This window comes from Stutzerimonas zhaodongensis, assembly GCF_003696365.1.
Taxonomy (GTDB): domain Bacteria; phylum Pseudomonadota; class Gammaproteobacteria; order Pseudomonadales; family Pseudomonadaceae; genus Stutzerimonas; species Stutzerimonas zhaodongensis.
Map to the genome: position 1 here is coordinate 681671 of NZ_RFFM01000002.1, position 114563 is coordinate 796233.

At 60.0% G+C, this 114563-nt stretch carries 103 protein-coding genes and 1 tRNA gene (2 of these 104 running past the window's edge); 50 read left to right on the forward strand and 54 right to left on the reverse strand.

The features are described 5' to 3' along the window. A protein-coding gene (locus tag EA797_RS11570) for an SDR family NAD(P)-dependent oxidoreductase (protein WP_122165335.1) crosses the window boundary here: on the forward strand, positions 1–36 show its 3' end. The gene continues 729 nt to the left of window position 1, outside the view; 36 of the gene's 765 nt are visible here — the last part of the coding sequence; its start codon lies beyond the left edge, outside the window; the stop codon is at positions 34–36. A 278-nt stretch (positions 37–314) separates the two neighbouring features. Here the strand turns inward: EA797_RS11570 and EA797_RS11575 are convergent, their stop codons facing one another. The 6 genes from EA797_RS11575 to EA797_RS11600 form a co-directional block, all read right to left on the reverse strand. Further along, the gene (locus tag EA797_RS11575) at positions 315–1334 is read right to left on the reverse strand and encodes a WD40 repeat domain-containing protein (protein ID WP_122165336.1); all 1020 of its coding nucleotides are present in this window, start codon (positions 1332–1334) and stop codon (positions 315–317) included. After that, positions 1331–2680, reverse strand: coding sequence for a CobW family GTP-binding protein (locus EA797_RS11580; protein WP_122165337.1), 1350 nt, complete (start codon positions 2678–2680; stop codon positions 1331–1333). Before EA797_RS11580 ends, EA797_RS11575 begins: the two co-directional genes overlap by 4 nt. A gap of 153 nt (positions 2681–2833) precedes the next feature. After that, positions 2834–3859 carry a FecCD family ABC transporter permease gene (locus tag EA797_RS11585; RefSeq protein ID WP_305127029.1) on the reverse strand — a complete coding sequence of 342 codons (1026 nt, stop codon included), beginning with the start codon at positions 3857–3859 and terminating at the stop codon, positions 2834–2836. Next, on the reverse strand, positions 3856–4839 hold the full coding sequence (locus tag EA797_RS11590; protein WP_122165338.1) for an ABC transporter substrate-binding protein: 984 nt from the start codon (positions 4837–4839) through the stop codon (positions 3856–3858). Before EA797_RS11590 ends, EA797_RS11585 begins: the two co-directional genes overlap by 4 nt. Then, positions 4821–5606, reverse strand: a complete 786-nt coding sequence (locus tag EA797_RS11595; protein ID WP_122165339.1) for an ABC transporter ATP-binding protein — start codon at positions 5604–5606, stop codon at positions 4821–4823. The genes EA797_RS11590 and EA797_RS11595 overlap by 19 nt, the downstream gene beginning before the upstream one ends. 44 nt (positions 5607–5650) lie before the next feature. After that, positions 5651–7789 (reverse strand): TonB-dependent receptor, encoded by a 2139-nt coding sequence (locus EA797_RS11600; protein WP_122165340.1) that lies wholly within the window; start codon positions 7787–7789, stop codon positions 5651–5653. A gap of 497 nt (positions 7790–8286) precedes the next feature. On the opposite strand from EA797_RS11600, the gene EA797_RS11605 reads away from it, so the two are divergent. Continuing rightward, on the forward strand, positions 8287–8544 hold the full coding sequence (locus EA797_RS11605) for a type B 50S ribosomal protein L31 (protein WP_122165341.1): 258 nt from the start codon (positions 8287–8289) through the stop codon (positions 8542–8544). Between the two features lie 214 nt (positions 8545–8758). Here EA797_RS11605 and EA797_RS11610 read toward each other — a convergent pair whose 3' ends face one another. Both EA797_RS11610 and EA797_RS11615 read right to left on the reverse strand, forming a co-directional pair. Next, positions 8759–9460, reverse strand: coding sequence for an SDR family NAD(P)-dependent oxidoreductase (locus tag EA797_RS11610; protein WP_122165342.1), 702 nt, complete (start codon positions 9458–9460; stop codon positions 8759–8761). 40 nt (positions 9461–9500) lie between these two features. Further along, positions 9501–10823 (reverse strand): ABC1 kinase family protein, encoded by a 1323-nt coding sequence (locus EA797_RS11615; RefSeq protein ID WP_122166280.1) that lies wholly within the window; start codon positions 10821–10823, stop codon positions 9501–9503. A 442-nt stretch (positions 10824–11265) separates the two neighbouring features. Between EA797_RS11615 and EA797_RS11620 the strand changes: the two genes are divergently transcribed. The 5 genes from EA797_RS11620 (at position 11266) to EA797_RS11640 (ending at position 18565) form a co-directional block, all read left to right on the forward strand. Continuing rightward, positions 11266–12792 carry an ATPase domain-containing protein gene (locus tag EA797_RS11620; RefSeq protein WP_122165343.1) on the forward strand — a complete coding sequence of 509 codons (1527 nt, stop codon included), beginning with the start codon at positions 11266–11268 and terminating at the stop codon, positions 12790–12792. Beyond that, on the forward strand, positions 12776–14455 hold the full coding sequence (locus EA797_RS11625) for a response regulator (RefSeq protein ID WP_122165344.1): 1680 nt from the start codon (positions 12776–12778) through the stop codon (positions 14453–14455). Before EA797_RS11620 ends, EA797_RS11625 begins: the two co-directional genes overlap by 17 nt. A gap of 190 nt (positions 14456–14645) precedes the next feature. Further along, the gene (locus EA797_RS11630; RefSeq protein ID WP_122165345.1) at positions 14646–16133 is read left to right on the forward strand and encodes a sialate O-acetylesterase; all 1488 of its coding nucleotides are present in this window, start codon (positions 14646–14648) and stop codon (positions 16131–16133) included. Continuing rightward, positions 16130–16354 carry a hypothetical protein gene (locus EA797_RS11635; RefSeq protein WP_122165346.1) on the forward strand — a complete coding sequence of 75 codons (225 nt, stop codon included), beginning with the start codon at positions 16130–16132 and terminating at the stop codon, positions 16352–16354. The genes EA797_RS11630 and EA797_RS11635 overlap by 4 nt, the downstream gene beginning before the upstream one ends. 6 nt (positions 16355–16360) lie before the next feature. Beyond that, positions 16361–18565, forward strand: a complete 2205-nt coding sequence (locus EA797_RS11640; protein WP_122165347.1) for an OsmC domain/YcaO domain-containing protein — start codon at positions 16361–16363, stop codon at positions 18563–18565. 106 nt (positions 18566–18671) lie between these two features. On the opposite strand, the gene EA797_RS11645 is transcribed toward EA797_RS11640, so the two are convergent. The 4 genes from EA797_RS11645 to EA797_RS11660 all read right to left on the reverse strand — a co-directional run bounded on the left by EA797_RS11645 (position 18672) and on the right by EA797_RS11660 (position 22356). Then, complete coding sequence (locus EA797_RS11645; protein WP_122165348.1) at positions 18672–19592, reverse strand: AraC family transcriptional regulator; 921 nt, start codon at positions 19590–19592, stop codon at positions 18672–18674. 174 nt (positions 19593–19766) lie between these two features. Further along, positions 19767–20219, reverse strand: coding sequence for a PA2169 family four-helix-bundle protein (locus EA797_RS11650; RefSeq protein WP_122165349.1), 453 nt, complete (start codon positions 20217–20219; stop codon positions 19767–19769). 113 nt (positions 20220–20332) lie between these two features. Continuing rightward, a complete protein-coding gene (locus tag EA797_RS11655; protein ID WP_122165350.1) occupies positions 20333–21688 on the reverse strand; it encodes a heavy metal sensor histidine kinase in 1356 nt (451 codons plus the stop codon). Beyond that, complete coding sequence (locus EA797_RS11660) at positions 21685–22356, reverse strand: heavy metal response regulator transcription factor (protein WP_122165351.1); 672 nt, start codon at positions 22354–22356, stop codon at positions 21685–21687. The genes EA797_RS11655 and EA797_RS11660 overlap by 4 nt, the downstream gene beginning before the upstream one ends. Before the next feature lie 147 nt (positions 22357–22503). On the opposite strand from EA797_RS11660, the gene EA797_RS11665 reads away from it, so the two are divergent. After that, positions 22504–22998: a GlcG/HbpS family heme-binding protein gene (locus tag EA797_RS11665; protein ID WP_122165352.1), complete on the forward strand. Its 495-nt coding sequence runs from the start codon at positions 22504–22506 to the stop codon at positions 22996–22998. 12 nt (positions 22999–23010) lie between these two features. Further along, positions 23011–23421 (forward strand): hydroxyisourate hydrolase, encoded by a 411-nt coding sequence (uraH, locus tag EA797_RS11670; RefSeq protein WP_122165353.1) that lies wholly within the window; start codon positions 23011–23013, stop codon positions 23419–23421. Positions 23422–23493: 72 nt separating this feature from the next. On the opposite strand, the gene EA797_RS11675 is transcribed toward uraH, so the two are convergent. After that, positions 23494–24738 (reverse strand): sensor domain-containing phosphodiesterase, encoded by a 1245-nt coding sequence (locus EA797_RS11675; RefSeq protein ID WP_122165354.1) that lies wholly within the window; start codon positions 24736–24738, stop codon positions 23494–23496. A 445-nt stretch (positions 24739–25183) separates the two neighbouring features. On the opposite strand from EA797_RS11675, the gene EA797_RS11680 reads away from it, so the two are divergent. The 3 genes from EA797_RS11680 to EA797_RS11690 are packed head-to-tail and all read left to right on the forward strand — an operon-like array spanning position 25184 to position 29333. Beyond that, a complete protein-coding gene (locus EA797_RS11680; protein ID WP_122165355.1) occupies positions 25184–26761 on the forward strand; it encodes an MFS transporter in 1578 nt (525 codons plus the stop codon). Beyond that, positions 26758–27948, forward strand: coding sequence for an HlyD family secretion protein (locus EA797_RS11685; RefSeq protein ID WP_122165356.1), 1191 nt, complete (start codon positions 26758–26760; stop codon positions 27946–27948). Before EA797_RS11680 ends, EA797_RS11685 begins: the two co-directional genes overlap by 4 nt. Next, positions 27945–29333: an efflux transporter outer membrane subunit gene (locus tag EA797_RS11690; protein ID WP_122165357.1), complete on the forward strand. Its 1389-nt coding sequence runs from the start codon at positions 27945–27947 to the stop codon at positions 29331–29333. The genes EA797_RS11685 and EA797_RS11690 overlap by 4 nt, the downstream gene beginning before the upstream one ends. A 20-nt stretch (positions 29334–29353) precedes the next feature. Here the strand turns inward: EA797_RS11690 and EA797_RS11695 are convergent, their stop codons facing one another. The 5 genes from EA797_RS11695 to EA797_RS11715 form a co-directional block, all read right to left on the reverse strand. Further along, positions 29354–30637, reverse strand: coding sequence for a sensor domain-containing phosphodiesterase (locus EA797_RS11695; protein WP_122165358.1), 1284 nt, complete (start codon positions 30635–30637; stop codon positions 29354–29356). Positions 30638–30829: 192 nt separating this feature from the next. After that, positions 30830–32227 carry a PepSY-associated TM helix domain-containing protein gene (locus EA797_RS11700; protein WP_122165359.1) on the reverse strand — a complete coding sequence of 466 codons (1398 nt, stop codon included), beginning with the start codon at positions 32225–32227 and terminating at the stop codon, positions 30830–30832. Positions 32228–32338: 111 nt separating this feature from the next. Then, positions 32339–32767, reverse strand: coding sequence for a DUF2946 domain-containing protein (locus EA797_RS11705; RefSeq protein ID WP_244214104.1), 429 nt, complete (start codon positions 32765–32767; stop codon positions 32339–32341). Positions 32768–32772: 5 nt separating this feature from the next. After that, complete coding sequence (gene xth / locus EA797_RS11710) at positions 32773–33618, reverse strand: exodeoxyribonuclease III (protein WP_122165360.1); 846 nt, start codon at positions 33616–33618, stop codon at positions 32773–32775. Between the two features lie 189 nt (positions 33619–33807). After that, positions 33808–34716: a LysR family transcriptional regulator gene (locus EA797_RS11715; RefSeq protein ID WP_122165361.1), complete on the reverse strand. Its 909-nt coding sequence runs from the start codon at positions 34714–34716 to the stop codon at positions 33808–33810. A 117-nt stretch (positions 34717–34833) separates the two neighbouring features. Between EA797_RS11715 and gcl the strand changes: the two genes are divergently transcribed. The 6 genes from gcl to EA797_RS11745 all read left to right on the forward strand — a co-directional run bounded on the left by gcl (position 34834) and on the right by EA797_RS11745 (position 42508). Continuing rightward, positions 34834–36615 (forward strand): glyoxylate carboligase, encoded by a 1782-nt coding sequence (gene gcl, locus EA797_RS11720; protein ID WP_122165362.1) that lies wholly within the window; start codon positions 34834–34836, stop codon positions 36613–36615. Positions 36616–36780: 165 nt separating this feature from the next. Then, the gene (gene hyi / locus EA797_RS11725) at positions 36781–37563 is read left to right on the forward strand and encodes a hydroxypyruvate isomerase (RefSeq protein ID WP_122165363.1); all 783 of its coding nucleotides are present in this window, start codon (positions 36781–36783) and stop codon (positions 37561–37563) included. A gap of 32 nt (positions 37564–37595) precedes the next feature. Continuing rightward, the gene (locus tag EA797_RS11730) at positions 37596–38486 is read left to right on the forward strand and encodes a 2-hydroxy-3-oxopropionate reductase (protein ID WP_122165364.1); all 891 of its coding nucleotides are present in this window, start codon (positions 37596–37598) and stop codon (positions 38484–38486) included. A 338-nt stretch (positions 38487–38824) separates the two neighbouring features. Further along, the gene (locus EA797_RS11735; RefSeq protein WP_122165365.1) at positions 38825–40096 is read left to right on the forward strand and encodes a glycerate kinase type-2 family protein; all 1272 of its coding nucleotides are present in this window, start codon (positions 38825–38827) and stop codon (positions 40094–40096) included. Between the two features lie 38 nt (positions 40097–40134). Then, a complete protein-coding gene (gene pyk, locus EA797_RS11740; protein WP_122165366.1) occupies positions 40135–41550 on the forward strand; it encodes a pyruvate kinase in 1416 nt (471 codons plus the stop codon). 70 nt (positions 41551–41620) lie between these two features. After that, positions 41621–42508: an urea transporter gene (locus EA797_RS11745; RefSeq protein ID WP_122165367.1), complete on the forward strand. Its 888-nt coding sequence runs from the start codon at positions 41621–41623 to the stop codon at positions 42506–42508. Here EA797_RS11745 and EA797_RS11750 read toward each other — a convergent pair whose 3' ends face one another. Then, positions 42509–42733, reverse strand: a complete 225-nt coding sequence (locus EA797_RS11750; RefSeq protein ID WP_122165368.1) for a DUF2188 domain-containing protein — start codon at positions 42731–42733, stop codon at positions 42509–42511. It lies immediately after the preceding gene. 279 nt (positions 42734–43012) lie between these two features. On the opposite strand from EA797_RS11750, the gene hmpA reads away from it, so the two are divergent. From hmpA to pncB, 4 genes are all read left to right on the forward strand, one after another. Further along, a complete protein-coding gene (hmpA, locus tag EA797_RS11755) occupies positions 43013–44191 on the forward strand; it encodes an NO-inducible flavohemoprotein (protein ID WP_122165369.1) in 1179 nt (392 codons plus the stop codon). Positions 44192–44243: 52 nt separating this feature from the next. Beyond that, the gene (locus tag EA797_RS11760) at positions 44244–44477 is read left to right on the forward strand and encodes a hypothetical protein (protein ID WP_122165370.1); all 234 of its coding nucleotides are present in this window, start codon (positions 44244–44246) and stop codon (positions 44475–44477) included. A gap of 213 nt (positions 44478–44690) precedes the next feature. Further along, complete coding sequence (locus EA797_RS11765) at positions 44691–44873, forward strand: con-10 family general stress protein (RefSeq protein WP_122165371.1); 183 nt, start codon at positions 44691–44693, stop codon at positions 44871–44873. A gap of 410 nt (positions 44874–45283) precedes the next feature. Further along, on the forward strand, positions 45284–46483 hold the full coding sequence (pncB, locus tag EA797_RS11775) for a nicotinate phosphoribosyltransferase (protein ID WP_122165373.1): 1200 nt from the start codon (positions 45284–45286) through the stop codon (positions 46481–46483). Between the two features lie 5 nt (positions 46484–46488). Here the strand turns inward: pncB and EA797_RS11780 are convergent, their stop codons facing one another. Next, positions 46489–47673: a GGDEF domain-containing protein gene (locus tag EA797_RS11780; RefSeq protein ID WP_122165374.1), complete on the reverse strand. Its 1185-nt coding sequence runs from the start codon at positions 47671–47673 to the stop codon at positions 46489–46491. A 414-nt stretch (positions 47674–48087) separates the two neighbouring features. Here EA797_RS11780 and EA797_RS11785 point away from each other — a divergent pair, with 414 nt between their 5' ends. Next, positions 48088–49998 carry an autotransporter domain-containing protein gene (locus EA797_RS11785; RefSeq protein ID WP_122165375.1) on the forward strand — a complete coding sequence of 637 codons (1911 nt, stop codon included), beginning with the start codon at positions 48088–48090 and terminating at the stop codon, positions 49996–49998. Between the two features lie 68 nt (positions 49999–50066). Here EA797_RS11785 and EA797_RS11790 read toward each other — a convergent pair whose 3' ends face one another. Next, on the reverse strand, positions 50067–50969 hold the full coding sequence (locus tag EA797_RS11790; protein ID WP_122165376.1) for an ATPase: 903 nt from the start codon (positions 50967–50969) through the stop codon (positions 50067–50069). 332 nt (positions 50970–51301) lie between these two features. Between EA797_RS11790 and EA797_RS11795 the strand changes: the two genes are divergently transcribed. Further along, positions 51302–51583 (forward strand): hypothetical protein, encoded by a 282-nt coding sequence (locus EA797_RS11795; RefSeq protein ID WP_122166283.1) that lies wholly within the window; start codon positions 51302–51304, stop codon positions 51581–51583. An 8-nt stretch (positions 51584–51591) separates the two neighbouring features. Here the strand turns inward: EA797_RS11795 and EA797_RS11800 are convergent, their stop codons facing one another. Further along, positions 51592–52479: a LysR family transcriptional regulator ArgP gene (locus EA797_RS11800; RefSeq protein ID WP_122165377.1), complete on the reverse strand. Its 888-nt coding sequence runs from the start codon at positions 52477–52479 to the stop codon at positions 51592–51594. Positions 52480–52576: 97 nt separating this feature from the next. On the opposite strand from EA797_RS11800, the gene EA797_RS11805 reads away from it, so the two are divergent. Continuing rightward, a complete protein-coding gene (locus EA797_RS11805; protein ID WP_122165378.1) occupies positions 52577–53179 on the forward strand; it encodes a LysE/ArgO family amino acid transporter in 603 nt (200 codons plus the stop codon). A 360-nt stretch (positions 53180–53539) separates the two neighbouring features. Next, positions 53540–54121 carry a superoxide dismutase gene (locus EA797_RS11810; RefSeq protein ID WP_122165379.1) on the forward strand — a complete coding sequence of 194 codons (582 nt, stop codon included), beginning with the start codon at positions 53540–53542 and terminating at the stop codon, positions 54119–54121. 291 nt (positions 54122–54412) lie between these two features. Here EA797_RS11810 and dcd read toward each other — a convergent pair whose 3' ends face one another. Beyond that, on the reverse strand, positions 54413–54979 hold the full coding sequence (gene dcd, locus EA797_RS11815) for a dCTP deaminase (RefSeq protein WP_122165380.1): 567 nt from the start codon (positions 54977–54979) through the stop codon (positions 54413–54415). Between the two features lie 320 nt (positions 54980–55299). Here dcd and EA797_RS11820 point away from each other — a divergent pair, with 320 nt between their 5' ends. Next, positions 55300–55509 (forward strand): cold-shock protein, encoded by a 210-nt coding sequence (locus tag EA797_RS11820; protein WP_003282211.1) that lies wholly within the window; start codon positions 55300–55302, stop codon positions 55507–55509. A gap of 329 nt (positions 55510–55838) precedes the next feature. Here EA797_RS11820 and apbC read toward each other — a convergent pair whose 3' ends face one another. Continuing rightward, positions 55839–56933: an iron-sulfur cluster carrier protein ApbC gene (gene apbC, locus EA797_RS11825; protein ID WP_122165381.1), complete on the reverse strand. Its 1095-nt coding sequence runs from the start codon at positions 56931–56933 to the stop codon at positions 55839–55841. Between the two features lie 194 nt (positions 56934–57127). Between apbC and metG the strand changes: the two genes are divergently transcribed. From metG to EA797_RS11845, 4 genes are all read left to right on the forward strand, one after another. Next, a complete protein-coding gene (gene metG / locus EA797_RS11830) occupies positions 57128–59170 on the forward strand; it encodes a methionine--tRNA ligase (RefSeq protein ID WP_122166285.1) in 2043 nt (680 codons plus the stop codon). Positions 59171–59263: 93 nt separating this feature from the next. After that, positions 59264–59473 (forward strand): cysteine-rich CWC family protein, encoded by a 210-nt coding sequence (locus EA797_RS11835; protein WP_122165382.1) that lies wholly within the window; start codon positions 59264–59266, stop codon positions 59471–59473. After that, positions 59473–60165, forward strand: a complete 693-nt coding sequence (locus EA797_RS11840; protein ID WP_122165383.1) for a pseudouridine synthase — start codon at positions 59473–59475, stop codon at positions 60163–60165. Before EA797_RS11835 ends, EA797_RS11840 begins: the two co-directional genes overlap by 1 nt. A 70-nt stretch (positions 60166–60235) precedes the next feature. Beyond that, positions 60236–60309: transfer RNA gene (locus tag EA797_RS11845), tRNA-Gly, on the forward strand. 221 nt (positions 60310–60530) lie between these two features. Here the strand turns inward: EA797_RS11845 and EA797_RS11850 are convergent. From EA797_RS11850 to EA797_RS11860, 3 genes are all read right to left on the reverse strand, one after another. Next, positions 60531–64661 (reverse strand): hypothetical protein, encoded by a 4131-nt coding sequence (locus EA797_RS11850; protein ID WP_122165384.1) that lies wholly within the window; start codon positions 64659–64661, stop codon positions 60531–60533. 509 nt (positions 64662–65170) lie between these two features. Continuing rightward, the gene (locus EA797_RS11855) at positions 65171–66451 is read right to left on the reverse strand and encodes a Y-family DNA polymerase (protein ID WP_122165385.1); all 1281 of its coding nucleotides are present in this window, start codon (positions 66449–66451) and stop codon (positions 65171–65173) included. Continuing rightward, positions 66438–66869 carry a LexA family protein gene (locus EA797_RS11860; protein ID WP_122165386.1) on the reverse strand — a complete coding sequence of 144 codons (432 nt, stop codon included), beginning with the start codon at positions 66867–66869 and terminating at the stop codon, positions 66438–66440. The genes EA797_RS11855 and EA797_RS11860 overlap by 14 nt, the downstream gene beginning before the upstream one ends. Before the next feature lie 238 nt (positions 66870–67107). Between EA797_RS11860 and EA797_RS11865 the strand changes: the two genes are divergently transcribed. Continuing rightward, on the forward strand, positions 67108–68052 hold the full coding sequence (locus tag EA797_RS11865) for a DNA/RNA non-specific endonuclease (RefSeq protein WP_122165387.1): 945 nt from the start codon (positions 67108–67110) through the stop codon (positions 68050–68052). Positions 68053–68147: 95 nt separating this feature from the next. Here the strand turns inward: EA797_RS11865 and EA797_RS11870 are convergent, their stop codons facing one another. The 7 genes from EA797_RS11870 to EA797_RS11895 form a co-directional block, all read right to left on the reverse strand. Beyond that, on the reverse strand, positions 68148–69554 hold the full coding sequence (locus EA797_RS11870; RefSeq protein WP_122165388.1) for an alpha/beta hydrolase: 1407 nt from the start codon (positions 69552–69554) through the stop codon (positions 68148–68150). A gap of 317 nt (positions 69555–69871) precedes the next feature. Beyond that, on the reverse strand, positions 69872–70039 hold the full coding sequence (locus tag EA797_RS21830) for a hypothetical protein (RefSeq protein ID WP_167468806.1): 168 nt from the start codon (positions 70037–70039) through the stop codon (positions 69872–69874). 168 nt (positions 70040–70207) lie between these two features. Continuing rightward, positions 70208–71692, reverse strand: a complete 1485-nt coding sequence (gene putP, locus EA797_RS11875; protein ID WP_122165389.1) for a sodium/proline symporter PutP — start codon at positions 71690–71692, stop codon at positions 70208–70210. Between the two features lie 230 nt (positions 71693–71922). Beyond that, complete coding sequence (locus tag EA797_RS11880; protein ID WP_122165390.1) at positions 71923–72354, reverse strand: group I truncated hemoglobin; 432 nt, start codon at positions 72352–72354, stop codon at positions 71923–71925. After that, positions 72354–73211, reverse strand: a complete 858-nt coding sequence (locus tag EA797_RS11885) for a DUF3034 family protein (RefSeq protein WP_122165391.1) — start codon at positions 73209–73211, stop codon at positions 72354–72356. Before EA797_RS11885 ends, EA797_RS11880 begins: the two co-directional genes overlap by 1 nt. Beyond that, a complete protein-coding gene (locus EA797_RS11890) occupies positions 73208–75565 on the reverse strand; it encodes a putative bifunctional diguanylate cyclase/phosphodiesterase (protein WP_122165393.1) in 2358 nt (785 codons plus the stop codon). Before EA797_RS11890 ends, EA797_RS11885 begins: the two co-directional genes overlap by 4 nt. After that, the gene (locus EA797_RS11895; RefSeq protein ID WP_425275568.1) at positions 75546–76220 is read right to left on the reverse strand and encodes a methylamine utilization protein; all 675 of its coding nucleotides are present in this window, start codon (positions 76218–76220) and stop codon (positions 75546–75548) included. The genes EA797_RS11890 and EA797_RS11895 overlap by 20 nt, the downstream gene beginning before the upstream one ends. Positions 76221–76460: 240 nt before the next feature. Here EA797_RS11895 and EA797_RS11900 point away from each other — a divergent pair, with 240 nt between their 5' ends. After that, on the forward strand, positions 76461–76685 hold the full coding sequence (locus EA797_RS11900) for a DUF3203 family protein (protein WP_122165395.1): 225 nt from the start codon (positions 76461–76463) through the stop codon (positions 76683–76685). Between the two features lie 105 nt (positions 76686–76790). Here the strand turns inward: EA797_RS11900 and putP (EA797_RS11905) are convergent, their stop codons facing one another. The 3 genes from putP (EA797_RS11905) to EA797_RS11915 all read right to left on the reverse strand — a co-directional run bounded on the left by putP (EA797_RS11905) (position 76791) and on the right by EA797_RS11915 (position 82652). Further along, complete coding sequence (gene putP / locus EA797_RS11905; RefSeq protein ID WP_122165397.1) at positions 76791–78275, reverse strand: sodium/proline symporter PutP; 1485 nt, start codon at positions 78273–78275, stop codon at positions 76791–76793. A 206-nt stretch (positions 78276–78481) separates the two neighbouring features. Further along, the gene (gene putA, locus EA797_RS11910; protein ID WP_122165399.1) at positions 78482–81643 is read right to left on the reverse strand and encodes a bifunctional proline dehydrogenase/L-glutamate gamma-semialdehyde dehydrogenase PutA; all 3162 of its coding nucleotides are present in this window, start codon (positions 81641–81643) and stop codon (positions 78482–78484) included. Positions 81644–81896: 253 nt separating this feature from the next. Further along, positions 81897–82652 (reverse strand): AraC family transcriptional regulator, encoded by a 756-nt coding sequence (locus EA797_RS11915; RefSeq protein ID WP_122165401.1) that lies wholly within the window; start codon positions 82650–82652, stop codon positions 81897–81899. A 142-nt stretch (positions 82653–82794) separates the two neighbouring features. Here EA797_RS11915 and lon point away from each other — a divergent pair, with 142 nt between their 5' ends. The 4 genes from lon to cmoB all read left to right on the forward strand — a co-directional run bounded on the left by lon (position 82795) and on the right by cmoB (position 87528). After that, a complete protein-coding gene (gene lon, locus EA797_RS11920; protein ID WP_122165403.1) occupies positions 82795–85173 on the forward strand; it encodes an endopeptidase La in 2379 nt (792 codons plus the stop codon). A gap of 163 nt (positions 85174–85336) precedes the next feature. Continuing rightward, a complete protein-coding gene (locus EA797_RS11925) occupies positions 85337–85726 on the forward strand; it encodes a protease inhibitor I42 family protein (protein ID WP_122165405.1) in 390 nt (129 codons plus the stop codon). Positions 85727–85825: 99 nt separating this feature from the next. Beyond that, a complete protein-coding gene (gene cmoA, locus EA797_RS11930) occupies positions 85826–86569 on the forward strand; it encodes a carboxy-S-adenosyl-L-methionine synthase CmoA (protein ID WP_122165407.1) in 744 nt (247 codons plus the stop codon). After that, positions 86566–87528 carry a tRNA 5-methoxyuridine(34)/uridine 5-oxyacetic acid(34) synthase CmoB gene (gene cmoB, locus EA797_RS11935; RefSeq protein WP_122165409.1) on the forward strand — a complete coding sequence of 321 codons (963 nt, stop codon included), beginning with the start codon at positions 86566–86568 and terminating at the stop codon, positions 87526–87528. The genes cmoA and cmoB overlap by 4 nt, the downstream gene beginning before the upstream one ends. On the opposite strand, the gene EA797_RS11940 is transcribed toward cmoB, so the two are convergent. After that, the gene (locus EA797_RS11940; RefSeq protein ID WP_208644438.1) at positions 87525–87794 is read right to left on the reverse strand and encodes a hypothetical protein; all 270 of its coding nucleotides are present in this window, start codon (positions 87792–87794) and stop codon (positions 87525–87527) included. The two genes, cmoB and EA797_RS11940, sit on opposite strands and share 4 nt — an antisense overlap. Before the next feature lie 153 nt (positions 87795–87947). On the opposite strand from EA797_RS11940, the gene EA797_RS11945 reads away from it, so the two are divergent. After that, entirely contained in the window at positions 87948–88838 is an 891-nt protein-coding gene (locus tag EA797_RS11945; RefSeq protein WP_122166289.1) for a LysR family transcriptional regulator, read from the forward strand. Between the two features lie 45 nt (positions 88839–88883). Beyond that, positions 88884–89093 (forward strand): DUF2905 domain-containing protein, encoded by a 210-nt coding sequence (locus tag EA797_RS11950; protein ID WP_122165413.1) that lies wholly within the window; start codon positions 88884–88886, stop codon positions 89091–89093. Positions 89094–89133: 40 nt separating this feature from the next. Here the strand turns inward: EA797_RS11950 and pdxJ are convergent, their stop codons facing one another. The 12 genes from pdxJ to rpoE all read right to left on the reverse strand — a co-directional run bounded on the left by pdxJ (position 89134) and on the right by rpoE (position 99617). Next, on the reverse strand, positions 89134–89880 hold the full coding sequence (gene pdxJ, locus EA797_RS11955) for a pyridoxine 5'-phosphate synthase (RefSeq protein WP_122165414.1): 747 nt from the start codon (positions 89878–89880) through the stop codon (positions 89134–89136). After that, the gene (gene recO / locus EA797_RS11960; RefSeq protein WP_122165416.1) at positions 89873–90565 is read right to left on the reverse strand and encodes a DNA repair protein RecO; all 693 of its coding nucleotides are present in this window, start codon (positions 90563–90565) and stop codon (positions 89873–89875) included. The genes pdxJ and recO overlap by 8 nt, the downstream gene beginning before the upstream one ends. A 97-nt stretch (positions 90566–90662) precedes the next feature. Then, the gene (gene era, locus EA797_RS11965; RefSeq protein ID WP_122165418.1) at positions 90663–91574 is read right to left on the reverse strand and encodes a GTPase Era; all 912 of its coding nucleotides are present in this window, start codon (positions 91572–91574) and stop codon (positions 90663–90665) included. Then, positions 91567–92256: a ribonuclease III gene (rnc, locus tag EA797_RS11970; RefSeq protein ID WP_122165420.1), complete on the reverse strand. Its 690-nt coding sequence runs from the start codon at positions 92254–92256 to the stop codon at positions 91567–91569. The genes era and rnc overlap by 8 nt, the downstream gene beginning before the upstream one ends. Beyond that, positions 92253–92630 carry a DUF4845 domain-containing protein gene (locus EA797_RS11975; RefSeq protein WP_122165422.1) on the reverse strand — a complete coding sequence of 126 codons (378 nt, stop codon included), beginning with the start codon at positions 92628–92630 and terminating at the stop codon, positions 92253–92255. The genes rnc and EA797_RS11975 overlap by 4 nt, the downstream gene beginning before the upstream one ends. A gap of 89 nt (positions 92631–92719) precedes the next feature. After that, positions 92720–93577 (reverse strand): signal peptidase I, encoded by an 858-nt coding sequence (gene lepB / locus EA797_RS11980; RefSeq protein WP_122165424.1) that lies wholly within the window; start codon positions 93575–93577, stop codon positions 92720–92722. 1 nt (position 93578) lies between these two features. After that, positions 93579–95378: a translation elongation factor 4 gene (gene lepA, locus EA797_RS11985; protein ID WP_122165426.1), complete on the reverse strand. Its 1800-nt coding sequence runs from the start codon at positions 95376–95378 to the stop codon at positions 93579–93581. A gap of 187 nt (positions 95379–95565) precedes the next feature. Continuing rightward, positions 95566–96939: a DegQ family serine endoprotease gene (locus tag EA797_RS11990; protein ID WP_122166291.1), complete on the reverse strand. Its 1374-nt coding sequence runs from the start codon at positions 96937–96939 to the stop codon at positions 95566–95568. A 63-nt stretch (positions 96940–97002) separates the two neighbouring features. Beyond that, positions 97003–97452 carry a SoxR reducing system RseC family protein gene (locus EA797_RS11995; RefSeq protein ID WP_122165428.1) on the reverse strand — a complete coding sequence of 150 codons (450 nt, stop codon included), beginning with the start codon at positions 97450–97452 and terminating at the stop codon, positions 97003–97005. Further along, positions 97449–98396, reverse strand: coding sequence for a MucB/RseB C-terminal domain-containing protein (locus EA797_RS12000; protein ID WP_122165430.1), 948 nt, complete (start codon positions 98394–98396; stop codon positions 97449–97451). Before EA797_RS12000 ends, EA797_RS11995 begins: the two co-directional genes overlap by 4 nt. Positions 98397–98404: 8 nt before the next feature. Next, on the reverse strand, positions 98405–99004 hold the full coding sequence (locus tag EA797_RS12005; protein ID WP_122165432.1) for a sigma-E factor negative regulatory protein: 600 nt from the start codon (positions 99002–99004) through the stop codon (positions 98405–98407). Positions 99005–99035: 31 nt separating this feature from the next. Next, positions 99036–99617: an RNA polymerase sigma factor RpoE/AlgU gene (rpoE, locus tag EA797_RS12010; RefSeq protein WP_019342233.1), complete on the reverse strand. Its 582-nt coding sequence runs from the start codon at positions 99615–99617 to the stop codon at positions 99036–99038. 352 nt (positions 99618–99969) lie between these two features. Between rpoE and nadB the strand changes: the two genes are divergently transcribed. Next, positions 99970–101583: an L-aspartate oxidase gene (gene nadB, locus EA797_RS12015; RefSeq protein ID WP_122165434.1), complete on the forward strand. Its 1614-nt coding sequence runs from the start codon at positions 99970–99972 to the stop codon at positions 101581–101583. Here nadB and EA797_RS22005 read toward each other — a convergent pair. Both EA797_RS22005 and EA797_RS12025 read right to left on the reverse strand, forming a co-directional pair. Next, the gene (locus EA797_RS22005) at positions 101552–102007 is read right to left on the reverse strand and encodes a protein YgfX (RefSeq protein WP_122165436.1); all 456 of its coding nucleotides are present in this window, start codon (positions 102005–102007) and stop codon (positions 101552–101554) included. The genes nadB and EA797_RS22005 overlap by 32 nt on opposite strands. Beyond that, the gene (locus EA797_RS12025) at positions 101991–102245 is read right to left on the reverse strand and encodes an FAD assembly factor SdhE (RefSeq protein WP_122165438.1); all 255 of its coding nucleotides are present in this window, start codon (positions 102243–102245) and stop codon (positions 101991–101993) included. Before EA797_RS12025 ends, EA797_RS22005 begins: the two co-directional genes overlap by 17 nt. A 152-nt stretch (positions 102246–102397) precedes the next feature. Between EA797_RS12025 and ygfZ the strand changes: the two genes are divergently transcribed. The 3 genes from ygfZ (at position 102398) to EA797_RS12040 (ending at position 104940) form a co-directional block, all read left to right on the forward strand. Continuing rightward, positions 102398–103345 carry a CAF17-like 4Fe-4S cluster assembly/insertion protein YgfZ gene (gene ygfZ, locus EA797_RS12030; protein WP_122165440.1) on the forward strand — a complete coding sequence of 316 codons (948 nt, stop codon included), beginning with the start codon at positions 102398–102400 and terminating at the stop codon, positions 103343–103345. Positions 103346–103384: 39 nt separating this feature from the next. Then, the gene (locus EA797_RS12035; RefSeq protein ID WP_122165441.1) at positions 103385–104221 is read left to right on the forward strand and encodes an HDOD domain-containing protein; all 837 of its coding nucleotides are present in this window, start codon (positions 103385–103387) and stop codon (positions 104219–104221) included. Positions 104222–104427: 206 nt separating this feature from the next. Beyond that, entirely contained in the window at positions 104428–104940 is a 513-nt protein-coding gene (locus EA797_RS12040) for a DUF4142 domain-containing protein (RefSeq protein ID WP_122165443.1), read from the forward strand. 46 nt (positions 104941–104986) lie between these two features. Here the strand turns inward: EA797_RS12040 and ung are convergent, their stop codons facing one another. After that, on the reverse strand, positions 104987–105682 hold the full coding sequence (gene ung, locus EA797_RS12045) for a uracil-DNA glycosylase (RefSeq protein ID WP_122165445.1): 696 nt from the start codon (positions 105680–105682) through the stop codon (positions 104987–104989). 229 nt (positions 105683–105911) lie between these two features. On the opposite strand from ung, the gene EA797_RS12050 reads away from it, so the two are divergent. Continuing rightward, positions 105912–107156, forward strand: a complete 1245-nt coding sequence (locus tag EA797_RS12050) for an ABC transporter substrate-binding protein (protein ID WP_122165447.1) — start codon at positions 105912–105914, stop codon at positions 107154–107156. Between the two features lie 242 nt (positions 107157–107398). Continuing rightward, positions 107399–108217 (forward strand): enoyl-CoA hydratase, encoded by an 819-nt coding sequence (locus EA797_RS12055; protein ID WP_122165449.1) that lies wholly within the window; start codon positions 107399–107401, stop codon positions 108215–108217. An 89-nt stretch (positions 108218–108306) separates the two neighbouring features. On the opposite strand, the gene EA797_RS12060 is transcribed toward EA797_RS12055, so the two are convergent. Then, a complete protein-coding gene (locus EA797_RS12060) occupies positions 108307–108756 on the reverse strand; it encodes a hypothetical protein (protein WP_122165451.1) in 450 nt (149 codons plus the stop codon). A 228-nt stretch (positions 108757–108984) separates the two neighbouring features. On the opposite strand from EA797_RS12060, the gene rsxA reads away from it, so the two are divergent. The 5 genes in view from rsxA to rsxG are tightly spaced (at most 53 nt apart) and all read left to right on the forward strand, a layout consistent with a single transcriptional unit that may run on beyond the window. Beyond that, on the forward strand, positions 108985–109569 hold the full coding sequence (rsxA, locus tag EA797_RS12065) for an electron transport complex subunit RsxA (RefSeq protein WP_122165452.1): 585 nt from the start codon (positions 108985–108987) through the stop codon (positions 109567–109569). Next, a complete protein-coding gene (gene rsxB / locus EA797_RS12070) occupies positions 109566–110141 on the forward strand; it encodes an electron transport complex subunit RsxB (RefSeq protein WP_122165454.1) in 576 nt (191 codons plus the stop codon). The genes rsxA and rsxB overlap by 4 nt, the downstream gene beginning before the upstream one ends. Beyond that, positions 110138–113440 (forward strand): electron transport complex subunit RsxC, encoded by a 3303-nt coding sequence (gene rsxC / locus EA797_RS12075; protein ID WP_122165456.1) that lies wholly within the window; start codon positions 110138–110140, stop codon positions 113438–113440. The genes rsxB and rsxC overlap by 4 nt, the downstream gene beginning before the upstream one ends. 53 nt (positions 113441–113493) lie before the next feature. Continuing rightward, positions 113494–114522 carry an electron transport complex subunit RsxD gene (gene rsxD, locus EA797_RS12080; protein ID WP_122165458.1) on the forward strand — a complete coding sequence of 343 codons (1029 nt, stop codon included), beginning with the start codon at positions 113494–113496 and terminating at the stop codon, positions 114520–114522. A gap of 1 nt (position 114523) precedes the next feature. Continuing rightward, on the forward strand, positions 114524–114563 hold the beginning of the coding sequence (gene rsxG, locus EA797_RS12085) for an electron transport complex subunit RsxG (protein ID WP_122165460.1). Its footprint extends 731 nt past the window's final position; 40 of the gene's 771 nt are visible here — the first part of the coding sequence; its start codon is at positions 114524–114526; the stop codon falls past the right edge of the window.

Sequence of the window (114563 nt, forward strand, 5' to 3'; positions counted from 1 at the left end):
ATGGCTGACGGCGGCATGACCGTTACCGCAGGGTGATGGCACCGTATGTATTCTGGCCAGCAACCAGCCGCTTTTCTTACCGGCGCAATGCTGGCCGGTGTCGGGTTGCAGAACGCGACGATAGAGTCCCTGAGCTGATGATCATCGAAGGCTGGTGGTTCGAGCGGCTATTACCGCTCTGGCCGTTAAAGCTCATCGTCATTTTGTCCCTCGATAACAGCCGCCGGCTACGCTTGCCGACGTCGACGGATCTAAACCGGGACGTACCGCATGATGCGTAATCCCGGTCTCGTCGCGAGATTGACCGCCCGGGCCTAAAGCGGAATTGGGCAAATCCGGATACGACCCGAGCTGTAGCCAATGGCAAGCACCTTGTCGTCGTGACTCCAAGCCATCGTGGTTACCCCGGAATCATCGAGTAACCCTGCCAGGGGAGCGCCTTGATCGAGATCGAACAGATACACGAGCCCGTCTTCACCAGCGCTTGCGACCCGGCTGCCCGCGTGACTGAAACGCACCGAGCTGATGGCTTTGGAGTGCACGGGCAGTACCGCCGGCTCTTTATTTTGCGGCCCCTTTCCGGAACAGTCCCAAATGATCAGGTCCTGACCGCCGCCGGTTGCGAAGAATCGGCCACTGGCGCTCCAGCTCAGGTGTTTTACCTTGGTGGGATAGCCACTCATCTGGAAATCTTCACCGCTCTGCAAGTACCAGAGGTGGATAGAGTTGTCCTGGCAGCCTGCCGCTATGAAGCGGTTATCGGGGCTGACCGAAAGGCTCAGCAACGAATCCTTCCATGGAAAGAACCGAGAGGGCGCAGTCCGCTCCAGAGACCATCTGTTGACCACTCCGTAGCAGCTGCTCATGAGGGTACCGTCAGGCAGCCACTGCAGTCCGGTCACGGTACTTCCCGTTGGATCGAAAGCATGGCGAAGCGCACCGTGGCTATCCCACAGCTGGATCTGTCGGCCGGCGGCCGATGCGAGAAGGCCGTCATCGGACCAGCAGAGAAACTCGACCCAGCTACGTCCGCTATCGAGCGTATGCAAGGCATGGCCCGTCAGCGGATCCCATAAGCGGATACCCCCCTGCTGCCCGCCGCTGGCGAGCAGCGCGCCATCTGGCGCCCAAGCCAGCGCGCTGGTGCCAAGCCCATGAACGCACTGGCGCCAGAGGAGGCGTCCATCGGGTGTGGCGAAAACAGCTACCGAACCGTCGGCGTAGGCCGCGGCGAGCAGTGTGTCATCCGGCGACCAGCACAGGCTGTTCAGATGTTCTTCGCCTTCGGTTTGCCAAATACTTTGCAGGCGGAGTATCTGTACGGAATCATTCATACCAGGCAACCCTTCAGCCCCGCCGTCAGCTCGTCCCGGTCAAGGTTACGGCCGATGAATACGATTTCAGTCTGGCGTTTCTCATTGGATTGCCAGGGGCGATCCGGCCCGCCGTCCAGCAGCATATGCACCGCCTGGAAGACGAAACGTCTTTTGTCCTTGGCGATGTTCAGGATGCCTTTGGTACGCAGGATGTCCTGGCCCTTAGAGGCGAGCAGCGGGCCAAGCCAGCGGTTCACTTTCTCTTCCGACAGTGCGCCCTCAAGTGTTATGCCGACCGATGTGATCTCGTCATCATGGCTGTGGGCCGCGGCAAACTCTCGATGCTTGCACGGCACCAGTTGAGCGCCTGCTTTCTCCAGCCTCAGCCCAAACTCCTCCGGGCCATGCTCAGTAAACAGCGCGTAAAGTCCATCCGTTGGGATCAACAGGGTCACGGTTCTCTCGCCCGTCTCTGGAACCTTGAGATTCACGACTCGGCGATCCGGCACCCATTTCGCTCCAGCTGATACGCGCTTGCCTTCGCGGCCGAAAGCAAGCTCGGCAATGCTGATTGCCTTGTCCAGGTCGGCATCGCTGTCGCCGTTCAGTGGGATCAGCATCGCGCCGATGAAGGGGTCGGGACCCTCGCCGTAGCGCAGTTCGACCGCACCGGCTGGCAAGTGCCAAGCACCAGCCCATTCGAACGGGTATTCCTTTTGCAAAAAATCTGGCCGCTGTTCCAGTACCCGGTCCAGATCGAAGCCGCCCAGATCCATCACTGTGGGAATGTCGATATCGGCATTGATTGTACGGTGTATCCGCGCCAAGGCATTCATCTTGCGAATGCGCGCTTCGAGTTCATCAAGCTGATCTGGCTCGACCAGGTCGGCCTTGTTCAGCAGGATGACGTCAGCGAAGGCAATCTGTTCGCGGACTTCATTGCTCTGCTCGATGTGCAGCAGGACATGGTGGGCATCCACGACCGTGACGATGCCGTCCAGCCTAAGCATTTCGCGTATTTCGTCGTCGACGAAAAAGGTTTGTGCGACCGGCCCGGGGTCTGCCATGCCGGTTGTCTCGACAAGAATATGGTCGAACTTGTCGCGGCGGCGCATCAGGTTGCCGAGGATGCGGATGAGGTCGCCGCGCACTGTGCAGCAGATGCACCCATTGTTCATTTCAAAGACTTCTTCGTCGGCATTGATAACCAACGCGTCGTCGATGCCGATCTCACCGAATTCGTTCTCGATAACCGCAATGCGCATGCCGTGCTGCTTGCTCAGGATGTGATTGAGCAAGGTCGTTTTACCGGCGCCTAGAAAGCCCGTGAGGATTGTCACGGGCACCTTGTCGACTGATGTCATGATGCGTCTCCGAAAGAAAGCTTCGGTTACGATATAACATTAGCATCCAGATCGTTAATGCTTCGTCAGCTGCCACCCTGCCCTGACCCACACTGCCAGCCCTGCCTGGCTAAGCGGTTGATGATCCAGCAAGGAGCAAACGTCGAGCTTCTTTCAACCACGTCGCTTCAAAAGCAGGATGAAAACAAGCCCACCGAGCGCTGCGGTGACGACGCCTATTGGGAGATCTTCAGGGGCGATGATGGTGCGCGCAACGACGTCGACCCAAACCAGGAACAGCGCACCGAGCAACGCGCTGATGGGCACCAGCCGCCGATGCTCGGCGCCAACTAGCGCTCTTGCCATGTGCGGAACCATCAATCCTACAAAGCCGATCGCTCCCGACAGCGACACCAGCACGCCAGTGAGTAGCGAAGTGCTTATGAATACCTGCAGACGCAGTCGCTCGCAGTTGAAGCCTAGGCTGATCGCCGTCTGCTCCCCACTTACCAAGGCATTCAGCCCCCTCGCCATTACGAATAGCGCGCACACGCTTCCCAGAACGCAGATAGCCGGTAGCCATAGCACTTCCCAGCGAGCGGAGCCGAGACCACCGAGCATCCAGAACACAACGGATGACGCCGCATGATGGTCTGCGGTGTAAAGCAGCAGATTGACAAGCGCCATCATCACGAATGAAACCGCGACACCCGCCAGCAGAAGTCGGTCACTCTCCAGGCGTCCGCCGCGCTGCGCTATTGCCAACACCAGCAGCATGCTGCAAGCCGCACCGATGAAGGCGGCAACAGGCAAGCTGAATACGCCTAGAAACTCACCGAGATAAAGAACTACCAGAACGGCACCGAGCGCCGCCCCTGAACTTATGCCCAGCAAATGAGGGTCGGCCAGGGGATTACGAGTGACCGCCTGCAGAGCTGTTCCGACCAGGGCCAGCCCTGCTCCCACCAGCGCGCCCAGCAATACGCGGGGTGCGCGGATGAGCCAGACGATGTGTTCTTGGCTTCTGCTCCCTGCAACACCGAAGTCCACGCCAAGATGAGCGCCAATGACCCCCCACACGTTTTCGATCGGCACTGCTGCAGGGCCGAATCCAAGGGCGGTGACGCAGGATAACGCCAGGGCGGCCAGCAGGCCGACAAGCCAGAACCGATAGGAGATTGAACGCGTGATGGGGGTCAAGGCACGCGCCCACCGAAGATCCCTGGATGTAATCCGGCAGCAATCTTCTCGATCGCAGACGCATTCATGACCGATGGAGTGACTTCCAGATAACTCAAGACGATGAAGCGGCGCTCGCGGATCGCCTGAACATCCTGGAGCGCTGGTTGCTGAAGCAGGAAGTCGCGCTTCTGCTGCCATGACCGAGGCCCATAGTCGACGATCAATATGACCTCAGGATCGCGCTCAACCACGCTTTCCCAATTCACCTGCGTCCAACTGGCAGACACGTCGCTCATCACGTTGTGCCCGCCCGCGGCTTCAATCAATGCTTGCGGCATGCCCAGCTGGCCGGATGTGGTTGGACGATCTTCGCCACTGTCGTAAAGGAAGACCCGAGGAGTCGTTGATCCCTGCTTCACTGCCGATCGGACGGTTTCGATGCGCTGTTTCAAATTGTCGATCAAGGTCTCAGCGCGGTCTTGAACTGAAAAGATGCGTCCTAGATTCTGCAGATCGTTATACAGGTCATTCAGGCTTGCGCTCTTTTGCTCCATCACCCATGAACAGGATTCGCTGAGCTCATAAACCGGTATTCCAAGCGGCTCAAGGGTCGAGGGGGTAACGGCGCCACCGGCGCGCATTCCATAATTCCAGCCGGCGAAAAACAAGTCAGCATCTACCTCCAGAAGGGTCTCGATAGAGGGATACCGGCTCGCAAGTTCAGGTAAATCGCCCAGCTCGGCAGCGAAATCAGGGTCCAGCGTCTTCCAACCACTGATACCGGTATAACCCGCCATTCGGTCGCGAAGGCCGAGCGTGATCAGCATGCTGGTGAGGTTGATATCGTGGCTGACTGCACGCTGGGGAGCCCGCTCGAAGGTCACTTCGCGATCGCAGCTGCGAACAGTAAGCGGATATTTTGCGGCAAAGAGGGGCAAAGCGAGCATGGCAGCAAGGGCGCCGATAAGGCAGCGAGCAATCATGCTTGGGTGATCCATGTAATACGTGGGTAAGCGTGCAGAGGATGCTGATCAACGAGGGCCTGTACGCCGAATACACTTTCCAACAGCTCCGTGGTTAGAAGCTCGGCTGGGGTTCCACTTGCAACAAGACGCCCTGCAGAAACCACATACAGACGATCACAGAATGCAGCAGCCAGGTTCAAATCGTGAAAACTCGCCAATGTACTGAGACCCAAGCTGCGTAGATGCCGCAGCAATTCCAACTGGTAACAGGGGTCGAGGTGGTTGGTCGGCTCATCGAGAATCAGCAGCCCAGGTTGTTGCACCAAGGCACGCGCCAATAGCACTCGCTGCTTTTCGCCTCCGGACAGGTTGGCGAAAAAATGGTCTCCCATCGAGCTGAGACCGACTTGCCGCAGTGCATGGACAACCAATTCGGTGTCCTCGGCGTTCATGCCATCGAACAGCCCTTTGTGGGGTGTACGGCCCATCGCTACCACATCATTTACCCGCAGGCCGAACTCCTGAGGAAACTCCTGCAGCACCACGGCGATGCGTTGGGCGCTCCACCGCGGCGTCTGCCGCCAGAGGTTCTGGCCGTCGAGGTGCAGGCTGCCGCTTGCCGGCTCACTCGACCGATAAGCACAGCGCAGCAGGCTCGTCTTACCACTACCGTTGGGCCCAATCAGGCCCACGAATTCACCTTCGCCAACATGCAGATTGATGTCCTGCAGTAACAAGCGAGCGTCATTGCGCCCGTCGTTAACGGCCCAGGACAGCGCTTCGATGCTCAACGTCGACATGTTTGACTCCATTTTTGAACGAGGCCAGCTTAGCCAAGGCACTGTCAGAAGCGATAGTCAGCCGTGACGAACAAGGAGCGCGGCTCGCCTAGATACCATTGTTTACCGTTGTTACTGGTAGTGGTCGCGTACTGACGGTCCAGCAGGTTGTTGACTTGCAAACCGAGCGTCAGATCCTTCTGCAGATGCCAGTCGACGTTGGCATCCACCACGGTGTAGCTCGGCACACTGACCCTGTTGGCATTGTCCGCATAGCGGCTGCCCACATAGCGAGCACCAGCGCCCACGCTGAAAGGCTCGGCGAAGTCCTTGCTCAGCCACAAGTTGGCGGAGCGATGCGGCACATTGACTGGGCGATTGCCCTGAAAATCGTTGAGGCCGCTGGCGAATTCATCGTATTCGGCGCGCACCAGCGCGGCGTTGGCCGAAAGCTGCACGGCGTAGGGCAGGCGCAGTTCGAGGCTGGCCTCGATACCGTCAGAAGACTGCTGGCCAACCTGCTGCTGGACGGTCGGGTTGGCGGGATCCGTGCTCAGCAGTTTCTTCTTCACGATGTGATAGGCCGCCAGCGTCCACTCGCCACGGTTGTCGAAAAACTGCTGCTTGATCCCTATTTCCGTCTGCCTGGCGGTGCTCAGGTCCCACTGCTGCTGTCCAGGGCTGAGGGTCAGCAGATTACCGACCCCTTCGGTGCTGGTGGCGTATTGGCCATACAGCGCCAGGTCTTCGGTCACTGAAAACACCAGGCCGGCGCGCCAATTGTTGCCGGTCAGGCTGCGGTCGCTGCGGGTATCTTCCACAAGATCATCACGGTCCAGGTGCACATGGTCACGGCGGACGCCGGTGACAAGCGCCAGTCGCTCGGTAAGCTGCGTGCGGTTTTCGGCGAAAAGCGAAAACTGACGCGCCCGGTTGCCTTCGCGAGAACGATACGGATCGTCGCTGATATAACTCCCGCCACCGGATTGGCCGAGTGGCACGCTGTCGCTCAGGGTATTGCCGAAGTCATGCTTGCGCGCGAAACGGACGGAGTTGTAGTCCGCGCCGACCAAAGTGCGGCTGTCGAGGCCGAACAGTGAGTGCTGCAAGGTGAAAGTCTGGCGATCGCCGATCTGCTCCTGGGTGTGCTTGATGCTTATGAAATCACTGCGCTCCACTACATCACCGGGCTGCCACGAATAGGTCTCGGCATTGCGCCAGCGCCGTTGGGTCTTGAGGAAGTACAACTGGTTGCTGGCGCTCAGGCTGTCGCTGATGGCCCAGTCGGTGACCAGCCGGGTCGACTGATCGTTGTATTGCACCGTTGCGTTGTCGACGTTGTAGTTACGCTCGCGAAGACTTTCACGGTAGCGGCTGTCCACCAGCGGTGTGCCGAAATACCGTTGAGGCTCCTGATCACCGTGGTCGTGACTGAGGGTAAAACGTAGGTCATCCGACGCTTCCCAGCGCAACGCGCCGCTGATGGCCAGGCTCTTGGAGTCACCTCGGTCGACCCAGCCATTGCTGGCCTGCCGATTGAGATTGAAGCGGTAACTCAGGCTATCGCTCAGCGATCCGCCGCTGTCCAAGGCTGCCTGCCTGCGATCATCGGACCCGTAACCCATACGCACACGATTTCGGATCTCGCCCTCGAAGGGTTTCTTGGGCACCGTGTTGATCACCGCGCCAGTCGCCCCCTCGCCGTAGAGCACCGAGGCCGGGCCACGCAGGATATCGATGCGCTCCACCGACCAGGTATCGACTGGGAAGGTAACGGTGCCAGCGCCTACGTACAGACGCGTGCCGTCATACAGTTGCATGGTCGAGCTGTGCTCAGTGAATCCCCGAGCGGACAATGCGGTGCCGCCGTTGCCCGGCGTGCCGATGAAGGTGATACCGGGTGAACGCGTCACGGCATCCTGAACAGTCGCGTTGTTGCGCTCATGAATCTGCGCATCACCTAGGCTGCTGATGCTGGCTGGTGTCTCCAGAGGCGTCAGATTCAAGCGCGAACCGGTTGTAGCAGGGGCATGCAATTCGATAGGTGCCGAATCGGAGGCGGTGTCGATGATCTCTGTAGCAGGTAGCGAAAGTACTTTCTCGGGCTCGGCGGCTGGCGCGGGCGACGCAAATACCAGGCAGCCTGCCAGGCCGACGCGCTGCAACTTGTAGAGGCGCAAGCGTGTGAAAGAGTAAGGCGGCATATCGTTCCACTCGGGTGATGAACTGCTGACGGTTCAATGTTCTCAATCGGTTGGCGTCATCCCTGGATAAAGACAGGTACCTTTGGCTGCCCGTCAGGAACACAGCCAACTGTTCACTTAATGTTATGTTATAACATTATTACTCAGTTGATCTACGGGTTGTTGCTGTGGCGAGAGGTAGCGCGGAAATTGTGATGATCAGCGGCGACTGGCCCCAGCGGTCGCCACGGGCCAAGGTCAGACAGATGTAATTGGCTGCTTCTAGACATAGCGTAGCGCTATGTCTAGAAGCAGCCCATTCTAGCGCCGAGTGCCGATGGGTTTTAACCGCAGTGATACGGCAGCCCACGCCTTTGCAACGAGACTCGAATATCAACGACCGTGAGCTTGATCAGCTGCACGCAACGTAATTCGGGTTGATCTCAACGCAGCAGTACCAAGACGGGCGAACTTGTTGATATGGTATAACAGTACGCAAACTCAGACAGAGGTACACAATGAAGCCAGATATCCACCCTAATTATCGCCCTGTCCTTTTCCATGACACGGCGGCAGACGTTTACTTTCTGATCGGCTCGACGGCTGAAACCACGCGTACCCATCAGCACACCGACGGGAACACCTACCCGTACATCGCGCTAGATGTGTCCAGCGCATCGCACCCGATGTACACCGGCAAACAGCGCAAGACCACCTCCGAAGGCCGCATTGCAGGCTTCAACAAGCGTTTTGCTGGTTTCACGACAAAGAAATAAGGCTCCTGGTCGTTGGATGCAATCCGCTCAACCCGAGCGGATATCTACAGCGCGGCTGGCAATGAGCAGATGCTGTGCTGGTGAACCGGCAACGCATCAGGCTCGCCGCGACGGCGGCGCCTACTGATTGCAGCTCAGGCTCGGTCCAGCCGGAGCGAATACACCTACGCACTCGCGCCAGACGACATGAACCAGAACCTGCCACTTGTACCCACTACCACGGCAGCCCTTCCCCGCTATACGCGTAAAACCCACCGCTTGCATCCGGCCCCAGACCATCGATGACGCGCAGCAGGTCAGCCGCGGCGTCGTTGGCAGCTCGGCCGATCTCGGCACCGCGAAAGGGCTGCGACAGCTTCGAGTTCACGGTGCCGGGATGCAGTGCCAGCAATACGGCATTGGGCTGGCTGCGTTTGATTTCGATGGAAGCGGTCTTGATCAGCATGTTCAGGGCGGCCTTGGAGGCGCGGTAGCTGTACCAGCCACCGAGACGGTTGTCGCCGATGCTGCCGACCTTGGCAGAAAGCATCGCCAGCACCCCGCGCTGCCGATCGAGCAGCCCTGAGAAATGCCGCAACAGCAGTGCAGGGCCGAAGGTGTTGATCTGGAAAGTGGCGAGCAACTGGGCCTGACTGATATCGGCGAGGCGTTTTTCCGGCATGAACTCGTCATTGTGCAGCACGCCGGCGGCATTGATGATCAGGTGAAACGGCCCATGCCCGGCCACCGCAGCCGCGGCTTGTTCGATGCTGACGGGATCGGTCAGATCCAGCGGTGGTTCGGTCGAGCGCCCCAATGCCGTCACCGAGGCGCAGCGTGTGTCCGCGCGCAACGCTTCGACCAGCGCGGCGCCAATGCCGCCAGACGCGCCGATCACCAGCGCGCGATATTCTTCGGGAAACGAATCCATCTGCATCGTGATTGCCTCTGGCCGCGATCGGGCCCGGTTATCAAATTCAGTCGAGCCCTCGGGCGGGCTGCTCGGGTTGTACGCCGGCGCGCTTTCGCTCGATGTGGTTCGCCAGCAGGTCGGCGACCGGCAGGCACGCACCGAGCCGGTAGAGATTCCAGTAGTGGCCTTCCAGGGTTCGGTTGACCAGCAAGGTCCCAGAGGCTGGCTGAAGACTGCCGAGCGCGGACATCGCCAGGGGAAACAGCTCCACCAGCTGCTGATGCAGCGAGGCCCCGCGGAAGTCCCACTGCGCACCCGGCTGGAGCAATGGGTGCAGAAGCTGATGGATGCACCGGTACAGACCATGCGGCGGCGCGCTGTCTGGCTGCCGTCCGCCCAAGGCCTGGAACGCCGGCTCGAGCGCTACGGCGGATGGCCCGCGCAAGGCGGCAAACATCTGCATGTAGGCATCCAGCAATCGAGGTGGTAGCGGCACGACGCTGCCGAAGTCATACACCACCAGCCCACCCGTCTCGCTCCAGGCCAGATTGCCCGGGTGCGGGTCGGCATGCAGCAAGCCCATCCCGAATGCCTGCTCGGCAAGCCATGCGCAAAGCGTCTCGGCCAGCCGCTGACGCACCTCGAGCGGCGCTTGCTCGACCTCGCCCATGGGTCGACCTGGCACCTCCTCCAGCACCAGTACGCCCGCACGGCAGAGCTCCGGAGCAGCAAAGGGAATCTGTACGTCTGGCCAGTCGGCGAAATGCTGTGCGAAGCGCTCGATATTGCGTCGTTCGGCGTCGTAATCGAGTTCCTGATCGATGGCGCGTTGCAGCTCGAGATACACCGATTCGAGGCGCGCCGAGGGTGTACCGAACAGCCGCCCCAACGGCATCAGCCGGCGCAGCTGCCGCAGATCGGCATCGCAGATGGCGCGAATACCGGGGTACTGAATCTTCATGATAAGCGCCCGCCCCTGCCGATCACGGGCGCGATGTACCTGGCCCAACGACGCGGCCGCTGCGGGTTGTCGCTCGATTGACTCGAACAGCTCATACAGCTGGCCGTCGTAAAGCCTTTGCAGATGGGCCTCCAACGAGGCGAATGGCAGGGATGGCACCTGGTTCTGCAACCGCGCCAAGACTTTACTGATCGGCGGCGGCAATACGTCCTGCCACTGCGAAGCCTGCTGGCCCAGCTTGAGCACGGGGCCCTTCATCTGCCCCAGCGTGTCGCCCAACAGCGCGCCAACTGGCTCCCAGTCGACGCGTGACTTACCCGGTGTGATGCGCTGAACAAGCAGGTTGCCAGCGATGCGCGCGCCCGTGCCGCCCAGATGCAGAAAGCGGCCCAGCGCCGACGCTGATGGACGGGAGAATCGAGACATCCAGGATACCCGCAGCAGGCAAAGGTCGATCATGGAGCACGCTGGGCAACGATCCAAGCGCGACGAGTTGCAAACTGTTGCGCCCATGCCCCGCCGCACCGGTCAATGCTGACGGCGGCAGGTCAATGGCCATCGCGTAAGCGTCAGGAAAGGCTCGAAACGCGCTTCCTGCGGGCTTTCAGCAAACCAGAGCTGCGGAACGAGACGGCAAAAGGCGAGTCGGATCAATAGACTGCGCCTCTCCGATTTCGCCTGCCGGAAGCACGTATTGACTGCTTATTCAGTATCATCTGGCGATCATTGGAGAGGTTTCAGCCCGAGCCGCCTACTGGGTGGTGCCTTACGGGCGAGTTCCGCCGCGCCGGCCCGATTTGGACCGCGTCGAGCAGGAACAATAGACGCAGCAGCTTCCATTGGAGAAGCCTGCGTAAAGGAGTACGGAATGACCGATCCAATTGATCTTTCCTTCAACCCGGATGACGAACCCCCTCGTATTTCCACCGGCAGCGTAGGCCTGGATGACATCCTGGGCGGCGGCCTCGACCCCAACCGCATGTACCTTTATGAAGGCAGCCCTGGCGCCGGCAAGACCACGATCGCCATGCAGTTTCTGCTCGAAGGCGTGCGCCAGGGCGAGCGCGTGCTCTATGTGACCCTGTCGGAAACCAAGCAGGAACTGGAACTGGTCGCCAAGCGGCACGGGTGGTCGCTCGAAGGAATCGACGTTTTCGAGCTGGTCACACCCGAAGCCAGCCTCGACCCAGAGCTTGAGTTGACCGTTCTGCACCCGGCCGAGATGGAGCTGAGCGAAACGACTCAGCAAGTGTTCGACCGCGTAACCCAAACCAACCCGAGCCGGGTGATCTTCGACAGCCTTTCGGAAATGCGTCTGTTGGCGCAAAGCCCGCTGCGCTATCGACGGCAGGTACTGGCCCTCAAGCACTTCTTCACCACACGTCGCTGCACCGTGATTCTGCTGGACGACCAGACCTCGGAACTGGGCGACCTGCAGCTGCACTCGATCTCCCACGGTGTGGTGATGCTGGAACAACTTGCCATCGACTACGGCGCTGAGCGGCGGCGCCTGCGCGTGGTGAAGATGCGCGGCATTCAGTTCCGCGGCGGTTACCACGATTTTGTCATCCGCAAGGGCGGGCTGCAGATTTATCCACGCCTTATCGCGGCCGAACACCATTCAAGCTACATCGGCGAACCCGCATCGTCAGGCAATGACGCGCTGGACACCATGCTCGGCGGTGGTCTGGAGCGTGGCACCAACGCCCTGTTCGTAGGCGCTGCTGGCGTCGGCAAGTCTTCGCTGGCGCTGAGCTTCGCGGTTGCGGCCTGCAAGCGCGGCGAGCAGGTGTCCTTCTTCGTGTTCGACGAAAACGTTGGCACATTATTGGCCCGTGGGCGTTCGCTCGGGCTCGATATGGAGCCTTGGATCGAACAGGGCCTGCTGCATCTTCAGCAGGTCGATCCGGCTGAGCTGTCGCCCGGTGAGTTCACCGCAGCCGTGCGTCGCAGTGTTGAAGACCAAGGCTCAAGGCTGGTCATTCTGGACAGCCTCAACGGCTATCTGCATGCCATGCCGGACGGCCGCTTCCTCATCCTGCAAATGCACGAGTTGCTGAGCTACCTGGGGCAGAAAGGTGTGATCAGCATCATGGTCCTGGCCCAGCACGGTCTGGTGGGTCCGATGGATACGCCGATCGATATCAGCTACCTCAGCGATGCGGTTATCATGCTGCGCTATTTCGAGCACGCCGGTATCGTTCGCAGAGCCTTGTCGGTGGTCAAAAAGCGCAGCGGGCGGCATGAAAACACCGTTCGCGAATATCGGCTCAGCACAACCGGCGTCGAGGTCGGCCCACCGCTGAGTCACTTCAGCGGAATTCTCTCGGGCACACCGGAATACACCGGTGATGCGACTCAGCTACTGACAGACGAGCATGACGACGCCCACTAAGCCAGAACACCCAATAATCGTTGTCTATGCACCAATCGGCCGGGACGGCCCGGCCACTGCCGAACTTCTGCGTCGCAGTGGGATGGACGCAGTCGTCTGCCACGGAGTCGATGAGGTTCTCCAACGAGCCGAGACCGATGCGGCTGCGGTGTTCATCGCGGAGGAAGGTCTCTTCGGTCACGACCTCAAATCACTTTCCGACTGGGTAGATCATCAGCCTACCTGGTCGGACTTTCCGTTCGTGGTGCTCACCAGCAAACATCAGCAACCCGCCGTAGCCGCGTGGCGCCAGCGCATGGTTGCCGCGCTGCGTAACGTGTCGCTGCTTGAACGCCCGGTACAAAGCATCACCCTGACCAGTGCCATTCAGGCAGCCGTACGGGGCCGCTTGCGCCAGTACGAAGTGCGCGCCCTCATCGAAGCTCGCGAAAAAGCCTCGCAGGAGCTGGAAGCGCTGGTTGTCGAGCGAACCAGTGAGCTGGAAAAGACCAACCTGGAGTTGCGCACGCAGATGGCGGAGCGCGCACATATCGAAGAAACCCTGCGCCAGACGCAGAAGATTGAAGCTATCGGGCAGCTCACCGGGGGAATCGCACACGATTTCAACAACCTGCTGATGGTGATTTCCGGTGGCCTGGACATGCTTGATCGTCGCGCTGATCCGGAGCGTCGCAAACGCCTGATGGACGGCATGCGGCAAGCCGCTCAACGCGGCTCGGCGCTCACCCGCCAGCTGCTGGCATTCTCCCGACGCCAATCCCTTGCGCCCGAACCGGTCGACCTGGCTCAGCGCATTACGCAGATGCGCGAACTGCTTGACCGCAGCCTGCGTGGCGATGTTCAGGTGAAGCAGGAATTCGCGCCCGATCTCTGGCCGGTCGAGGTGGATCCGGGTGAGCTGGAGCTGGTAATTCTCAACCTTGCGGTCAATGCGCGTGATGCCATGCCTGAAGGCGGCAATATTCTGCTGCAGGCCCGCAACGCACCCGATGAACTGGTCCTGGGCCGCCGCGGTGATTTCGTTCGCCTGGCCGTGATCGACACCGGCACCGGTATACCTGACGAGGTGCGTAACCGAGTTTTCGATCCCTTCTTCACTACCAAGGAAATCGGCAAGGGATCGGGGCTTGGGCTCGCACAGGTCTACGGGTTCGCGCGGCAGTCCGGCGGTACGGTCTGGATCGATTCCGAGTGCGGCCAGGGCACCAGCGTGGTGATGCTATTGCCACGCTCTGCAGACCTGCCAAGCCCGATCAAGGATCAACCCCCAGCCGACGATGCCGTTAACCTATCAGCCGGCAACGTGCTGCTGGTCGATGACGACGAAGAGGTCGCGGCGCTGGTGGCCGAAATGCTCGAACACCTGGGTTATCAGGTAACCAGCGCCGCCAGTGCAGCCGCTGCACTTGGCGCGCTGGCTAATGGTCGGGGCATCGACATCGTCTTTTCCGACGTGATGATGCCGGGCGGTATGAACGGGCTGGAGCTGGCTCGGGAAATCCGCACGCGAAATCTCGATGTGCCGGTGCTGCTTACCAGCGGCTATGCCGAAGCGGTCAAGCGTTCCGCGGAGACAGAAGGCGTGCAGATTCTCGCCAAACCCTATCGGCTCGAAGAGCTTGCCGCCGCGCTTAAAACCGCGCTGGAGCGCATCGAAGCCTGATACCCAAATGCCCCGCTCTACGGCATGCAGTAGAACTTAGCGCAGGTGCGACCGTCGAAACGGCAACTTGGCGCTATCTCTCAGTCCAGCTGCCGCGATCCCCTGCATCGCGTTCATTGCGCCCAATCACAAGGACCGCTCGATGCCCGTTCTGCAACACGTTCATTGTCTACCCGCCTCCCTACGTTTGATGTCACGCACCCCCTGTGCCGCTGCTTTGGCCGGACTCCTGCTGCTAAGCGCGCCGATGCCGGGCCACGCCGATGAGCAGGCCATTGCCAAGCGCGACTCCGAGAACAAACGCTGGAGCCAGCAACTGCTCAAGCAAACCAAAGGCAATCCACCAGCACTGGAGGCGAAGTACAACCACGTCATCACCTTCGGGCAGTCACTCGCTTCCGCGGCAGAGGGCTGGCCGGCGCTGTCGAAGCAGCCTGGCTACGACAACCTCATGCTGGGGGAGGCAACCCGCTCGGCGACTTTCAGCGGTGACCGCTTCGTGCCGGTGGGCGGCCCGGAGTTCAAGCCGTTGCGCGCGGTCGTACAGCTCAAGCGCGACCCTAAGGTCCTGCTCGATGGGGAAGCCGTGGCACAGCTGGAAACGCAGGCTCAGGAAGAAGGTGAATCGGTCGAAGTCGGCGCGCTGAACATGGCCCGCCGGCTTTATCTCGCAAACAAAGGCATCGAGACCGACCCCAAGCACCTGCTCGTCGCCAGCAATGCGGCGACCTCTGGCCGCTCTATCGCGCAGCTGGCCAAGGTTGGCGGCACTAACGAATACCGACGCGTTGTCCAGGCCGTCGATCAGGCCAACCAGGCTGCTCGATCTGAAAATGCGAGTTACAGCTTCAGCGCCCTCTTCTGGCTGCAGGGCGAATACGACTACGCCGAGGTACAAGGCGGCATCAACGAAAAAGCCAATTACAAGAAGATGCTCCGCCAATTGCGCGACGACCTGTACGCCGATACCGCAAAAGCCATTGGCCAAAAACAGATGCCGGCGTTCATCAGCTATCAGACCGATGCCAAATCGTCGGTGATCAACGGCAGCCTGGATATCGGCATGGCGCAATGGGAACTGGCGCAGGAGGAATCCAACTGGTATCTGGCCGGCCCGGTCTACCCTTACGTCGACAAAGGCACTCACCTGTCAGCCAATGGCTACCGCTGGTTCGGTCAGATGCTCGGCAAGGTGTACAACCAGGTCGTGGTGGAGCAGCGCGGCTGGCAGCCCTTATCGCCTCGGCGGGCAACGGTCGAAGGCCGTGAGATTCTCATGGATTTCCATGTACCCCATCCGCCGTTGGCCTTCAGCGAGCCCTACATCGGGCACAAGACGCAGATGATCGAGAACTACGGCTTCGTCATTACCGATGACCAGGGCAAGGTGCCGGTCGAGTCCATCAAGGTGGTGGCCGACACGGTATTACGTTTGGTCGTGGGCCAGGACCTTGTCGGCACTCCGACCATCCGCTACGCCAGCCATGAGGTCGGCGGCGCCGGCGAACTGCATGACAGCGACCCCACTGTGGCGGACGCTAACTATGAATTCCTGCCTGACGAAGGCATGCCGGAGCAAGCCAATATCGAAGCGCTAGTAGGCAAGCCCTACCCTCTGCAGAACTGGAGCATTGCATTCGAAATGCAGGCGGTCGATGGCCACGATTCGGCACCTTGAACCCTACCAGCTGGCGCAGAAATTTCAGCGCCACGGTGGCCGGCCGCCAGAACATCTCGTTCTTCCAGTGGCTGCAGAGCGCGCTGTATCGCGCTATCGGCACCAGCCACCGGACGATCTTCATGCCCAGTCGGGATTTGAGCCCGGCTGAAGCTGAATTAAGAAAAGACATCCAGGCGAGAAGCCGGATAATGGGCGGCCAAATCGTGTTGTTCTGGTAATCGCTCATGGAAATCAAGGTCAACTTTCTCGACAACCTCAGGCTTGAAGCCAAGTTCGATGATTTCACGGTGGTGGCCGATCAACCGATCCGCTACAAGGGCGACGGCTCGGCGCCGGGACCCTTCGATTACTTTCTCGCTTCGTCAGCACTCTGTGCGGCGTACTTCGTAAAGCTCTACTGCAATACCCGCAATATTTCGACTGACAACATCCGCCTGTCGCAAAACAACATCGTCGACCCTGAGAACCGCTACAAGCAGACGTTCAAGATTCAGGTCGAGCTGCCTGCGGACATCTCCGCCAAGGATCGCCAAGGCATCCTGCGCTCGATCGAGCGCTGCACGGTAAAGAAGGCGGTGCAGACCGGTCCGGATTTCGTCATTGAAGAAGTCGAGAACCTGGACGCCGACGCTCAGGCATTGCTGATGCCCATCGCCGAGTCTGGTGAAGGCACACGCGTCCTCGGCAAGGACCTGCCGCTCGAACAGACGATCGCCAACATGTCCGGCATTCTGGCCGAGCTGGGCATGAAGATCGAAATCGCCTCATGGCGCAATATCGTGCCCAACGTATGGTCGTTGCATATCCGCGATGCGCAGTCGCCGATGTGCTTCACCAACGGCAAGGGCGCGACCAAGGAGGCCGCTCTGGCCTCGGCGCTGGGCGAATTCATCGAGCGGCTCAACTGCAACTTCTTCTACAACGATCAGTTCTGGGGCGATGACATCGCCGATGCGAGGTTCGTGCATTACCCGAACGAGCGCTGGTTCAAGCCGGGCCGCAAGGATGCGCTGCCGGCGGGCATGCTCGATGAGTATTGCCTGCAGATTTACAACCCGGACGGCGAGCTGCGCGGTTCACATCTGATCGACACCAATTCCGGTAACGAGCAGCGCGGCATCTGTTCGCTGCCTTATGTGCGCCAGTCGGACGGCGAGGTCGTGTACTTCCCGTCCAACCTGATCGAAAACCTGTTCCTCAGCAACGGCATGAGTGCCGGCAATACGCTGGCCGAAGCACAGGTGCAGTGTCTGTCGGAGATCTTCGAACGTGCCGTGAAACGCGAGATTCTCGAAGGTGAAATCGCACTGCCCGATGTGCCGCAGCAGGTGCTGGCGAAATACCCAGGCATTCTTGCAGGCATTCAGGGCCTCGAAGAACAGGGCTTCCCGGTCCTGGTGAAGGATGCATCCCTGGGCGGCGAATACCCGGTGATGTGCGTCACCCTGATGAACCCGCGCACCGGCGGTGTGTTTGCCTCCTTCGGCGCGCACCCGAGCTTCGAAGTGGCGCTGGAGCGCAGCCTGACCGAGCTGCTGCAAGGCCGCAGCTTCGAAGGCTTGAACGACCTGCCTCAGCCAACCTTCGAAAGCCAGGCCGTGATGGAGCCGAACAACTTCGTCGAACACTTCATCGATTCCAGCGGCGTGGTGTCGTGGCGCTTCTTCAGCGCCAAGGCGGACTACGATTTTGTCGAGTGGGATTTTTCCAGCCAGGGTGAAAGTGCCAATGCCGAAGAAGCCGCAACGCTGTTCGGCATCCTAGAAGGCATGGGCAAAGAAGTGTACATGGCCGTTTACGATGACCTGGGCGCCACTGCTTGCCGCATTCTGGTGCCCGGTTATTCCGAGGTGTACCCAGTCGAAGACCTCATTTGGGACAACACCAACAAGGCGCTGTTTTTCCGCGAAGACATCCTTAACCTGCACAGCCTGGACGATGACAGCCTGCAGGCGCTGATCGAGCGCCTGGAAGAAAGCGAGCTGGATGACTACACCGACATCCCCACCCTCATCGGTATCGAGTTTGACGACAACACGCCCTGGGGCAAGCTCACGATCCTCGAGCTCAAGCTGCTTATCCATCTCGTTCTGAAGCAATTCGATGAGGCGAAAGAGCTGGTCGAGACCTTCCTGCAGTTCAACGACAACACCGTCGAGCGCGGCCTGTTCTACCAGGCTCTGAATGTGGTGCTGGAAGTCCAGCTGGATGACGAGCTGGATTTGCAGCACTACGAGACCAATTTCCGCCGTATGTTTGGTAACGAGCGAATGGATGCAGCAATAGGCTCGGTAGACGGCAACGTGCGGTTCTACGGTCTGACGCCCACCAGCATGAAGTTGGAAGGACTGGACCGGCACCAGCGGCTGATCGATACCTACAACAAGCTGCACGCGGCACGCGCCAGGGCGGCTGGGCTATCGCAATAACTCGCTACGCACTAACGCAGTGATGAGCCGTTGCCGCTATTTCATGGCGCTTCGATTAGCGTGGCGGCAATGCTCATAGGCCGTGGCAGAAGTACCGGAACCAAGATCAGGCGATGCTGCGCAGGCGCGCCATGTCCTTGACCGGTGAAGCGCCGAAGTGTCGGCTGTATTCGCGGCTGAATTGCGACGGGCTTTCGTAGCCAACCCGGTACCCGGCCGCCGATACCTCCAGCCCCTCGGCCATCAGCAGGCGCCGAGCTTCCTGTAACCGCAACTGCTTCTGATATTGCAACGGGCTCATGGCGGTCAGCGCCTTGAAGCGGTGATGCAGACTGGATGCGCTGAGATTGACGCGACGCGCCAGATCATCGATGCGCAGCGGCTCGACATAGTTCTGATTGAGCCATTCGATAGCCCGGTTGACACGGTGGGACTGGCTGCCCTGCAGTGCGACATCCTGCAGGTGCCGGCCCTGCGGGCCGCGCAGCACGCGATAAAAGATTTCGCGCAGGGCCAGGGGCGCCAGCACAGGAATATCCTTCGGCTCGCCAAGCAACCGGACCAGCCGCAAAGTGGCATCGAGTAATGGCGCGTCGATCCTATCCAGATAAAGGCCCCGCCCTACCGCCTCGGCGCAGGCGACCGGAGGTTCGGCTTCGCTGACCAAGCTGGCAATCAGCGACGGATCGATGTCCAGGCGGATACAGATGTAGGGCTCGTCACTGGATGCGCGAATCACGCAACCGGCCACTGGCAGCGTCACCGACACGACCAGATAATGCAGCGGGTCGTAGCAGTACAGTTCATCGGCGAGACGCACTTCTTTACCGCCCTGCACGATGATGCACATCGCCGGCTTATGCACCGCGTAAATAGTCTCACCAGGTTTTTCGCATCGAATCAGGTGCAACGGATCGATAGCGGTGGGATGCATGCCGTCGCCGCTGACGAAACCCTCGACCAGACGTGCCAGTTCGGCGCGCTGGAGGCTGGTGTCATCGGCCGGTGGATTGATGAAGGAATTCATAGCCGGCCCTTGAGAAAAAAGAAGGCCTAAGCTTAGCAGCTCAGCGGTGAGCTGCAGCCCCGCAGAAGGGCAACCAGTCTAATGCGCTGGTGCCAACCGCCAGAATCGATGACACCTGCGCAATGGCTTAGAAACAAAAACGCCGGCACTAGGCCGGCGCTCATTTCAGCTCGATCAACTGCGTGCGCGTTCGGCGTCACGCAGGGCTTTCACCTGATCGTGGTTACGCTGAACGCCTTGGAGCTGACGCTCCACAACGCTGCGAACTTCCATCGGCAGGTCTTTTTCCATCGCTTTGCGATAGCTCTTGAGTGCCACGTCTTCGCCACGCTCACACTCGTTAAGGATGGCTTCGTCATCCTTGCCGGTGATCATCGACTTGAGGTCGACCCAGCGGCGATGCATGTCTGCTGCAACGCTGGTGGAAGTCTCAGGGTCGCCACCCAGGGTGCGTACTAATTGCTGCAGTTCAGCCGCGGCCGTCGCGCAATCCTGGGCACGCTGAGTCATGGTGGTTTTCAGCTGTGGGTTCTTGAGGTCTTCAGCGCATTCGCGGAAACCTTTTTCGCCGTCTTTGCTGGTTTCGATGAGGTCGTTGAGTACGGAAATGGTGTCTTTGTTATCCATTGAGAAAGTCTCCTACGGGCTTGATGAACGGCCGGAGAGAACACGGCCAACCTGTTAAGTCGACTGTGCCGTTTCGATAAAGGTTCAGCCCGCCTGCCCGGTGGAAGGTGCGGTCACCGCGGAAAAGACAAAGAGAAACAGGTGCCCGACGCGTCACTTTCGACCCACACCTCGCCGCCATGCAGCTGCATGATCGAACGCACGATAGCCAGCCCCAGTCCACCCGAATCTCCCGGTTGCGCACGGGATGGATCGCAGCGATAAAAGCGGTCGAACAGCCGCGGCAGATGCTCGGCAGCGATGGGCGCCCCCTCGTTAAATACCCTTACCGACACCCGTTCGACTGCCTGTTCACTGCTGATGCGCAGCACAGTGCCAGCCTCGCCGTAGCGCAGTGCGTTGGCGATCAGGTTCGCCAGCGCCCTTCGCAGCAGATCCGGATCGGCCCGAACGCAGCCATGGGCCTCGTTGAGCAGGCGCATCCCGCGCTCTTCGGCGATCCCTTCGAAGTAATCACCAAGCTGCTCCACGGCATCGGCCAGCTCGATGACCTGAGTATGGATCGCCGCGTCTGCCTGTTCGGCGCGCGCCAGGAACAGCATGTTGTCGATCATCCTGGCCAGACGCTCGTATTCCTCTTGATTGGAGGCCAGCAGGCTCTGGTATTCCTCCAGCGAGCGCACCCGACGCAGGGTCTGCTGAGTTTGCCCCATCAGGTTGCTCAAGGGGGTGCGCATCTCATGCGCCAGGTCTTCGGAAAACCGTGAAAGCTGAGAAAATCCGGCCTCCAGACGCGTCAACATCTGGTTCAGTGCGTCACTCAGCGCTCGTAACTCACTGAGCTCTGCACAGTCATCAAGACGCAGATGCAAACGCTGCACATCGATGGCCAGTGCCCTGCGGGTCAGCTGACGCAACGGTCGCAACCCACGCTGACTCACCCACCAACCCAGCAGGAACGCCAGCAGCGCACCGGCCGCCAATGCGAGCCACAGGGTCAGGCGATAGGCGGCAAGCATTTGCTCACGCTCAGCCAGCAGCTTGCCGGCGATCAGCGTCATACCTCCCCGCGGTCGCTCGATATGGGACCAGGCCACACGAGCCTCGTCGCCCAAATCCCCGAGCTGTGGCAGTTCCGACGGCGGCAATTGCGGAATACCCAACTGGGCCGGATTGATCTCGATCAGCGGTTGGCCAGCGGGCCCCAGCACCCAGAGCAGATTGTCCCGGTTGCCCAGCATGTTGGCATATAGCTGCGGGCGCTCGCGCAGTGCGTCAATGCTGTCGCTGTCATCGAGCAAGGCAGCCATGCGCTCCAGCCGTCCGAGCAACGCCTGATCGTCACGCCAGGCAAGTTCGCGCTCCACTGACTGATACAGGTAGAAGCCGATGGCGCCCAGCAGCACGGTGCCGACCAACGCGAACATCAGCGCCAGACGCAGGCTGAGCGAGCGTGGCAACAGCCTCATTCCGGCGATTCCAACAGGTAGCCCATGCCGCGCACGGTATGAATCAGTTTGGGTTGGTAAGGGTCGTCCACCTTGGCACGCAGCCGGCGAATCGCGACGTCGACCACGTTGGTATCGCTATCGAAATTCATCTGCCAGACCTGCGAAGCGATTTGCGCCCGCGACAGCACTTCGCCTTCCCGGCTGAGCAACAGATGCAGCAGGGCGAACTCCTTGTTGGTCAACGTCAGCCGCTCGCCCTGACGCGTCACCCGGCGGCGTAGCAGGTCCAGCTCAAGATCAGCGACCTTGAACTGCTCGACTTCGCGCGGCGGCCCGCGGCGCAACAAGGTTCGGACCCGCGCCAGCAGCTCAGCATAGGAAAAGGGTTTGACCAGATAATCGTCGGCCCCAAGTTCGAGGCCCTTCACGCGGTCCTCAACCGCATCGCGCGCGGTGAGGAAAAGCACGGGTGTCTGCGCCTTGCGCCGCACGATCTGCAGCAGTTGCCAGCCGTCGATGCCCGGCAACATCACATCGAGAATGATCAGGTCGAACTCGCTCTCCTGAATCAGGTGCTGGCCGTCCAGGCCGTTGAGCGCAACCTCCACCAGATAGCCCGACTCGCTCAATCCCTTGCGCAGGTAATCGGCTGTCTTGATCTCATCTTCTACTACCAGTATGCGCATCTGCTTCCTCCAGGCGAGGCATATAGGCTAGGCGCCCTCGGGCGTTTATCCCATTACAAATACGTAATGCGCAGGCAATGGGTTTGACGGGGCCGGCCGCACAGCATGTGCGACACCTGCTCCACGGAGCTCATTGAGGAGAAACCGATGCGCATTGTTTCCTTGTCACTGATTGGCCTGGCGCTAGCCAGTGCCCAGTCCATGGCAGCTACCCCGCAGCCTGTCAGCCAGCAGAACGTCTCCCTGCAACTGGCCAACGCCCTGCTCGACTCGACCATGGCGGCGTGCCATGCCGATGGGCGTACCGCCGCAGTGGCAGTAGTAGATCGCGGCGGCAATCTGATCGCGCTTCAGCGTGATGACAACGTTGGCCCACACAACACAATCGCTGCACAGCGCAAGGCCTACACCGCGTTGTCCAGCAAGACGCCGACCCGACTGTTCGGCGAGCGCGCCCGCAGCAATCCGGACGCCGCCAACCTCAATACCTTCGACCAATTACTGCTGCTCGGCGGCGGCGTGCCGTTGCGCATGGGAGACGAGGTCATCGGCGCCATCGGGGTAGCCGGAGCAGGCGGCGCCGAGAACGACGAGGCCTGCGCCAACCAGGCAATTGCACAGCTGCTTCCATCCAACCGTTAACTGGAGATCGATATGACCAACCTCAAAACCCTTTGCGCCAGCCTCGTCCTTGCCAGCCTTTCAGGCCTCGCGATGGCCGCTGACAACCCGCTCAGCGTGCATGTGCTCAACCTCAACGATGGCCTGCCATCACCTGATGTGAAAGTTACCCTCGAGAAACAGAACGGTCAGCAGTGGACTGCTTTGAATGACGGCGTGACCAACCAGCAAGGCCGCATCACCGCGTTGTACCCCCAGGACAAGGCTCTGGAGAAAGGCACCTATCGCGTCACCTTCAAGACCGGCGACTGGTTCGAGGCGCACGACACAGCGAGTTTCTTTCCGGAGGTTCCGGTGATTTTCGAAGTCGACGGCACCGTGCCGCACTATCACATTCCGTTACTACTCAGCCCGTACGGATTCTCGACCTATCGGGGCAACTGAACCGCTGAACTGTGCCAGCAGGGACAGGTGTTCGGGCTGCCGAGTCTGCAGCGATCCCTGAACACCTGCACATCAGCTTGCGGCCGCCAGCGGCATGGGGCGGCCCAGTAGATAACCCTGGACCTTGCTGACCTGAAGCTCGCGCAGGATATTCAGCTCCGCCTGAGTCTCGACGCATTCGGCGATGACCTTGCTACCGGTTTCCTGGCCGAAACGGATCAGGGCCGATGCCAGCGCCCGGCAATCGCAGCTGCTGTCGATGTTGCGGATCAGGCTCCCATCAAGCTTGATCACGTCCGGCTTGAGTTTGAGGATGTGGCGAAAGCTGGCGTAGCCCGCGCCAGCGTCATCCACCGCAAGTGCGAGCCCCCTGCTGCGCAACGGCGCCAAGGCGTCGAGTACCGACTCATAATCCGCCACCGAGGTATGTTCGGTCACCTCGAGCATCAGGCGATCGAGTGGCCGTCCGGCCAGGAGTGCCTGGACCGCTCCCGTCAGAATCGTTTCTGGCGAGACGTTGACCGACAAATATGCATCGCCGATATGAGCAAGGCCTTTGAGCGCCTCCTCGATCAACACCATCTCCAGCTCGCTCTGCAGCCCTACCTGGCCTGCTTCGTCGAACCAGAGATCGGGCGTGCGCTGCGGATCGAGCGGAAACCGAGCCAGTGCTTCGTAGCCGACCACCCGATTCTGCAGGACATCGACGATAGGTTGATAAACCACACGGTAGAGGCGTTCGCTCAACACGCCGTGGATTCGGTTTCGCTTCGATTCCTGATCACGCTCACGCTTGGCCTGAACTTCCAGCAACCGTCCGGAAAAGTCAGCGAATACCCGTAGCGTGCCAAGATCTCGGTCATTCAAGGTCTCGTCGGGATGGGAACTGAAGCAGCACATGGTTCCGTACAGCTGCCCATCACTGAAGCGGATCGGGACGCTGATGTAGGCGCCAATGGAGAGTGCCGCCGTGATGGGCAAGGCCACCGCTGCGGGCAACTTGCTGGTGTCGGGAATCAGCTGCGGCAGCCTGCCGTCCAACACACGCTCGCAGTAGCTGTCGCACAGGGGATCCGAGTCACCGGGACGAATGGTAGCGGACTCGTCGTTACCATCGACGAATCGAAAAATGCGCAACCCGCCAGCGAATTCGGCAACGAACGCGACATCCATGCCCAGATGCATACGAACGGAGTGCAACGCATCACAGAGCATCTCTGTGACCGATTGCTCCTGCGTTGGGATATCGATCAACGCCAATGCCGGATCGACCAAACGGCCAAGGGTGTCGGCGTGGACTCCAAACCCGTCGTGCATCGGTCCTCCTTAGTTATGCTGCGCCGCGGACAATCGGGCATTCCATCTTCGCGCCCAGCCGGCGGTGGAGCGCAAGCGCCATGGCTGCGTGCTGAAAAGCGTAGCCGACTTGTCAGCCAGCGGCTTGCAGACGACGGAGCTGATGACCGAACTTCACTTACGCATGCACTTATTGAAGGAGTTGTGCCCTCAAAGGCTGGGGCTGAGAAACGAACGATCAGCGCATGCCAGAGCTGGCGCGACGGCGCCAAGATTTCGTAAGTTCGGCATGCCGCTCGCTTGCGGGCGGATATTGTGACCAATCATTTCGTGCAAATGATTGTCCCAAGTGAGTCGCCGCCGATTCGACATGGGCGCGCCATTCCGTCGTTCCTGTAGCTGAGCCCCCACGATGCCGCAATACCTCGCCCCTGTTCCTCGCTGGGAACCCCACGAACGCCCCTCGATGCCAGGCTCGCCGGCGATCCTCATGCATTCGATGCGGCTGCGGATCGCCTATGCGTGCGTCGCCGTGCTGGTCGGCATCACCGGTGGGCTTGGCAACGCGCTATTTATCGCCAACCTGCCGAGCATTCAGGGCGATCTGGGCCTGACGCCTTCCCAGGGCGCCTGGCTTCCAGCGGCCTACTTCATGGTCAACGTGTCGGCCAACCTGTTGGTCATCAAAGTGCGCCAACAGTACGGTCTGCGCCGCTTCGCTGAAATTGGACTGACGGTCTATGCGCTGCTGAGCATCGCCCATGTATTCGTCGAAGGCCTGGAAATGGCCGTATTCGTGCGCGCCGCCAGCGGCCTGGCTGCGGCGACCACCACCTCTCTTGGCCTGTTCTACATGCTGCAGGCATTCGGCAAAGCCGGATTACCGAAAGGGGTGATCTTCGGCTTCGGAATCTCGCAACTGGGCACGCCACTGGCCTGGTTGATGTCGCCTGCGCTGCTGGACATGGGCGAGTGGCATCGCCTCTACGTGTTCGAAAGCGGGCTGGCACTCTGCTCGCTGGCTGCCGTAGTGGTACTCAAATTGCCGCTGGGCGAGCGCATCAAGGTGTTCGAACCCCTGGACTTCGTCACCTTCGCCTTGATGGCGCCAGCGTTGGCGCTGATCGCTGCAGTGTTGGCCCAGGGCCGGATTCTTTGGTGGACCGAGCAACCTTGGCTGGGCTATGCGCTGATCGCCGCGCTGTTGCTGATGTGCGCTGCTTTCATGATCGAGCATCACCGCCGTAACCCGCTTTTGCATACCCGCTGGCTCGGCACTGGTGAAATGCTGCGCTTCGCCTTTGGCGCACTGGCGTTGCGCCTGCTACTGTCCGAGCAGACCTACGGCGCGGTCGGCCTGTTGCAGACACTCGGCATGGGGACCGAACAGTTGCAGCCGCTTTACGCCGTGATCCTCCTGGGCTTGGCATTGGGCATCACCGCCAGCGCCATGACTTTCAGCCCGGCCACGGCGTTTCCGCAGATTTTGCTGTCGATCGTCCTTATCGCAATCGCCAGCTTTCTCGATATCGATGCTACCAACCTCACCCGACCCCACGACATGTTCCTCAGCCAGGGCCTTCTGGCCTTTGCCAGCGGTATGTTCCTCGGCCCGCTGCTGCTCACCGGGATTGGCAAAGCCCTGCGCAACGGGCCGAACTATCTGGTGACCTTCATCGTCTTGTTCACCATGACTCAGAGCCTCGGCGGGCTGGCAGCACCGGCGCTGTTCGGCACCTATCAGGTGATGCGTGAGAAATATCACTCCAGCCACCTGACAGAGCAGATCGTACCGGGCGACCCCCGCGTGGCCAGGCGATTGCAAACGCAGAATCTGGCGCTGGCATCACGCCAGAACGACGCTCAACTCCGCCAGGCACAAAGCGCGGCGCAGCTGAGCCAGGCTGTCACCCGTGAAGCCAACGTGTTGGCCTTCAACGATGTATTCCGGCTTATCGGCATGCTCTCCATCGGCGTGTTCGGCTGGACGCTCTATCACACACTGCGCATTGCGCGGCAGAACAGGAACGCCTCGTCTTCATGAGTGAACGCACAAATCCAGAGGACCCGCAAAATCTTCCCCCGACAGCGTCGGCACAGTCTGCCTCGGCTGCTACCGACGCCGGCCCCACGCCGGACGATCCGCCTAAAACCATCAAACCGAGCCGGCGCTCCGTTTTCCTGATGGTGCTGGTGGCGTTGGCCGGCGTGTTGGCGATTCTTTATGCCTGGCAACTCTGGCCCTTCAGCGGCCACGTGGCAGTGACGGAAAATGCTTATGTGCGTGGGCAGATCACGGTGCTGGCCCCGCAGGTCAATGGCTATGTGACCGACGTGCTGGTGCAGGACTTCGAGCAGGTCACCGAGGGCCAGCCACTGGTGCAGATCGATGATCGACAGTACCGCCAACTGGTCGAGCAGCGCCGGGCCGAGCTGGCGGCGCGGCGATTCGACCTGGACAACCTGCAGCAGACCCTGGCCTCCAACCGCGCAACACTGGCCTCGCGCAGGGCCGAGCTATCGGCGGCGGAGGCAGAACTTCAACGCATACGCAGCGACGAGAAACGCGTTAACGAGCTGGCTGAACGAGGCTCGGTCTCGATCCGAGAACGCGAGCAGATCCGAGCCACCGCCCGTGCCGATTCGGCACAGGTGCAACAGGCACGGGCCGCCATTGCCATTGCCGAGCAAACGCTGAAAGCCAGCGAGGTATCCCGCGGTGGCTTGCAGGCACAAGTGGAGATCGCCGAGGCCAACTTGCAACGGGCACAGATCGACCTGGACAACACGGTGATCCACGCACCGCGCGACGGTCAGGTCAGTGAGGTGACCGTGCGCCAGGGGCAGTACGTGGCGGCGGGATCGCAGTTGCTCTATCTGGTGCCGGATCAACTGTGGGTGATCGCCAATTACAAGGAAACCCAGACCTTTGCCATGCGGCCCGGTCAACCCGTACAGATCGAGGTCGACGCGCTGGACAACGCGCGCCTGACCGGCCGTGTGCAGCGGCTAGCCCCGGCCACTGGCTCAGAGTTCAGCGTATTGCGACCTGACAACGCGACCGGGAACTTCACAAAGGTGGTGCAGCGCGTACCGGTGCGCATCACCATCGATCCGGACCAGCCACTCGCCAAGCGCCTGCGACCTGGATTGTCTGTGGTCACTCATGTGGACACTTCTGACTCGGGTACTTCTGACTCAGGTACTTCTGCCGAGGACGAAAGGCGATGATCGGCCGCTATTGCCGTCTTCCCCGGCTGCTGCCAACTCTGCTGGTGATCACCCTGGCAGGCTGCATGCCGCCGCGCCAGCCGACGCCACCAGAAGCGCAGGTTACCCCTCCGACTCAATGGCGCGACGCCGCCGGCCACGAAACGGCCATCGACGTGCGCTGGTGGGAGGCATTTGGTGATCCTCAACTGACCACACTGGTCGAGGCTGCTCTGGCGAACAACACCGATGTATTGAGTACTGCCTCGCGTGTCGAACAGGCTCGCGAGCAGATTCGGCTATCGCGTGCTGCCTTGCTGCCCTCACTCGATGCGGCACTGGGTGCACAGCGCACGCGGGAGCTCAGCGTTCTGGGCATCACCCATACCACGGCGATCCAGCCCGCCCTTCAGGTTTCATATGAAGTCGACCTCTGGGGCCGATTGCAGCGGTTGCGCGAGGCAGCCGAACTGCAATACCAAGCGACCGAAGCCGAACGCGACGCCGTGCGGCTGGCCGTTGCCAGCACCACCGCCCGTGCCTACATGTCGCTGCTTTCATTGGACCAGCAGCTAGTCGTCACGCGGGATACCGTCGACTCGCGACAAGAAGCGCTTCGCGTGGCAGAAGACCGCGCCCGCCTCGGCTACACCTCGCAGCTGGAGCTCAGCCAGGCAGAGTCGGAATACGAATCCGCGGCCGAGCTGCTGCCGCAGTTGCAACAGGCGATCCGTGAGCAGGAAAACGCCCTGCGCCTGCTCACAGGGCGCCTGCCAGGTGCGGTCGAGCGTGGCGCCGGGCTGCTGACCATAGCACCGCCTCCTGTCCCCGGCATTCTGCCTTCGGAGTTGCTGCGCCGGCGGCCGGATATCCAACAGGCCGAACTGCTGCTGGCGGCCAGCGACCTGAACATCCAGGCTCAACGCGATCGCTACCTGCCCCAGGTTCAGCTGTCCGCCAGCCTGGGGCGTCTGTTCGTCAATTCGCTGGACTACGACCCGGTGCGGGTCTGGGATCTTGGTGCCAGCGTACTGGCACCGATTTTCAATGCAGGACGTCTGGAGGCCGGCGTGAACATCGCTGTGGCACAACGCAACCAGGCTGCCTTCGCTTACCGCGCCACAGCGTTGCAGGCGTTCAATGAGGTGGAGAACAGCCTCTCGGCCATTGGCAATCTGCGCCAGCAACTCGACCGCGTCGCAGCTCGTCGCGCCGTGCTGGAGCGCTCACTGACCTACGCCGAGGATCGCTACCGGGCCGGCTACTCCTCCTATCTCGAAACCCTCGATGCGCAGCGCAACCTGTTCAACACCGAGTTGGCCGCTGTGCAGTTACGAGAAAGCCAACTGAGTGCGTTGATCAGCCTGTATCAGGTCCTTGGTGGAGGGTGGCGCAGCGAGCGCTAGCCGCTCCGGTCACCCGCAGCTCAGGCCGAGCTGAACGAGGAGTTGTATACGCTGGAAACCGGCGCGGTAATTGGCGCTGGGCGGCCGAGCAGATAGCCCTGCGCTTTATTGACCTTGAGCTCCCGTAATACGGCCAGCTCCGCTTCGGTCTCGATGCATTCGGCGACCACCTTGCTGCCAGTCTCCTCGGCAAAGCGGATCAACGCGGCCGCCAGCGCGCGGCTCTCGATACTCGAATCGATATTGCGGATCAGGCTCCCGTCCAGCTTGATAACGTCCGGCTTGAGCTTGAGGATGTGGCGAAAGCTGGCGTAACCGGCCCCGGCGTCATCCACCGCCAACCGCAGGCCCTGCTTGCGCAGCGGCTCCAAGGCATTAGCGATGAGCCCGTAATCGCCAATGGAGACATGCTCGGTGACCTCAAGAAGCAGTCGGTCGAGCGGCTGCCCGACGAGCGCAGCGGACAACGCTCCGTTGAGCACAGTGGCGGGCGAGACGTTGAGTGACATGTAGGCATCTTCGGGCAGAAAAACCAGCCCTTTGAGCGCCTCCGCAATCAAGGCGATTTCCAGCTCGGACTGCAGACCAATAGAGGCGGCTTCGGCAAACCAGAGGTCCGGCCCGCGTTCGGGCTTTACACTGAACCGCGCCAGCGCTTCGTAACCAACGATTCTGTTCTCCAGCAGGTGCACGATGGGCTGGTACACCACCGAATAGCTCCGTTGCTCAAGCACCGACCGGATCCGCGAGAGCGTGTCGGCATAGCGCAATTCGCTTAGCGCATGGCGCTCCAGCAGCCTGCCGGCAAAGTCGGCAAACAGCCGCAACGTGTTCAGGTCACGTTCGTTGAGGCTGTTGTCCGGGGTTGTGCTGAAGCAACAGAAGGTACCGTAGAGCCGGCCATCGCTAAAGCGCAGCGGAACGCTGATATGGGCGCCGACCGGCAAGGCTTTGGTTACCGGCATGGTCAGCGCTTCCGGCAAGGTTGCCGCATCCTGAATCAGCTCTGGCAGGCGACCGTCAAGCACCCGCTGGCAGTAACTGTCTTCAAGGGGATCGCAGGCCCCTACGGCGAGTTGCAAAGGCACAAAGCTACCGTCGAGATATCGAAACACCCGGCTTCCGCCTCGGAACTCGCTGATGAATGCCACATCCATTCCCAGATGCGCGCGTACGGCATGCAGGGTCTCGGCAAGCATTTCACTCAGCGAAAGATTGGCGTTCTCCAGGCGAAGCAGAATCGACACCGGATCGTCCACTACCGCAAACCGATCGACCTGATTCTGCTGAACGTCATCAGACATGGATTCCCTCCCTCACCTCAACGGCCGATTACTTGCCGTAATGGACACAACTGACAGCGGGTCTGGTACCGGCGCCCTTCTAGGCGCAGTTCCGGAACAGTTGGTCCGATACTACTGTTACAACTGCCACTGCTGTGGTTTCGGCGACGACCGGCCCTACACCGCGCCTATGCGCCCGCAGTTCGATGGAGTTCAGGCATTGCGCCGGACCGATCGGGCCCCGAAACGCCGGACAACCATAGCCAGCAGGTCGACCAGCAAAAACAGCAGCAGGCTGACGCCCAGCACTGGCAGGCAATAACCGAGCAACAACGCAACTCCAAAAGCCGTCCAGCGCTCTCGTCGCGACAGCTCGAGCAGTACCTCAACCATACCTGGACGATCGGCCCGCTGCTGCGCGCGACGCCGCCACCACATCAGGTAACCAAAAACCACCAGGGTCGCGAGCCCGAGCGCAGTGGCCGCAAGCAACAGCTGATTGGCCAGCCCGAACAGCGAACCCATGTGCGCATCGATGCCCCAGCGCGTCAGCTTCGCGGCCATCGGGAAGGTCGTGAAGTCAGTGCGATCAGTAATGCGCAGCGTGCGCGGGTCGACGGCCACGGCATCTACCTGGGTCGGCCAGCTGCGGTCGATTTCGGTCACAGTCCAGGCGCGATCAGGCCCGGGTGCGGCAATGATCTCGACTTTGCCTGCATCTATTCCATTCTCTCGCGCAGCGCTCAACACCGCATCGAACATCTGAGGCTCGGCCGCCCTGGCTATCGGCATGGCCATCCCGCCGTGATGCGCGTGCTCGCCTGCAGGTGCGACCGCTTCGCCATCCAGCGCGATGGACACGCTTGGCGTCGACATGCCCAGCGCTGTCCGGGCCACGCCGATGTTGTCACCCGCCCAGCGCGACCAGGTCAGGCCCGTCGCGGAGAAAAACAGCAGCCCGATCAGCAGGAACAGCCCCACCATCGCGTGCCAGTGCCGCAACCCTTTCGAGCGCACCGCACCCGTGGCACGCCGCCGTCGGATAATCCACAACGCAAAACCGCCCAGCGCGGCAACCCACAGCCAGGAAGCCGCCAGTTCGCTGTATATCCTCCCCGGCTCGCCAAGGAGCAGGCTGCGGTGGAAATGGTCGAGCCAGGTGCGAAGTGGCAACACCCCGGTTGTCCCATATACAAGCAGATCACCACGGACTTCGGCAGTTATCGGATCGATGAAGACCGCGCGACTCTCCGATCCGCCCAGTTCAGGTGAGCTGAACATTACCCGCGTGGTGGTGCCCGGCTTCGGCGCTGGGCGCACCGCGGACAGCGAAGCTGCTTCACCGATATGAGCCTGGGCGACCTCGATCTGCCGCGCCAGCGGCTGCGGCGCGCCGGTGCTATCGGTGTACAGCTGCTCGGCGTAGAGCCGGTCTTCCAATTGTGGCGTCAGCGCGTAGACGAGGCCACTCAGTGCAGCGATGAAAATGAAAGGGCCGACCAGCAGCCCTACGTACAAATGCAAACGAATCAACAGCGCAAGCAGAGGGTGCTGCGTGCGCGAAGCCAGGGGTGACGCCTCGGGATGGGCGCCAGCGATAGGTGAAGACATGCTCGCTCTCTCGATCAGGATGATCGTCGTCCGTTAGCAGCGGACGACAAGGCAGCACGCGGGTCCGCAATGCGGCACCGGCGGGCTACGAAATGGACAGGACGTGATTGATCAGGCGAGCGGGGATGCGCGGGGATTGAGACTGGGCCAGCGATAGCGCGGCGACAACGGCGGCGCAGTGGCCGGCGGCAGGCTGCCAAGCGCGATCACTCGGGGGTGGTGCAGTATCGGCGAGCCGATCGGAATGGCCGCCAGCGAGGCCGACCCCGCGGCACAGCAACATGGCATGCCCTGATGGTGGACCTGCGTTGGCGCCGGCTCGCTGGAATGGCCATGGGCGTGGGTCGCATGGTGCCGGCCCACCTCCTCCATCGTGCAGTGCCCACCCGCAACAGCCATCGTCCGCATGTGAGCAGCCATCAGCGGCATCGAGACCAGATGCAGCAGGACGGCAAATGCCGCTATCCAGATGGGTGCACGACGCTGGCGATGCATGGGTGGCTCCGATGCAAGCGCCAGATCTTCAGTGTCTGGCGCCATTGGTGTCATTTCTTGGCGGCGGTCCTGGCCTTGCTGCGCTTGACTGGCTTCGACGGTTTTTCCGCTGCCTCACCACGAAGGGTAATCCATGTCGGCGCATGATCGCTGGCATGTTCCTGGTCACGCACCCAGCGATCCACGCCGGCGTCCACCAGTCGCGGCGCCAGATCGGCGCTCAGCAGCAGGTGGTCGATTCGCAAGCCAGAGTTTTTCTGCCAGTGCTGGCGGAAATAATCCCAGAAGGTGTAGATACGTTCGTCCGGGTACTTGGCCCGCAATGCATCCGTCCAGCCCTGCGCCAGTAGTCGTTCGAAACACTCCCGACTTTCTGGCTGCAGCAACGCGTCCTTGGTCCAGGAGCGTGGATTGTAGATGTCTTCGTCCGTCGGCACGACGTTGTAGTCACCCGCCAGCACCACGGGATGGCCGCTTTCGAACAGCCCGGCGGCATGCTCGATGAAGCGCTGGAACCAGGCGAGCTTGTACTCGAACTTCGGTCCCGGCTGCGGGTTGCCGTTGGGCAGGTAGAGACAGGCGACGATTACGCCATGGGCGGCGGCCTCCAGGTAGCGGCTGTGAGTATCGTCAGGAGCGCCCGGCAGCCCGCGACGAATCTCGAGTGGGTCGCCCCCTTTCGCCAGGATCGCCACCCCGTTCCAGGATTTCTGCCCCTGCCAGATGGCGCCATAACCGGCCGCTCGGATGTCGTCGATGGGGAAGTCGGCGTCCTGCGCCTTCAACTCCTGCAGACAAACCACGTCGGGCTGCTCACGCTCCAGCCATTCCAGCAGATTGGAGCGGCGGGCACGGATGCCGTTGATGTTGAAGGTAGCGATTTTCAAGGATTCCACGAGCTGCCTCACACCGATACATGACCCTTGTTGTGACTCGCCCCCGGGCGGCGTGGTTCGGTGTATTCCGTTACCCGGCGGGCTAAAGCCCACCCTGCAGACCGGGGCAAGGTAAAACCGCGCGCCAGCCATGACACCTACACCCCGTAGGGTGGGCTTTGGCACACCAGAAGCGCGTGGAGGTTCGACTCAACGAACCTCCCAGTAGCCAGGGGCGTTGTAGATCTGCTTCAGGTAGTCGATGAAGAACCGTACCTTGGCTGGCAGATAGCGCTGCTGCGGGTACACCGCCTGGATGTCGTAGGCCGGCAATGCGAACTCGTCGAGCACGGTCACCAGCTCGCCGCGCTTGAGCTCCGCCTGGATCTCCCACGTCGAGCGCCAGCCAATCCCCAAACCCTGCTTGACCCAATTGAACAAGAGTTCGCCGTCATTGCAGTCGAGATTGCCGGCCACTTTCACCGCCACCTGTTTGCCGTCACGCAGGAAGGTCCAGCCGCGCTGCTGGCCGCCCTGCAGGTTGAACGCCAGGCAGTTGTGCCGCGCCAGGTCTTCCAGAATCCGCGGCACGCCCTGTCGCTCGAAGTAATCCGGCGCCCCGCAGACAACCCGGCGGTTGGGGAACAGCTTGATGGCGACATAGTTGGGGTCGGTCACCTCACCGATGCGAATGCCCATGTCATAGCCGTGGCGCACCAGATCGACAACGCTGTCGGTGAAGTTGAACGATAACTGCAGGTCCGGATAACGCGCTTGGAAGGCCGGAGCATGCGGGCCGATGTGTCGACGCCCGAACGCAGCGGGTGCAGAGATCACCAGGTGACCGCGTACCGAAGTGCCGTGATGGCTGATGCTGGCATCGGCTTCTTCGAAGTCCTTGAGCAAACCGCGAGCGCGTTCCAGGTATTGCTCCCCTAGATCGGTCAACGCCAGCCCGCGTGTCGAGCGGTGCATCAGCTTCACGCCCAGGTGCCGCTCCAGCGCGTCGAGCCGGCGGCCCATGACTACCGGTGTCACGCCTTCCTTCAGCGCAGCGGCAGCGAAACTCCCGCTTTCGGCTACCAGCACGAAGCTTTGCAATGTCGTATAGCGATCCATTCGATACTCCTGATATCGACAGAACTGAAGTCTCGGCCAATTCCCCCGTTCCGGCCAGCCCTTCATGCTTGGGCCACGTATAAAAACTATCGAGTTACCCGTAGGAGGGAATGACCCATGGCCCGAATGAGAGCAATCGATGCCGCCGTCGCGGTATTGCGAAAGGAAGGCATCGACACCGCCTTCGGCATCCCCGGAGCCGCGATCAATCCGCTGTATTCCGCCCTGCGGGCCGATGGCGGCATCCGTCACATCCTCGCTCGCCACGTCGAAGGCGCCTCGCACATGGCCGAGGGCTATACACGCACCAAGGCCGGTAATATCGGCGTGTGCATCGGCACCTCCGGCCCCGCCGGCACCGACATGATCACCGGCCTTTACTCTGCCTGGGCTGACTCGATACCCATCCTCTGCATCACCGGTCAGGCCCCGCGCGCGCGCCTGTACAAGGAAGACTTCCAGGCCGTGGACATCGAGTCCATCGCCAAACCGGTCACCAAGTGGGCGGTCACCGTACGCGAACCGGCGCTGGTTCCGCGCGTGTTCCAGCAGGCCTTTCATGTGATGCGCTCGGGTCGTCCGGGCCCGGTTCTGATCGACCTGCCGTTTGACGTGCAGATGGCCGAGATCGAATTCGACGTCGATACCTACGAGCCGCTTTCGGTCTACAAGCCGGCCGCGACCCGCAAGCAGATCGAAAAAGCCATCGACATGCTCTGCGCCGCGAACCGCCCGCTGATCGTCGCGGGCGGCGGTATCTACAACGCCGGGGCCGAAGCCTTGCTGGTTGAGTTTGCCGAGACCGTTGGCGTGCCGGTGATCCCGACGCTGATGGGCTGGGGCTCGATCCCGGACGACCATCCGTTGATGGCGGGCATGTGCGGCTTGCAGACCAGCCACCGCTACGGCAACGCCAACATGCTGGCCTCGGACTTCGTGCTCGGTATTGGCAACCGCTGGGCCAACCGCCACACGGGTTCGGTCGACGTCTACACCAAGGACCGCACCTTCGTGCATGTGGATATCGAGCCGACCCAGATTGGGCGGGTGTTTTCACCGGACTTCGGCATCACCTCCGACGCCGGTGCTGCTCTCAAGCTGTTCGTCGACGTTGCCAAGGAACGCAAGGCAGCCGGCAAGCTGCCGGACCGCACGCCGTGGGCTGCCGACTGCCAGGAGCGCAAGCGCACCCTGCTGCGCAAGACGCACTTCGACTCGGTGCCGATGAAGCCGCAGCGCGTGTACCAGTGCATGAACAACGCCTTCGGCCGTGATGCCTGCTACGTCAGCACCATCGGCCTGTCGCAGATCGCTGCCGCGCAGTTCCTGCATGTCTACAAGCCGCGCCACTGGATCAATTGCGGCCAGGCCGGCCCGCTCGGCTGGACCATCCCGGCAGCGCTGGGCGTGGTCGCCGCGGACCCGACCCGCAAGGTGGTGGCGCTCTCGGGCGACTACGACTTCCAGTTCATGATCGAGGAATTGGCCGTGGGTGCGCAGTTCAAGCTGCCCTACATCCACATCCTGGTGAACAACGCCTACCTGGGCCTGATTCGCCAGTCGCAACGCGGTTTCGAGATGGATTACTGCGTGCAGCTGGGCTTCGAGAACATCAATGCCGACCACAGCGGCATGGAAGGCTACGGCGTGGATCACGTCGCGGTGGTCGAGGGCCTGGGCTGCAAGGCGCTGCGCGTGTTCAAGCAGGAAGACCTGCGCCCCGCCATCGAGCAGGCCCAGGCCTGGATGGCCGAGCATCAGGTGCCGGTGGTGATCGAGGTGATCCTCGAGCGTGTGACCAACATCGCCATGGGCACCGAGATCGACGCCATCAACGAATTCGAGCCGCTGGCCGAAGGCCGTGAAGACGCACCAACCGCGGTCGCGTTGTTGGATTGATACGAGTGAGTGGACGAAGCGCCACTAACTGTAGGAGCCAGCTTGCTGGCGGTCCCGAGCGCCATTGCCCGCTGATCACCAGCAAGCTGGCTCCTACAACAAGCGCAACACAACAAACCGCAACGCGACACCCAAATGTCCCTACAGACAGACAAGGAGACACCCATGCCCCGTTTTGCCGCCAACCTGTCCATGCTGTTCACCGAGATGGATTTCCTCGACCGCTTCGAGGCCGCTGCCGAAGCCGGTTTCGGTGGCGTCGAGTACCTCTTTCCCTACGACTACCCCGTCGAAGAGATCAAGGCCCGGCTGGACGCCAACAAGCTGACCCAGGTGCTGTTCAACCTGCCCGCCGGCGACTGGGCAGGTGGTGACCGCGGCGTTGCCTGCGATCCGGAGCGGGTCGAGGAATTCCGCGCTGGCGTCGACCAGGCCATCGCCTACGCCAAGGTACTGGGCAATACCCAGATCAACTGCCTTGCCGGTATCGCCCCCAAGGGAGCCGACCTCGGCAAGCTGGAGATGACCTTTATCGAGAACCTGCGCTACGCCGCCAGGAAGCTCGAAGCAGAAGGCATTCGTCTGGTCATGGAAATGATCAACACCCGAGACATCCCACGCTTCTTTCTCAATAACACCTCACAGGCGCAGGAGATTCGAGCCAAGGTCGGCAGCACCAACCTGTTCCTGCAGTACGACATCTACCACATGCAGATCATGGAAGGAGACCTGGCGCGGACTATCGAGAACAACCTGTCGGCGATCAACCATATCCAGCTGGCGGACAACCCCGGACGCAACGAGCCGGGCACCGGCGAGATCAACTACCGCTTCCTTTTCGAGCATCTGGATCGCATTGGCTATCAGGGCTGGGTCGGCTGCGAATACAAGCCGGCCACCACAACCGAAGCAGGCCTTGGCTGGCTGAAGAACCACAACGCCATCTGACCTGAACTGAATCGAATTGAAGGAGATTACTCATGGCTAAGATCGGATTTATCGGCACCGGCATCATGGGGCTGCCCATGGCTCAGAACCTGCAGAAAGCCGGCCACAGCATTTTCGTATCCACCCATCACGATGCCGCCCCGGCAGCTCTGCTACAGGCCGGGGCAGTTGCCCTGGCCAACCCGAAGGAAGTGGCCCAGGAAGCCGAGTTCATCATCGTGATGGTGCCGGACACCCCGCACGTCGAAGATGTACTGTTCCGCGAGAACGGCATCGCCGAAGGCGTCGGCCCTAACAAGCTGGTGATCGACATGAGTTCGATCTCCCCCAGCGCCACCAAGGCGTTCGCCGAAAAGATCAACGCCACCGGTGCGCAGTACCTCGACGCGCCGGTATCGGGCGGAGAAGTCGGCGCCAAGGCCGCTACCCTGTCGATCATGGTCGGCGGCAGCGAAGAGAGCTTCGCCCGTGCCCTGCCGCTGTTCCAGGCCATGGGCAAGAACATAACCCTGGTCGGCGGCAACGGTGACGGGCAGACCGCCAAGGTGGCCAACCAGATCATCGTCGCGCTGAACATACAGGCGGTGGGTGAAGCCCTGCTGTTCGCCGCAAAGAATGGCGCCGATCCAGCCCGCGTCCGCGAAGCGCTGATGGGAGGATTTGCCAGCTCGAAGATCCTGGAAGTACACGGCGAACGCATGATCAAGGGCACCTTCGACCCCGGCTTCCGCATCAGCCTGCATCAGAAGGACCTAAATCTCGCACTGGCCGGCGCCCGCGAATTGGGACTCAACCTGCCCAACACCGCTAACGCCCAGCAGGTCTTCAGCACCTGCGCGGCCATCGGCGGCAGTGGCTGGGACCATTCGGCATTGATCAAAGGCCTGGAGCATATGGCCAATTTCTCGATCCGTAAGGACTGAGTACAGAGTTGAGTTGAGCCGCGCCAGCCATCGCTGGACCCAGACAGCAGCGCTGGCTGGCGCTGCGCTCAACGCCACACACCGATGGCTATCGCAAGCTCAAACCATCCTGCGGGTGAACGCCGCAACACCGGTTCCACAGGATGGCGTTGAGCACGGCGATACTCAACGACGACCGCTTGAATGCACTGACGAGGTGCACCCTTTTCGACCTGCCTGGCAGAAGGAGTCACGGCCCGACTGCCGGGTGGGTCGAATCCAATTTCATACCTTAGCGCTTGCAATGCCGAGCCCTAAGGTCTGGAATCGGGCCCCTGACCTTTTAGATGGAGTTGTACATGAACCTCGACCCGCAAGCTTTCCTGCGCGACCTGTTCACCGCCGCCATCGATGCCGCCCATCCTCGTCAGGTACTGGCCGACCATTTGCCGGCAGACCGCGGCGGCCGCGCCATCGTCATAGGTGCCGGCAAAGCCGCAGCCGCCATGGCCGAAGCCATCGAATCAGTGTGGGAAGGAGAGCTCTCCGGCCTGGTGGTAACGCGGTATGGTCACGGCGCCGATTGCCGCAAGATCGAGGTGGTCGAAGCCGCACATCCGGTGCCGGACGATGCCGGCGAGCGCGTCGCCCGGCGCGTTCTGGAAATGGTGAGCAACCTGAAGGAAAGCGATCGGGTCATCTTCCTGCTCTCCGGCGGCGGCTCCTCGCTGCTGGCGCTGCCCGCCGAAGGCATCAGCCTCTCCGACAAACAAGCGATCAACAAAGCGCTGCTACGCTCCGGCGCCCACATCGGAGAAATGAACTGCGTGCGCAAGCACCTCTCCGCAATCAAGGGCGGCCGGCTGGCCAAGGCTTGTTGGCCTGCAAGCGTCTACACCTATGCGATTTCCGATGTGCCGGGTGATGAAGCGACGGTAATCGCCTCGGGCCCGACCGTAGCGGACCCGACCACCTCCGCCCAGGCGCTGGCAATCTTGGCGCGTTACAACATCGAGATTCCGCAGAACGTGCGCGAGTGGCTGGAAGATCCTCGCTCGGAAACGGTCAAGGCAGACGATCCCTGCCTGTCACGCAGTCATTTCCAGCTGATCGCCAAGCCCCAGCAATCCCTGGATGCCGCGGCCGAGAAGGCCCGCGCGGCCGGTATTACGCCCTTGATCCTGGGTGATCTGGAAGGTGAGTCCCGTGAAGTGGCGAAGGTCCATGGTGGTATCGCCCGTCAGGTGGTGCTGCATGGCCAGCCAATCATCCCGCCCTGTGTGATTCTTTCCGGAGGCGAAACCACGGTGACGGTACGCGGCGATGGCCGTGGCGGGCGCAACGCCGAATTTCTGCTGAGCCTCACGGAAAACCTCCAGGGCCTACCCGGCGTCTACGCGCTGGCGGGCGATACCGACGGTATCGACGGCTCGGAAGATAACGCTGGTGCCCTGATGACTCCGGACAGCTTCGCCCGCGCCGAAGCCCTCGGCCTGACAGCCGCTGACGAACTGGCTAACAACAACGGCTATGGTTATTTCCAGGCCCTCGATGCGCTGCTCATGACCGGGCCTACACGCACTAACGTCAATGATTTCCGCGCGATTCTCATCCTGGCTTCGCCCCGCTAGCGGCACCAGCCTTAACAACCACTGCCAAAGAGACCGCCATGACGCCCGACAAGAAGGTCAAGATCCTTGCCACCCTGGGACCTGCCACCCGCAGCATCGATGATGTGCGTGACCTGGTGGAAAGCGGGGTCAACCTGTTTCGTCTGAACTTCAGCCATGGCGAGCATGCCGACCATGCACTGCGTTTCGGCTGGATCCGGGAGGTCGAGCGCGAGCTGAATCAGCCGATCGGCATCCTCATGGATTTACAGGGCCCCAAGCTGCGAGTCGGTCGTTTTGCCGAGGGTAAGGTGCAGCTGACACGAGGCCAGGCGCTGCGGCTCGATCTTGACCCAACACCGGGTGATAGCACCCGGGTCAACTTGCCGCATCCGGAAATCATAGATGCCCTTCAGCCAGGCATGACCCTGCTGGTGGACGACGGTCGCTTGCGCCTGACGGTGATTGCCAAGCACGCCAATGCCATCGACACCCGTGTCGTAGCCGGGGGCGAATTGTCCGACCGCAAGGGCGTGAACGTTCCCGAAGCGGTGCTGGAGTTGAGTCCACTGACGGATAAGGACCGCCTGGACCTGGCATTCGGCCTGGAGCTGGGTGTCGACTGGGTGGCGCTGTCGTTCGTTCAGCGTCCGCAGGACATCCATGAGGCACGCAGCTTGATCGACGGGCGCGCCTTTCTCATGGCCAAGATCGAGAAGCCTTCGGCAGTGCAGCACCTGCGTGAAATCGCCCGACTCAGCGACGCGATCATGGTGGCTCGCGGCGACTTGGGCGTTGAGGTGCCGGCCGAAAACGTACCGCGCATCCAGAAGAACATCGTGCGCACCTGCCGCCAACTGGGCAGGCCGGTGGTGGTAGCCACACAGATGCTCGAGTCGATGCGCTTCTCCCCTGCCCCAACCCGCGCCGAGGTGACCGATGTCGCCAACGCAGTAGCCGAAGGTGCGGATGCCGTGATGCTTTCGGCCGAGACAGCCTCGGGCGATTACCCGCTCGAAGCGGTCAGCATGATGAGCAAGATCATCCGCCAGGTGGAAAGCGGCCCGGATTACCAGGCACAGCTCGATGTGCACCGGCCCAGCGCTGAAGCTACCTTGCCAGACGCAATCAGCTGCGCGATTCGCCGAATCAGCGGAATTCTGCCGATCGCGGTGCTGGTCAACTACACCGAGTCGGGTCGTTCCAGTCTGCGCGCCTCCCGCGAGCGACCGGGCACACCGATCCTCAGCCTCACGCCCAACGTCGCCACTGCGCGCAAGCTGACGGTGGCCTGGGGCGTGTACTCGGTGATCGATGCGCGGATGCATGACATGGAGCAGATCTGCCTGAACGCGCTGGAACTTGCCCGCGCCCAGGGCATGGCGGGCACTGGCGATACAGTGCTGATCACCGCCGGTGTACCCCTGGGTCAACCCGGCACCACCAACTCACTGCGCATCGAAACGCTCAACTAGCCTGTCCGGGATGCGTGAGCCGGCTGGACCTCCCTGCCGGCACGGCATCGCTCGCCTTATGAAGCTACCCATGCGTTCACTCGTTCAGTATCTGTTGTGCTCGACGCTCAACGGCTTCACCCAGATCTTTTTGCAACGACATCAGGGCTGCGGGCTGTTGATCGCGTTAGCGATCGGCTTCAACGACCATCGGCTGCTCTACGGCGCACTTATCGGCGTTATAACCGCTAACGCCATGGCTAGGTGCCACGGATACTTACGAGCTGACATCGAGTCGGGGCTTTACGGCTACAACGCTGCGCTGCTGGGTCTGATGATCACGTGGTTACTCGGCTTCACGCCATCGGCCATCCTGCTGACCGCGGCACTTTCTGCCCTGTCCAGCTCGCTCCAGCATCTCTTGCTCGGTCACATGCGCGAGCGGCAAGGCCTCGCGGGTTACACCCTGCCTTTCGTACTGATTGGCTGGACAGTGCTGGCGCTGTGCACGCATGCAGACAGCGCAAATGTACGGCCGCTGACCGAGCACAGCCTGAACCAGTGGAGTGCGTTGGAAGGAATCTTGCGGGGGATGGCGCAGGTGATCCTGCTATCAGACCCACTTGCGGGGCTATGCGTGTTCGCAGGCCTACTAGTATCCGACCGGCGCGGAGCGTGCTGGGCGCTCTGTGGTTCTGCTGTCGGCATCTACGCAGCGCTGCTGATCAGCGCCGCCGAAGCCGATGCGCTAGAGGGGCTGGCGAGCTACAACCCGGCATTGGCAGCCTTGGCGCTAAGCCAGGTTCATCGCTCATCCCTGGCTCCGACGCTAGGTATCGTTCTATCGATCATTGGCGGGCAGGTGTTCGGGCGATTCGGCATCCCGCCGTTGACCATGCCATTCATACTGGCTTGCTGGGCGGTGACACTGACGATGCGTCACAGTCAGCGCCAACCGCACCTGCAGCCGGCTGGGTGATCAGCCCTTGGTTGCGCGAGGATCCTGATCACGGGGATAGGTGCGCTCTTCCTCGATCTTGCCGTCGACGGTGTGAATCTTCACCGATGCGGTGCGCAACTTCATGTAGTCGCGGGTCTCGCTGATGATGTCTTCCTTAGTAGATGCTTCAAGCAATGCGCGCTTGTCGCCCTCTTCGCGCAACACCCAACGATCCTGATCGTGCGTGATGTGATAGTTCTCCATATCGCCTCCTTAGCTTATCAATAGTCAAAGTTATAGAACGCAACCGGGCGTAGCGGTTCGATGACCAGTGGGCGAGAGGCGCTATCCAGAGGGTCTCAAGGACCTAGCCGGGTACTTATAACCCTGAAAAGCAGGGTTCAATTCACTTACCCACCTCCATTCACTCTTGATTCTGGTCAATTCCAGCATGGAACGAATATTGAAGAGATGAAGTATCTGTCCAAGTCGCTCAGGTAGCGATGCACCAGAGGCGGGACCCTTCAATCACTGGAGTCTTTCATGCTTTGTGCTGAACAACGTGCCCTGATAACCGCCACCGTCCCGCTGCTGGAAAGCGGCGGTGAGGCGCTGACTACTCATTTCTACGAACTCATGCTGGCCGAGCACCCCGAGGTTCGACCCCTGTTCAACCAGGCTCACCAGGCCAGCGGCGACCAGCCTCGCGCGCTTGCCAACGGCGTACTGATGTATGCCAAGCACATCGACCGTCTGGATCAGCTCGGCGGGCTGGTATCTCAGGTGATCAACAAGCATGTCGCGCTGCAGGTCCTGCCCGAGCACTACCCCATCGTCGGCTCATGCCTGTTGCGCGCTATCCGTGAAGTGCTCGGCGAAGCGATCGCCACGGACGAAGTGATCGACGCCTGGGCTGCGGCCTATGGACAACTCGCCGACATCCTCATCGGCAGCGAGGAAAAGCTGTACAGCGCCACGGCCAGTGCCCCCGGTGGATGGCGCGGTGCGCGGGCATTCCGGATTGCTCGCAAGGTGACAGAAAGCGCAGAGATCACCTCGTTCTATCTGGTGCCGGAAGACGGCGGCGAAGTCGTGGCACACCAACCGGGCCAGTACATCGGGCTGCGCATATGGGTAGACGGCCAGGAAATCCGCCGCAATTACTCGCTCTCCGCTGCCAGCAATGGTCGCGACTACCGCATCAGCGTCAAGCGCGAGCCCGGTGGCGTTGCTTCCAACGCCCTACACAACATGGAAGAAGGTGAGCGGCTAGAGCTGTTTGCACCGGCTGGCGAGTTCATCCTCGAACCGAGCGATAAGCCGCTGGTATTGATCAGCGGTGGCGTGGGCATCACTCCGACATTGGCGATGCTGGAAGCGGCCATCGCAACTGAGCGCCAGATCCATTTCATCCATTGCGCTCGCAACGCGGAGGCCCATGCTTTTCGCGAGACGATTGACCGCCTTGCCGAACAGCACGGCCAGCTCAAGCGCTTCTATTGCTATGACGAACATCACCAAGGCCACCTGCAGCCCGACGCCGTCGGCCTGATGACAGAAGACAGGCTGGACGCCTGGCTGCCGGCCGATCGAGACCTGGATGCCTACTTCCTGGGACCCAAGCCGTTCATGGCAGCCATCCGCCGCCAGCTGAACGCGCTTGGCGTCCCACCAGAGCAGACTCGCTACGAGTTTTTTGGCCCGGCTTCCGCACTGAACTGATCTGAACGGGCTCGCCCGTCGCGAGCCCTGTTCCAACGCATCGAGGTGTCTCATGAACATGCAACGACTCGATCCGCACCGCCTGTTGGTGCTCGCCAACTTCTCCATGATGCTTGGCTTACTCGTGCTTTTGCTGGGTATCGCAGGCGCGTACGTATTCGATCGCCACCTGATGCTCGGCACCATTGTCGCGAGCCACGCGCTGGTGATTCTCGGGCCTACGGCGTTGAAAATCGGTTACGTGATGCGGTTGCTGGCGCAGCGTCACCTAGCGCTGTCAGCCTGATCGGCTAGAGATAATGCACAGATCTTCCCTACTTGAAACTGCGCCGTTTCGTTGTACTTGCCATTAGCCATAATCATTAATCGCTCGCATAACCACTCGTCCGTCATTCATTAAATACTGGAAACTACTGGTACGCAGTTCCGCTCTCAAATCATGGCGGCTGATGACGATGTTCAGCCCGCAACAGTCTGTATCCATTGAGGAGAGTAAGACATGGCGAACAAGAATCCTGGCAACTTCGCAAACGATCGCGAAAAAGCGTCTGAAGCTGGTAAGAAAGGCGGCCACAACAGCGGCGGAAACTTCGCCAATGATCGTGCAAAAGCCTCTGAGGCCGGCCGTAAAGGTGGCCAGAACAGCCACGGCGGCGGGCGCAACAGCAATACCAACAGCTAATGTTTAGACGTTTTAACAAAAGGGGCAAAGGCCAAACCTTTGCCCCTTTTTTTATCCGCAAATTATTCACCTCCCAAAGGCATGAATTAAAACGAGCGAATGACAATAAACTGGCATACGGAAATCGTTGACCAGAGAGACTGCTTATTTATATCCATTTATAACAAGACGCAACTTTCAGCCCTTGGAGATCTCAGCCCAAATGAAAAAGAGAGTTAATGGTTCAGCCTCCAAAAATCCCGGGGATGACGCAGTCCCGGGGACTCCCGGCACTGGGGAAAACATCTGCCGGATTTGCAACGGTAGCGGTCGACTCAATGATGGGGAATGCCAAAACTGCGGCGGCACGGGTAAGGTGATCGAAGGTATCGGCGGAGCCTGATCCGTCCAAACTGTCCAGAGAGTTGCCAATGAGCGTCAGCGCCTTTTCCGAGCGGATCATCCAGAGCCTGCTCGACACCGACTACTACAAGCTGACGATGATGCAGGCGGTGCTGCACCACTATCCTAACGCTGAAGTGGAGTGGGCCTTTCGCAGTCGTTCCGAAGAAGACCTGACACCCTATCTCGCCGCGATCAAGGAGCAGATCGACGCACTGACCGAGCTTCGCTTCGAGCCTGCTGAGCTGGCGTTTCTGGAGCGCATCCCCTACATGCAGCCGGATTTCATCCGTTTCCTTGGCCTGTTTCGCTTCGACTCCCACTACGTGCGGGTAGAGCTCGAGGGCGGCGAGTTGGTGGTCTACCTGCGCGGGCCATGGTTGCATGTGATCCTGTTCGAAGTGCCACTGCTGGCCATCATCAGCGAGGTGCGTAATCGGGCTCGCTACCCCATGGTTACCCTGGATCAGGCGACCGACCGTCTCGAGGAAAAGCTCCAGTGGCTACGCGACGAAGCCACTGTGGAGGAGCTCGCAGGCTTCAACCTCGCGGACTTCGGTACACGTCGGCGCTTCTCGGTAGGAGTGCAGACAGAAGTCGTCAAACGGCTGAAAGATGCATTCCCTGGCAATTTCGTCGGCACCAGCAACGTACATCTGGCTCGCACACTTAATCTCAAGCCCATGGGCACCATGGCCCATGAATGGATCATGGCGCACCAGCAGCTCGGGCCACGACTTATCGATAGCCAGAGCGCGGCGCTTGATTGCTGGGCACGCGAATATCGCGGCGCATTAGGCATCGCCATCACCGACTGCATCACCATGGATGCCTTCACAGCGGATTTCGATCTGTATCTGGCCAAGCTCTTCGACGGCCTTCGCCATGACTCGGGTGACCCGGTCGAATGGGCGGAGAAGGCGATCGCTCACTACCGACACCTCGGGATCGACCCCATGACTCGGCAACTGGTATTTTCCGATGGACTGGACTTCCCCAAGGCGCTTGGCATCTATCGTGCGCTGGCCGGGCGCAGCAACACCAGCTATGGCATCGGCACTCAACTGACATGCGACATTCCCGGCGTCGAGCCGACCAACATGGTGATCAAGATGACCAGCTGCAACGGGCAGCCGGTGGCCAAGATCTCAGACTCTCCAGGCAAGACCATGTGCCGTGACGAAGCCTTCGTCAGTTACCTCAAGCACGTATTTTCGGTGAAGCGCTGACCCGTTCAGGCGGCCGACGTCTCCACTGCCGCATCGTCAGACTCGAAACAAAGGCGGTTGCGGCCTGAGGTCTTGGCCAGGTACATACGCCGGTCAGCGAGCTCGAGCAGTTCCGCAGCGCTCTCGACGAAGTCGGTGCAGCGCTCGGCCAGGCCGATACTGGCAGTAACGGCCTTACCGTCAGGGCGCACGCCCAGCCCTCGGCGAACGATCCGTTCCAGGGCCAGACGCGCCTGCTCGCGATCAGTGTCCGGCATGATCACCACGAACTCTTCCCCACCCCAACGCAGCAAGGTGTCCGTGCTGCGCAGGCTGGACAGCATGTGCTGGGCACAGCTGCGCAGCACCAGATCGCCCGCCTCGTGCCCGTAGGTGTCGTTGATCGGCTTGAAATGGTCGAGGTCGATGAAGGCCACCGCGAGCCCAGTGTCGTGACGGCGTGCGGTGTCCCATTGGAGTGTAAGAATCTCTTGCCCGCTGCCACGCGAGAACACGCCCGTAAGCGGATCACGGATAGCCTGGCGAACGAGTGCAATCATGAACGCCAGTTGGCTGAGGCTCGCCAATGCCGCCACGCCAGCGATCAGCAACAGCAGCCAGAACCCGCCGGCATAAGACGGCCAATTGAGCGTCGCCCATGAGAGATAGCCTGCAATGGCGTGGGCCAGCAACAGCACACTGGCCATCACCAGGTTTTCCAGCAGGGTCAGGGGGAATATCGCGAGACCCGCCATCAGCACGAATGGCAGGAACGCGTACCCGGCGGCCACGACAGCGGACAACTGGGTGAGCTGATATTCGCCCAGAAGCGTATGCGAGGCGATATAGAACAGAGTCGGAACGGCGAACAGCAGCGCAAGCGCTCGATAGGCATCGAACAGGTTACCGCTGGGCCGGTAAAACAGGAGCAAGCAAACAAAGGCTGCGCAGGCCAACAGACGAAACGTCGCCAGGCCAAGCCATAGCGGATAGCTGAAGACCATCACATCGATGATCCCCCAGATCGGGGTGAGGACCGCGAAAAGAAAGGCGAACATCCTGACCCGATTGACGATCAGGGTGGCACGACGCTGCGAAAGCAGCATCGAATGGCGGTGTGGGACGGCTAGCTTGATGAACTCATTGGACTTGAGTTCACTCGGCAGCAGGCTAGCGAGGCGGCTCAACAGCAGATCGATTAACGACAGCATTTCTATAGACACCCGGAAGGAGCAATGCGGAGGCTATTCACGCCCTCGTGTTAGCCGCGCCCAATGGTAGCACTTAGATATCATCTTACGGCTGTCCTGACGGATCATCGCTCCACCATACAGCGCGCGTGGAAACGCCCACCTGATGATCAAGCCAATAGCCCTACGGATCACACGGCCTAGCGCCCATGCCGTATTAGCGGCCGACATCGATGATTCAAAAGTGAGCCGTAACGAAAAAATTTGTAACAGGCGCCTGGCTGAGCCGACCTTCTCCAGTCGCTCCTTCGGGCGACACCTGCACCTCCGATGAATGGTGCTTAAGAGTGCTTATGCCTGCTGTCGAGGGCGTTTAGATTGAGCTGGCCGGTAGTCCATTCGCCGGCAGCCAACAAAACAATAAAGGAGAGACCAGTGCAGAGCACTCTCAAGCCCATCGTGGCGGCGCTGCTGGTGGCAGGAATGTCAGCAGCGGCCAATGCGCAGACAAGCCCGTTCAGCCAGTTCGTCAATTTCGGCGACTCGCTCAGCGACGCCGGAAGTTTCCCAGACTTAGGCAGCCCCTTGCTGGGAGTCTTCCCCACTGGCGGCTTGCGCTTTACCAACCGTACTGGCCCGAATTATGAGGACGACAACACCGAATACGTCGGGCAGGTTGCTACGCAACTACTCGCTGGCCGGCTGGGTCTGCAGTCGCTACCGTCCACCCCGCTATTGCCCGCGCAGGTAACGGGTAACCCGGACGGCACCAATTACGCGGTCGGTGGTTACCGTACGGATCAAATCCTCGATTCACTCGTAGGTCGTTCGACCGTCGCCATCGGCGGGCTTGCGCGCACCCGCCTGGGCTATCTGGTTGAAAATCCGCAGGTGGACCCGAATGGCCTCTACTACCTCAACGGCGGCGCCAACGACATCTTTCAGCTGCAAACCAGGCCGGTAACGATGGCCCAGGCCGCGGGCAACATGGTCACGGCGGTCGGTGCGTTACAGGCAGCCGGTGCCCGCTACATCGTTATCTCCGACCTGCCTGATGTCGGCAACACCCCGTTAGGCACTCTGCAGGGCAACAGCGCACTCCTGAACGGCCTGAGCGATGCCTTCAACGCCGAACTAGCAGCAGGCCTTCGAACCCAGGGCGGCAACTACGTGTTGCTCAACACTCGCCTGCTATTGACCGAAGTACGCGCCGACCTCGCCCGCTACGGCTTCGACCCCACGATCAACCAGACCGCGGTGTGCTTTGATGGCGGCAATTGTCCGCTCGACCCGACCTACGGCCTGGGCACCGCCAATGCTGATCCGAACCGCTTGTTGTTCAATGATGCCGTGCACCCAACCACAGCGGTTCACCAGATCAGTGCCGACTACATCTATTCGATCCTGTCTGCGCCGGCCGAGGTATCGCTCTTGCCAGAGATGGGCCGCTCGGCATTACGCAACCATTTGCAGATGCTTGATAACGAGCTCACGGCCCAGCGTCACAACTGGCAGCCCACCGGCGTCTGGCGCGCTTTCGTACAAGGTGGTTACAACCGACCGGAGTACGACGGGTTTGGCGGCGGTGACGGCGACAGCCCGACCTTGGCAATCGGCGCGACCAATCGAATCAGCGAGGCCTGGCTCGCTGGGCTCAGTCTGGGCCTGGCGCAGAATTCCCTGACCCTTGGCCCGCGTGATTCCGATTACGACATGCGCAGCTATCTGGCGAGCGCCTTCGCCAGCTATCAGCAGGACCGCCTGTTCGCTGATTTCACTGCCAGCGTCGGCTACCTCGACTACGACTCACTGGATCGCACCTTTGCGCTAGGCATAGCGGAGCGCACCGAAAAAGGCAGCACCGAAGGAACGCTCTGGGGGCTGTCGGCGAAGGCCGGCTTCAACCTCATGCAGATCGGCGACCCATTGCAGTTTGGGCCATTCATTGGCGCCAGTTACCAAAAGGTCGACGTGGATGGCTACAGCGAAAAAGGCGCCAGTTCGACAGCCATGAGCTTTGACGATCAGGACCTGGACTCGCTGCGCTTGTCGGTCGGGCTATTCGGCAACTACGCAGTCAGCGAGCGTACTCGCTTGTTCGCCGAGGTGGCCCGTGAAGTTGAGAGAGAAGACGATGAGCGCGAGGATCTGCGCGCATCGTTGAACAGCGTAGAGAACAACAGCTTCGTGCTGCCGAAAACAACGCCGACCGGTGATCAGACCCGCTTCAGCCTGGGAATCGCCCATCAGCTGACGCCAGGGATGAGCGTTCGCGCCAACTACAACTATCACGGTAACGACAATCGCAATCAGGGCATCGGGGTGTCTGTCGCCCTCGACCTGTAGCTTTCACCGTCCTCGTTAGGCTGAATCGCCTGGCCGCTGCGCTCGATACGCAGCGGCTTTTTTTTCGGCTAGCGCTGGTCGAGCTGTTGCTGCAAGTTGGCGATCTGGCCTTGCAGCGTGTTGACGTTACGCGTCATCTGCGCGCGGAAGGCATCGAACTCGGAGGTGTTGACCCCAGGCGTGGCGGCGGGCCGGTTGTCCAGTTCGCTGCGCAGGATGAGTACGTCCTGCTCCAGGCGACTGATAGCCTGACTGGCGTCGCCCCGCTGCTTCAGTGCAGCGACGTCCTTGCTCAAACCGTCGATCCGGGCAGACAGTTTGCCAAGTTCGTCCACGGAGGCTTTCAAGCCGGCGAACGACGATTTCAGCTGAGCCTGCTCACCAGAAACGTTCTTGACCGTCTCGGCAAGCGTAGCGGCAGCGCTCTGCTGACCGCGCACCTCGTTCGCGACGCTCTCGAAACGAGTGTTCTGCTCGTCCAGACGCTTATCCTGATTGCCTTGCTTGCCGGTCAGGCTCTGCTGCTGCGTGGTGATCGCCCTCTGCTGCTCCGCCAGTTCCAGCGTCTGCTTCTCCAGCTGCTTGATCCGCAGCTTCAAGGCTTCGCCTTCGGTGGTGACATTGGATTCGGTTGCCACGATCTTGCCGGAGATGTCCTGGAGGCGCCCGCTGGCATCCTCACTGATCCGCGCGAAACTCTCCTGCGTAGCAACCAGCTGCGCTTCGAGCTTGGACACCTGCTGCATGCTCCACCAGCCCAGCGCTACGAGCAGGCCGAACAGCGCAACGATCAGAGTCCATAGCGGCGCGGTACTGCCGCCACGGCGCTTCTGTCGTGTCCGAGGGCTGTCCGGGTCGCGATCGGCGGGCTTGCGGATCGGCTCGAACTCCGGCGCAGGATAGGGATCGCGGTCACGGCCGGCAGTCAGGCTGGGTACGTTGTCCAGTTCGTCGTGAGCATCATTGCGCATGGGGTACCTTCAAGGGCGCGAAGCGAGAAACAGCGCGCAGTATAACGGTTCAGCAGGGGCACTTCAGCGTTGTGATCACGCCTAAGTGCACCGGCAACTGGCACTCGTTGTCTTGGCGATTCAAGACTGTGCAGTGCAGCGCAAAACCCGAGCCATTCACTGACTACCCAGCCAGCCGCGACGCCGCATGGCTGAGGGCTCCCAGCAATTCGAATGCAATAATCCACAGAGCTGGTATGGCGGTTGCTACATGACTCATGCCAGTGGATAGCGTTCGCCGACAGGGATGTCGGGCCCAGGCGACAAACAAGTCATGTGGAGGACGAATGGTCATGGAGTTCAACAAGGCCGTACTCGATTGCATGCAGCGCCTGCGCCGTCGATTGCGCGACGAGCAAAATCTGGAGATCCGCCTCAGCCAACCCGACGCCATCCAGGCGATGCTCACAGCCTGCCTCTGCTCAGGCGACGAAGTAACCCGCGAGCTCGGCAAACAGCTCGCGACTTACAGCGACCTGGCCCCGTCTCTGGTGACGAAACCTTCATCCGCCACTCCCGCCGCTTTACGCCAACCGTCGGTACGTATCTACCGCGGCCAGCGCGTCATGAGCTGACAGCGCCCTCAAACGACAAGCCATTGCCCTGCCGAACGCGTCAGCTGTTGCGTAAGCTCAGCGAGCAAGTCGCCTCCGTTGCGCCAGTGATGCCAATAGAGCGGGACGTCGATTGGCTTGCCCCGATACACATCTACAAGCGCTCCACTGGCCAGCTCTTCGCGAACTTGAAGCTCGGGCACCATGCCCCAGCCGAGATCGCTCTGCAGCAGCCTCACAAAGCCCTCCGACGAGGGGCACAGGTGATGACTGAACGCACCACTCAGCCCCAGCGACGCAAGGTAGCGGTGCTGCAGCTGATCATCAGGACCAAACACGATGGCAGGTACTCGAACCAACGCCTCGGCCGGCGGATCGCCACACAGATGCCGGGTGATGAAGGCAGGCGTCGCCAGGGCACGATAGCGCATGGACCCAAGGAACTGGCTGCGCGCGCCGGCTAGCGGGCGCTCCACTGCACACACGCATGCAGCCACCTCACCCGCGCGCATGCGCTTGAGGCCTACATCCTGATCTTCCAGCACATGATCGAGCACCACCGCGTTGCCGGTGCAGAACGGCGCGACTGCCGCAGGCCACCATGTCGCAAGGCTGTCGGAATTGAGCGCGATACGCAGTCGCTCCGGCAACCGCCCTTCGTCGAGCTCGGGCACGCGCCCCTGCAGGTCGCGCTCCAGCAATCGCACCTGCTGAACGTGATTTAGAAGCCGCCTCCCTACTTCAGTTGGCTGCGGCGGCGTCGCGCGTAGCAATACCGGTTGCCCTAGCCGCGCTTCCAGCAGCTTGATGCGCTGTGAAACCGCGGACTGCGAAAGACCCAAGGCCTGCGCGCCACGATCAAATCCGGCCTGCTCCACCACCGCCGCCAGCGCAGACAGCAGCTTGTAATCGAACATCAGTTTTCCTTATGCAGTATTACCGTAATTCGTTTCTCTTATAGGTGATCAAGGCCGAGACTGCGAGCCAATCTTTCAAGCAAACAGGCAGAGCAGCATGTGGCAGAGCTACTTCAATGGATTATTGGTTACCGCCGGCCTGATCATTGCGATTGGCGCGCAGAATGCCTTCGTGCTGGCGCAAAGCCTGCGGCGTGAGCACCACCTGCCCGTCGCAGCGCTCTGCATCCTGTGCGACATCCTGCTGGTGAGCCTGGGTGTCTTCGGCCTCGCTGCGCTGCTTGCCGAAAACCCCTTACTGCTGCAAGTGACGCGCTGGGGAGGCGTGATTTTCCTGTGTTTCTATGGCGTCGTTGCGTTGCGCCGAGCGGCACGCCCACAGGCGTTGAAGGAAGATACCCAGGCTGGCCCGCGCTCGCTGCAGCGTGTCCTGCTCGCCGCACTGGCGGTCACCCTGCTCAATCCACATGTCTATCTGGATACGGTCTTGCTGATCGGCTCGCTTGGCGCGCAACAACCCGAACCCGGCGCCTACACGCTTGGCGCCGCGACGTCCTCTACTATCTGGTTTCTGATCCTCGCCCTCGGTGGCGCCTGGCTCGCGCCCTGGCTCGCACGCCCATTGACCTGGCGCCTGATCGACCTCGGCGTGGCCATGATGATGTTTGCCGTCGCAGCGCAGCTGGTGCTCCTTGCCTGAGGAACGCCTGCCCATATCAGAGGTCCACGCAGAGGGCTCGTAGCGCCTTCAAACCACCCGCGAAGTTCATCGATAAGGCTCTGGCCTCGGCTTTTCCCACACAGTTGGCGCGTGGTTTTGCCGCATACCCGGTGCTATGATCCTTGGTTCGCGGGCATGGAGTGGAACGCTTCAGCCCGCCATACGGCCGCCCGTGATCGGCCGCAGAATGCGTAAGCATGTAGCAAGCGAAGGGAAAGACAGGCGTAAACGGACAAGCATCAGTGCAGTAGTTTCCCCGTTCCGCGAGGCGCTGGTCACAGCGCAGACTGCCTCCTTCCGAGCCGCATCTATTCTCGACACCTGAGCAGGAGATACACCATGGCTTTCGAATTGCCGCCGCTTCCGTTTGAAAAAACCGCCCTCGAGCCGCACATTTCCGCCGAGACCTTCGAGTATCACCATGGCAAGCACCATCAAGCCTACGTGACCAACCTGAACAACCTGATCCCGGGCACCGAGTTCGAAGGCAAGGATCTGGAAACCATCATCAAGACCTCTTCCGGTGGCATCTTCAACAATGCCGCTCAGGTCTGGAACCACACGTTCTTCTGGAACTGCATGGCTCCGAACGCCGGCGGCGAGCCGACTGGCGAACTGGCTAATGCCATCAACGCCGCTTTCGGTTCCTTTGACAAGTTCAAGGAAGAGTTCACCAAGACCGCCATCGGCACATTCGGCTCCGGCTGGGCCTGGCTGGTGAAGAAGTCCGATGGCAGCGTCGGCCTGGCCAGCACCATTGGTGCCGGCAACCCGATGACCGCTGGCGACAAGCCTCTGCTGACTTGCGACGTCTGGGAACACGCTTACTACATCGACTACCGCAACGCGCGTCCGAAATTCGTCGAAGCGTTCTGGAACGTCGTTAACTGGGACTTCGTCGCGAAGAACTTCGCAGGCTGAGTCGCCTCGCTTGCAACATGGGCCGACCCTGTCGGCCTGTGACGCTCGCTTGAGAATGCCCGCATCCATTGCGGGCATTTTCGTTTCAGCAGACTTGGGTTAAGACCGGACCGGCTTTTCCAAGGCGAAATAGCGAACCGGGCGGCTCAAAGTAAACGCTGGAACGTCAGGACAAGACAGAGAGCGCAACCAACCCCATTTGGGGCAACTCTGACTTGTCAATAGACAAGACGCGTGTGGCTGCCGCCGACACACACGTATGAAGCATGTAATGCCCCATACGCTTGGAAGTTACGCCTTCGGCAAGGTCACGCCGCGCTGGCCCTGGTACTTGCCGCCACGGTCGCGATAGGACGTCTCACATTCCTCGTCCGACTCAAGGAACAGCATCTGCGCCACGCCTTCATTGGCGTAGATCTTCGCCGGCAGCGTCGTGGTGTTGGAAAACTCCAGCGTCACATGCCCTTCCCACTCCGGCTCAAGCGGCGTCACGTTGACGATGATGCCGCAGCGGGCATAAGTGCTCTTGCCCAGGCAAATGGTCAGCACGTTACGCGGGATGCGGAAATATTCGACAGTGCGCGCCAGGGCAAACGAGTTCGGCGGGATGATGCAGACGTCGCTCTGGATGTCGACGAAGCTTTTCTCGTCGAAGTTCTTTGGGTCGACGATCGCCGAGTTGATGTTGGTGAAAATCTTGAATTCGTCGGCGCAGCGTACGTCGTAGCCGTAGCTGGATACACCATAGGAGATCAGCCGCTCGCTACCCTCGCCGCGCATCTGGCGCTCGACGTAGGGCTCGATCATTCCGTGCTCCTGGGCCATCCGGCGAATCCACTTGTCCGATTTGATGCTCATGGCGGGCGTCCTGATTGGGCTATTAGCGGTTAAAAGAAAGGCGTGCATCTTACCGAGCCACCGGGCCCGTTCAAAGCCTAGCCGCCAGGACCGAGTGCCGCGGCAGGCCAACGCAAGGCAGAAACCTGAAAATAATGCTCGCATTGCTACGGAAATGCGGTATCTTTCGTTGGCTGCTGCTGCATGTGTCACCGTGAATCGCTACATGTTTAGATTTCGATCCGATCATTGCTACGACTCCTTTAACTCCTTGCACACAGTCACCGTTCGGGGTATTTGCCCGTTCAAATCATCTCTACATCGTTCAAGGAGACATTCAAATGTCCAATCGCCAAACCGGTACCGTTAAGTGGTTCAATGATGAAAAAGGCTTCGGCTTCATCACTCCGCAATCCGGTGACGACCTCTTCGTACACTTCCGTGCCATCCAAGGCGACGGTTTCAAGAGCCTGAAAGAAGGCCAGCAAGTTTCCTTCGTCGCTACCCGCGGCCAGAAGGGCATGCAAGCTGAGGAAGTTCAGGTTATCTAACCTGAAGCTTCTCTGAAAAAGCCCCGCTTCGGCGGGGCTTTTTTATGCCTGTGATTTGTCGCGGCCGGCTGTAGCAAACGCACCGCTTGCCTGACGTCGGTGCCGATGGATATCGCTTCGCTCAATGGCTTCCCACGTGTGCTATTAGCGGCACGGTGTCGATCAGTAGGATGGGTTGAGCGTGCGATACCAATCGGGACGGCTCAGTGCCCACAGGTATCGCTTCGCTCAATGCCATCCTACGGGTTTGACCGGGGTAAGGCGTCGCGCTCGGTTTGCGCTACTCCCCGAAACGGTTAACTCTCCCCCTCCACCGCCGTGGCAATCAATCAATCGTCGGAAACGGTGATGTTCGGCATCGACTGCGCAATGATCTGCCCGCTCATCGCGATCCGTGCACCCACGCTACGAGCCATCTGCTGATAGATCATCGCGATCTGGCTTTCCGGGTCGGCAATAGTCGTTGGTTTGCCGGCATCGGCCTGGCTGCGGATCGCCATCGACAGCGGTAACGAGGCCAGCAACTCCACGTTGTACTGCGCCGCCAGCTTCTCGCCACCGCCCTCGCCAAACAGATGCTCCGCGTGTCCGCAGTTTGAGCAAATGTGGATGGCCATGTTTTCCACCACACCCAACACCGGGATGTTCACCTTGCGGAACATCTCCACACCCTTCTTGGCATCCAGCAGCGCCAGATCCTGAGGTGTGGTGACGATCACCGCCCCCACCACCGGCACCTTCTGCGCCAGGGTCAGCTGGATGTCACCGGTGCCCGGCGGCATGTCCACGATGAGATAATCCAGATCATTCCAGGCCGTCTGTGTGATCAGTTGCAGCAGCGCGCCGGAAACCATCGGGCCACGCCAGACCATCGGCGTCTTGTCATCGGCCAAAAACGCCATCGACATGATCTGCACGCCGTGGGCTTCCAGCGGGATAAAGGCTTTGTTGTCACGGATTTCCGGACGGGTGCCTTCGGGGATGCCGAACATGATGCCCTGGCTCGGTCCGTAGATATCCGCGTCCAGCACACCCACGCGCGCGCCTTCGCGAGCCAGCGCCAGAGCCAGATTGGCGGCCGTGGTGGATTTCCCCACACCGCCTTTGCCGGATGCGACCGCGATGATGTTCTTCACATTGGCCATCGACTCGAGCTGATCCTGTGCCTTGTGCGAGCGAATCACGCAATCGACCTGCACATCCGCTCGGGTCACATCTTCGAGCTGCTCGATGGCCATCGCCAACATCTGCGCCCAGCCGCTACGGAACAACCCGGCGGCGTAGCCCAGCTCGATCTGCACGCTGACGCGGTCGCCCTGAATCTCGATGGAACGCACGCAACCGGCGGTAACCGGGTCCTGGTTCAGGTTAGGGTCGGTGTACTGACGCAGTACGGCTTCCACAGCTTCGCGTGTGACGGTCATGACTACTCCCAAGAAAAACCTAGTAAAACAGACGGGCATCTTACCCCGTGGTGCCGCCCCGGCTCATCAAGCGCGGCAAAGAGGCGCGGCACTGGCATTCGACCCGCGCCGCCGGCGCCAGTGCGGATGAAAAAAAACCGCATGACCTTTATAGTGGCCGACTCACTTCGCAACCTCGACTGCAGATTTTCCCAATGTCCGAAGCTCGCCAGATCCTCGTTACCAGTGCCCTGCCCTACGCCAACGGTTCGATACACCTTGGCCACATGCTCGAGTACATCCAGACGGACATGTGGGTGCGGTTTCAGAAGCTGCGCGGCAACCAGTGCATTTATGTATGTGCCGATGACGCCCATGGCTCGGCCATCATGCTGCGTGCCGAAAAAGAAGGCATCACGCCCGAGCAACTGATCGCCAACGTGCAGGCCGAGCACAGCGCCGACTTCGCCGACTTCCTGGTCAATTTCGACAACTTCCACTCGACCCACTCGGACGAGAACCGCGAGCTGTCCGAGATGATCTACACCCGCCTGCGCGACGCCGGGCACATCGCAACCCGCTCGGTGACCCAGTATTTCGATCCCGAGAAAGGCATGTTCCTCGCCGACCGCTTCATCAAGGGCACCTGCCCGAAGTGCGCAGCCGAAGACCAGTACGGCGACAACTGCGAAAAGTGCGGCGCCACCTACGAGCCTACCGAACTCAAGAACCCGCGCTCGGCGATCTCCGGCGCCACGCCCGTGCTGCGCGACTCCAAACACTTCTTCTTCAAGCTGCCCGACTTCGAAGCCATGCTCAAGGAATGGACCCGCAGCGGCAGCCTGCAGGACTCGGTCGCCAACAAGATCGCCGAATGGCTCGATGGCGGCCTGCACGAATGGGACATCTCCCGCGATGCACCCTACTTCGGCTTCGAGATCCCCGATGAGCCCGGCAAATACTTCTACGTCTGGCTGGATGCGCCGATCGGCTACATGGCCAGCTTCAAGAACCTCTGCGCGCGTCGCCCGGAACTGGATTTCGATGCCTTCTGGAAGAAGGACTCCACCACGGAGCTCTATCACTTCATCGGCAAGGACATCATCAACTTCCACACCCTGTTCTGGCCCGCCATGCTCGAGGGCGCCGGCCTACGCAAGCCCACCGCTGTTGCAGTGCATGGCTACCTGACGGTGAACGGGCAGAAGATGTCCAAGTCGCGCGGCACCTTTATCAAGGCGCGCACCTACCTCGAACACCTGAACCCCGAATACCTGCGTTACTACTACGCGGCTAAACTCGGCCGCGGCGTGGACGACCTGGACCTGAACCTCGAAGACTTCGTGCAAAAGGTCAATTCCGACCTCGTCGGCAAGGTCGTTAACATCGCCAGCCGTTGCGCCGGGTTCATCCACAAGGGCAACGGCGGCCTGATGGTCGACCGCAATGCCGCGCCGGAACTGACCGACGCCTTCCAGACGGCCGCACCATCCATTGCCGAAGCCTACGAGAACCGTGACTTCGCCCGCGCCATGCGCGAGATCATGGCCCTGGCCGACCGAGCCAATGCCTGGATCGCCGACAAGGCGCCTTGGGCACTGAACAAGCAGGAAGGCATGCAGGATGAAGTCCAGGCGATCTGCGCCACCGGCATCAACCTGTTCCGCCAACTGGTGATCCTCCTCAAGCCAGTGCTGCCGAACCTGGCCGCCGACGCCGAGCGTTTCCTGAACGTCGAGCCACTGGTCTGGACGGACCTGCAAACGCTGCTGACCAACCATCAGCTGAACGCCTTCACTCCGCTATTGACCCGTATCGAGCCTGCCAAAATCGAAGCCATGATCGAATCATCCAAGGAAGACCTCGCCTCCACCGAAACCGTCGCCCAGCCGACCGGCAATGGCGAGCTGACCAAAGAGCCCATCGCTGCCGAGATCACCTTCGACGCGTTCGCCGCGGTTGACCTGCGCATCGCGCTGATCGAGAAGTGCGAGTTCGTAGAAGGTGCCGACAAGCTGCTACGCCTGACCCTCGACATTGGCGACGCCAAGCGCAATGTGTTCTCCGGCATCAAGAGCGCCTACCCGGACCCAAGCAAGCTGGAAGGCCGCCTGACCCTGTACGTCGCCAACCTCGCCGCGCGCAAGATGAAGTTCGGTGTTTCCGAAGGCATGGTGCTGGCCGCCGGCCCTGGCGGTGAAGAGATCTACCTGCTCAGCCCGGACAGCGGCGCCAAGCCCGGTCAACGCGTGAAGTAAGGATGTGATACGAGAAGCCCGGCGCAATGCCGGGCTTTCTTTTCATTGCCCGCATCACTACACCGCATCAAGCGCCACTGCCCGGAGGCGGTTATGACTGATTCGCCTGATATCAATAAGTGCCCAATTTGTGGCGAGCCCAATCAATGCGGCCTGGCAAATCCAGTCACTGCGACGCGGCCCTGCTGGTGCTTCACCGCTGAGATTGCACCAGCAGCCCGCGATCAGATCCCGGACGACGCGCTGAACAAAGCCTGCATCTGCCCACGCTGCGCCCGCGGCGAGTTGCCTGCAAAACCCTGATGCGCCTCGACCGCTTCCTCGCCAACCTGCCCCACTGCAGCCACCGCCAAGCGCGCCTGTTGCTGGCGTCGGGGCGCGCTTCGGTCAATGGCGAGAAGGTCTGCGACGGCACCCATGATGTCCGCATATTCGACCGTATTGAGCTGGATGGCAAGGTCCTGCAAGCAGGCAAGCCCGCGCGCTTCTTTATGCTGAACAAACCGGCCGGCTGCGTCAGCGCTACGGCCGATCCGCAACATCCCACCGTACTGGATCTGCTGAACGAGCCGGACAAGGACGAACTGCACATCGCCGGGCGGCTGGACTTCAACACCACCGGCCTGATGATCATTACCAACGACGGCCTCTGGTCCCGCCGCCTCACCCAACCGGAAAGCCTGCTGGGTAAAACCTACCTCGTCGAAACCGAAGACCCCATCGACCCCATCTGCGTCGACCGCTTCGCCCAAGGCCTCTACTTTCGCTTCGAGAACCTCACCACCCTCCCCGCCGAACTCGAACTGCTCGGCTCACGCCAGGCCCGCCTGACTCTGCATGAAGGCCGCTATCATCAAGTCAAACGCATGTTCGGCCATTTCAACAACAAGGTCACCGCCCTGCACCGCGAACGCATGGGCCCGCTACTGCTCGACCCCACCCTCGCCCCCGGCCAGTACCGCAGCCTGACCCAAGCGGAAATCGCACAGATCTAAACGCATTTATCAGCCTAAACGCCGCACCCGCTTCTCCTCACCCAACCCTTCTGGTACAAAGGCTGCCTACGCGGGCGTCGTATAATGGCATTACCTGAGCTTCCCAAGCTCATGACGAGGGTTCGATTCCCTTCGCCCGCTCCAAATTTAAAAGCCCTGCATTTGCGGGGCTTTTTCGTTTAGGGTTTGGCTTGTTTCTGACGGGGTTGCTGGCAGGCTTGGCGAACAAAAAAGTAAGTCTGTTCCCTTTTTCGGAGTAACGCAGGCCCTGGACATGCAGCGGTGTCCATCGGGCTGCATGTACCAGGGAAGTTCGACTTCTACAACTGACGAAGCATGCTAGACACTACCTAATAGCACTGAATTCAAAGTGCCCCAATTTTCTTTAAGTACTTCTCAAGCTTATTGGCTTCATTGTAAGAATCTGTCCGATCCCATATCTGGTCTATTCGAGCTGCCAGCTTCAAATCTTTACCATGATTTGTCATGTTTGCGACCATCACCAGTTGGTTATAGATGTGGCGCATATCGCCCCCATAGCCCGGCCCCATTGAATGCCACTCACCGTTTTTAGTGAAGTAGACAACGTCATCCACCACGCGGATTGACGCGGCATCTATCTTGTCCATGTCCTCCTTGAACTCATCCTGATCCTGGTTTGGCACCCTCATAAGGCCCGCCTCTCCGTCCGGAGTCTTATCCGCCCAGGTACGGGGCTTCGGGGGGTCCATGTAGGCTTTTATCTTGCCCAGATCATTATAGTCATCCGTCGCCGCGAACACCCGGTCCATCTCCTTCGCGCGCTCCTTGAAGGACTCATTCTTGGGGTCGGCGATATCGTGCAATCCTTTCAGGTAGCGAATGATTTCCGAATTGGTATCGTTGGTATCGGATATTCGTTGTTTAATGCCATCTTTAACAAAAACGACTGATCGCCCATCATCAGATATGGCAATCGTCCCTACATCCACCTTGTCAATATCTTCAATAAAATCACTAGGGGTACCAATCCTGTTGTGATTCACACTGCCACTATCGTTATAGGTAGTTCCAAACGTAGCGGGCTCCTCGCCATATTCCTTCGGGAATTCCTTTATGAGGTGCTCACGAAGCCTCTTAATATCGTTATAGTCATCGTTCTTGTTGTGCAGGTCCGTGACGTCTTTAGCGATGTTTTTATTGATATTTTTACCATCAGGGCGAATCAGATCATGCAACTCGCGTAGGTAAGTATAAATTTCTTTCGCATGACCACCCTTGAGGCTTCCGTGATTGTCCGTGTCCAACATCCACTGTTTGCCGTCTTTGACAAAATAGATAACGCTACTGTCCTCCGGATCCAGCTTTATTGTGTCAACATCAACACGGTCAACATCTCGCTTGAAATCTTTATAAGTTCCGGGCTTGGTGTCATCCTTGCCTAACATGCTGACAAAGTCGTCACTCAAAACACGCCTTAATTCGTTGATCTCGTTGTATCTGTCGGATTCATTGTGCAGGTCTGTAATGCGCTTGATGATCTTCTCGTCCCGCTTGCCTCCCGGATGAGCCAGTTCGTATAGATCTGTCAGATAACCAATTATCTTTGGGTTAAGCCCAGACTCGTTATTGCCTATCACGGGATCTATGATTTGCTTGACCCCGTCCTTGACAAATATAACCCTACCATCGTCCAGCAACTCAATGGACCCGACATCAACGCGATCCACGTCCTCTTTGAAATCCTCAAAAGTACCGATTGTGTAGGCCTTCCCACCCCCAATTTTGTTTCGGTATGATTTGTCATCTCCAAAACGCGGCAAGCCACTATCATCACCGTCACTCTCATGAGTGATTACTACACCGTGTTTATCGTCCCAGTTGTCAAACCAATCATCACTGGGCAGGTGGTCATTATTTCTCAGGTGTTCAGTGAAGTCCTCATACTGTTCCGGCCGGGCGTCCCACACAGGGATGTCAGCCGGAAAAGCTTCGAAGTATGACTCGGATCCATAGTCGTAATAATAGGCATAACGAGCGTTTTGAGTGTAATTAAGCTTATCCCCCCAATCATCTTCGGTGATGCCCAGCGCGCTCCAGTTATTAAACTGCTCGGCCCGCTTGTTAAGCTCTTCTCCCCTCTTTTCCTTGGCAACTTCACGGGCGATTATCCCTGCGATTACTCCAAAACCGACGCCGACGATGCCCAATGCGCCCGAAGCGAGGCTAAGGCCCGCGGCTACTGCGGGGCCTGCCACCAAAGCCGCCAAACTGGTGCCGGCCATTGCTGCGATAGACGCTCCTCCCAGGACTTGCATTGACTTTTCAGCATATTCAAGCGAGGTGCCGCCGTTCTTCAATAGCTTGTCAATTCCCATCGCCCCCAGTGCCAAATCAAGAAAACCGCCTGCTGTATCAGCCACAACACCGACGGGGCCCAGGATGGTTCCCACGAGCTTCAGTTTGCTGGGGATATCCATGACCTTAGGATCAAGCCCCATGTCGCTGAGAGTGGCGTCAAGTCTCGAGTTGAGTAAAGAACGGCTGTTTGGATCCAGGTCGTCGACGGCAGCCTGATCAATTGATGCTGCTCCCGAACCGGCAGCACCAATGCGGCTGTTGCCATCCTCCATCGCCGTATGAAAACTTAAACCTGTTTCGGAATCGACGTTGGACTTGGCGGTAACAAAGCTCACGTCGCCTGACGCAACGTCATCAAACCAGTGTGTAATATCAGCCATATTTACCGTTGACTGAGACCCATCTGACGACACGACTGAACGATAGTCGTCAGCGCTGTACAGGCCTTTGATTGATGCGTTGTCATCGGCCACCTCAGGAGCCGAGCCAGGGAACCGTTTCTCAAACATCTCGCGCAGCTGCGTGTTATCGCCAAACCCAAGCAAGTCCCTCACGCCCGGTTTATTGAATGCCGCACCGAATATATCTAGAGTATTACCAATCACGGCGGGAGACGTCGCAATACTGATCATGAACAAACGCGCGGCCGCCATGCGGTCTTCAACCGTTTCGCCCTTGTTTTTCGAAAGATTGTAGATGGCCGCCGTTGTAGCCAACACCCCGCCTATGGCCGGTATAACCCCGCGACTCATCGCCGCTTGAATAAGCCCAGCCGCACCACGACGCGTACTTAGCCCATCCGGGTTATTCGAACTGAGAACGTCGGACAGTCGCGAGGATATATCTTTCATGTCAAAGAAACCTTTGCCTTTGACTGATTCATACATCGCGTCGCCTAGTATTTTCACCGCAGCCTTATAGCTATCGAGGCTACGTTTGACATCATCGGATAGGTTGCCGCCACCCTGGTTATTCAGGTAGCCCTGAACTGCCCGGTCCGCGAAGGTAATACCAAATAGGGCAGACCAGGTGCTCGATAACCCCAGGGTTACTGTATCCGTGACTGCTGCCTTTAATGATTCGTCGGAATAGCTTCCGTTTTTAACCATGTCAGCGACATCATTAACCATATCGACGTCGACTTCGACCCCGCCTCCCAACTCGCTGGAAAGTTTGCCAAAAACTTTATCCGCCTTGGTTTCATCCAACATTTTTAACGATTTGAAATCATTAGCAAATCGCACATTGGCGGCTGTTGGATCCATGCTTTTCAGCATGTCCTTGTAGTCATCGCTCATCATGCTATTGTAAATTTTATTGGTCAGCCCGTTCTTGTCAGCGATCTTGTCTATGGCACCTTCCATTAGCTGGTCGACGCCTTTTTTTACGCTGTCATTATCGGATAAAGCTGCCAGCTTCTTGTAAATCTCCTCTTCCTTCAATAAGCCGTAGGTGTTGGCGCTATGCATAACGACGCCATCCCTGTCTTTCGTCTCACTCCAATCACCATCTGCTACGGTTATTGCAGGCTTATATGAATACCCTGTTTCCAAGGCGGTCTTTGCCTCAAGCAGCTCATAATATTGACGCCGTGGATCGCTTATATCGAGCTTGCCCCACTCGTCCTTCATCTTGTCCTGAAATAGCTCGCCAACCGTCTTTCCGCCTTCCGTAGTCTTGGCATTCATGAAATCCGTCGCTTCGGAATCCGGAACAGTTACCGTGATGTCGTTATCCGCTCGACGAATATCACTACCAACTACTTTGTTTTCCAGAACAGAATATTTAAAGGGCGTCAGATGCGCCGATACGGCGAAAGTCTTCCCATCGTACTTATAGGTGTAGGTCGTATCGTCGGCTTTGGTGGGTTTAAGATTGCCGAGCGGGGGCAATGCATCATTTTCTTCAACTACGATCCAGTCTTCTTCTTTGGCCTTTGCTCGAAACTCATCGGCTGTTGCGGGCCCCTTGGATTTATCGCCACCTGTCCCACCAGAACCGCTGTTTGAAGGGGCTTCCCCTTTGTCGATTTCCTCGAGGCGATCCTTTTTTTCCGGCGTGTTGTTGGTGACCCGGGATTGGGTCAGGCCGATAATTGTTTCGAAAATCTCCGCCAGCCGAGCCTCGGCCTTAGTATTGTTATTTGCGACTTTCATTCGAATGCCCTCGATGCCAGCATGAAATCGGGACGATACGAGCCAAGCTCGATCAGCCCTCTCAGCGTCGTCGACGGGCCATGATCATCCGATCCGATGCCATTACGGATTTGATCTGGAACAACCTACCAATCACAGTACGTATAGCTGAAACGTTTGCGCATCAGAATTGAAGCGCTGCTTTCATCAACGCTCAACAATCGAGGTGTTTAATTCACAACGCTTCACACCCGGCACCCAGTCCGCGGTATGACGCCTGTTGGACGGGATTACAGTGGATGACGATAACGCTGGCCAATCGATATTTCGGATTAATGAGCGGGATGTCATGCCTATAGCGACATCTGTAATCAATGCAATCTTGGAGGCACAAAGATTGCGACCACACAGCAGGTAGTTGCCAGCGCCATTCGCCACTCAAGCAAGTACACCATCAGAGGCATACTCAGTTGTTGAAGCGCTCGCATAAAGGGGAACAGAAGCGTTCTGGCGAAAGCTATTCCCAAGTCCTACCGACACCCCACCTTCCACAACTGATCCAATCGCGTCGTAAAGCTCTGGCTCATCAACTCCCGCCGCATGCCCCAATCCGGCGCGGTGGGGATTCGACCGGGTCTGAGCGTGTTGCGACCCCACTTGGCGTTGACGGCATCGAGCACGCCCATGACGCGCTCCGCGGCGGCGGGTTGGGTTTCGGTGAAGAGGTCGTCGGTGTATTCGCCGCGTTGGCAGAGGTCCATCAGCAGTATTTCGGCTTTGCTGAAGGCGAAGCCCTCTCGATAGATAAGCTCCAGCCCGGCAATAGCCGCGCGGGTGATGTAGCGGGTGTCGTCGGTGGGGTATGGCAGTTCGCAGACGATGCCTTTGGCGAACCTGGGTTCGTCCGGGTTGAACATACCGGTGCGGATGCTGACGCGTACGCGCTTGCACAACGACTGTTGGGCTCGCAGCTTTTCACAGGCGCGCGCGGCGTAGGTGGCGACGGCTTCGCGAATGGGGGCGAGTTCGCGCAGGCGGTCGCCGAACATGCGTGAACAGCAGATTTCCTGCTTGAGCGGAGTCACGTCTTCCAGTTCGAGGCAGGGCGTGCCGCGCAGTTCGCGGGCGGTTTTTTCAATCACCACACTGAACTGTTTGCGCAGGGTCCAGGCGTCGGCATTGGCCAGGTCCCAGGCACTGCGAATGCCCATGCTGTTGAGGTGTTCGGTCATGCGCCGGCCGACGCCCCATACATCGCTCACGCTCGTGATGCGCAGCACCTTGTCGCGCCGCTCGGGGTCGCGCAGGTCGATTACGCCGCCGGTCTGCTTCATCCAGCGCTTGGCTGAATGGTTGGCCAACTTGGCGAGGGTTTTTGTGCTGGCGATGCCGACGCCAACAGGAATGCCGGTGAAGCGCAGCACGTCGGCACGGATGCGGCGCCCGAGCGACTCCGCATCCGCCACACCGGTCATATCCGCAAAAGCTTCGTCGATGGAGTACACCTCGACGGCCGGCGCGCGCTGTTCGATGACGGTCATCACCCGCTCGCTCATGTCGCCGTACAGTGCGTAGTTGCTGGAAAACACCACGACGCCCCAGCGCTCCAGATCGAGCCGCACCTTGAAGTACGGCGCGCCCATCTTGATGCCCAGCGCCTTAGCCTCTGCCGAGCGGGCGATCACGCAGCCATCGTTATTGGAGAGGACGACGATGGGCGTAGTACGCAAATCTGGCCGGAAGACACGCTCGCAGGCGGCGTAAAACGAGTTGCAGTCGATTAAGGCCAGGGTGCGCTCAATATTTGCCATGGGTGCGCACGCTGAATGGCACGACGCCCCACACGTACAGCTCTTCACTTTCCAGCAGGTAGCGCGGGGGGAACTTGGGGTTGGCCGAGCGCAGGATGATCTGGTCGCCCTGCCGATCGAAAATCTTCACCAGCGGCTCGTTGTTGAGCGCAGCGATGACGATCTCCCCTCTCTCGGCTTCGCGCCCGCGATCGATGATGAGGATGTCCCGATCGAATATGCCCACGTGGATCATGCTGTCGCCGTCGGCTCGCGCCAGGTAGGTATGCGGCGCGCGGATGTTCATCAGCTCATCGAGCGAGAGCGTGCCTTCCATATGATCTTGCGCAGGACTGGGGAAGCCGGCGGGTATGCAGAAGCTGAAAAGCGGCAAGGCAATGGCGGACGGAGCAGCAGGCCCCAGAAAATGAACGGGCATGGTACAGACCTCATAACTGTATACACATACAGTATGGCGATGTCATGGCGCGGTCAATTTGGGCAGACGTATGGAAGCGTCATCCATGCAGACGCTCATATTGGCGGTTCAATTTGGCGAACCGAGGGCCGCGTCGGTCCGCATCCCGCATACGCCAAATCTTCATAGAAGCTCCATATGGTCGATGCACAGGCCATGGCATCAACGCTACGGCCGCCTGGCTTATCTAGGAAGCCCTATGTCCGCGCCAACCGCTCAGTTGCAATACCGGCCACGCCTGGCTGACCTGCGTCGACTCGCCCAGCCGGGTTCGCTGGAAAACCACGCACTCGAACGTGGGCTACCGCGAACCACACCGGCCGAGGCCCTGACCGATCGGGAGGGGTATCGGGACGATTTTCTCGGGGACTTCCGCGTGCCCTGGCCGCAGCTGGACGAGCTCTTCCGCGCCGACCTGCTACCGGTTCCAGGCAGCGCGCTGAATCGGCTCGACTACACGCACTTTTCGATTGCCATGTCCAAGAGCCGCCGCCTGGCCCTGTTCGTCGGTGTGAACATCATGGGCGAATCGCTGGTGGAGGTTGCTCGGGGCAGGGATCGCTGGAGTTACGACGGGCGCATTCCGGCTGAAGCTCAGATCGGTGAATCTCTATACGCAGACAACCTGCTCGATCGTGGTCATCTCGTGCGTCGCCAGGACCCGAATTGGGGACCCAACGCCGAGCAGGCCAACGCTGACACTTTTCACTTCACCAACTGTTCGCCGCAGATGGCTGGTTTCAACCAGAAGAACTGGCTGGACCTGGAGAACTACCTGCTCGACAACACACGCCGCTGGCAAGCGCGTGCCACGGTGTTCAGCGGGCCCGTGTTCAGCGATGCCGATCGGCACTACCGGGGCGTTCCGATCCCCAGCGCCTTCTGGAAGGTCGTCGCATTTGTCGGTGACGACGGAAAGCCTTCGGCCACTGCTTATGTCATCAGCCAGGAAGGCGAGCTCGACCGCCTGAGCGTACTGTTCGGCAGGTTTCGGACTTATCAGCGGAGCGTGCTTGAGGTCGAGCGGCTCACCGGCATCAATTTCGGCGGCCTAGCTGATTACGATGGATTTTCCAACGAAGAGCGCGCAACCGGCACTCGGATACAAGCTGAAATCCGGGAGATGGGTGACATCCGCGTTTAAATAGCGCAAACGTGCCCAATTCAGGGCGCACTCAGGTGATGCGAATCAGACAAGACCCTGCGTGAGCAGGGCCTTGCATCCGGGCTCAAGCGGAATCAGCTACCAGGGCAGGCCGGCAGCGCTGCACGATTCTGAGTGCCATCGTTACGTGTGAACTGGCAGCCGTAGGCGGGATTTGCGACGGCTTTGGCGTCGAGTACCCGATCGCCCGCCGGCTTGATGCCTTGTTGCTCCCATTGCAGCATCGCCGCCATCGCTTCGACCTGTTCCTGATAGGTGAAATCGCAGTGGCTGGGCGCACGTATGGCTCGCTGCACCAGCAGGTCGCCGTTGCCATTGGCTTCGGCGTTGCGGCGGTAGATCTGCTGATGCTTGAACGGCACGTACAGGTCGCCCAGCGTGTGGATGCTGACCACCGGAACGTTGAACTGGCCGTTCACGACCGGAATCCAGCGCAGGCCGTCCGGGCGGATGCTATTGGCTGGCGGATGGCCGACTACGCGGATGATCGAGTCGTTGAACTCGCGTTCCTCGCGGGACATCGCCTTGTTCGTATCGAACTGATAGCGCGTGGCAAGGTTGCCGGTCAGCGAGTCGGCCAGGATGCCATTCACCGAACCGTCTTGACCGCCCGTACCCAGTACGACGCTTTGCAGGCTGGTACGGAAGCCTTCGGCAAAGATCGGGCGTTCGCCACCGCTGAGATCACGCACGATGCCTTCGAGCTTCTCGCCCTGGGCCGATGGAGCGGTCGGGTACGTATCCCACAGCGTCCCTATGATCTGCGGCAACTTGGCCTGGAAATCGGTCGCCGGGAAGGTGGTCGGCCCCTGGCCTGCAAGGTGCTGGGCGGCCAGGGTGAAGTTCATCAGGTATTCGAATTGATAGACGTCACCCGTGACGCCGCACATCGGCACCGAGCCGTTGTAGCGCACCGGGTTGTTCGCGGTGGCATAGGTTTCAGCCTCCACCGCAGCGGCCGCGACATGGCCGCCCATGGAGTGGCCGGTGATGTAGGTCTTGGAGGGCTCGGCCTTGCCGGTCAGGCTGCTGAAGGCCAGCGCCAGCGCGTTGGTGTCTTCCACTCCGGCCCGCACATCGTAGAAGTTCTTGCTGTAGCTGGACGCGGCCCAGGCGTAGCCCTGCTGCAGCAACCAAGGGCGAATCGCTGGCGGGCTCACGGTCAGCTCCGGCCCCGTGCCTCGATAGCCGTGGGCGTACATGACGAGCATGCCGTTCCAGTTAGGCGGCACTTCGATCTGATATGAAGACCCCTCGTAGACGCCCGTCCAGCGCTCACTGGGCAGGCCCGGAAATGGCGCCAGGGGCGATACAACGGGGAAGAAGGTGCGCGAATCCTGCTCGCGCGCTTCGCTGTTGGATACTGGTGGCTTGATCGGCTTGGGACGTGCCTGGACATCGGCGGCTATTCCGATCGTACCGACCAGCATCACACCGGCGACGGCACGCGCACAGGCTGAAGCCAACTTGCTTGAGAGCATGGATGTTTCCTCGGTTGTTTATTGTTTTTGTTCTTTGCAGGGCGAGCTTTGCCGGGCTTGCCAAGCGCAAGCGGTACACGCACTTCGACTAACCGTGGCAGAAAGCTTGGACCTGTCAAATGGCCCAACGGCTCGGGAGATGAGCGGCAGTATGGTCTTGGAAATATGACGACTGGGGTGTCGCTTATGCCAGCCCTGTTCGCGGCGATGATCGGTAGCGGCGCGAAGCTTCTGGAACGGCTTCAGCGTGGGATGCGGGTAGCGAGGAAAGCAACTGAGTGGCGGCTGCCACCCAGTTCGGTTGGGCTACGGCAGTATCAGCAGTTGCCCTTCTTGGCCTGGCCAGGCGGGCAATGCTTGCCGCCATGACCGCCACCGTCGCCTACATCGATGCCGATGCCCGGCAAGCGCAGGCTGCAGCCAGTCATCAACAGAGCCGCCAGCAAGACGGCTACGGCACGAATCGTCACAGATTGCGCTTTCATTGGAATACTCCTGAATTTCCTAGCGGGAGGCGCGGAAGGTCCGGCACCTGACCAGCAGTATCCGCCGCGGCGAAGCGTAACGACAGCGGATTTCATGCATGAAGCCAAGCGCCGGGATCGTCGCCGCTGTGACGATGATCCGGCGCAAGGTCAGCTGGCGCGGCGCGATCAGCCAGCGCGGTATTCAGCGTCGGCCGCTTCGAAGCGACGCTGGATGGTGGTTGCCGGCTCTTTACCCATCAGGCTGACGACGTAGATGGCGATGCTGGCGAAGATGAAGCCCGGAATGATTTCGTACAGCCCAAGGCCGATGAACTCCTTCCAGACCACCACGGTGATCGCACCGACCAGCATGCCGACCAGCGCGCCGTTACGCGTCATGCGCTTCCAGACCAGCGAAATCAGCACTACCGGGCCAAAGGCCGCACCAAAGCCTGCCCAGGCGTAGGACACCAGACCCAGCACCTTGCTCTGTGGATTGGATGCAATGCCGATGGCGATTAGGGCAATCAGCAGAACCATGCCACGGCCAACCCAGACCAGCTCGGTCTGCGAAGCATTCTTGCGCAGCATGGCCTTGTAGAAGTCCTGCGTGAGGGCGCTGGAGCTGACCAGCAGCTGGGCGCTGAGCGTACTCATCACCGCAGCCAGTACGCCGGAAAGGATGATGCCGGCGACCCAGGGGTTGAACAGAATCTTCACCAGCTCCATGAACACGCGCTCGCCATTTTCGGTGACCGCGCCTGCGCGCCCGGGGTTGTCGGCAAAGTAGGCGATGCCGAGGAAGCCCACGGCCACTGCGCCGGCCAGGGTCAGGATCATCCAGGCCATGCCGATACGACGGGCGTTGGGGATCGTCTTCACCGAATCGGCGGCCATGAAGCGCACCAGGATGTGCGGCTGGCCGAAGTAGCCGAGGCCCCAGCCGAGCAGGGAAATGATGGCGATGAAGGACAGGCCCTTGAACATGTCGAAGTTCGACGGATCCTGCGCGGCGATGGTGTCCATCGCGGTGCCCATGTCGCCCAGCGCGAGGATCACGAACACGGGGGTGATCAGCAGCGCGAAGATCATCAGCGTGGCCTGCACGGTGTCGGTCCAGCTCACAGCCAGGAAGCCGCCGATGAATACGTAGAGAATGGTTGCGGCTGCGCCAACCCACAGCGCCGTGCCGTACTCCATGCCGAAAGTGGACTCGAACAACCGCGCGCCCGCTACCACACCGGAGGCGCAATAGATGGTGAAGAACACCAGGATCACCAGCGCCGAGAAGATGCGCAGCAGGCGGCTGGTGTCTTCGAAGCGGTGGGAGAAGTAGTCCGGCAGGGTCAGCGCGTTATGGTTGTGCTCGGTGTGCACACGCAGCCGCCCAGCGACGAAGATCCAATTGAGCCAGGCGCCAGCGATGAGGCCGATGGCGATCCAGCTTTCCGACAGACCTGCCACGAAGATGGCGCCCGGCAAGCCCATCAGCAGCCAGCCGCTCATGTCGGACGCGCCCGCCGACAATGCGGTAACGAAACTGCCGAGGCTGCGGCCGCCGAGGATGTAGTCGTCGAAGTTCTTGGTGGCGCGGTAGGCGGTGAAACCGATAATGATCATCGCCGCGATGTAGATCACGAAGGTGATCAGGGTGGGGGTACTCACATTCATTGGTTTTGTTTTCCTTGTGCTGCGGGGACCTGGCCCCCGCCTCCACTGACGAAACGCAAACGCTTGTGGCGCAGCGTTGGCAACGGATGGGTCGGGTTAGGCGCGAAAGAATAGCGTCTGGATTGGCTCCGCGCTCGTGACCGGAGGGTTTTGCCGGAAAAAAGTACCCAAACGCTTTTGGTCCGCTGACACACGACGAGATGGCGAGCTGACCGCCGCTAGGGGAACGCTTATTGATCGATAACCTGTCCGCGCATTGGCGCCAGGCGCGCCAGCAAGCGGTTCTGGGTCGGGATCGGCACTGCCTCGGCCGTCATCGAGGCCTGGAGGTTTTCCACCAACGCGTTGAAGTCGGATGGGGTAAGCGCCAGGCCCTTGTGACTCTCCTCCATGCTGTCGCCGGTATAAACACAGGGACCGCCCGCCTCGGCGCAGAACTTCTCGATGAGTTTGTCCCGTACCCGCTGGATGTCGACGCTCTGGAAGTGATCGACGATGCGTGGATCTCCGGCAATGCGCAGCAGCATGCCTTCGACGATACGGGTGATGCCGGGCTCACCGCCCAGCTGCCCGTACAGACTGTCGCTCCGGAGCGGCTGCTGAGTGCAGGCAGCCGACAGCAGACAAGCCAACAGACAACCCAGCCCAATCAGACCACGCATCAGAAGCTCCCCTGGACGGACAGGTAGGCGCCGTCCTGGTTGTCCAGGGTGGCGATTTCTCCGAGCCGAGCATAGGCCAGTACCACTGCGAGGCGCTTGTTGGGAAAGTAGCCGAGAAACAGGTCGGCCCAGTCGCTTTCGCCCGCGAAGGACAGATTGTCCGGCTTTTCGCGGTACTCGATGCCCAGCGCCCAGTGAGGGTTGAACAGCACCGCCGCAGAGCCTTCCTTGAGCAGGCTGCGGGTGTCTCGCCGGTCACCGCCAAAACCGAGCAGGCCGAGTTCATTGGCACGGCTGTAACGCCCCCCCCCATTGAGTAGCAGGTTGTAACCAAAGGCGCCGCCGAGGATCAGCCGGCTGCCGGTGAGATAGGCCTCGGTGTCTTCGTCACGCTGCGCGCCCACCAGAGACGGGATCAGAAAATCCTTTTGCCGCTTGTGCTGCAGGCCCAGCGAGACCTGCGGCAGGCGGTCGTAGATCAGGTCGCCGAACAACCGCACCTTGATGCCAAAGATGTCCTGGCTAAGGCTGTTTTCCGGCAAAGACAGGTCGCGGGCGAGCGTCCCGAGGTCGAATCGCTGTCGAGCGAATGACAGCTCCACCCTATTGTCGTAAGCGAACGCCACGCCGCCGACATCCAGCCGGTAATCACCGGTCTCCACGCGAGTGGCGAAGACATCGCCACCCCACTCGCCGCGCTCGCCATAACCAGCGAGGACGGCCCAGGGAGTGATGCCACCTCCGGCAGTACCCTCGATGCTGGTTGCGCCACCAGTGGCCAGCAAACGGCCTGCATCAGCGTGGGCCAGCAGTGGCGCGCAGCAGGCTGCCAGCAACAGCGCTCGTAGTCGTGTCATGAGTGCTCCTTGCGGGGCCGCGCGGCCAGGTGCGGCTGTTGCTTTAGCCAGGTTTCGAACGCATCGGCCGGCAAGGGTCGGCTGAAGAAATAGCCCTGCAGGGTGTCGCAGCCCCAGCCGCGCAGCAGATCGCGGGTTTCGCCATGCTCGACGCCCTCGGCCACGACTTTCAGACCCAGGGCGTGGCTCATATCGATGGTCGAGCGAACGATCACCGCATCGCCGCAGGTGTCGTCCAGCTCACGGATGAATGACTGGTCGATCTTCAGCTCCTGCACCGGCATGCGACGCAGCTGGGCGAGGGAGGAATAGCCGGTGCCGAAATCGTCTACCGACAGCCGAATGCCCAGCGCGCGCAACCGGTGCAGCATCGCCAGGGCGCGCTCCGGTTCGCGCATCATGGCGCTTTCGGTAATCTCGAAGACCAGCTGCTCGCCGGGGATTACATAGCGCTGCAGCAGCTCGGCCACACGCTGGTCCAGAGTCATGCTGGCCAGATCTTCGGCGGATATATTCAATGACACTTCCATATACAGCCCCCGTCCGTTCCAGACATGGAGCTGACGCAGCACCGCCTCGATGACCCAGGCTGTCAGCAACTGGATGCTGCCGGTGCGCTCGGCCAGCGGAATGAACTCGCCGGGCGACACTACCCCGTACACCGGGTGATTCCAGCGCAGCAACGCCTCGGCCTGATAGACCCGCCCCTGTTCGAGATCCACCTTGGGCTGGAAATGCAGGAGCAGCCCGCCGACCTGGGCAGCGCGGCGCAGGTCGCGTATCAGGGTGATCTGCCGCTGGTGGGCATCGTCGCGCCCGTGCTGGTAGAGCTGTAAACCGTCGGGCAATTGCGCGGCGTCCTGCATGGCGATGCGGGCGCGACGCAACAGCTCGTCGACACTGCCTGCATCGTCCGGATAACCGGCCACCCCGATGTGCGCCTCGATGCGCATTTCAAGCTCGGCGACGCGCACCGGTAGTGCCAATGCCTGCTGCACCGCAACGGCAGCGCTGAAAGCATTGTCAGCCGAGGTGTCGCTGACGATCAGCAGGAATTCGTCGGACAGCATACGTGCCAGGTGATCTCCCGGCTGCAAACCTGCCTGCAGGCGTTGGGTAAGCTCGCGCAGCGCCTGATCGACGCCTTCGGAACCGCCGCTATCCTGCACGGCATCGAGGTTGCCGATGCCGATGTGCAACACCGCCGTGATCCGGCGAGCCTCAACGGCGCTGGCCAGCAATTCAGCGGCCAATGAGCGATTGGGCAGGCCTGTTACATCGTCGTGCAGCATGTTGTGTGCGATCAGATGCTCGCGTTCGGCGATGCCGCGCTGCATCTGGTTCAGCGCCTTGGCCAGGCTCCCGAGTTCATCTTCGCGGTCCAGCTCGATGGGCGTGTGGTAATCACCACGACCGACTCGGTCTGCCGCCCGGGCCAGCGCGTTGACCGGCTCCGACAGGCTACGCGCCAGCAGCAGTGCGCCGATAAGGGAGGCGATCAGACCGGCCAGTGCGATCAGCAGAATTCTGGAATCCAGTTGGTGGAACGCGGCCAACGCTTCGTCCAGCGAGCTGTGTACAAGCGCAATGACGCTATAGCCTGCACCTTGAGACAATTCCACATCTTCATTCAGGTAGCGCTCCCCGCCGAGCGTCAGCGCTTCGATGCCGTTGGCGTGGACATGCCGGCTCCAGCCATCGATCAGCTCAGAATGGGTGCGAGGTTCCAGCGTGGTGGCCAACGTGGCGCCGCCCTCCTCCTTTGTCAGAAAGGAAACGTCCAGGCCGGTCAATTGCTTGAGTTCCCGCGCAAGCGCCTCGTCCATGGCGAAACCCATCACTACCCGAGCGATCGGCAATGGCGCGCGGACTTCAGCCTCGACCAGCAGATGCGCCTGGTTATCGAGCACCACGACCAGCAGCCTATGCTCCTGCCCGCGTGCGTCGCGCAGCTCGGTCGCGTAACGGAAGCTGTCGCCCGACACGGCATTGGACAGGCTCGAGGCCAGCACCCTGCCATCCAGGCCGATCAGCATGGCCTCGCTGGCATTGATACGCGCGGCCTGATTGGCCATTGCCGATTGCAGAGTCGGAGTATCGCCGGTGGCCACCGCTTCCTTGAAACCGAAATCGGCAGCCAGCACCTGCACGCCGTCGCGCAATTGCCGGCCGCGGATGTCGATCAGCCGTTCGAACACCCGCAGGCCGGATTCAAGCCGTTCAGCTGCCTGCCTGCTCACGGCCGACTCGGTTACCAGCCGTACGGAGAAATACAGCGCGGCGATCACCACCAACAGGAAAGCGGCAAGTATCCACGATAGACGCGCGTGGAAACTAAGGCTGCGGCGCGTCACGGGTCGCCTTCCTGAACGCTTCGGCGAAAGGAGTAGGTTCTGGCGCCGAGGGCTGAAGCGCGGCGGTTACCGCGACCGGCAGGTTCAGCTCGATCGGCGCTGCACCCATTTGCAACGTCCCAGCGCTGATGGGCCGCATATCAACCAGCGCCGGGTGCCAGAGCGTCGACGGATACTGGCCGGCAGGCACGTTCAGCTGGATTCGGCCCTGCTCGTCACTGACGGCGAACCAGGGGTCATCGGTGACGTACACATAGCCAAGCATCCAGTCGTGGATGTTGCAGCCCAGCACCACCAGACCCGGCTGATCGAAGGTCACCGGCGCACTGGGGGTGCCTTCATAGAGCCGCAGCTCGAAGCGTTTGGCGGATGAAAAGGAATAGACCTGATGACGAATGCCATCATGGTTGGGGAAGCTCACTGCCGTACCCGTCGCAACCGCAAGTACAGCTGGCGAGAACTGCTTGTCGATCTGATCCATCACCGCAAGGCCGACGGCGTTTCCGGCCGGACTGCCAGCGAGGCTGAGGACGGCACCCGCGACCGGCTGCCCCTGAGAATCGAAGATTTGCACACTAACCGGCCGAGCCTGCAAGGGCGCAGAAAGTGCAAAAAGCATGAGAAAACAACTGAACCGCAGAACGCTCATGACCATACCCCGACTCCGTCTTTGCGAGCACCGTGGACTGCAGCCTTTCCCTGGCAACCTTTTGGCCTGCCCAGGCTAGCCTATTGCCATCACTTGATCAGCAAAATAATTGCAACTTGATCCATCGATCCGACCGACGAGGCCCGATCACTGAAGCTCTACCTAAACAGATCGCACGTGCGACTGTCTGATGCGTAACGGCCGCACCAGCAATTGCGGCTCCATCGCAACCCGAGGAGATCCGCCATGACAGTCAATATCGATACCGCCACCGGCACTTGTTCCACCACACTCGAAGGCGCGACCCATCGCAGCGCGATCACGGATGTCCGAGTCAGCACCGATCCCGCAGCCCGCATGTCAATGGCCCACATCGCTGGCCACAGTGTTCACGTAACCGAAGACATGGCCGAGCATCTGATCGCCGCTGGCGCCAAGGACGACCGTGAGAACCTTGTTGTCGACGACTGAATAAGCCGCATGAGCCAGAACCGACCGACGGTCGGCGATTAGAAAAAACAAAACCCCGCTGTCGGCAACCGGCAGCGGGGTTTCGTCTTGCTGGAGGCGACTGAATCAGCCGCGCTGATACTCGCTCTCAGCGTCTTCGAAGCGCTTGATCATGCTTGGCGATGCACCTGCGCCAACCTTGCTGAAGATCAGGATGGCGATGCTGGCGAGGATGAAGCCCGGAATGATCTCGTACAGCCCCATGCCGATGAATTCCTTCCACACCACCACGGTTACCGCGCCGACGATCATGCCGGCCAGTGCGCCGTTACGGGTCATGTTCTTCCACAACAGCGAGATCAGTACCACCGGGCCAAAGGCAGCGCCAAAGCCCGCCCAGGCGTAGGACACCAGGCCCAGTACCTTGCTGTCCGGGTTGGAAGCGATACCCAGAGCGATGAAGGCGATCAGCAGAACCATCGCTCGGCCGACCCAGACCAGCTCGGTCTGCGAGGCGTTCTTGCGCAGCATGGCCTTGTAGAAGTCCTGCGTAAGGGCACTGGAGCTGACCAGCAGCTGCGCGCTGAGGGTACTCATCACGGCAGCCAGAACACCGGAAAGGATGATGCCGGCGACCCAGGGATTGAACAGGATCTTCACCAGTTCCATGAACACGCGCTCGCCGTTCTCGGAGACCGGGCCCGCCTGCTCCGGATGACCTGCGAAGTAGGCGATGCCGAAGAAGCCCACGGCCACAGCGCCGGCCAGGGTCAGGATCATCCAGGCCATACCGATACGGCGGGCGTTGGGGATGGTCTTCACCGAATCGGCAGCCATGAAGCGCACCAGGATGTGCGGCTGCCCGAAGTAACCCAGGCCCCAGGCCAGCAGGGAAACGATGGCAACGAAGGACAGGCCGTTGAACATGTCGAACGCGGCTGGGTTCTGCGTAGCGATGGTATCCATCGCCGCGCCCATGTCGCCCAGCGCCAGAATCACGAACACCGGGGTGATCAGCAGCGCGAAGATCATCAGCGTAGCTTGAACGGTGTCGGTCCAGCTCACCGCGAGGAAGCCGCCGATGAACACGTAGAGGATGGTAGCTGCCGCGCCGATCCACAGCGCGAGGTTGTAGGGCACCCCGAAGCTGCTCTCGAACAGACGTGCACCGGCAACCACACCGGAGGCGCAATAGATGGTGAAGAACACCAGCACGACCAGCGCCGAGAAGATCCGCAGGGTGCGACTCTCGTCCTCGAAGCGGTGGGAGAAGTAATCAGGCAGGGTCAGCGCGTTTTTGTTGCGCTCGGTGTGAACGCGCAGACGGCCGGCGACGAACAGCCAGTTCAGCCAGGCACCAGCGATGAGGCCGATGGCGATCCAGCTTTCGGACAGGCCCGCCACGAAGATGGCGCCTGGCAGGCCCATCAGCAGCCAGCCGCTCATGTCCGAGGCACCGGCTGACAGTGCGGTGACGAAACTGCCGAGGCTGCGGCCGCCGAGGATGTAGTCGTCGAAGTTCTTGGTGGCTCGGTACGCGACGAAGCCGATCAACAGCATGGCGCCGATGTAAATCAAGAACGTGATCAGGGTGGGTGTACTGATGCTCATTTTGTTCCCTCATTAGTTGTTGTGGATGGGCGCGAGGTTATTCCCGACCCCACCTGGCAGAGGGCGATGGCGGTTCGCGCCATCACCGGGACGGGCTCACCTGAGCCCATCAGAGGCGGAAGAGCGATCCGCCAACTGTTCTGGTTGTTCTATCGAGCCGGCGGTCTCTGAACCGAGCCGCCGGCCGTTTCGCGCGGAGTCGACGATCAGTCGTCGCCCAGCGACAGCAAGGACGCGTTACCGCCTACCGCGGTGGTGTTGGTAGAGGTGGTGCGTTCGTTGACGAAGCGCAGCAGGTAGCTTGGGCCACCCGCTTTCGGGCCGGTCCCGGACAGGCCACAGCCACCGAATGGCTGCACGCCGACCACGGCGCCCACCTGGTTGCGGTTGACGTAGAGGTTGCCGACTCGCGCCATCGCTTCGATACGCTCGGCGGTTTCCTCGTTGCGGGTGTGCACTCCCAGCGTCAGGCCATAGCCGGTGGCGTTGATGTCAGTGACTACCTTCTCCAGATCCGCCGCGTCGAAGCGCACCACGTGCAGCACGGGGCCGAACTGCTCCTTCTTCAGTTCGTGAATCCCGCCGATCTCGAACGCCACCGGCGCAACGAAGTGACCGTTGAGGCTGCCCGGCAGCTTGGCTTCGGCGATCAGCTTGCCCTCACCCTTCAGCTTCTGGATATGCGCCAGCAAGCCATCACGGGCTTCGGCATCGATCACTGGGCCGAGATCGTTTTCGCGCAGGTGGGTCGGGCCGACCTTCAGCTGGTCCATCGCTCCCTTGATCAGCTCGATCACCCGATCAGCGATGTCGCGCTGAACGTAGAGCACACGCAGGGCTGAGCAACGTTGGCCGGCGCTGGTAAAGGCGGAGCCGATGGCGTCCTTGACCACCTGCTCGGGCAGCGCAGTGGAATCGACGATCATCGCGTTCTGGCCGCCGGTTTCCGCGATCAGCGTGGCGATGGCGCCCTCCTTCTCGGCCAACTGACGGTTGATGATGCGCGCAGTATCGGTCGAGCCGGTGAAGCAAACGCCGACGACCCGCGGATCACGGCAGAAGACGCCGCCAAGGGTGGCGCCGTCGCCCGGCAGGAATGCGATGGCGTCCTTGGGCAGGCCAGCTTCGAACATCAGTTCCAGTGCGCGGGCGGCGATCAGGCTGGTTTGCTCGGCAGGCTTGGCCAGCACGGTGTTACCGGCAACCAGGGCTGCAGTGATCTGGCCGAGGTAGATCGCCAGGGGGAAGTTCCAGGGGCTGATGCAGACGAATACGCCGCGGCCTTCGTGGAACAGCTCGTTGCGCTCGCCGGTGGGGCCTTTAAGCTCTTCGCGGCCGAGTTTCAGACGAGCCTGCAGTGCGTAATAACGGCAGAAATCCACGGCTTCACGGACTTCGTCGATGCCGTCCTGCAATGTCTTGCCGGCTTCCAGCGTGCACATGGCCATCAGCTCGGCGCGGTTGGCTTCAAGCAGATCACCGAGGCGCTCGAGGATTTGCGCGCGCTGTTCGATGGGCGTGGCATTCCAGCGCGGCCAGAAAGCCGACAAGCCGTCGATGGCCTGTTTGGCTTGCTCAGCAGTGGCGAACTGGGCCGTGCCCACTTCCTGGCTGAGTTGATAAGGGCAATGCAACTTGTTCGCTGTGCCGGTGAGTTTCTGCCCTCCGATCACCGGGGCGGCCTGCCACTGACGGTCGAGGAAAGTCTGATAGGCGCTGGACAGTTCGTTCCACTGAGTCTGGATGTTCATGTTGATGCCTTGCGAGTTGGTTCGATTGCCGTAAAGCGCCGGCGGAAGCGGGATGCGATGGTTGCCGAGGGTCTTGAACTGACGCAGCTGGGTGACCGGGTGATCGATAAGGGTCTCCACCGGCACGCGCGGGTCGACCAGCTGGTGGACGAAGGATGAGTTCGCGCCGTTCTCAAGCAGGCGTCGCACCAGATAAGGCAGCAGATCCTTGTGGGCACCAACCGGTGCGTAGATGCGTACGTTCTTGCGGTACTTCTCGATCACGGTGTCGTAGAGCGCATCACCCATGCCGTGCAGCCGCTGGAACTCGAACTCGCGCGGGACCTTCAGCTCACCGACCATGGCGAGGATGCAGCTGACGGTGTGCGCGTTGTGGCTGGCGAACTGCGGGTAGATCACGCCGCGGGTGTGCTCGGACAGCAAATACCGGGCGCAGGCCAGGTATGAGGTGTCGGTACCTTCCTTGCGGGTGAACACCGGATAGCCATCGAGTCCCTGAACCTGACACTGCTTGATCTCGCTGTCCCAGTAGGCGCCTTTCACCAGACGCAGCGGGATGCGCGCGTTCAGCTCTTTACCCAGCAAGGTCAGCCAGACCAGCACCGGCAGGCAGCGTTTGGAATACGCCTGAATCACCAAGCCGAACTCGCCCCACCCGGCGATGGCCGGGTCGCGCATCAGCTTTTCATAGAGTTCGAGGGACAGCTCCAGGCGATCAGCCTCTTCGGCGTCGATGGTGATGCCGACATCGAGCTTGCGCGCCAGGATTGCCAGCTCGCGGACGCTTTCGAACAACTCGGTGAGCACGCGCTCACGCTGGGCGACTTCATAACGCGGGTGCAGCGCGGACAGCTTGATCGACACGGACGGCCGCGGACCAGGTCCGACCTGTGGCTCGGCGCCCACGGTTTGCACCGCCTGGCGGTAGTCGGCCATGTACTTGCGCGCATCTTCATCGGTCAGCGCCGCTTCGCCGAGCATGTCGAAGGAGTAGGTGTAGCCCTTTTCACGCTCGGGACGGCCGTTCTTCAAGGCCTCGGAGATGGTCCGGCCAAGCACGAACTGCTTGCCCATCAGCTTCATCGCCTGATTCATGGCAGCACGAATGACCGGCTCACCAGAACGCTTGACCAGCCGGCCTATGACGTTCTTCGGGCGGCCATCGGAGTTGTCCGGGTCGACGACCTTGCCCGTCATCACCAACCCCCAGGCGGCGAAATTGACCAGCACGTTGTCGCTCTTGCCCAGGTGACGTTCCCACTCGGCGGCGTTGAGCTTGTCGCGGATCAGCGCGTCGGCAGTGGCCGAATCCGGCACACGCAACAACGCTTCGGCCAGGCACATGAGCATCAGGCCTTCATGGGTATCCAGGCTGTACTGACGCAACAGTGCATCGAGGGTATCGACTGCGTTATCGCGGCCACGTACCGCTTCGATCAGGGTGCGGGCTTCACGGCGGATGGCTTCGATGCCCGCTTCGCCGGGGTCGGCAAGCTGCAACAGCTCGTTCAGATAGGCTGACTCGTCAACGCTGTAGTTGGCGCTCACGGTGGGGAAGAATTCGGCGGCTTTCAGATTGGCGAAATCGCCCTGCAAGACTTGACCGGCTTTGAACATCGCGCCGCTCCTCTCGTGGAGTGTTGTTGTGTTGGGATCTGGTTCAGCGGCCACGCGCGATAAGGGATGCGCGGGAGTTCGCCAAAACGGGTAGGCGAATCTAAGACGATGGCGTTTTGGGTTGTTGTGCAAACCTACGGATCTTTTACAAAAACCTACGGGTTTTGATAACCGTCAAAACGCTGTCAAGAAAAAGCGCTATAGCGAGGCACGATAGCGGCACCTGTACGAAAAACGCACCGACCCGGTGCGTTTAATCTTCGCTGCGTCGTAGCCGCTTCGGCGTCAGCCCAAGGTAGCGACGGGTCGCAGTGGTCAAGGCGCTCTGGCTGGAGAATCCACACTCTTCGGCGATCCTCACCAGCGGCAGCGGGCTTTCGCGAAGCAGCCTGGCCGCACGATCGAGGCGACTCTTGAGCAGATATTGATGCGGCGTGAGACCAACGCTGTCCTTGAATTGCACGTGGAAGTGACTGGGGCTCAGGCAAACCACCTGCGCGAGTTCGGCCACCGTAATCCGACGTGCCAGATTACTTTCGATATGCGCATCCAGGCGGGCGATGTCCAGCGGACCTCTCGGTTGATGTATCGCCTCGCCGAACACCCGCAGATGCAAGGCACGCAGCAGTACGCCGCCCAGTGCGCGCGCCAGCAGCGGGTCGCTACCGTAGCGCGCCAGCTCGGCACCGGCATAGTTGAGCAAGTTATGGAAGTCGGCGTCCAGCGCCGGATAGCGCGGGATTTCGAACAGTTGCGCCAGCAGGCGTGGGTCGTCTGCGCTCAGATCCTGCTCATCGAGATCGATGATGAGCATGCGGTTGTCACCCTTGCCAGCGAACTCATGATCAGCGTGGCCTGGCACCAGGCAGGCACGCATACGGCAAACCTCACCACCCGACCCGTCCACCTCGAACTCGGCACTGCCCGACAGCGACAGTACCAACTGGTGGTAGTCGTGGGCGTGTTCGTGAGCCTGATCATCGAGGCGAAGCAGACGTGCGTTGAGCATGGCGGGGTACCTGGCGTATGGCCGCACTCTACCGGAGGCCAGGGGGTTTTTACAGCAGCGGCAAATCCAGCAAAGCGGCTGCCGGATTGAAATCATTCGCCGGATACCCATCTAAAGAGCACGTACTCGCAACAGGTGCCGCATGAACGACGACAACAACCAGAATTTCGAGCAGAACGTTTCCACCGATCTGGCGCTGCCGGATCAGAACCTGCCCGACAAGCTGTACATCGTCCCGGTGCACAACCGGCCTTTCTTCCCTGCCCAGGTGCTGCCGATCATCGTGAATGAAGAGCCATGGGCCGACACCCTGGAACTGGTCTCCAAGACGCCGCATCAGCGTCTGGCCCTCTTCTATATGGACAGCCCGGCACAGGATGCCGCGAGCTTCGATCCGGACAGCCTGCCCGAACACGGCACCATGGTTCGCGTGCACCACGCATCGAAGGAAGGCGGCAAGTTGCAATTCGTCGCCCAGGGTATGGCCCGTGTCCGAATCAAAGGGTGGCTGCGCCGTAAACCGCCTTATCTGGTGGAAGTCGAATACCCGCAGAGCGATGAAGACCCGCGCGACGAAGTGAAGGCCTACGGCATGGCGCTGATCAATGCGATCAAGGAGCTTTTGCCGCTTAATCCTTTGTACAGCGAAGAGTTGAAGAACTACCTCAACCGCTTCAGCCCGAACGCGCCGTCACCGTTGACCGACTTCGCCGCCGCGCTGACCACGGCGCCAGGCATCGAGCTACAGGAAGTCCTGGACACCGTGCCCGTTCTCAAGCGCATGGAGAAGGTGCTGCCGCTGCTGCGCAAGGAAGTCGAAGTCGCCAAACTGCAGAAAGAACTGACGGGAGAAGTGAACAGAAAGATCGGCGAGCGCCAGCGCGAGTTCTTCCTCAAGGAACAGCTTAAGATCATCCAGCAGGAACTCGGCATTACCAAGGATGACCGCAGCGCCGACGCCGACGAGTTCCGTTCTCGCCTGGAGGGCAAGGTCGTTCCCCCAGCCGCGCAGAAGCGCATCGACGACGAACTGAACAAGCTTTCCGTACTTGAGACCGGCTCGCCAGAGTATGCGGTAACCCGCAACTACCTGGATTGGGCAACGTCGATGCCTTGGGGCCTGTACAGCGAAGACAAGCTTGATCTGGAGCACGCCCGCAAAGTACTCAACGCGCACCATGCCGGACTCGACGATATCAAGAGCCGCATCATCGAGTTCCTTGCCGTTGGCGCGTTCCGCGGCGAAATCTCGGGCTCAATCGTGCTGCTGGTGGGCCCACCTGGCGTTGGCAAGACCAGTATCGGCAAATCCATCGCAGAGTCGCTGGGCCGTCCTTTCTACCGGTTCAGTGTCGGCGGCATGCGCGACGAGGCGGAGATCAAGGGTCATCGGCGAACCTATATCGGTGCCCTGCCCGGCAAGCTGGCCCAGGCGCTCAAGGAAGTCGAGGTAATGAACCCGGTAATCATGCTCGACGAAGTCGACAAGCTGGGCAGCAGCCATCAGGGCGACCCGGCGTCAGCGCTGCTCGAAACACTCGACCCCGAACAGAATGTCGGCTTCCTCGATCACTATCTCGACCTGCGCCTGGATCTGTCCAAGGTGTTGTTCGTCTGCACCGCCAACAGCCTCTACTCGATTCCTGGTCCGCTACTCGATCGCATGGAAATCATTCGGCTGTCCGGCTACATCACCGAAGAGAAACTGGCGATCGCCAAGCGTCACCTGTGGCCACGTCAGTTGCAACGCGCTGGCGTACCGAAGAATCGCCTGTCCATCAGCGAAAGCGCACTGCGTTATCTCATCGAGGGATACGCGCGAGAAGCCGGCGTTCGCCAGCTGGACAAGCAGCTTGGTAAGGTCGTGCGCAAGGCGGTGGTCAAGCTGCTGGATGAACCGGAAAGCAAGATCAAGATCGGTCCCAAGGACATCGAAGGCTATCTGGGCATGCCATTCTGGCATCCGGAACAGCTGCTGACCGGAGTGGGCGTGGTTACCGGGCTAGCGTGGAACAGTATGGGTGGCGCGACACTGCCCATCGAGGCGACACGCATTCACACGCTCAACCGCGGATTCAAGCTCACCGGCAAGCTGGGCGATGTGATGAAGGAGTCGGCCGAGATAGCCTTCAGCTATGTGAACTCGCATCTGAGGGAGTTCAAGGGCGATCCGGAGTTCTTCGACCAGGCTTTCGTGCACATGCATGTGCCTGAGGGCGCGACGCCGAAGGACGGACCCAGTGCAGGCATCAGCATGGCCAGCGCGCTGTTGTCATTGGCGCGTAACCAAGCGCCGAAGAAAGGTGTGGCCATGACCGGCGAGTTGACCCTGACCGGGCTGGTCCTGCCCATCGGCGGGTTACGTGAAAAAGTCATCGCCGCGAGACGTTTGAAGCTTTATGAGCTGATCATCCCGGAGCTCAATCGCGGGGATTTCGAAGAGCTGCCGGACTATCTCAAGGAAGGCCTGACGATGCATTTCGCCAAGCGCTTCAGCGACGTGGTCAAGGTTCTGTTCTGAGCAGGTGCGGCGGGCCGTGCAATGCGTCACGGCCTCAGCCGCAGCTCATCTGTTGCCCCGCACACCCGATCGCCAAGCGAATGACTTTACGCACAGGCGTTAGCACCTTATGGTTTGAGCCGACGCCCGAGCGTTTTCCTTCACCTCCTGAGTCGGTCGCCCCATGTTTCTAGTTCGCCTGCTGCCGTTCGCTCCCCTGCTCCTGCTTGCTGCCTGCGCCAGTACGCCGCCAACTAGCGTCGCCCTCAGCGACGACGCAGACTGCCCGGTCGCCCTGCAACGCGGCCAGACGCTGATCGTCAGTCTCGCAAGTAATCCCACCACGGGCTATCGCTGGACCCTGCGCGAGGTCTCGACTGATCAACTGAAAAGCCTTGGTCCGGAAGTGTTCAGCTCACCGAAGTCAGACATGATCGGCGGGGACGGCATGTCGACCTGGCGCTTCCAGGCGGCAGAAGCAGGCAGCGGCCGTCTTTACCTTACTTATCAGCAACCATGGGAACCGGACGCCGAACCGGCTGGGCTGTTCGACTGCCGTATAGAAGTTCAATAGCCGTAGGCCGTTGTTGCCGGCTGTCCAGTTGCCAACGGCGCCTGGGCTGGCTTTCCGCTACAATGCCGCCCCTGTTTTTCAGCCTGCCCAGACGCCGCCGTGAGCCACGAACCCGATCGCCTGTTCGCCAAGCCCCTTGCCCAACCCCAGGACTTCGTATTCAACGAAGATGTGGTGCGGGTTTTCCCCGACATGATCAAGCGCTCGGTACCGGGCTACCCGACCATCGTCGAGAACATCGGGGTGCTGGCCGCCCAGTTTGCCCAGCCCAATAGCTGCCTCTATGACCTCGGCTGCTCACTGGGTGCCGTCACCCAGGCGCTGCGCCGGCACGTGAAGACCGATAATTGCCAAGTGATTGCCGTCGACAATTCCGCCGCCATGGTGGAGCGCTGTCGCGAGTACCTACATGGGCAGGACTCCATGTTTCAGGAGTTGGTGCCGGTTGAGGTAGTCGAAGCCGACGTGCTGTCCCTCGCGTTCCAACCGGCGTCCCTGGTTGCGTTGAATTTCACCTTGCAGTTCATTCCGCCAGAGCAGCGGCCTGTGTTGCTGGGCGCCATTCGCCAGGCCCTGGTGCCGGGAGGGGCATTGATCCTCTCGGAAAAGCTGCGCTTCGAGGACGAGCAAGAACATGAGCTGCTGACCGACCTGCACGTTGCCTTCAAGCGCGCCAATGGCTATAGCGAACTGGAAATCGCGCAGAAGCGCAGCGCCATCGAGAATGTGATGAAGCCCGACAGCCTGGAAACCCACCGCCAGCGCCTGCTCGACGCTGGTTTTTCCAAGGTCGTGCCCTGGTTCCAATGCCTTAACTTCGCCTCGTTGATTGCCCTGCCATGAACCTCGACCTGACCTCCCTCGCCTGGCGCCTGGCCGGTACCCCGCTGGCTGCTTGGGCTAACGGCCTGCAAGCGCAACTCGATGCCAAGCTCGCCATCGGTCACGGCGATTTGCCGCGCTGGCGACGCGCGGTCGATGCGCTGCCGGACATTGAGCCCAGCAGCGTCGAATTGCGCGATGCGTTCCGGCTCAGCGCCGATTGCGATGAAGCCACTCGCGCCGTCACCCACGACGCCCTGTTCGGCCTGTCGCCGTGGCGCAAGGGGCCATTCGATGTGTTCGGCGTGCATGTCGACACCGAATGGCGTTCGGACTGGAAGTGGGACCGCGTCTCGCCACATCTGGAGCTGACCGGCAAACGCATCCTCGATGTCGGCTGCGGCAATGGCTATTACATGTGGCGCATGCTCGGCGCCGGTGCAGACTCGGTCGTGGGTATCGATCCGAACTGGCTGTTCTTCTGCCAGTTCCACGCGATGAAGCGCTACCTCGATGAGCTTCCGGTCTGGCATCTGCCCATGGCGCTGGAAGAGCTGCCCGCTAAACTCGAAGGCTTTGACACCCTGTTCTCAATGGGGGTGCTCTATCACCGCCGCTCACCCGTCGACCACCTGCTCGACCTGAAGGACTGCCTGCTCAAGGGCGGCGAACTGGTGCTGGAAACCCTGGTGGTCGAAGGCAACGAGCACACCGCGCTGGTTCCGGAAGACCGCTACGCACAAATGCGCAACGTCTGGTTTCTTCCTTCAGTGGCGGCGCTGGAATGCTGGCTGCGCCGCGCCGGATTCGTCGATGTGCGCTGCGTCGACGTCAGCATCACCAGCATTGGAGAACAGCGCAGCACCGACTGGATGCGCTATCAGTCGCTACCTGACTTCCTCGACCCGCAGGATCACAGCAAAACCATCGAAGGCCTGCCGGCGCCGATGCGGGCTGTGCTCATTGCCCGCAAACCCTAACGCGGCTTGCACACTTCCCGCTGCTCGGCCAACAGCTGGCGCAGCGGCATATACGCCTTCTCCATCAAGCACGGCCGGCTCAGATCTCGCGCCCTCAGTTGCCGATCGCTAAGCCTGAGCAGACGTCGGTAGAGGCGACGTTTGCGCCAGACTTTGAACCACTCGACCGCCGCTTCCTGCAATTCGATGGGCCACATCGCCGGCATGTAGAAATCCGGTAGCGGCGGCCTAGACTCGCTTTCTGACCGCTGTTCTGAACGCTTCATAGCATCCTCCCGCAGTGAGGGGTGCCTGGCACCCGATGTCTGCCGACTTGTCGCGTTGTCGACAGCAACAGACTGAACACCCTTGACGTTTCAGACAAACGACTAGAATAGAACCTACGGTTAAATGAAATTGAAGGCCAAGCCATGCCAGGAATGCCCGAGCAGTTGCCCCAAACCGCCATGCCCCTACTGGAAATAGATGTGCTGCGCACCTTCGTGTCGATTGCCGAAAGCGGCAGCTTCACCCGCGCTGCCGGACAAATCTTTCGCACCACGTCGGCGGTCAGCATGCAGATCAAACGCCTCGAAACAACGCTCGGCTGCACCCTTTTCGTCCGCGAGGCGCGGCGTATCACGCTGACCAGCGATGGCGAGCGACTGCTAAGTTATGCACGTCGCTTGCTCAAGCTGAACGAAGAAGCGGTCAGCGCGTTCGTCACACCGCGCCTCAATGGCCAGGTACGCTTTGGTACGCCTGCCGATATCGGCACACACATCCTGCCGGGACTGCTGTCTCTGTTTGCGCGGACCCATCCAGGCGTGGAGGTGAACGTATCGGTTGGGCGAAGCATCGACATGATCCAGCGCGTCGACGCCGGTGAACTGGATGTGGCGCTGATCAGCATCGGAAATGTTGGACAGGATGATTCTCGAGGCGAGGTCATCCATAGCGAACCTCTGGTCTGGGCAGGTAGAACGGGGGGCGTCGCGGTTGAGCGCGATCCGCTGCCTCTGGCGCTCGCCAGTCCCGAATGCGCCTGGCGGCGTCAGGCCCTGGACGCATTGGATCGAGCGGGCCGCTCCTATCGCATCGCCTATTCCAGCGAGCAGTGCGCGGGGCAGGAAGCGGCGATGATTGCCGACCTCGCGGTGGCGCCCTATCCTCTCAGCCTGGTCAAGGCTCCGCTCAAACGGCTGGAGGAAGGCCCAAACCTGCCATCGCTTGGCGAATACCAGATCAAACTGCTGCGCGCGCCTGGCTGCAGCGAGCCGGTCGAGGTGCTGTCAAGGCATGTGGTAGCCGCTTTCGCCAGTTACCGTTAAGGATTCGAACATGAACGGTGCTAGAACGAAGCGACAGGAGACACCATGGCGAAATGGCTGATCGGTGCAGGGCTGGTATTGCTCCTGCTGGGGGTCGTGCTGCACTTTGCGCCGGGGTTGCTGAGCTGGTTCGGCAAGCTGCCGGGTGATATCCGCATCGAGTCGGAGCGCAGCCGAACATTCATCCCGGTCACCTCGATGATCATCCTCAGCGTGGTGCTCACCGTCCTGCTGAACCTCTTCTTCCGACGCTAACAGGCGGTAGCGGCCCACCGCCAGCGGGCCGCCCTACCCGTCAACCCCTGGCCGAGGCTGACAGGATGAGGTGCTTCATTTCCTTGATGGCCTGTTTGAACCCGACGAACAGCGCATGGGCGACGATGGCGTGCCCAATGTTCAGCTCATTGACGCCGCGGATCGCGGCGATGGCCTCAGCGTTGTGGTAGTGCAAACCATGACCGGCGTTGACTATCAGCCCGTGGCTCAAGCCGGACTCGACTCCGTCGCGGATTCTAGCGAGCTCACAGGCACGCTCGGCGACAGAGTGCGCATCGGCGTAACGGCCTGTATGCAGTTCGATTGCAGGGGCGCCAATGCGAGCTGCAGCCTCGATCTGACGCGGGTCAGCATCGATGAACAGCGAAACTTCGGCGCCACAGGCTGCCAGACGCATGACCGCATCTCGGATGCGAGACTCCTGGCCAGCCACGTCTAGGCCGCCTTCGGTGGTCAGCTCCTGACGTGTTTCAGGTACCAGGCAAACATGTTCAGGGCGCAATTGCTCGGCAAAAGCCAGCATCGCCTCGGTCACGCCCATCTCGAAGTTCATCCGAGTCTGCAGCGCGTCTTTCATCATCAGCACGTCGCGCTCCTGGATATGCCGACGGTCTTCGCGCAGATGGACCGTGATGCCGTCAGCACCGGCCTCTTCTGCATCCAGCGCGGCCTTCACCGGGTCCGGATAACGAGTGCCACGCGCCTGGCGCAGGGTGGCGACATGATCGACATTGACGCCGAGCAGAATTCGATTGGCTTCAGTCACGCGGGACCTCCTTCATGTTCATGAACAGTTCGCGGCTGACCAGGGGTCGGCCGCCGAGATGTGGGGCCAGGGCCTGCCGCATCAGTCTTTTCGCAGCTGCAAGTGCACCTGGCACACTCCAGTCGGCCTCGGCCATGGCCAGGAGTTCCGCTCCATTGAATAACCCCGGCTGGAACTGTCCGACCGGTTCCAGCCCGGTGTCCGGCACCAGACGATAGAGCGCTTCGCTAACGATCGGCTGATCGGTAACGTCCCTGTCGAGGGCGAACCCATAGCCGAGTTCGGTGAGAAGCCGCCATTCGAAAGATCGCAGAATCGGCTCGAGAGGCCGCTTTGCCGCAAGCGCTGGCAGGGTCGCCGCGTAGTGATCGAACATGGCGGGATGGGCGTCCTCAGCGGGGAGCAGCCTGATCAGAAGTTCGTTGAGGTACATGCCGCTGAACAGCGCGTTGCCGTCAAGCCAGTACGCCAGCCCTGCGCTATCGAGCCGGCCAACGCTTTTAAGCTCACCGCGACCACGAAACTCGACCTCCAGCGGAACGAAGGGGCGAGCCAGTGTGCCCGCCTTGCCCCGCGCGCCCCGCAACACGGCCCGCAAACGTCCTTGCGGCGTAAAGAAGTCCACCAGCGCGCTGCTTTCGCGATAGGGGCGACTGTGCAGCACGAAGGCATTCTGTCCGGTCATCGAGTGAGGGTCGCGTACAAAGACGAAACGAATGGCTTGCGTTCGACCGTTAGCTTGAACAGCAGCAGTCGAACACAAGGTTGCGGGCGAAGCTGCCTCAGCTGTAGCCAAGCGAGTGCAAGGCGCGCTCGTCGTCGGACCAGCCGCTTTTCACCTTGACCCACAGGTTGAGCATTACCTTGGAGTCGAACAGCACCTCCATGTCCTTGCGCGCTTCCTGGCCGATGCGCTTGATCCGCTCACCCTTGTCGCCAATGATGATTTTCTTCTGCCCGTCACGCTCGACCAGAATCAGCGCATGGATGTGCAGGACATGCCCTTGCTGCTTGAAATCCTCGATCTCGACCGTGATCTGATAAGGCACTTCGGCGCCCAGCTGGCGCATGATCTTTTCACGCACCAGCTCGGCTGCCAGGAACCGGCTGCTGCGGTCGGTGATCTGGTCTTCGGGGAAGAAATGCTCGCCCTCTGGAAGATGTGAGGCGACCAGCTTTTCGAATACGTCGAGGTTTTGCCCATGCTGGGCAGAAATCGGAACGATCTCGGCTGTCGGCAGTTGCTGCGCCAACCACTCGAAATGCGGCAAAAGTTCGCCCTTGTCTTCGACGCGGTCGGTCTTGTTGACCGCGATGATGAGCGGCCCCTCGACATACTGCAGACGCTCAAGCACCGCCTGATCCTCGTCGGTCCAGCGGGTGCGATCCACTACGAAGACCACGACATCCACATCTTTGAGCGCCGATGACGCTGTGCGATTCATATAGCGATTGAGTGCCGTCTCGCCATTCTTGTGCATACCGGGGGTGTCGACGTAAACGGCCTGAACCGGGCCTTCCGTCTTGATGCCGAGCATGTTGTGGCGAGTGGTCTGAGGCTTGCGCGAAGTGATTGCAAGCTTCTGCCCTAGAACGTGATTCAGGAGGGTCGATTTACCCACGTTAGGCCGGCCGACGATCGCCACATAACCGCAGCGGGTGACGTCTTGGCCTTCCAGGTTTTCATCAATCATGTCCGTTCTCCACGCCCAGGGCGATCAATGCCGAGGCAGCGGCAACCTGTTCGGCGATACGCCGGCTTGCACCCTGCCCTTGAGTCTTTTCGTGGAGCAGTGAAATCTGGCACTCAACGAAGAACGTCCGACAATGCGGATCGCCCTGTATGGCCACCACCTCGTACTTCGGCAACTCGCAGGCACGCGACTGCAGGAACTCCTGCAAGCGCGTCTTCGGATCCTTGTTGGTGTCGACCAGCGTCAACCCTTCCAGTTCGTTGGCGAGCCACGCAAGCACACGGTCGCGTGCCATTTCCATGCCCGCGTCCAGGTAGATTGCCCCGATGAGGGCTTCAAGCGTATCGGCCAGGATGGATTCACGACGAAAACCGCCGCTCTTCAGTTCACCGGAACCGAGCCGCAGGTATTCGCCGAGCTCGAATCCGCGTGCGAGCACGGCAAGCGTTTCGCCTTTCACCAGCCGTGCCCGAAGGCGGGACAACTGCCCTTCCTTCGCTTGCGGAAAATGGTTGAAAAGCGCCTCGCCGGCAATGAAGTTAAGAATGGCATCGCCAAGAAACTCCAGACGCTCATTGTTGCGTCCGGCGTAGCTGCGATGCGTCAGGGCCAGGAGCATCAGCTCCTGGTCCTTGAATTGATAACCGAGCCTGCGCTCGAGACGGGCTAACGAAGTGCTCACGGCATCCTTAGGCGATATTCTTTGTCGAAGTTCGCCACCAGATCGAGATTTCGAATCAGGGGCTCACGTTTCTCGTAATCCAGATGGACCTTGAATTCATTGTTTTCGATGACGACTTTGAGCGCTTCCTCGAGGTTGAGGTCACGAATGCCGTTTACGTCCATCCCCTTGCGGACATGACTGTAGAAATCCCGAACCGTGCGGATTTCCATCGACTTGTCACTTTCCACTCCGCTGATGATCTTGTCCATGGACATATAGTCGAAGTAATGCGGCATCATCTTGAATGCAGTACTGGCAAGGAAAGCGACCAGTGCAAGCATCACGATCCAGCTCAGCATGGACAGACCTTTCTGCGAACGAGCAAAACTCATGTCGACCTCTATGTCGTAACGTTACCCACGAATCGGGGCTGCACAAATATAGCGAGCCGGGCCAGAGGAACCCGGCGCTGATTCACAGCTTAGTGAATCAGCCCGACCCGTGAGAAATGCGGAAGGTTGCTGAACTTGGGATCTGGCCAGCTCATCCAGACCGCGAAAGCCTTACCGACGATATTGCGGTCTGGCACCATCCCGGCCAAATCAGCTGGAATTGCGGCATCCTGCCAGTAGCGACTGTCATTCGAATTGTCGCGGTTGTCGCCCATCATGAAGTAGTGACCTTCGGGAACACGCCACTCGCGATCAGGCTCTACGCGATACCGGGCCATCTCCTTGCGAATGAGATGCTCAGCCTCACCCAGCTGTTCCTGATAGAGCTTGGCACTGCCCAGACTCCCCGGCTCTTCGCCGACGAGCGTTTCCGGGACTGGCTTGCCATTGATGCTCAGCCGTTTGTCACTGCTGTATCGAACCACGTCACCAGGCAGGCCCACGACGCGCTTGATGTAGTTGATGTTGGGATCGCTTGGGTAACGAAACACCATTACATCCCCGCGTTTGGGGTCGCTGACGTCGATGACCTTGGTATCCACGACGGGGAGACGAATGCCATAGGCAAACTTGTTCACCAGGATGAAGTCGCCTACTTCCAGCGTTGGAATCATGGAACCCGATGGAATCTGGAATGGCTCGATGAGAAACGAGCGCAGCACCAGAACGATGGCCAGCACGGGGAAAAACGACTTTCCGTACTCGATCAGGACTGGTTCCTTATTGAGGGCATCCAGAGTCGACTGATCAGGCTCGACACCCGCACGTCCCTCGTAATTCGCTATCGCAGCCCGGCGGCGCGGAGCGAAGTACAGCAGATCGATAAGCGCCAGGAAGCCACATACCGCAACGGCAATCACCAGTAACAGCGGGAAATTAATCGACATGTCAGCTATCTACCTTCAGCACTGCCAGGAATGCTTCTTGCGGAATTTCCACGTTGCCGACCTGCTTCATCCGCTTCTTGCCTGCTTTCTGTTTTTCCAGAAGCTTGCGCTTACGACTCACGTCACCGCCGTAGCACTTCGCCAGAACGTTCTTGCGCAATGCTTTTACGGTGCTGCGGGCGACGATCTGGCCGCCGATTGCCGCCTGAATCGCAACGTCGAACATCTGCCGAGGGATGAGCTCTTTCATCTTCTCGACCAACATGCGGCCCTTGTAGTGGGCGTTGTCCCGATGGACGATCAGCGCCAGCGCATCGACCTTGTCGCCGTTGATCAGAATATCCAGGCGCGTCAGGTTTGCTGACTGGAAGCATTCGAAGCTGTAATCAAGGGACGCATAGCCGCGGCTAACGGATTTCAATCTGTCAAAGAAGTCGAGCACAACTTCACTCATGGGCAGGTCATAGCGCACCTGGACTTGAGAACCGAGAAACTGGAGATCTTTCTGCACGCCACGCTTCTCGATACAAAGCGTAATAACGCTACCCAAATGTTCCTGTGGAACCAGAATATTGGCCCTCACAATGGGTTCGCGCATGTCTTCGATCGAGGACAGATCGGGCAGTTTGGAAGGGCTGTCGACATAGAGCGTGTCGCCGTTCTTCAGGGCCAGCTCGTAGACCACTGTCGGGGCGGTGGTAATGAGATCCAGATCGTACTCACGCTCCAGTCGCTCTTGGATGATCTCCATGTGCAACATGCCGAGGAAGCCGATACGGAAACCAAAGCCCAGCGCGTCCGAGCTTTCAGGCTCGTATTGCAGCGCCGCATCGTTGAGCGTGAGCTTCTGCAACGCTTCACGGAAATCCTCGAAGTCGTCCGAGCTCACAGGGAACAGGCCAGCGTAGACCTGCGGTTTGACACGTTTGAAACCGGGCAGCATTTCGACGTCTGGCGTATTGGACAGGGTCAGGGTATCCCCAACCGGGGCGCCAAGGATGTCCTTGATGCCAGCGATGATGAAGCCTACTTCACCCGCTTTCAGGTCCGCGGTGCTGCTGTGCTTGGGATTGAACACGCCTACGCTGTCGACCTGATGGGTCTTGCCAGTCGATTTCACCAGCACCTTGTCGCCTTTCTTGATTCGACCGTGACGGACCCGTACGAGCGAGACGACGCCAAGATAATTGTCGAACCAGGAATCGATGATCAGCGCTTGAAGCGGCGCATCGATCTCGCCAGTGGGCGGCGGAATAACCTGCACCAGACGCTCGAGAACATCGTCGACGCCCATACCGCTTTTGGCGCTGCAAGCCACCGCATCGGTCGCATCAATACCGATGATGTGCTCGATCTCGTCCTTGACCTTGTCAGGATCTGCCTGCGGCAAATCCATCTTGTTGAGAACCGGCATCACCTCGAGGCCTTGCTCGATCGCCGTGTAGCAGTTGGCGACCGACTGCGCTTCGACACCCTGTCCGGCATCAACGACCAGCAACGCACCTTCACACGCCGCCAGCGAACGGCTGACTTCATATGTGAAGTCCACGTGCCCGGGGGTGTCGATGAAGTTCAGCTGATAGGTCTTGCCGTCGCGCGCTTTGTAATACAGCGTCACGCTGTGTGCCTTGATGGTGATGCCTCGCTCACGCTCGAGGTCCATCGAATCAAGCACCTGCGCGTTCATCTCACGTTCGGTGAGACCGCCACACATCTGGATGAATCGGTCAGCCAGGGTCGATTTGCCATGATCGATGTGCGCGATGATGGAGAAATTGCGGATATGACTCAGGTCGCTCACAGCTCAACACTCGAATACGCCGCAGGCCGATTGCCCGCTGAAAATAGCCGCAAAGTGTACCTGATAGGTCTAATCAGCGCCACGCCGGACCCTGGCGCCAATTTTCCCGGTACTGGCAATCAGGTATGCGGGCTCGGGATACACATGGATCAGCGGAAAGCAGGCTGAAGGCTCCCGGCACGAACAGCTATTCCGCCAGTTTGAAGGTGATGAAGCTCGCTCGACCCTGGCGCAGCACGCGCATGGAGACCGACCGGTTCTTTGGCAACTGCTCGGCAACGCGCCCAAAAGTCGAAGCCGTATCGATTGCCTGATTGGCCAGATGAGTAATGACATCCCCGGGACGCAAGCCGATCATCGCAGCGGGCCCGTTCATTACTTCCGTGATCACCACCCCACCCGGCAGGTCGAGGCTGCTCTTCTGCTCAGCTGTCAGCTCGGAAACCTTAACACCCAGCCTGTTGCTACTTTTTTCGGCGCTCTCGCTGGTAGCGACGCGCTCACCTTCTTCGGGCATGGCGCCAATCCGAACGATTAATGTCTGACGATCACCGTCTCGGACGATGCCGAGCTTGGCCTCGCTGTCCGGTTTGATGGTACCGATCAGATGTGGCAAATCCGCCGACATATCAATATTGCTGCCATCGACACTGAGGATCACGTCACCAACCCTCAAGCCACCTTTGGCGGCAGGCCCACCGTCAAGCACCTGAGCAACCAGCGCACCAGCTGGCCGCTCCAAACCGAACGACTCTGCAAGCCCACGATTGACGTCTTGAATCACAACGCCCAACCAGCCTCGACTTACCTTTCCATCCGTACGCAGCTGATCGGCGACGTCCATGGCAATATCGATAGGGATCGCGAACGACAGCCCCATGAAGCCGCCCGAACGGGTGAATATCTGCGAATTGATACCAACGACCTCGCCTTGGAGGTTGAAAAGTGGCCCGCCGGAATTGCCCGGATTGATTGCCACGTCCGTTTGTATGAATGGCACGTAGCTTTCATTGGGCAGGTTGCGGCCAGTGGCGCTGACAATCCCGGCCGTAACCGTATGGTCAAAACCAAATGGCGAACCAATCGCCAGGACCCACTCTCCCGCTTTCAGGCTGCTGGACTTTCCGAGCTTTACCGTGGGGAGCCCGCTTGCATCCAGCTTCAGCAGCGCGACGTCAGTTCTAGGATCCGCGCCGACAAGGGTGGCCTCCATCTCACTTCGGTCGGGCAAACGCACTATGATCTCGTCCGCGTCGGCCACCACGTGATTATTGGTCAACACGTAGCCGTCATTAGAGATGATGAATCCAGAGCCTAGCGATTGCGCATCGGGCTGCTGCCGACCATGAGGCATTTCAGGGATGCTTCGCTCGAAGAACTCTCGGAAAATCGGAGGCAGGCCTTCGAGATCCGGAAAATGAGGATTGGCGCCCGGCGCCGGCGCTTTCTGCTTGGTACTGATGTTGACCACAGCCGGAGAAGCACTTTCAACCAAGGGCGTGAAGTCTGGTAACTGTGCGTTGGCGGCTGCCGTATTAACCAGCAAAACCAGCCCAAACATGAACGCGAAGCTGTTCAGTGACACCTTCAAAAGCCGTCCCCCCAGAAGAGTTGTTCGCTCGGCCTAAGCGGGCGCTGCCGTCAGCAACGCGCGCAATACGATCGGCTGTAGCGCTGGATCATCAGCAGTTTGCCGGCTGTGCTTGCGCACTATCGAACAGGCAATTACAAAACCGATGACGCTGGCAAGAATTATGTAAGGCTCAGCCAACGACAGTTCAGATGCCGCCACGGCAGATGCAAAGAGCGTCAGCAATGGAAAAAGATATACAAGGAAAGCACCCTTCAGCAGCGCATGCTCACGAATGCCAATGACAACCGCATCGCCGACATCAAGGTGAAGATCGGATGAGGCCCGAACAAGTCCCCGTCTCTCACGGATACCGAGCCTGTCGGCAAGTCCTTTGCCGCAACCGCTCCTGACGGAGCAGCCGGAGCAAGTACTACTACGCTGCGTCTCGACCCAGACAGCGCCCGGTTCCACCGCGATAACGCGACCCGGCTCTTCGATCATTGCGGCGCCGGTTCAGTCCCAGAGCGCATGGACAACGCCATCCGCTCGGCGGTACCAAGAGGAATCTCTCCAACTACGGTAACCATAACATCGCCATTCGCGGTAGAGATTCGCTTGGAGACAGCTACGGTGGGGCCCATCTGGCTACGAGTATCTTCGACGACTGCTCCGTCGAGGGACTCAACGAATACCGACACGCGAGCCAAGCCATCACCATAAGAGAGCCAAGTGACGGGCTCCTCTGAAGCCGGGCTCGGTCGAACATTCGAATCGATTAGCTGAAAGCCCTCTGGCACCCAATCCGAGCGCCACTCAGTGGACACCGGCTCTTGCTCTGCAACCACGTTAAGCGGCCGACATTCCGGACCGGATTTCACATCGTCTGACGTGATCGAGCCGGAAGAGAAATGAGTGAACTGAAAACGCTCGAGCAGCTGCCCATTCTCATCAAGCAGCAATGACTTGAGTGGAAGAGCCGTTTCTCGGTCGAGATGAAGCTCGAAGCCATACCGGTGCTGGTCACGCGGACTGATGGCTAATGCCAACGAAGGCCTACCAGCAACTCGAGATTCGCCAATGACCTTGAAGCTATACCATTTGGATAATTGGCCTGGTTCGAATTGCTTCTGACCCCAAGGCTGCGCATCACGAACTTGCGATGCCATGTCCTCGCTCGCACATTGGATTCGCCCATCAACCAGCATCACCTCAGCGGGCGGACCATCTAATTGCAACAGGCGTTCACGAAGGTGTTCGCCCTCAACAAGGTGCCATACCGAATGACTCGAGAAGCTCCCGTTGCGCTCGTAGACAAAAGTGCCTTGGTAGCTCTGTTTCTTTTCAGCTGCGGCAAGGCGCTGCATCCAAGCGTTCGCGTCATCAGCAGCGAAGGCCGGCATTGATAGCCAGCCTCCGAGCACCACATACAGCGGTATTACACGCATGTTGTTCCTTAACGATCTTCCATGCTTGCAGCACGTGCATAAGGCAGCGCACTTTCAGACCCGGTACCAAAGGCAGCTTGCTGGGCATGCTGACGTACGTAAGCCGGCAGCCGCTTCTCATGCCATCCCTCAGCCGAGGCCTCAGCGCTTGCTTCTTGAGCAGCTGGTGCACCAGCGCTTTCGCTGTAGCCTGCCAAAACAGCCGGACCTTGGCTAGCCTGAGGCACAGCAATCGTTGGCTGAGCGGGCTGCTGAGCAATCTGTGGACCAGCAACTTCGTTTTGATTGTAAAGCCGCACACCAGCCAATACCGCCACTGTTACAGAGGCTGCAACGGCAAGCCGGCCAAGATTCCGCCAAGCGGAAGGCTGAGCTTTTGCAGTACTGATAGCAGGCTCATCAGCCAAAGCTGCTGATACCGCCGAAGCGATATCCAGACGCGGCTCAATCAATTCCTTGTGCATTGCCGCACGAGCTAGCTGATAGCGCGACCAGGTCGAACGCATTTCAGTGTCACCGTCAGTGGCGAGCACTCGACGTAGTTCCAACTCGTCCGCTTCGTTATCCATCACCGCGGACAGCGATTCATGCAGGGCTTCACGACTCATAGCGGTTCCTCTCTTGGCTGTCGCCGCTGTCTCAGGATTCATGCAACAAAGGTTGCAATGCTTTATCGATGGCTTCCCGCGCCCGGAATATCCGTGAGCGGACCGTACCCACCGGACACTGCATGACGTTTGCAATGTCTTCATAACTAAGACCATCAAATTCACGTAGTGTTAGAGCCGTACGCAAATCTTCTGGAAGTTGTTGGATGGTTCTATGAACTGTGTCTTCTATTTCATCCCTGAGCAGCGCTCGTTCCGGCGACTCGATGTCTTTTAGAGCGTGATCGCCCTCATAAAACTCAGCGTCCTCGGAGCTCACGTCGCTATCTGGCGGCCTTCTCCCTCTCGCCACTAGATGATTCTTCGCCGTATTAATGGCGATGCGGTACAGCCATGTATAAAACGCGCTGTCCCCGCGGAAATTCGCCAGGGCACGGTAGGCTTTGATAAAGGCTTCCTGCGCAACGTCCTGTGCCTCATGAGAGTCATGTACGAAGCGCACGATCAAACCAAGTATCTTGTGCTGATACTTCAGTACCAGCAAATCAAAAGCCCGCTTATCACCCCGTTGCACTCGCTCGACCAGTTGCTGGTCCTGCTCCTGGGTTAGCATAAACACTCCTCCATGACCTGGAAGGGGTGCTGCGCTCGCCTGCGAGCTGACCTGCCAGAATAGACCCGGGCTTTACACAAAAGTTCTCCCCCTCCAAGCAAGCGTTCCTGCAACACACCTGACGGCATTGGCGAGCCACGCCTGGAATCGAATCGTTCCAAAAGCGTGCTCGTGGCATCCTCTACAAAAACCTGTCGGCCACCTAATAGTCGGCAGCCAACCTGCATCCACAACTGTCTATAGAGACAGGCCTGCAAGAAAAGTTCCAAAGCATCCGCCACTTCAACAAGGGCCGCTATTTTGCCGGCGGATGCGCCTATATACTAGGACTCGCCTCAATATGAGATTCGAAATGAGCCGACATTTTCAATACGACGCTCTGGTCATCGGCAGCGGCGCCGCTGGCTTGACGCTAGCACTCAACTTGCCCGCGGCGCTGCGCATTGCCGTCCTGAGCAAAGGTGACCTGGCGAATGGCTCGACGTATTGGGCCCAAGGTGGTGTAGCTGCAGTGCTCGACAATAGCGACACTGTCGAATCACACGTAGCCGACACCCTCGATGCCGGTGGCGGATTGTGCAATGAAGAGGCGGTACGTTTTACCGTCGAACACAGTAGAGAGGCGATTCACTGGCTGATCGAGCAAGGCGTCCCCTTTACCAGAGATGAAGCTGATCGCGAGGCCGGAAGTTTCGAATACCACCTCACTCGGGAAGGCGGGCATAGCCATCGGCGCATCATCCACGCCGCAGACGCTACTGGTGCAGCGATCTTCAATACGCTGCTATCACATGCCCACGACCGTTCGAACATCGACCTCTTGCAGCAACGAGTGGCAGTCGACCTGATCACTGAACGAAAGCTCGGGTTGCCTGGCGGACGCTGCGTCGGAGCCTATGTTCTTGATCGGACGACTGGCGAGGTAGATACCTTCCAAGCCAAGTTCGTGATTCTTGCCACAGGCGGCGCGGCCAAGGTTTACCTATATACCAGTAATCCTGACGGTGCATGTGGCGATGGAATTGCGATGGCCTGGCGCGCCGGATGCAGGGTGGGGAATCTTGAGTTCAACCAGTTTCATCCAACTTGCCTGTATCACCCAAAGGCAAAGAGTTTTCTGATTACCGAAGCGTTGCGTGGCGAAGGCGCTGTGCTAAAGCTGCCGAACGGCGAGCGCTTCATGCCGCGCTTCGACAGTCGAGCCGAGCTAGCCCCACGAGACATCGTTGCTCGCGCAATCGACCATGAAATGAAGCGCCTGGGCATCGACTGCGTTTTTCTGGATATCAGTCAAAAGCCTACGGCATTCATCAAACATCACTTCCCGACCGTCTATGAGCGCTGCCTCGAATTCGGTATCGACATCACCAAAGAGGCCATTCCGGTGGTACCGGCTGCGCATTACACATGCGGTGGCGTACTGGTAGATCAAGCCGGACGAACAGATATTCCAGGCCTCTATGCCATAGGCGAAACGAGCTTTACCGGACTTCACGGCGCCAACCGGATGGCCAGCAATTCGCTACTGGAGTGTTTCGTTTATGCCAGGGCCGCCGCGCAGGACATTCTGGCGGAGCTGCCATCGGTCGGAAGCCCACCTCTTCTGCCAACCTGGGACGCAAGCCAGGTTACCGACTCGGACGAGGACGTAATCATCGCGCACAACTGGGACGAGCTTAGGCGCTTCATGTGGGACTACGTAGGCATTGTCAGAACAACCAAACGCCTGGTTCGGGCGCAGCATCGGGTGCGCTTGCTACTAGCGGAAATTGATGAGTTTTATAGCAACTACAAGGTCAGCCGAGACCTGATCGAGCTGCGCAATCTGGCGATGGTGGCCGATCTGATGATCCGCTCGGCAATGTCACGCAAGGAAAGCCGCGGCCTGCACTTCACGCTGGATTTTCCCGAACAGCGACCTGATCCGATAGACACTATTCTGGTTCCGCCCACCTATGGCGACTGAACTTGAGCCTGAGCCGCAACCGCCGATGCTGCTCGGCTGGCATCGCGCCACGCGGAATGCAGATTCCACGCGAGAAGCGGTCGCCAGGCATCCTGTAGCGGAGTATGACGACCATCGGCAGCGCCAGGCTATCCGGCCGTAGCTGAACGGGCTGCCAGCCAGTCCGGCGGCTCCATAGTGACCACCCCTGCTCCGCATGACGCAATGCACGCCATGAGGACCGGCGTGACAACAATATGGACCCTGGAATTACCCAAATTGCGTGGAGCAGGCACATGATCAGAACAATCACCTGCGCCCAGGTCGGAATCGGCAATACCACCAGCGTGAAGCACGCCAGCACTAGCGCTGCGAGGTAAAGCGAAAGCAGCAGGCCCGAGGCCTGCCAGCTGCACTCGAATGAAGGATTACTTGGGCTGGACACGATCGAGGATCATGCGAACCATAGAGCGCAAGTCCTCATCGTCCGGTTCGGCGCGCTCCATGAACCAGCCAAACATGTCCTGGTCCTCGCAGCTCAGCAACTTGCGATAACGGCGTTGGTCCTCCTCGTTCAGCTCCGGATATACCTCCTTGACGAAAGGCACCAGCAGAACGTCCAGTTCCAGCATGCCGCGACGGCTCTGCCAGAACAGGCGATTGAGTTCGGATTGTTCGACCATGCCAATGCTCCTGAGATGAAGCGTCGCATTATAGCGGCTCATAGAACGACACGGCACGCTGTAACCCGAGATCGGAGTGGCAGCTGGCGCACACTGTGTTTCGGCAAGCTCCTGCTATGATGCCGATCCGGATTTCTTCACGGCGACTCTTCATGACCGACACTGCTTTTTTCTGCGTCCTGTCGCACGAAGGTGTTCTGGCTGTACGCGGCCCGGACGCAAACAAGTTTCTGCAGGGGCAACTGACCTGCAACATGAACTACCTGAACGACCACCACTCGAGCCTCGGCGCACGCTGCACTCCCAAGGGTCGCATGCAGTCCAGCTTTCGGATCCTGCAGGATGGGGATGGTTACCTGCTGGCGATGGCCCGCGGCCTCATCCAGCCGCAACTGGCTGACCTGTCCAAATTCGCGGCATTTTCAAAATCCAAGCTCATGGACGAAAGCGATGAATGGGTTCGCTTCGGCCTTAGCAGCGGTGATGGTGCTCTTGTCAGCCTCGGTATTGATCTGCCTCAGGTAGCTGACGAGGTGATCTCTGCGCATGGGTTGATCGCAGTTCGCCTGAGCGACGGGCGCGCGGAACTTTGGGCCCGGTCCAGCGAAGCGGAAACAACGCAGCTACGCCTAGGCGCCCAACTCCCACAAGCTGAACTTGGAGCCTGGCTGTTGACGCAAGTTCGGGCCGGCATTGGACAGGTGCTCGAGCAAACCCGCGAGCTATTCATCCCGCAAATGATCAATCTCCAGGCGCTAGGGGGTGTCAGCTTCAAGAAGGGCTGCTACACAGGTCAGGAGATCGTCGCGAGAATGCAGTACCTCGGCAAACTGAAACGGCACCTGCATCGTCTCGCCGCCGAACGCGTCGACGGAGAGGTACCCGAACCTGGGCTGGAGCTGTATTCCCCCGTGCATGGTTCAAGCGTCGGTGAGGTAGTGCTTGCCGCCAATGCAGATGGCGGTTTGGAGCTGCTGGCAGTTCTCCAGGAGGACGCGGCGGCAGACGGAAGGATATTTCTCGGCTCACCTGACGGATTGCCGCTAACGCTGCTTGATCTGCCTTACACATTAGACGCGGACAAAGAAATCCAGCGCTGACTAAGCCACACCAACACTGAATCATCAATAGGGAAAGACATGAGCACTCTTGCCGACAAAGTCCAACTGGAATTGATGCAGGCAATCGAAAACGATGAGCTTGTACTGCCTACACTTCCCGAAGTCGCATTGAAGGTCCGTGAAGCAGCGGAAGATCCGGACGTCAGCATTTCGACTTTGGCAAAAGTAATTGGCAACGACACTGCCCTAACCGCCCGCATCATCAAAGTCGTCAACAGCCCGCTACTGCGTACCAGCCGAGAAATCAATGACCTGCAGATGGCGATCAGCCGTCTCGGCATCAATTACACCTCCAACCTGGCAACCGGTCTGGCCATGGAGCAGATGTTCCAGGCCACGACCGACGTGGTCGACCGCAAGATGCGCGAGGTATGGAACAAGAGCACCGAAATCGCGGCCATCAGCCACGTGCTGTGTCGCAACTTCACCCGGCTCCCGGCTGACCAGGCGACACTTGCTGGATTGATCCATCAGATCGGCATCCTGCCTATCCTGACCTATGCCGAGGAACACAGCGCCTTGCTGAGCGATTCGATCAGCCTGAACCACGTCATCGACCGTATACATCCACTGATCGGTGAAAAGATCCTGCGCGCATGGGACTTCCCGGACCCAATCGCGATCGTTCCTGGTCAGCATCTGGACTTCTCACGCGTCTCGGAAAAAGTGGATTACGTCGATATCGTCCAGGTCGCGACCCTGCAGAGTTTCATCGGCACTTCGCACCCTTATACACAGCTCGATTGGAACCAGATTCCAGCCTTTGCCAAGCTAGGGCTTGATCCAAATACCTTGTTGCAAGAAGACGAAGACCTGTCGGCTGCCATGGACGCCGCCATGAGCATGCTCCAGTAATACCTGCGAGGGTATCGCTCGATACCCTCCCCTTTTTCCCCTCGCCCAGTCTCTCTTGAACATCGCCTGACCGCTCGCCCGGTGCAATGAACCGTTGTGGGTGCGCCTAGTCACAAAAAAGACGGCGTTCTTGCCGCATCTCGCTAGTGCCCCTGCGTAATTCAAAGCGGCGCACCAGCTTGTCAGCTAGATGAAGGAGAACAGCGATGAAAACCAAGACTTTCTTTTCGGGTACGGCAGCCGTGTTATTCGGTGTAGCTGCAAACTTCGCGTTGGCTGCTGATGGCGAAAACTTCGTGGACGAGGCATCGGCAAAAGGGATGGCCGAAATCGAAACCGCTAAGCTGGCACTGAACAAAGGCACTGCTGAAGACGTTAAAACATTCGCTCAAAAAATGATCGACGATCACACCAAATCCAACCAGAAACTGGCCGAGCTTGCCGGGCAGCATGACGATCTGGAAATGTCAGACGAAGCTACCCTCATGGACAAGGCTAAAGCCATGATCCTGAAACTGCGCGATGGTGAGAACTTCGACCAGGCTTACGCCAACAATCAAGTCGCAGCGCACGAGCAGACCATCGAGCTGTATCGTGAATATGCAGAAAAAGGTGAGAACGCCGAACTCAAAAAGTTTGCCGAAACCACTCTGAAAGAGCTTGAGCAGCATCTGCAACACGCCCAGGAGCTGGCCTCTGCCCACGGCAGCAAGCAATAAGCCCTAGGTTGTCATCCAATAGCGCCGCAGCCAGCTGCGGCGCTGTTCAGACCTCGTCCGGCAATTGCCAGTTGATTGGCTCTAGGCCACGCTGCCGAAGAAACTGATTTGCACGGCTGAAGTGGCCATTACCGATAAATCCGCGATGTGCCGACAGTGGCGACGGATGGACAGACTTGAGCAGCAGATGCCGAGTCGGATCGATCAACTTCGCCTTGCTCTGAGCATGGGCACCCCACAGCATGAACACTATATCCGAGCGTCGCTCACTGACCACCTCGATGATCCTGTCGGTCAAACGCTGCCAGCCCATCTTTGCATGAGATCCCGCAAGCCCCTGCTCCACCGTTAGAGAGGTGTTGAGCAACAATACGCCTTGCTCCGCCCATCGCTGGAGGTAGCCGTGGCGCGGCACTTCCAGGTTCAGGTCGCGCTTGAGCTCTTTGTAAATGTTCTGGAGCGACGGAGGCGGCGCAACTCCTGGCTGTACGGAGAAGCACAAGCCATGGGCCTGACCAGGCCCGTGATAGGGATCCTGCCCCAGAATGACTACACGCACTTGTTCCAATGGCGTGGAATTCAAAGCGTTGAAGATCAAAGGGCCAGGCGGATAGATAATCTTGCCAGCGGCTTTTTCACGGCGCAGAAACGCGCCTAGCTCTTTCATGTATGGCTGCTCGAACTCGTCGTGCAACGCCTGCTTCCAACTGGCTTCGAGTTTGATGCGCTCACTTTGATTCATGGCATGACCCTGGCCTGACGAGGCGTTGAACCCTAAGGAAAGCTGTCGGGCGAGTCAACGCGCGCAACCGGGACAGAGCCTCGATGTTTAGCTCCTTATGAAAGTGTCGGCTAGCGCACAGTTATGGAAACGAGAGGCCACATACGACCAATGAGTGCGTGACGAATGGTCGCAGCGAACAGTAAAAAACGCCTCTCTAGCCAACAAAAATTACAATAAGGAATCTGCAATGAAACGGACTGCGCTCCTCGCTTTAGGGCTGGGGTTTTGTCTGGCAGTAGAAGCTGCCGATCCGATAACCCTCGGGCTCAACTACCCTCGCACCGGGAGCTATAAAGAAGAAGGCCTATCGCAAATGCGCGGCGCTCTGCTGGCGGTCGAAGAGATCAACGCAAAGGGCGGCGTGCTGGGACGACCTCTGAAGCTTTCCACCCGCAATTCCGCCTCCCGCCCCGAGAAAGCCGTTGCGAATGTCGACAAGCTGGCCGACGAAGGTGCAGCAATGCTGTTCGGCGGCGCATCCAGCGCAGTCGCTATTGCAGCAGGGAAACGCGCCAAGGAGCGCGGCCTTCTCTATTTCGGCACGCTTACCTATTCCAACGACACCACGGGTAAAGACGCTCATCGGTACATGTTTCGCGAATGCAACAACGCTTGGATGAGCGCGCAAGTGCTGGGCCAATACATGAACAAGCATCTGCCGGACAAGCGCTACTTCTACATCACCTCCGACTACACCTGGGGGCACACCAGCGAAAGTTCGCTACGCAAGGCCACCAACACTCAGGACACGAGCAAGCATCCGGGCGTCAAAACCGCGTTCCCTGGCGCCCGTCTCTCGGACTACCGGCAAGCGCTGACTCAGGTCGCGGCCAGCGACGCGGAAGTACTGGTGTTGGTGCTATTCGGAGAGGACCTGGTTCGTGCGATGCGTATCGCGGACGAGCTAGGCCTGAACAAGAAGCTGCAAGTCGCTGTGCCCAACCTGACCTTGAGCATGGTGGAAACGGCAGGGCCAGACATCATGCACGGCGTGCTCGGTACCGAGCCCTGGACATGGCGGGTTCCCGCACTGGAAGGTTCGGTCGCCGGTCAGAAGTTCGTCGAAAGCTACGACGAGCGCTACCAGACCCATCCGTCCAGCTCGGCGGCATCGGCCTATAGCATCGTTTACCAGTGGGCGGATGCAGCAACCCGGGCGCGCAGCATCGACAGTGAGCGTGTTATCGCAGCGCTTGAGGGTCACCGCTACAGCCTGTTGAAGGACGAGCAGCAATGGCGCACCTTCGATCACCAGAACGTACAGACTGTATATGCAGTCAAGGTCAAGCCTCGCGACGAGGTGCTCAAGGACCGTTTCAAACAGGATTACTTTGAAATAGTGCATCGATTGACGGGTGAGCAGGCCGCTCCGTCCCTCGCCGAATGGCAGGCAGAACGCCGCGCAACAGGTCAAGCGCTTGCCCTGCAATGAGTGACCTGAGCGGTTCCGGCCACTGCCGACCGCTCCTCCCGCTCTGATCGTTGCCGCGGTGGCTGGGTATCATCAGCTCACCGCTGCGATCACAACTTCCCATTCCATCGGTAGCCGCAGTCGCCTTTACTGTTCGTGCCTAAACTTGGTGCTATACGTAGGCATCTATGAGCTGACGAAGGCCTGCCCACTCAGGCATTTCGGACAGCCGATGCAGGCAAGCCGAAGGAGGGGAAATCACCATGAGTACCGCAGTCGAGCCATACAAGGCCGGTGTCTTCGACCTGACACATAAGCTGACGGTGGAAAAGCACGGCCACACCGCGCTCATAACCATCAATCATCCGCCCGCCAATACCTGGGATCGCGAGTCGTTGATCGGGCTCAAGCAACTCGTCGAGCATCTCAACCATGACGATGATGTCTACGCATTGGTCATCTGCGGTCAGGGAGAGAAATTCTTCAGCGCCGGGGCGGATCTCAAACTTTTTGCCGACGGTGATCGGCTCCGCGCACGCGAAATGGCAAAGCGTTTCGGCGAGGCTTTCGAGGCCTTGCGCGAGTTTCGCGGGGTTTCCATCGCGGCCATCAATGGCTTCGCCCTTGGCGGCGGCCTGGAATGCGCGCTGGCATGCGACATCCGCATCGCAGAACAGCAAGCGCAGCTGGGGCTGCCAGAGGCTTCGGTCGGTCTACTCCCGTGCGCAGGAGGGACCCAGGCGTTGGCATGGTTAGTCGGAGAAGGCTGGGCCAAGCGGATGATTCTCTGCGGTGAGCGGCTAACCGCTGATACGGCACTACGCATTGGCCTGGTAGAACAGGTAGTGGCCTCCGGCGAAGCGCGCGGCCACGCGCTGTTGTTGGCCTCTCGCGTGGCACGTCAGAGCCCGGTGGCGGTGCGTACCATCAAACCGCTCATAGATTCTATGCGCAGCCGCGGTCCGGCTAACCTTGCTGCAGCCGAACGTGAAGCCTTTGTCGACCTGTTCGAAGCCGAGGACACCCTGGAAGGGGTCAGCGCGTTTCTGGAGAAGCGCGAACCACGCTGGAGGAATCGCTAGGGGCGCGTAAAGCTTGCGATCCATGCACGTTGACAGACGCCGTCGAGTCCGCGGGCTCGACGGCAACATCCCCACGACTGCAGTTGTGTCTAGCGACGATAGTGCCGAGTGTTGTAGTCGTGACGCTGGTGACTCCTGAAATCACGTCCATCGCGCACCGGTGGCCGGCGGCCAAAGTTGTTGGATTGATCGCGACTCCAGCGCTGAGGACGGTCGAACCCTGACCTACGCTCATCTTTCCAGCGCTGCAGTTGGCGCGCATCGCCACGGCGCTCATGGTTCCAGTGCTGCCTATCCGAACCACGGTGGCGCTCGTAATACTGTGGCGGGAGCTGACCTTGATAGCGCGGCGGTAAATTGTTTTGCGGATACTGCTTGTGCTGAGGATAAGGGCTGCGTGGATCGTACTGATAAGACCGATTTTCCACTCGATAGCTGCCGCCATCCGGCTGGTAGACCCAAACGCCACCGCGTGAATCAGCGCTCCCCTGGCTTGCAATCCCAAGCCCTAACACCAAGACCAACATACGAATCTTCATCGTGCACCTCCGGCAGCCGCTCTGTCTGAAAGCTGCGGCCTCGAACTATCTGACCACAGCCGAAGGCTGCCGACACCTTGCCGCAGGTCAGGTACATGTCCATATGTGTCAACGAATCGCAGCGAGAGCCGATGCTGTGGTCCCTTGCGGCCTTGTACGCTCGCCACCGGTTCCCGATAATAGCGGCCTTTTAGCCTCGGCTCATGCAGAGCGCACAGGAACCCCGCGATGACCGAACTCGCTCTGATCATGGTTAGCGCCATTCTGGTCAATAATTTTGTGCTGGTGCAGTTCCTCGGTCTCTGCCCATTCATGGGCGTCTCCAAAAAGATCGAAACTGCCATCGGCCTTTCCTTAGCCACGACCTTCGTTCTGACCCTTGCTGCAATGTGCAGCTACATCGTGCAGCAGTACGTGCTGAAACCGCTGGACCTCGAATTTCTGCGCACCATTAGCTTCATCCTGGTCATCGCTGTGGTAGTGCAATTCACCGAAATGGTGGTGAACAAGACCAGTCCTCTGCTCTACCGCGTACTAGGAATCTTCCTGCCACTGATCACGACCAACTGCATCGTGCTTGGTGTTGCCCTGCTAAATGCCAACAAATCCGAGTTCACCTTCATCACCGCAACGGCGAACGGGTTCGCAGCTGGCCTGGGCTTTTCGCTGGTGCTGGTGCTGTTCGCCGCCATGCGTGAGCGCATCGCTATAGCCGACGTCCCACGGTCATTTCAGGGCGCCGCTATCGGCATGGTCACGGCCGGCCTGATGTCGCTGGCGTTCATGGGCTTCAGTGGGTTGATCAAGCTATGAGTCTCGTCGTGATAGCCGTGCTAGCGCTCCTGGCCCTTTGCCTGGTGTGCGGCGCCATCCTTGGTTTCGCAGCGGTGCGCTTTCGCGTGGAAGGCGACCCCATCGCTGAACAGATCAACGCACTTTTGCCGCAGACTCAATGCGGCCAATGTGGCTACCCGGGTTGCAAGCCCTACGCCGAGGCGATTGCAGGCGGCGACAAGATCAACAAATGTCCGCCGGGCGGAGAATCGACCATCCAGGCCCTGGCCGATCTTCTCGATGTAGAACCCGAGCCGCTGGATGCCGTGGAGGGCGAAGTCCCGCCACGCGTTGCCTACATCCGAGAAGCCGAATGCATCGGCTGCACCAAGTGCATTCAGGCCTGCCCCGTAGACGCCATTGTCGGCGCTGCCAAACATATGCATACCGTCATCGTTTCCGAGTGCACAGGCTGTGACCTGTGCGTGGAGCCATGCCCGGTGGACTGCATCGACATGATCGAAGTCGGCAGCAACATGCAGAGCTGGAAATGGGACCAGCCATTGGCGCCTGGCCAGTTGATTGCCAGTGACCGGGAGCAGGCGGCATGACCTCTATGAACGTATGGGACATCCACGGTGGAATCCATCCACCGGAGCGCAAGGAGCTTTCCAACCGCTCACCCATCCAGCAGTTCCCGCTGCCTGCTCAGCTGGTGGTTCCGCTCGCTCAGCATTTGGGGGCGCCCGCCGAGCCGTGCGTCACGATTGGCGAGCGTGTGCTGAAGGGACAGAAAATCGCAGAGGCCAGCGGCTTCGTCAGTGCCCCGATCCATGCGCCAACCTCCGGCACCATTGGTTTCATCGGACCACAGCCCTACCCTCACGTGTCAGGCATGCTAAGCAATGCCATCGTGATAGATAGCGATGGCCTGGACGAGTGGACCGAGCTGTATCCACGGCCGGACTACCGTGCCATGCAGCCGAACGACCTGCTTGAGCTGATCCGTCAGGCTGGAATCAGCGGCCTCGGCGGCGCGGGATTCCCGACCGCGGTCAAGCTGACGGCTCCACCTACCCGCAAGATCCGGGCTCTGATCATCAATGGCACCGAATGCGAGCCCTACATTACTGCCGATGACCTGCTGATGCGTGAGAAGGCGCCAGCGCTGATCGCCGGCATCGAGATACTGGCTCATCTGATTCAGCCCGAGCAAATCCTGATCGGGATCGAAGATAACAAGCCTGAGGCGATCGAGGCCGTGCGCTCAGCTATTGGCGAGCGCAACTTCGAGCTCAAGGTCTTCCCGACCAAATATCCATCAGGTGGTGAAAAGCAGCTGATTCAGATTCTGACTGGTGAAGAAGTCCCGAGCGGGGGCCTACCGGCAGATATCGGCATGCTCTGCCAGAACGTCGGGACCTGTGTAGCCATCCATGACGCTGTACTGCTCGGCAAACCGCTCATTTCGCGCGTTACCACCCTTACCGGCGAAGCATTGACACGACCGATGAACGTCGAGGTGCTGATCGGCACTTCAGTTACGCAACTACTGAATTATGCAGGCCTCGACCAGAGTCGTTTGAATCGGCTGATCATGGGCGGACCGATGATGGGGTTCACGCTGCCATCGATGGATGTACCGCTGATCAAGACCACCAACTGCCTACTCGCCAGCACCCTCGCCGAGCTCCCTCCACCGCCCCCAGCGCTGCCCTGTATCCGCTGCGGCGAATGCGCAGAGGCCTGTCCGGCCAGTCTGCTACCGCAACAGCTGCACTTCTTTGCGCTTGGCCAGGAGCATGAACAGCTCAAGGCATACAACCTGTTTGACTGCATCGAATGTGGCGCCTGCGCCTACGTCTGCCCATCAAGCATTCCGCTGGTGCAGTACTACCGCGCCGCCAAAGGGGAAATCCGCGCGCTCGAGCAGAAGCAGCAGAAAGCGGAACACTCAAAACAACGCTTCGAGTTGCGGCAGGAGCGCCTACGACGAGCCGAAGAACAGAAGGAAGCCGACCGCAAGGCGCGTGCTGAGCGAGCCGCTCGCGCCAAGTCTGCGCAGGCTGAAACCAGCTCATCCACCAGCCACGACGACCCGGTAGCCCGTGTTCAGGCAAACAAAGTCGGGCTCTCCGATGAGCAGAAGAAGCTCAAGATCGAAGCGAGCATGGCCCAGGTAGCCCTGAAGAAGGCCGAAAAGCAGCTAGCAGCCCACGCCACGCCGGAACTTGAATCACAGGTCGCTCAATTGCGCGAGGCTGCAGTGCTGGCGCAGAAGGCGTTGGACGAGGCGACCGCGGCGACACCTGCGGCTCAAGCTGCGCCCACAGTCGCCGATGACGATGCTGCCAAGAAAGCCAAGATCGAAGCCGCGATGCTGCGCGCACAGATTCGCAAGCTGGAAAAGCTCGAGAACCTCGACGCCGCGCAGCAGGCTGAGCTGAGCAAGCTCCAGACCCAGCTGGCGGCCGCGGATCTGGCCTTGGCAGCGGCAAGCACCGGCGCACCGACCAGCGCACCAGCTAAGGCCCCAAGCGACGACGCAGCCAAGAAAGCCAAGATCGAAGCCGCGATGCTGCGCGCACAAATTCGCAAGCTGGAAAAGCTCGAGAATCTCGACGCCGCGCAGCAGGCTGAGCTGACTAAGCTCCAGACCCAGCTGGCGGCCGCGGATCTGGCATTGGCAGCGGCAAGCACCGGCGCGCCCGCCAGCGCACCAACAAAGGCCCCAAGCGACGACGCAGCCAAGAAAGCCAAGATCGAAGCCGCGATGCTGCGCGCACAAATTCGCAAGCTGGAAAAGCTCGAGAACCTCGACGCCGCGCAGCAGGCTGAGCTGAGCAAGCTCCAGACCCAGCTGGCGGCCGCGGATCTGGCCTTGGCAGCGGCAAGCACCGGCGCACCGACCAGCGCACCAGCTAAGGCCCCAAGCGACGACGCAGCCAAGAAAGCCAAGATCGAAGCCGCGATGCTGCGCGCACAAATTCGCAAGCTGGAAAAGCTCGAGAACCTCGACGCCGCGCAGCAGGCTGAGCTGAGCAAGCTCCAGACCCAGCTGGCGGCCGCGGATCTGGCCTTGGCAGCGGCAAGCACCGGCGCACCGACCAGCGCACCAGCTAAGGCCCCAAGCGACGACGCAGCCAAGAAAGCCAAGATCGAAGCCGCGATGCTGCGCGCACAAATTCGCAAGCTGGAAAAGCTTGAGAACCTCGACGCCGCGCAGCAGGCTGAGCTGAGCAAGCTCCAGACCCAGCTGGCGGCCGCGGATCTGGTATTGGCAGCGGATGGAACCGGCGCACCCGCCAGCGCACCAGCAAAGGCCCCAAGCGACGACGCAGCCAAGAAAGCCAAGATCGAAGCCGCGATGTTGCGCGCGCAGATCCGCAAGCTGGAAAAGGTGGATTCGCGAGACTCGGAGCAGAACGATGAGCTGAGCCGGCTGCATGCCGACCTGGCGAAGACCGAAGAAGCACTGCAACCATCGCAAGACCCAGCGCCAGGCCCTGCAGCTATCCCCCTCGGCGAGGAAGCGCTCAAGAAAGCGAAAATCGAGCTGGCGATGAAGCGCGCCGAGCTGAAAAAAGCGGTAAAAGCAGGTGTCGATAACGCCGAGCTGAGCCGGCTTCGGGACGGCCTGGCCAGCGCGGAGCAGGCGTTGCACGATGCCGAGGCGAGTTCCGGAAAACCTGCACCCGAGCTGATCCGTAGTGAAAAACGCCCCGTGGATGAACTGACTCGCACACTGAAGACCGATCTTGCCTTCGCCCGCGCGGACCTTCGCAAACTGGAGCGCGACGATGCTGCTGATCCTGACGCGATATCGGCAGCGAAATCTCGCCTGAGCGAGGCCGAGCAAAAGTTGCAAGCCCATACCGATTCATTGGGAGCGGACACCCCGCAGGCGTAACCACCTGGGCGATCAATCATCAGCGCCCATACCAGTCTTCAACCGGAGAGCCAATGGCCCTGCCTCGTATTACTTCACCGCACACCAAGGGCAACAACCGCACCCAGCGAGTGATGCTGACGGTGCTGGCGGCAACTCTGCCCGGCGTGCTCGTGCTGACCTGGCTGTATGGCGCCGGTACGCTGATCAATCTGGCCTGGGCCAGTATCGTGGCGCTTAGCTTTGAAGCTGTAATCCTCAAGCTCAGGCAAAGGCCGGTGCAGTTCTTCCTCCGCGATGGCAGCGCACTGGTGACGGCTGTGCTGCTGGCACTGGCACTTCCACCGTATTCCCCTTGGTGGCTGACGCTGATCGCTACTGGAAGTGCCATCGTCTTCGGTAAACAGCTCTACGGCGGGCTGGGGCAGAATCCGTTCAACCCGGCAATGATCGGCTACGTGGTTGTGCTGGTTTCATTCCCGGTGGAGATGACCACCTGGCCAGTTCCACATAGCGTCAGCTTTACCGCAGGTCTACAGCACATTCTGGGCATCGCCTCCTTAGCCGATGGCTGGGCACAGGCGACTGCACTCGATGTCCTCAAGGTCAACAAGAGTCTGACCATTGACGAGCTGTGGGCCAATCCTGCCTTTGGCCACTTCGGTGGTATCGGATCAGAAGTCGTCAACCTCGCATTTCTCGCAGGCGGCTTGTTTCTCCTGCACAAGCGCTTGTTCAGCTGGCACGCGCCAGTGGGCATGCTTGCGGCGCTGGCGATCATGAGCTTGCTGTTCTGGAACGGCTCAGGCTCCGATAGCCATGGTTCGCCACTGTTCCATCTGCTCAGTGGCGCAACCATGCTTGGCGCCTTCTTCATCGTGACCGACCCGGTAAGCAGCGCGACGAGCAACCAGGGTCGCCTGATCTTCGGAGCGGGCGTCGGCATACTGGTTTACATCATTCGCGCATGGGGCGGCTATCCGGACGCCGTCGCGTTCGCCGTGCTGCTGATGAACCTGACCGCGCCCACCATCGATTACTACACCCGTCCGCGCACCTACGGCCATCGCAAGGCCGAGCGCGGCTTCAAGTTGGGCGAATGACATGATCCTTCCCGAACTCAGCCGGTCGATGCTTAAGAACA

Excerpts from the sequence above, each read along its gene's own strand:
- EA797_RS11780 (WP_122165374.1), bottom strand. The coding sequence starts at position 47,673 with ATGCTGTCGTTAATCGATCTGCTGTTGAGCCGCCTCGCTAGCCTGCTG.
- EA797_RS11590 (WP_122165338.1), bottom strand. The coding sequence starts at position 4,839 with ATGGATCACCCAAGCATGATTGCTCGCTGCCTTATCGGCGCCCTTGCT.
- EA797_RS11915 (WP_122165401.1), bottom strand. The coding sequence starts at position 82,652 with ATGCTCAACGCACGTCTGCTTCGCCTCGATGATCAGGCTCACGAACAC.
- EA797_RS11715 (WP_122165361.1), bottom strand. The coding sequence starts at position 34,716 with ATGGATCGCTATACGACATTGCAAAGCTTCGTGCTGGTAGCCGAAAGC.
- dcd (WP_122165380.1), bottom strand. The coding sequence starts at position 54,979 with ATGAGCATCAAATCGGACAAGTGGATTCGCCGGATGGCCCAGGAGCAC.
- EA797_RS11895 (WP_425275568.1), bottom strand. The coding sequence starts at position 76,220 with ATGGTCATGAGCGTTCTGCGGTTCAGTTGTTTTCTCATGCTTTTTGCA.
- metG (WP_122166285.1), top strand. The coding sequence starts at position 57,128 with ATGTCCGAAGCTCGCCAGATCCTCGTTACCAGTGCCCTGCCCTACGCC.
- gcl (WP_122165362.1), top strand. The coding sequence starts at position 34,834 with ATGGCCCGAATGAGAGCAATCGATGCCGCCGTCGCGGTATTGCGAAAG.
- lon (WP_122165403.1), top strand. The coding sequence starts at position 82,795 with ATGAACGACGACAACAACCAGAATTTCGAGCAGAACGTTTCCACCGAT.
- EA797_RS11885 (WP_122165391.1), bottom strand. The coding sequence starts at position 73,211 with ATGACACGACTACGAGCGCTGTTGCTGGCAGCCTGCTGCGCGCCACTG.
- putP (WP_122165397.1), bottom strand. The coding sequence starts at position 78,275 with ATGAGCATCAGTACACCCACCCTGATCACGTTCTTGATTTACATCGGC.
- EA797_RS11605 (WP_122165341.1), top strand. The coding sequence starts at position 8,287 with ATGAAGCCAGATATCCACCCTAATTATCGCCCTGTCCTTTTCCATGAC.
- EA797_RS11990 (WP_122166291.1), bottom strand. The coding sequence starts at position 96,939 with ATGTTTGGGCTGGTTTTGCTGGTTAATACGGCAGCCGCCAACGCACAG.
- EA797_RS11800 (WP_122165377.1), bottom strand. The coding sequence starts at position 52,479 with ATGTTCGATTACAAGCTGCTGTCTGCGCTGGCGGCGGTGGTGGAGCAG.
- EA797_RS12035 (WP_122165441.1), top strand. The coding sequence starts at position 103,385 with ATGAGCACTCTTGCCGACAAAGTCCAACTGGAATTGATGCAGGCAATC.
- EA797_RS12040 (WP_122165443.1), top strand. The coding sequence starts at position 104,428 with ATGAAAACCAAGACTTTCTTTTCGGGTACGGCAGCCGTGTTATTCGGT.
- rsxD (WP_122165458.1), top strand. The coding sequence starts at position 113,494 with ATGGCCCTGCCTCGTATTACTTCACCGCACACCAAGGGCAACAACCGC.
- rsxC (WP_122165456.1), top strand. The coding sequence starts at position 110,138 with ATGACCTCTATGAACGTATGGGACATCCACGGTGGAATCCATCCACCG.
- EA797_RS11880 (WP_122165390.1), bottom strand. The coding sequence starts at position 72,354 with ATGCGTGGTCTGATTGGGCTGGGTTGTCTGTTGGCTTGTCTGCTGTCG.
- EA797_RS11685 (WP_122165356.1), top strand. The coding sequence starts at position 26,758 with ATGAGTGAACGCACAAATCCAGAGGACCCGCAAAATCTTCCCCCGACA.
- EA797_RS11745 (WP_122165367.1), top strand. The coding sequence starts at position 41,621 with ATGCGTTCACTCGTTCAGTATCTGTTGTGCTCGACGCTCAACGGCTTC.
- EA797_RS11925 (WP_122165405.1), top strand. The coding sequence starts at position 85,337 with ATGTTTCTAGTTCGCCTGCTGCCGTTCGCTCCCCTGCTCCTGCTTGCT.
- EA797_RS11595 (WP_122165339.1), bottom strand. The coding sequence starts at position 5,606 with ATGTCGACGTTGAGCATCGAAGCGCTGTCCTGGGCCGTTAACGACGGG.
- rsxA (WP_122165452.1), top strand. The coding sequence starts at position 108,985 with ATGACCGAACTCGCTCTGATCATGGTTAGCGCCATTCTGGTCAATAAT.
- EA797_RS11655 (WP_122165350.1), bottom strand. The coding sequence starts at position 21,688 with ATGAGGCTGTTGCCACGCTCGCTCAGCCTGCGTCTGGCGCTGATGTTC.
- EA797_RS11690 (WP_122165357.1), top strand. The coding sequence starts at position 27,945 with ATGATCGGCCGCTATTGCCGTCTTCCCCGGCTGCTGCCAACTCTGCTG.
- EA797_RS11580 (WP_122165337.1), bottom strand. The coding sequence starts at position 2,680 with ATGACATCAGTCGACAAGGTGCCCGTGACAATCCTCACGGGCTTTCTA.
- EA797_RS11765 (WP_122165371.1), top strand. The coding sequence starts at position 44,691 with ATGGCGAACAAGAATCCTGGCAACTTCGCAAACGATCGCGAAAAAGCG.
- rsxB (WP_122165454.1), top strand. The coding sequence starts at position 109,566 with ATGAGTCTCGTCGTGATAGCCGTGCTAGCGCTCCTGGCCCTTTGCCTG.
- EA797_RS11730 (WP_122165364.1), top strand. The coding sequence starts at position 37,596 with ATGGCTAAGATCGGATTTATCGGCACCGGCATCATGGGGCTGCCCATG.
- EA797_RS11760 (WP_122165370.1), top strand. The coding sequence starts at position 44,244 with ATGAACATGCAACGACTCGATCCGCACCGCCTGTTGGTGCTCGCCAAC.
- EA797_RS11950 (WP_122165413.1), top strand. The coding sequence starts at position 88,884 with ATGGCGAAATGGCTGATCGGTGCAGGGCTGGTATTGCTCCTGCTGGGG.
- uraH (WP_122165353.1), top strand. The coding sequence starts at position 23,011 with ATGACCAACCTCAAAACCCTTTGCGCCAGCCTCGTCCTTGCCAGCCTT.
- cmoB (WP_122165409.1), top strand. The coding sequence starts at position 86,566 with ATGAACCTCGACCTGACCTCCCTCGCCTGGCGCCTGGCCGGTACCCCG.
- EA797_RS12050 (WP_122165447.1), top strand. The coding sequence starts at position 105,912 with ATGAAACGGACTGCGCTCCTCGCTTTAGGGCTGGGGTTTTGTCTGGCA.
- EA797_RS11860 (WP_122165386.1), bottom strand. The coding sequence starts at position 66,869 with ATGCCCGTTCATTTTCTGGGGCCTGCTGCTCCGTCCGCCATTGCCTTG.
- EA797_RS11870 (WP_122165388.1), bottom strand. The coding sequence starts at position 69,554 with ATGCTCTCAAGCAAGTTGGCTTCAGCCTGTGCGCGTGCCGTCGCCGGT.
- EA797_RS11650 (WP_122165349.1), bottom strand. The coding sequence starts at position 20,219 with ATGGATAACAAAGACACCATTTCCGTACTCAACGACCTCATCGAAACC.
- EA797_RS11620 (WP_122165343.1), top strand. The coding sequence starts at position 11,266 with ATGACCGATCCAATTGATCTTTCCTTCAACCCGGATGACGAACCCCCT.
- EA797_RS11945 (WP_122166289.1), top strand. The coding sequence starts at position 87,948 with ATGCCCGAGCAGTTGCCCCAAACCGCCATGCCCCTACTGGAAATAGAT.
- EA797_RS11675 (WP_122165354.1), bottom strand. The coding sequence starts at position 24,738 with ATGCACGACGGGTTTGGAGTCCACGCCGACACCCTTGGCCGTTTGGTC.
- EA797_RS11810 (WP_122165379.1), top strand. The coding sequence starts at position 53,540 with ATGGCTTTCGAATTGCCGCCGCTTCCGTTTGAAAAAACCGCCCTCGAG.
- EA797_RS11820 (WP_003282211.1), top strand. The coding sequence starts at position 55,300 with ATGTCCAATCGCCAAACCGGTACCGTTAAGTGGTTCAATGATGAAAAA.
- EA797_RS11665 (WP_122165352.1), top strand. The coding sequence starts at position 22,504 with ATGCGCATTGTTTCCTTGTCACTGATTGGCCTGGCGCTAGCCAGTGCC.
- EA797_RS11840 (WP_122165383.1), top strand. The coding sequence starts at position 59,473 with ATGCGCCTCGACCGCTTCCTCGCCAACCTGCCCCACTGCAGCCACCGC.
- EA797_RS11795 (WP_122166283.1), top strand. The coding sequence starts at position 51,302 with ATGGAGTTCAACAAGGCCGTACTCGATTGCATGCAGCGCCTGCGCCGT.
- rpoE (WP_019342233.1), bottom strand. The coding sequence starts at position 99,617 with ATGCTAACCCAGGAGCAGGACCAGCAACTGGTCGAGCGAGTGCAACGG.
- pncB (WP_122165373.1), top strand. The coding sequence starts at position 45,284 with ATGAGCGTCAGCGCCTTTTCCGAGCGGATCATCCAGAGCCTGCTCGAC.
- pyk (WP_122165366.1), top strand. The coding sequence starts at position 40,135 with ATGACGCCCGACAAGAAGGTCAAGATCCTTGCCACCCTGGGACCTGCC.
- EA797_RS11660 (WP_122165351.1), bottom strand. The coding sequence starts at position 22,356 with ATGCGCATACTGGTAGTAGAAGATGAGATCAAGACAGCCGATTACCTG.
- recO (WP_122165416.1), bottom strand. The coding sequence starts at position 90,565 with ATGACCGGACAGAATGCCTTCGTGCTGCACAGTCGCCCCTATCGCGAA.
- EA797_RS11940 (WP_208644438.1), bottom strand. The coding sequence starts at position 87,794 with ATGAAGCGTTCAGAACAGCGGTCAGAAAGCGAGTCTAGGCCGCCGCTA.
- EA797_RS11805 (WP_122165378.1), top strand. The coding sequence starts at position 52,577 with ATGTGGCAGAGCTACTTCAATGGATTATTGGTTACCGCCGGCCTGATC.
- EA797_RS11680 (WP_122165355.1), top strand. The coding sequence starts at position 25,184 with ATGCCAGGCTCGCCGGCGATCCTCATGCATTCGATGCGGCTGCGGATC.
- EA797_RS11610 (WP_122165342.1), bottom strand. The coding sequence starts at position 9,460 with ATGCAGATGGATTCGTTTCCCGAAGAATATCGCGCGCTGGTGATCGGC.
- EA797_RS11600 (WP_122165340.1), bottom strand. The coding sequence starts at position 7,789 with ATGCCGCCTTACTCTTTCACACGCTTGCGCCTCTACAAGTTGCAGCGC.
- EA797_RS11695 (WP_122165358.1), bottom strand. The coding sequence starts at position 30,637 with ATGTCTGATGACGTTCAGCAGAATCAGGTCGATCGGTTTGCGGTAGTG.
- EA797_RS11750 (WP_122165368.1), bottom strand. The coding sequence starts at position 42,733 with ATGGAGAACTATCACATCACGCACGATCAGGATCGTTGGGTGTTGCGC.
- era (WP_122165418.1), bottom strand. The coding sequence starts at position 91,574 with ATGATTGATGAAAACCTGGAAGGCCAAGACGTCACCCGCTGCGGTTAT.
- EA797_RS11995 (WP_122165428.1), bottom strand. The coding sequence starts at position 97,452 with ATGATCGAAGAGCCGGGTCGCGTTATCGCGGTGGAACCGGGCGCTGTC.
- EA797_RS11615 (WP_122166280.1), bottom strand. The coding sequence starts at position 10,823 with ATGTCTCGATTCTCCCGTCCATCAGCGTCGGCGCTGGGCCGCTTTCTG.
- EA797_RS11735 (WP_122165365.1), top strand. The coding sequence starts at position 38,825 with ATGAACCTCGACCCGCAAGCTTTCCTGCGCGACCTGTTCACCGCCGCC.
- lepB (WP_122165424.1), bottom strand. The coding sequence starts at position 93,577 with ATGTCGATTAATTTCCCGCTGTTACTGGTGATTGCCGTTGCGGTATGT.
- EA797_RS11625 (WP_122165344.1), top strand. The coding sequence starts at position 12,776 with ATGACGACGCCCACTAAGCCAGAACACCCAATAATCGTTGTCTATGCA.
- EA797_RS11865 (WP_122165387.1), top strand. The coding sequence starts at position 67,108 with ATGTCCGCGCCAACCGCTCAGTTGCAATACCGGCCACGCCTGGCTGAC.
- EA797_RS11850 (WP_122165384.1), bottom strand. The coding sequence starts at position 64,661 with ATGAAAGTCGCAAATAACAATACTAAGGCCGAGGCTCGGCTGGCGGAG.
- EA797_RS11855 (WP_122165385.1), bottom strand. The coding sequence starts at position 66,451 with ATGGCAAATATTGAGCGCACCCTGGCCTTAATCGACTGCAACTCGTTT.
- putA (WP_122165399.1), bottom strand. The coding sequence starts at position 81,643 with ATGTTCAAAGCCGGTCAAGTCTTGCAGGGCGATTTCGCCAATCTGAAA.
- EA797_RS11705 (WP_244214104.1), bottom strand. The coding sequence starts at position 32,767 with ATGGCGCCAGACACTGAAGATCTGGCGCTTGCATCGGAGCCACCCATG.
- EA797_RS11575 (WP_122165336.1), bottom strand. The coding sequence starts at position 1,334 with ATGAATGATTCCGTACAGATACTCCGCCTGCAAAGTATTTGGCAAACC.
- EA797_RS12055 (WP_122165449.1), top strand. The coding sequence starts at position 107,399 with ATGAGTACCGCAGTCGAGCCATACAAGGCCGGTGTCTTCGACCTGACA.
- EA797_RS11790 (WP_122165376.1), bottom strand. The coding sequence starts at position 50,969 with ATGCGCAATGATGCTCACGACGAACTGGACAACGTACCCAGCCTGACT.
- EA797_RS12060 (WP_122165451.1), bottom strand. The coding sequence starts at position 108,756 with ATGAAGATTCGTATGTTGGTCTTGGTGTTAGGGCTTGGGATTGCAAGC.
- EA797_RS11900 (WP_122165395.1), top strand. The coding sequence starts at position 76,461 with ATGACAGTCAATATCGATACCGCCACCGGCACTTGTTCCACCACACTC.
- EA797_RS11700 (WP_122165359.1), bottom strand. The coding sequence starts at position 32,227 with ATGTCTTCACCTATCGCTGGCGCCCATCCCGAGGCGTCACCCCTGGCT.
- hyi (WP_122165363.1), top strand. The coding sequence starts at position 36,781 with ATGCCCCGTTTTGCCGCCAACCTGTCCATGCTGTTCACCGAGATGGAT.
- nadB (WP_122165434.1), top strand. The coding sequence starts at position 99,970 with ATGAGCCGACATTTTCAATACGACGCTCTGGTCATCGGCAGCGGCGCC.
- EA797_RS11640 (WP_122165347.1), top strand. The coding sequence starts at position 16,361 with ATGGAAATCAAGGTCAACTTTCTCGACAACCTCAGGCTTGAAGCCAAG.
- hmpA (WP_122165369.1), top strand. The coding sequence starts at position 43,013 with ATGCTTTGTGCTGAACAACGTGCCCTGATAACCGCCACCGTCCCGCTG.
- EA797_RS21830 (WP_167468806.1), bottom strand. The coding sequence starts at position 70,039 with ATGAAAGCGCAATCTGTGACGATTCGTGCCGTAGCCGTCTTGCTGGCG.
- EA797_RS11630 (WP_122165345.1), top strand. The coding sequence starts at position 14,646 with ATGTCACGCACCCCCTGTGCCGCTGCTTTGGCCGGACTCCTGCTGCTA.
- ung (WP_122165445.1), bottom strand. The coding sequence starts at position 105,682 with ATGAATCAAAGTGAGCGCATCAAACTCGAAGCCAGTTGGAAGCAGGCG.
- ygfZ (WP_122165440.1), top strand. The coding sequence starts at position 102,398 with ATGACCGACACTGCTTTTTTCTGCGTCCTGTCGCACGAAGGTGTTCTG.
- EA797_RS12000 (WP_122165430.1), bottom strand. The coding sequence starts at position 98,396 with ATGCGTGTAATACCGCTGTATGTGGTGCTCGGAGGCTGGCTATCAATG.
- EA797_RS11835 (WP_122165382.1), top strand. The coding sequence starts at position 59,264 with ATGACTGATTCGCCTGATATCAATAAGTGCCCAATTTGTGGCGAGCCC.
- EA797_RS11645 (WP_122165348.1), bottom strand. The coding sequence starts at position 19,592 with ATGAATTCCTTCATCAATCCACCGGCCGATGACACCAGCCTCCAGCGC.
- EA797_RS12025 (WP_122165438.1), bottom strand. The coding sequence starts at position 102,245 with ATGGTCGAACAATCCGAACTCAATCGCCTGTTCTGGCAGAGCCGTCGC.
- EA797_RS12005 (WP_122165432.1), bottom strand. The coding sequence starts at position 99,004 with ATGAGTCGTGAAGCCCTGCATGAATCGCTGTCCGCGGTGATGGATAAC.
- EA797_RS11975 (WP_122165422.1), bottom strand. The coding sequence starts at position 92,630 with ATGAGTTTTGCTCGTTCGCAGAAAGGTCTGTCCATGCTGAGCTGGATC.
- apbC (WP_122165381.1), bottom strand. The coding sequence starts at position 56,933 with ATGACCGTCACACGCGAAGCTGTGGAAGCCGTACTGCGTCAGTACACC.
- putP (WP_122165389.1), bottom strand. The coding sequence starts at position 71,692 with ATGAATGTGAGTACCCCCACCCTGATCACCTTCGTGATCTACATCGCG.